Raw genomic sequence first — 112754 nt, 5'->3', positions numbered from 1 at the left:
TGAAGCCGAGCACACCGCCCTGGGTGCCGGAGACGCTCTTCGTGGTGACATCCACGGTGCCGCCGGTACCGATGGAGCCGGCCAGCACGCCGAAGCCGCCGGTGGCGTCGACATTGTCGCGGGCGTCGACGGTCACTTCATTGCCGGTGCCGATGCCCACGGCGAGGATGCCGGTGCCGTTGCCTGCGGTGACATTGTCCTTGGTGGTGACGTCGACCGTGGCCTTGCCGGTGCCGACCGCCGAATTCCAGGTCGAGGGATCGTTGGGGTCGAAGCCGGAGAAAGAGCCGACGCTGGCGCCGAGGGCGAAGACACCGTTGCCGTTGGTGCCTTCCACGTCGCCGGAGACGTTCACCGTGGTGTTGGCATTGCCGTTGAGGCTGCCGGCCAGGGCGAAGATGCCGTTGGAGCCGCCGGTGACGTCGGCCGAGCCCTGCACGGTGGTGGAGGCGGTGTTCGGGCCGCCCGTGACCGGCGCGGTGATGGCCGAGGCGAAGATGCCGGCGCCCGTGCCGCCGGTCACCGACCCGCCATTCGCGGTCACGGTGGTGGTGGCGTCCACGCCGATGCCGGTGAGGCCGACAGAAGTGGCGGTGGCGTTGATGCCGTTGGTGCCGCCCTGGACGAAGGTGCCGCTGGTGCTGACGTCAGCCACCGCCGGGATCTGCGTTCCGCCGAGGGAGAAGCCCACCGCGGTGGCGTTGATGCCATCGCCCGAGGTGCCGATGGCGGTGCCGCCGACGAAATTGAGATCGAGGTTGGTGCCGAGGGCCGCGACGCCGTTGGTGCCGCCGGTGAAGAAGCTGTTGTTGGCCGTCAGGTCCACTTCACGGGCGTTCAGGCTCGCACCGCTGCCGGTGGTGCCGGAGAAGAAGCCGCCGTTGGTGGTCGCGTTGACGGTGCCGAGGGCGTTGAAGTTGAGGCCGTTGGTGCCGCCACTCACGAACGCGGCGGGCGTGGACGAGAAGGTGATGTCGCCGGCGACGGCATTCAGGTTGATGCCGTTGCTGCTCGCCTCGGTGCCGGTGGCGGAGCCGGCGAAGCCGGTCATGGTGATGTCGCCGACAAGGGTCGTGGCGCCGATGCCGTTATCGCCGCCGGTCGCCGTACCAGTGAAGTTGTTGACGCTGATGTTGCCGACATTCGTATAGAGAAGAATGCCGGTGCCGGTGCCACCGGTCGCCGTGCCACTGAAATTATTCAGAGAGATGGCTGTACTGCCCGGAATTACACCGGCAGCATTTAGCGAAATTCCATTGACACTGCCCGTGGCAGTTCCTGAGAAACTGTTTGCTGAGATGGAGCCGAGTGCGCCGGCCTCAACATGAACGCCATCACCACTATCACCCGTTGCGGTTCCGCTGAAATTGTTCAGCTGGATCGATCCGCCGCGCAGGTAAATTCCGTTTCCAGTGGTTCCGTGGGCAGATCCGGAGAAGTTATTGAACTGGACACTGCCATCCGTAATGCCGCCATCCGCATCGAGGCGAATGCCGTTATTTCCGCCCGTGAATGATCCGGCCATACCATTGGCCGTAATGTCCTTGCCGAATGATCCAATAAACGTGGTTTCTTTGGCCGTAACAGACAATCCGCCACTGGTAATGTTAGTGGTCCCGTCGGACGTCACCGTCACATTATTCTTGGTCGTGAACGCCGCTCCCTGCGCTGCAGGACCGCCCGAGCAGGTGATCGACGTAGGATTGCTGCCGGCATTGCCCACGCACGGATCAGCCGCATTCGCCGTTCCCGGCTGAATGACGCCCGCAAGCACCGTCGCCAGTGCGGAGCTGAGGAGAAGCGCCCGTGCCCGGCCGCGGGTTACGGATGCCCCCTTCGCGGAAGACCGAACATTCGCGCCAGACAGGATGGTGCCGCCCGTATTGACCATCTTCACCCCCAACATGCAGCGACAGGAGGAACCCTCTGCCGGCTGAACCTGTTTTGACCGCCACAATCTGCGACCGTCGGTTGTGGAGCGATTCTCACACTCCTCGAACTGACGCGAACTTACCCAGCGTCTGCAATCGCCTCTCCGCAGCACGCGAATCAACGATGCTCAAAAAGCGAACTTCTTCATATTCGCGTGAGGTGTTGCACTTCTGCCATAGTTCGATTTATGAATTAAATTCAATGACTTAACCATAAATCCGGCATTTGGTGGTTGCCTGCAACCACCATACAGCTCAGGCGCAGATAGAAGAACTACCGGTAACGTCGTAGCGCGGATTGCGTTTAGACTCTGTTTGCCGTGTTGTAGCGCCCGTCAAGGGAGGCGTGGCGGCCAGTCATGGAGGGATTTCAAAAGATTTCGCAGACGCAATATTTGAGTATTCATGATTGCTCTGCGTCAAACTCACAGTCTCATCGCGCGCTGTTGCAAGGTAGCGATGCGGTCCTGCCCAAGGTCAAGGCGGTTAACAAGCGGTTAACCGTGCGTCAGACGCTGTTACCGAATGTGGCCATTATTTGTGCGGAGGCGCCACAATTGGGCGCCCTGCGCATGACCGCACTGGAGCTGCCGCTAACTCTGGCGGGCCGGGCCAGCGAATCCTCTACCATCGCGTTTGATCAGGGCCCTGCACAACCGATCCCGGCCAACGTGCCCTTCCTAGCAACGGTACGGCGCGGCGCGGACATCCACTTCCCCGCCGGGTCGGTGATTCTGGTGGCGGCCCCGGACCGCTCGCCGGGCGCCGGAGCGGCGGCCGCGGGCGGCAGCGCGCTGTCCACGACGCCGGATGCGTCGGTGGAACTGCTCATCACGCAGGCACAGTGCATCGTCGGGCGCGACCTGCCGCCGGCCTTGGCGCGGGCCTGCGAGGCCGGCCTGCTCGCGCTCATGTCGGTTGCACGCGAGTACGAGCTCGGCAGCACGCCCGCCGGCGACCATCTCTTCCGCGACATCCTCGCCGACATCGCCGCCAATTGCCGCCAGCAGGATTACGGCGTGGCCCAGGTGGCGCAGCGCTACAAGCTCAACGTGCGCACGCTCCAGAAGATGTTCCAGAAGCACGGCACCACCCTGCGGGAACACATCACCGCCGCGCGCCTGAAATATGCGGGCGCCGCCCTGCTCGATCCCGTCAATGCCGGGAAGAAGGTGTCGGACATCGCGTTCGAGGCCGGCTTCAACGACATCGCCACCTTCAACCGGCTGTTCCGCCGCACCTTCGGCCGCGCCCCCTCGGCCTTCCGCACCGAGGCCAACCAGGCAGCCGCCGGCGTCGCCCGCGCCGAACGGGCCGACGTCAGCCAGGCGGGCTGACCGCCTTCCGGCGTCATCCTAGGATTAGAGCGCCTTCCGGCGCTATCCTTGCGAGTTTTGCGCCTGCCGGCGCTTGCGCACCGCGTCCGCGAGCGCGTCGAGGGCGGGATCGCGCACCCCGTGCCCGGCCAGTCCCTCGCAGGTGGCGAACAGATAGTCGGCGGCGGAGCCGATGGCGCCCTGGGCATTGGCGAGCCGGTCCACCACCTCTGCCTCGCTCAGCCCGCCGGCGTAATGCGGGTTGGTGCGGTCCATGGTGAAGGCGATGGCGCAACCGATGTGCCCGCCGGCGGGATCGCTCACCTCCAGCCAGCGCGGCACATAGGCACCGGCCAGCATTTCCCGCCGCCACAGCAGGGAGAGTTCGTGCTCCAGCCCCTCCTCGGGCAGGCGGAGGGCGACGCCGGTGCAGTCGCCGCCCGCATCGAGGGCGAGGGTCAGGCCGGGATAGGCCGGCGAGCCGCGCCCCACCACCGTCTCCAGGCAGAAGGCGCGGTGCCAGCCGTCGATGCGGCCGACGCGGCATTCCTCCACCCGCACGGTCGGGTTCCAGATCAGCGAGCCGTAGGCGAACAGCCAGGCCGGCCCCTCCGGCCGCGCCGCCAGGGTGACGTTGAGGGAGGCGGCGCGCTCGGCCTCCGTGAGCACGGCAAGGTCCGGCGCGTCGCGCGCCACCAGCGCGTCGATGCCGCCGGCCTCGATGAGTTCGCGGGTGAGAGAATGCATCTTCATGGCTGTCCCTATTTAAGCAGGAACCGCGCCAATTCCCATGGGTGCCCGCCACGGGCGGCCCGCCTTCCCCGGGTACGGCATGGCACGCCTTCGGCGCGATATGTGAGGGAGAATGCGGCTCTGCCGCGGCTTGGCATTTGGCTTGGCAGCAGATGCCGTGCGATGAACAGAGAACAAACTGCGTCCACCGCCTTCGGTTACCGCCGGCGAGGGACGCAGGCATCGGGGGCTTCGCCGGGGGGCGCGGCCGGCTCCGGTCCATCATCGGCGCGGGATCGCCCGCGCCGCGAGCACGAGCGCGAACTGCCCCGCATGAATGATGCCTCTGCCAGCCGCACCGCGCCCCGCACCACGCCGGATCTCGGCGCCTGCGACCGCGAGCCGATCCACATTCCGGGCTCCATCCAGCCGCACGGGCTTCTGCTCGTGGCCGACCCGCGCACCCGCACGGTGGTGGGCGGCGCCGGCGACATCGAAGGCCGGCTCGCCGGGGACTGGCTCGGCGCCCCCCTCGACGCCCTGCTCGGACAGGATCTGTCGGCGCCGCTGCGTGAGGCGCCGCAGAACGGCGTCACCCGCCTCGGCCTCGTCGCCGGGCGCGCCGAAACCTTCGAGGTGCTGCTGCACCGCGCCCCGCAGGGCATCCTGGTGGAGCTGGAGCCGGCGCCGGAGGTGCGGCTTGGCGCCGCCGAGGTGCTGGCCGGGCTCGATGCCGCTTTTGTGAGCTTTGAGCGCGCGCCGGACCTGCGCAATTTGTGTGCAGAAGCCGCCGCCGTGTTCCGCCGCATCACCGGCTTCGATCGGGTGATGATCTACCAGTTCCTCGACGACGAGGCGGGGACGGTGCTCGGCGAGGCGAAGACGAAGGAGATGAGCTCCTTCCTCAACCACCACTTCCCCGGCAGCGACATCCCCCGGCAGGCCCGCGCGCTCTATGTGCGCAACCGCGTGCGGGTGATCCCGGACGTGGCCTACGAGCCCGCCCCGCTGCGTCCGGCCGAGGCCGGGCTCGCGGAACTCGATCTGTCCGACGTGATGCTGCGCTCCGTCTCGCCCATCCACATCCAGTATCTCAGCAACATGGGGGTGGGCGCCTCGGCCTCGGTCTCCATCGTCAAGGACGGGGTGCTGTGGGGGCTCGTCGCCTGCCATAACCGCACGCCGCGCCGCCTGCCCTACGAACTGCGCATGGCCTGCCAGTCCCTGGCCGCCAACCTCGCCCGCCAGATCCGCGCCCGCGAGGAGGCAATGCAGTATCGCGACCGCATCCGGCTGCGCGGCGCCGAGGATTCCCTCGCCGATTATCTCTCCGCCGACGCTCCGGTGGAGGACGTGCTGGCCCGCCACGGCGACGATCTGCGCCGGGCGCTGGGCGCCGACGGCTTCGCCGTGGTGGAGGCCGACCGCGTCCGCGCATCCGGCCGCTGCCCGGACGAGACGGCGCTCAGGCGCATCGCGCGCTGGGCGGAGGGCAAGGCGCAGGCGCGGGCCTTCAGCACCCATGCCCTGCCCTCCCTCCTGCCCGCCGCCGCCGAGTTCGCCGCGCTGGCCAGCGGCGTCGCGGCGGTGAGCATCCCCGGCGACACGCCGCTGATGCTGCTGTGGCTGCGCGCCGAGCAGGTGGAGGTGGTCAACTGGGCCGGCAACCCGCATCGCGATGGCGCGGCCGATCCCTCGACCCTGCTCACCCCGCGCGCCTCGTTCGAGGCGTGGAGCGAGACCGTGCGCGGCAAGGCGCGCGTCTGGTCGCTGGCGGAGGTGGAGACCATCAACCGCCTCGGCCACGCCGTGCTGCAGGCGCGCCAGAACCGGCGCGTGCGCGACCTCAACCGCCAGCTCTCCCTGACCGTGGTGGAGAACGAGCGGCTGTTGCAGCACAAGGACTTCCTGATGCGCGAGGTGAACCATCGCGTGCAGAACAGCCTGCAATTGGTCTCCTCCTTCCTGCGCCTGCAATCGCGCCGGCTCGGCGAGAGCGAGGCGGCGACCGCGCTGACGGAGGCCGAACGGCGGGTGGCCGCGGTGGGCCTCGTGCATCGCCAGCTCTATGCCGGCGAGCAGGTGGAGGCGGTGGACCTCTCGCGCTATCTCATCGACCTCACCCGCGAGGTGACGAGCGCCCTCGGCAAGGAATGGGAAGCCCACATCATGCTCGATGTGGCGCCGGTGCTGATGGCGGCGGACCGCGCGGTGCGGCTGGGGCTGATCCTGACCGAGCTGGTGCTCAACACCGCCAAATATGCCTATGGCGGCGCCCCCGGCCCGCTCAGGGTGGCGCTGGAGCAGCACCGCGAGCGCTTCCGCCTCATCGTCGCCGACCACGGCGGGGGCAAGGTGGGCGAGCGGCAGGGCTTCGGCACCATCATGATCAAGGCCATGGTGCAGGGCCTCGACGGCGTGCTCGCCGACGAGGAGAACGCCCCCGGCCTGCGCACCATCGTCACCGCCCCCATCTGCCCGGCGGGGACCTGACGCTCACAGCACGAAGGCGACGGGCCGCCCCGGCTCCGGCGCCGCCAGCCTGTGCCCGACGCCGAGGCTGGCGAAGGCCGCGGCGAGGCGCTCCGCGCTCTCCATGAAGTGCACCCAGCCGTCCGTATGGGCGGCGAACAGCGTCGCGTCGGGGAAGACGCGGGCGGTCTCCAGCGCGTCGTTCGCGTCCATGTTCATGCGGAACGCGCCGCGCGGCTGGGCCGAACCGGCGAACACCTCCACCGCTTATGCCGAACTGTCGATTTATGACGCGCACAACGGCTGCGCCTGTCCGTTGAAAACCGAACCCAAATCCATAAGGTGAAGGTTGAGGTTGACGTCGGGGGTGGCCTCATTTTCTCGCACCCAACGTGGTCCGGTTCCCGGCCGACCGGAGAAAATGGAAATGTTGTCACGCCAGGCTCTTGTTATTGCTCTTACCGCCTGCGCATCCGGCGCCGCCTACGCGGAAACCCCCAGTTTCTGCAATCAATACGCGTCAAAAGCCATTCACGACGTCCAGCTGGTGCGCTCCAATCCCAAGTGCAACACCGGCAACCTGCATGCGGGCGTTTTCTCGACGGACTATAACGTGCACTACTCTTGGTGCCTGCGCGTTGACGCCAACCGGGCCTACGCTGGAACCTCCCAGCGTGAGGCTTATCTCAAAAAGTGCACCGCTTCCAATCCGGGGCCGGCTGTCCAAAACCCCGGAAGTCAGCCTCTGACTGCCGCGTGCCTATCCATTTACCGTCAATACATGAAGGGCAAGGGTCCTAAAGCTTTTGCTCTCAGTTCCGACAGGAAGCACTGCGGCGCCGCATGGGCCAAGAACAACGTCCAGTCGGCCAGCGCAAGAGCGATACAGATATGCGTCACCATAAGCGGTGGCACATGCAAAATTCAGGAGTCGTCGAACCGATAGGAGCGTCGGACTGAAGTCCAACCACTGCCCGACTGGCGCTTGCGCGCGGTGCGCTCCCGGCGCCAGGCGGACGTCGCGCTGCGTTCAGGACCGCCTGGCGAGGCGCCGTGGTGACGCCACGCCGTGACGCCGGCGGACGGCGCCGCCCCTTCCGCTTCGCCCCCGCGCTCCCTATCTCACGGCCATATGTCGTTCGGGGGCGGACGAGGCGGTTGATGGCCCAGCTTTCCATTCTTGATCTCGTCCGGGTGCGGGAGGGGTTCGGCCCCCGCCAGGCCCTGGACAATGCCCGCGACCTTGCCGCCCATGCGGAAGATTGGGGTTATCGCCGCTTCTGGGTGGCCGAGCATCACAACATGCAGGGCATCGCCAGCGCCGCCACGGCGGTGGTCATCGCCCATATCGCGGCGGGCACCAAGCGCATTCGGGTGGGCGCGGGCGGCATCATGCTGCCGAACCATGCGCCCCTCGTCATCGCCGAGCAGTTCGGCACGCTGGAGCATCTCTTCCCGGGCCGCATCGACCTCGGCCTCGGCCGCGCGCCGGGCACCGACCAGATGACCATGCGCGCGCTGCGCCGCTCCCTCACCAATTCCGACAACTTCCCGCAGGACGTGCAGGAGCTGGAGGCCTATCTCGCCCCCGCCCAGCCGGGCCAGACGCTGTTCGCCGTGCCGGCAACAGGCACCAACGTGCCGCTGTGGATTCTCGGCTCTAGCACCTACGGCGCGCAGCTCGCGGCGGCGCTGGGCCTGCCCTACGCCTTCGCCTCCCACTTCGCCCCGGCCGACCTTCTGCCCGCGCTGGAAATCTACCGCGCGCGCTTCAAGCCCTCGGACGTGCTCGCCAAGCCCTATGCCATGGCCGCCCTGAACGTCATCGCCGCACCGACCGACGCGGAGGCACGCCGCCTCGCCACCACCCAGCAGATGTCGGTGGCCGACATCTTCCGCGGCGCGCGCGGCCTCTCCAAGCCGCCCATCGACGACATCGAGGACTACTGGACCCCCATGGAGAAGGCGCAGGCCCAGCGCTTCCTCGCTCGCTCGGTCATCGGCGGACCGGACCGCGTGCGCGAGGGCGTCGCCGCCTTCGTGCGCGAGACGGGGGTAGACGAGGTGATGGTGGTCTCCGACGTGTTCGACCACGACAAGCGCCTCGCCTCCTACCGCATGATCGCGGAGGTTGCGGGACATCTGGCGGAGGTGGAGGCGGCGGCGGCGGCGGTGTGAGCGGACGGGTTGGCCCGCCCCTGCGCCGCCATCCCTCTCCGCCCGTCATCGCCCGGCTCGTCCGGGCGATCCGCCCGTCCGCCTGCGCGATGCCCGAAGACCCGACCCAGCCCAACCGTGGATCGCCCGGACGAGCCGGGCGATGACGGCTCCTGAGCGGTCGTGCGTGCCCCTCACCCCTCCAGACGGGCGTCGAGCGTGATGTTGGCGCGGATCACCTTGGACAGGGGGCAGTTGGCCTTGGCCTTGCCGGCCAGCTCGGCGAATTGCTCGGCGGTCGCGCCGGGCACAATGCCCACCAGGGTGAGGTCCACCTGGGTGATGGCATAGCCGGCGTCCTGCTTCTCCAGCGACACCTTCGCCGTGGTCTCCAGCTGCGTGGCGGTGAGGCCCGCCTCGCCGAGGATGAGGGAGAGCGCCATGGTGAAGCAGGCGGCATGGGCCGCGCCGAGCAGTTCCTCGGGGTTGCTGCCGCGCTGGCCCTCGAAGCGGCTGGCGAAACCGTAGGGGAAGCCGGCCAGCGCCCCGCTCTCGGTGGAGATCTTGCCCCGCCCGTCCTTGATGCCACCGCTCCATTCCGCCGAACCGCTGCGCACGATCGCCATGGTCGTCTCCTCGCTCTGATGGCCCGCGCAGAGCTGCGCCTGGGCTTTGCAGGGCCTGCGGCGCTCAGGCTTTCGGTGCCTGGGGCGCTTGGGCTTCACAGTGTCTTCGGAGGGAGGAACGCCGGACGGGGCCAAAACGTTCATTTCTGATGCCCGCAACCCGGAAACACTTCTTCACACCCGTGACATCAAAAGCCGCGGCGCGGTCCAATTTGCGACATGCGGAGGGAGAAAATGGCGCCTGTCTCCGGCCCGCTGCGGCGCGGCGGGGAGAAAGAGGAGTGTTGGAAAGAGGGACCTTGGTTCGGACCACACAGCGAGGGGCGGCACCCGACGCTGCGACCGGACACCGAAGGGTGTTCCGGGCGTTGCCTTCCAGATGAAAGGTGAAGCCCCGATGAGCTTTTATCCCGGCCGGCCCGACGCCGGCAGCCGGACCCTGCCCTCTCTCCGCAAGCTGGTCCCCGCTCTCTCGCAGCGCCAGCGGGCGCGCCTCAGGCCCTGGCTGATGGCGCTCGCGGTGGCCGGTGGCGCGGCCGCTCTGGCGGCGCTGGCCCTGCATCAGATTCCCCTGCGCGCCCGCATCGCCCTGGAAGCGGATGTGCGCGCCCGCTTCAGCAACGCCCCGGTGCTCGCCATCGGCGACAGCATCACCTATCAGGCCGCTCCGCGCAGCCTGTGCGGGGAAGAGGTGCTGAACGCCGCGGTGCCCGGCGACAAGATCGACGATCTGGTCTCCCGCGCCGGATCGCTGGAAGCCCACCTGCAGCCCGCCCGCGTGGTGATCGCCATCGGCGCCAACGATGCGGTGAAGCCGAAGCATTCCATCGCCGAGTGGCGGACCCTCTATCGTGAGATCATCTCCCGCTTTCCCGGCAGCCAATTGGTGCTGGTGGAGGTGAACCCGGTGGAGCACGGCCGCTCGCCCTATGCGGACATGCTGGACCAGACCTATGTGGCGCAGCAGAACGCCGCCATCCGCGCCATCGGCGCCGAGACCGGCGCCGTGGTGGTGCCGGCGCCGCAATCGGTCTCCACCACGGACGGCATCCATCCGAGCCGGGCCGGCGCCCTCTTGTGGCGGGCGCGCCTGTTCTCGGCCGCGTGCCGCTGATCCAGCGACGCCTCAGCCCTCCACGCCGCGCACGGCAAGCACCGCCTTCATGCGCGTCACCGCAAGGCCCGGATCAGTCAGCAGCCCCGCCGCGTCGGCGAGGCGGAACAGCTCGGCGAGGTGGAGCGTGGAGCGGGTACCTTCCTGCCCGCCCACCATGGTGAAATGGTTCTGATGGCCATTGAGATAGGCCATGAAGACCACGCCCGTCTTGTAGAAGCGCGTCGGCGCCTTGAAGATGTGCCGCGACAGGGGCACCGTCGGCCCGAGGATGTCGTGGAAGCGCGCGGTGTCCCCCGCCGCCAGCGCCGTGAGGGCAGCGGACGCCGCCGGGGCGATGGCGTCGAAGATGCCGAGCAGCGCGTGGGAATGGCCCTGCGCATCGCCCGCGATCAGCTCCGCATAGTTGAAATCGTCGCCCGTATACATGCGCACGGCCGGGTCCAGCCGGCGGCGCATGACGATCTCCTTGTCCTTGTCGAGGAGGGAGATCTTCACGCCATCGATCTTCGCGGTATTGGCGTTGATGACGGCGACCGCCGTGTCCATGGCCGCGTCGAGGTCGCGCGTGCCCCAGTAGCCGGCGAGCGCGGGATCGAACATGTCGCCGAGCCAGTGGATGATGACCGGCGCCGACACCTGCGACAGCACGCGGGCATAGACCTTCTCATAATCCTCCGGCGACTTCGCCACGCGAGCCAGCGCGCGCGAGGCCATGAGGATGATGCGCCCGCCCACCTTCTCCACCGCCGCGACCTGCTCCTCATAGGCGCGGATCACGTCGTCCAGCGAGGTCGCCGCCTCGGGGGCGAGATGGTCGGTGCCGGCGCCGGAGAAGACCAGCGCCTCCGGCCCGTGCGCCTTCGCAGCTTCCACCGAGCGGCGGATCAGCTCCAGCGAGGTCGGCCAGTCGAGCCCCATGCCGCGCTGCGCCGTGTCCATGGCTTCCGCGACGCCGAGGCCGAGGTCCCACAGGCGGGCGCGGTAGGCGATGGTCCTGTCCCAGTCGATGGCCGCGTCGAGCCACGGGTCGCAATCCTTGAGCGGGTCCGCCACCACATGGGCGGCGGAGAAGGCGATGCGGTTCATGGGGCCGGAGGCGCGGGCGGGATAGTCGCGCGGGGCGGAGAGGCGGAAGGTCTCCAGCCCCCCGCTCGCCACGGGCAGGCGGAGCGAAAGGGCGGTGGCGCGGGCGTGCTCGTTCATGGTGGCGATCCTGAAAAGGCGGCGCGGGCGCTCAGGCGAGCGTCCCGTGCGGGATGGGTTCGGGCACCGCGGCCGGCGCGATGGGGGTGAGGCTTTTCCAGTCGGGCTCGGCGGCGCGGGCAAAGCCGGGCGCCTCCAGCAGGCTGCGGGTGGGCAGCAGCCCGCGCGAGACATCGAGGCCGAGCCGGCCGTTGCGCTGGGCATAGAGGTCCGGATGGGCGTCGAAGAAGGCGCGGGCCTCCCGCTCCGGCGCCGGGCCGAAGCCGTCCACATAATGGTGGCCGTTGCGCTCGCCATGGGCGAGGCCGAGGGCGGCGACGAGGGCCGTGTCCTGCTCGATGCCGAGGCCCGGCTGGCAGGTGAGATCCTCCGCCGAGATGAGGAAGGGTGCGCGCGCCCCGCCCGCATTCCACGCCTTCACCCGCGCCGCGTTGAGGATGGCCTTGTAGAGCCCCTTGCAGCTCTTGGAGGAGACGCCGCGATAGCCCAGCGCCGCCGCACGCGGGAAGGCGTCCGGCGCATCGTCCGCCTCGTCGATGATGACGGGCAGGCCATCCAGCCGCGGCAGGGGCGCGGCGAAGGTCTGGGCGCGGTCGAACGGCTGCTCGATGTAGAGGAGCCGGGCGCGGAAGGCGGCAAGGCGCGGGCCGTTCAACGCCTCGGCGAGGGCCATGAGGCGGTCGGGATCGTACTGCTCGTTGGCGTCCAGCGTCGCCACATAGCCCGGGGCGGAGGCGGCGAGGATGGCGGCGATCTTTTCCAGCCGGGCGATGTCGGCGGCAAGGTCGCCGCCGATCTTGATCTTGAAGAAGGCGAGGCGCGCGGCGGCGATCTCGGCGGCGAGGCCGTGCGGGCCGTCGAGGGGGTCCATGAGGCCCACCGTGTGGCGCAGCGCCACCGCCGGGGCGGGCACAAGCGCAGCGAGGAAGGCGCCGATCTGCCCGGCGGAGAGATCGGGCGAGAGGCGCCCGTCGAGCCCCATCACATTGGCCTTGAGGCCGGCCACGAGGCCAAGGCCCATGGCGCGCAGGAGCGCATCGAGCACCGCCTTGTCGAGCAGCGCCGGGCCGAAGCCGGCGGCGAGCGGCGGCACGCCTTCGCGCTGGCCCCACATGAGCTGCGGCGCCCGCGCCGCCACCGACAGGCCGAAGGCGCTTGAGGGCAGCGCATTGGCGTAGATGCGGGCCGCCTGGGCGAGGCCCCGGCGCAAATCGTCCACGGTGTCGAGGGGGCTCTTTGCCGGCGCCTTGTCGAACCAGCGCGGCATCATCATTTCGGCGGCCATGCCGGTGGCGGGGCCAAAGCCCTCCACGTCAGCCGCCACCTTCACGAAGGCCTGCGGCGCCGTCTCCACCACCGAGGGGCCGAAGCGGAACGGGCGGACGAAGGGCATCAGCCGCTCGCCGATCTCCACCTCGCGGATGGTGATGCGCGGAAAGGGCATGTTCGTCCTCTCTGTCCTGCGGATCTCAAGCCCGCGCGGCGTTTGAGCGAAGCCGCGCTTAAGCCCGCGCGGCGTTTGAGCGAGGCCCCATCGTCCCGGTCGCGACCGGGACGATGGCCTGAGACCTCAGTCCAGATGGCCTTGGGCGTAGAAGTGGCCGCGGATGGTCTTGGCGAGCTCGGCGAAGACGGGGCTCGCCATCATGTCCAGCGCGCGCGGGCGGGGCAGCGGCACGTCATAGATGGCGGCCACCGAGCCCGGCCGGTCGGTCATCACCACCACCCGGTCGGCGAGGAAGATCGCCTCGGGGATGGAATGGGTGATGAGCATGATGGTCTTGCCCGTCTCGTACTGGATGCGCTGGAGTTCGAGATTCATCTTCTCGCGCGTCATGGCGTCGAGCGCGCCGAACGGCTCGTCCATGAGCACGATCTTGGGGTCGTGCACCAGCGCCCGGCAGATGGCGGCGCGCTGCTGCATGCCGCCGGATAGCTGCCAGGGATACTTGTTCTCGAAGCCGTTGAGCCCCGCCGTCTTCAGGAGCTGGCGGGCGCGCTCCAGATGGCTCGCGCGATCGAGCCGGCGCACCTCCACCGGCAGCATCACGTTGCGCAGCACCGTGCGCCAGGCGAGCAGCACCGGGCTCTGGAACACGATGCCCACGTCATCCGGCGGCTCGGTCACGGCCTTGCCGTCGATGAGGATCTCGCCGGCCGAGGCGGGGATGAGGCCGGCCACGAGCTTCAGCAAGGTGGACTTGCCGCAGCCCGAAGGGCCGACCACGCAGATGAACTCGCCCTCGGTGATGTCGAGGTCCATGGGCTTCAGCGAGGGCACCTCGCCGTCGCGGGTGCGGTAGGTCTTGGCGAGGCCGCGGATGTCGATGAGACGGCGGCGGGCCGAGGGGCCTTCGTTGCGGGCGATCACGCGCAGGGTGTTGGGTCTGGCCATGGCGCCCTCCTCAGACGGTGACGAAGGCATCATGGCGCTGGCTCGCATGCCACGGCACGATCAGGCGCTCCACGAGGTCGATCACCCAGAACAGCACCACGCCGATGAGGGCGAGCACGATGAGGGCGGCGAACATGGTGGGCAGCTCGAAATTGCCGATGGAGCGCTGGAGCACGAAGCCGAGGCCCGAATTCGAGCCCACGAACTCGCCCACCACCGCGCCCACCACCGCCAGCGTCACCGACACCTTGAGGCCCGCGAAGATGGCCGGCATGGCGTGGGGCAGGCTCACCATGGCGAAGGTCTGGAGCCGCGAGGCCTTCATGGAGCGGGCGAGGTCGCGCATGTCGGCCTCGACGGACTTGAAGCCCTGCACCCCCGCCACCACCACCGGGAACACCCCGAGCAGGAAGGCCGAGATGACCTTGGGCACGATGCCGAAGCCGAACCACACCACGAACAGCGGCGCGATGGCGACCTTGGGGATGGACTGGGAAAACACCAGCAGCGGGTAGAGATAGGCCTCGATGGTGCGCGATCCCGCGATCAGCATAGCCAGCGGAATGCCGATGGCCGCCGAGAGGGCGAAGCCGGCAAGGGTCGCGATGGTGGTCGGCACCGCCTCGCGCGCCAGCATGGCGCCATCGTTGCGGAAGGCGAGCATCACGTCCCACGGGGTGGGGATGAGATAGGCCGGGATCTGGAAGATCCGGACCGAGAGATCCCAGATGGCGATGAGGATCACCAGCAGGCCCACCGGCCGCGCCCACGGCGCGTCGATGACGGCGAGCACGGGATTCCTGTGGCGCGGCGACGCCATGCGGCTTCCTCCCTCAGGTTGCGTTTCAGCCCGGCCGGGACTCTGCGGTCCCGTTTTAACTAACTAGTGAATTACATTTCCCGGCGCGTCCGTTGTCAAGCCCATCCGGCCCCGCCAAGGCGGCACCGCGGTAGCGCGAGAGCCCTATTTTCTTCCGCATCTTCGCCGCACTGCAGCGAAAGCCTTGAGCCGACGGCCCTTTCCCGCTTATCTCGGTAAGGGAGGCTTCCACGATGCCGCGTCGCTGTCCAGACACACGGGCGAGACTGCCCCGGAATGGGGACGCCTGAGCCGTGCGTCTCGTCTGCCTGCCCCATGCCGGCGGCTCCGCCGTGCTCTACCGCACCTGGAAGGCCGCGTTCCTGGGCCTTGCCACCGTGGACAGCCCCGAGCTGCCCGGTCGCGGCAGCCGCCACGGTGCGCCGGTGCCAGCGAGCCTTGCGACGCTGGCCGAGGACATCGCCGCCCCCCTCCTCCACCGTCCCGCGCCGGTGGTGCTCTACGGCCATTCCATGGGCGCGCTGCTGGCCTTCGAGATGGCGCGGGCGCTGGCCCGCCAAGGCGTCAGCGTGGCTGGGCTGGTGCTCTCCGGCCGGGCCGCGCCGCATCTGCCGTTTCCCCGGCAGGACCGGCACCTGATGAGCGATGCCGCGCTCATCGAGGAGCTGAAGCGCTTCGGCGGCACGCCCGAGGTGCTGTTCCGCCGCCCCGAAATTCTCGCCATGGCGCTGCCCGCCCTGAAGGCGGACTTCCGTATGGTGGACACCTATGCCTTCACCCCCGGCCCGGCGCTGGCCTGCCCGGCGGTGATCCTCGGCGGCGCGGACGATGCCGGGACCCCGGAGCCGAGCCTTCATGCCTGGCGCGAGGTCATCGCCGGCCCGGTGGCGGTGGAGGTGTGGCCCGGCGGCCATTTCTTCGTGCGCGAGGACGAGGCGCGCCTGCTCACTCTGCTCAAGCGCACCCTCTCCGTCTGGCGCGCCGCCCGTGCCTGAGCCCTCTTCGCCGGTGGACGCCGCGCGCCTTGCGCCGGGCGCGAGCCTCCTCGCCATCGCGCGGGTCGCCGATGCCGTGGCCAATGCCGACCTCGCCATCGCCCTGCCCTCCGAGGAAGCCGCCCGCATCGCCCGCCACGTGAAGGCGGACGACCGCGCCGCCCGCACCGCCGCCTGGAGCCTCGCGCGCACCTTGCTCGGCGCCGCCCTGGGCCTCGCCCCCACCGCCGTGCCGGTGGTGCGCGGGACGAACGGGCGGCCGGGGCTCGATAGGGCGGGGCTCGGTGTCGCCTCGGATCTCGACTTCAACCTCACCCATTCCGGAAGCTGGGTGGCGGTGGGGCTGGCGCGCGGCGGCACCATCGGCGTCGATGTGGAAAAGGCGCGCGGTCTCGATCTGTGGACCCGCCTGGCCCCCGATTTCATGCACGAGGACGACCGCGCCCGCTGGTCGGCCCTCCCCGAGCCCGGTCGCGCCGCATCCGCCCTGCGCCAGTGGTGCGGCAAGGAGGCGGTGCTGAAGGCGACGGGCGAAGGCCTTGCCGGCGATGCGCGCGGCGTGCGCCTGCCCGAAGGCGGCGGCCTCGTGGTGCGCGCCGGCCGCGCCTTCCTCACCGGCAGTGGCGCTTTGCCCGCCGCCGCCTACGCCTTCGCCGTGGAGGTGGACGCGCCGACGCTGTTCCTCTCCGCCGGAGCGGGATGGGAACGGCTCGCCGGCTGAGCCCCGGAAGCATGGCCGTCGTCGACCCATCGCAGGGATGCGCTAGCATGGCCTTAAACGAACCGGTTTCATCCGGCTCGATGGCGCGGAGGGGGACCATGCCGAGCGAAACACCCAATGCCGGGGCGCACGGCGCAAGCCTCGCAGACCGGCTGGCGGGCCTGTGGGATCATCTGGGGCTCGACGCCGCACATGTGGCGACGCAGATGCCGGGCAGCCTCGCCGGCTTCGCGGCGGCCCATCCGGCGCGCATCGCGGGCCTGCTGTTCCACGAGCCGGTGGGCTGCGAGCCCGCCGCCTTCGCAGCCGTCGCCGCCCGCCTGACGGTGCTCGCCGGGGATGGCGGCACCTCCTCCCAGATCGCCGGAGTGATCGCGGCGGCCCTTCCCGACAGTCGCCGGCGTGTCCTCGAAGACTATGCGCAGCCGGGATGGGCGGACCATGTGCGCGACCGCACGGACGCGGTGGTGGACGCCCTGAGGGATCTGCCGGGCACGCCCAGCGTGCTGACGCGCGCGGCAGAAAGCGGCGCCCATGCCGGCATCAGCTACGACATCAGGGGATCGGGGCCGGCCCTCGTGCTGTTCCCCCTCTTCCTCGCCCCCACCCAGTGGGACGCGGCGCTGCCCCGCCTCGCCGCGCATTTCACCGTGATCCGGCTGGGCGGCGCCCATCTCGGTGGCGTCTCCCTGCTGGAGGACCGCGCCAGCAGCCCCAGCTATCGCGGCATGTTCGGGACGCTTCTCGACATCCTCGATCCCGGCCCCGCGGATCACATCCTCGACGTGGGCACCGGCTCCGGCGCGCTGGCGCGGATCGCCGCCCGGCGGGCGGGTCATGTCACCGCCTGCGACATCAATCCCTACATGGTGCGGGAGGGGGCGGACCTCGCCACAAGCGCCGGACTGTCGGACCGCATCACCTTCCGCGAGGCGGATGCCGGGCACCTGCCGTTCGCCGACGCCAGCTTCGACCATGCCTACAGCGTGACGGTGCTGGAGGAGTGCGACGCCGACCGCGCCCTCGCCGAGCTGTTCCGGGTGGTGAAGCCCGGCGGGCGGGTGGGCGTCATCGTCCGCGCCATCGACGGCCGGCACGTCTTCAGCGCCGACCTGCCGGATGCGATCCGCGCCAAGGTGGAGGTGGTGCCGCCCATGGTGTCGCCCGGGGGCGTCGCCGACGCCAGCCTCTACCGGCGCATGCGGGCTGCGGGCCTTGTGGATCTCGTGCCTTGCCCGGCCATGCCGTCCTTCGACAACGGCAGCGGGTTCTGGCGCTTCGTCGTCGGCCGGCTGGAGCCGCGCCTCTCGGCCGAGGAACTGGCGGTGTTCCGGGCGGACCTCGCAACGGCCGATGCCGAGGGCAAGCTGTTCGTCACCTTCCCCCATCACGGGGCGGTGGGCACCAAGCCCGCTGGCTAAAGCTGCCGGTTGAGGTTTTCGGCGAAGGAGAGGATGTGGGCGCGGGTGGCCTGCTCGGCGGCATCGGCGTCGCGGGCGGCCAGCGTGTCGACGATGGCGGCGTGCTCGTCCACCACGCGGCGGTGGTGGGCGACGTCGCGCAGGGAGACGAACCACACCCGCTGCGCCCGTTCGTGCAGGTTCCGCAGGATCTCGCCCAGCACCGGATTGCGCGCGCCGCCGGAGATGGTGAGGTGGAACTCGCGGTCGAGGGCCATCAGCTCGGTGATGTCCCCATCCCCGGCCGCGGCGGTGCCCCGGCGCACATTCTCCTTCAGCGCGGCGATGACGTTTGCATCCGCCCGCTCGGCGGCAAGACGCGCGCAGAAGCTCTCGTTGAGCAGGCGCACCTCCACCATGTCGCGCACCTCGTCCTGCGAGATGGGGCGCACGATGATGCCCTTGCGCGGCAGCACTTCCACGAGGCCGTCGCGCATGAGCCGGTCGAAGGCCTGGCGCACGGGCGTGCGGCCGAGGCCGAGGGAGGCCGCCACCTGCGCCTCGCTCAGCGCCTCGCCGGGGCGGAAGGCGCACATGATGATGCGCTGCTTGATGACGTCATAGGCCGTGTCGCGGAGGGAGCGGACCTGCGGTGGCCCGACATCCTCGGCGATCTCCCGACCCACGTCGCGCGCATCGAGCTGCATGGCGCCTCTCCCTGACCGGTGCCGGTCGTTCTGTCTTGGTCCTTGCCCCCGCTCAGCCGGCGACGGGAAGGACGGTCACGTCATACCCATGGCGGATGATCCGGCCCAGCACCGGGTCCTCGATCTCGAACTCGAACCGCGCGGCGGGCCGGATGCCGCCGATGGCCGCGAGCGTGCCGCAGAACATGGCGGTGCCGTCGGAGAATCCGGGCTCATAGCCGGCGATGATCTCCTCCGGCGGCAGCATGGCCGCCACCGAGCCCTGCTGGTAGAGCACGCGCGCACCATCGATGACCGCATAGGAGCGGATGAGCAGGCTGTCCCAGTGCGGCAGCACCTCGTCCAGCGCCCAGAGGTCAGCGGCGACGGGCTTGTCGCACATCTGCTTGGACACGGTGATGCCGTAGGTCTCGACCTTGCGGTCGGTATGGTCGGAGCCGACGCCGAGCCAGCGGCGGCCGTCGGCCTGAAGGATCATGAACTCCACCTCGCCGGAGGACTCCGGCCCGGTGGATTCGATCTCGCCGGCCGTGGTGAAGCGGGCGGCGGCGACGCGGTAGTAGATGGGCGTCGAGGCCGGACGCGCGACGCCCAGTTCCTCCAGCTCCACGATGTGCTTTTCCAGCGCGACCTTGTCGCGGCCGGTCCAGCCCGCGATCACCGCATGGCGGATGGCGAGGGTCTCCGTGCGGCTCTCGCCGCCGGCGTGGAGGGTGAAGGTGAGCTTCGTGCCCATCGGGATCTCTCGTTCAGGAAAAAGGGAAAAGACCGGCGCCTCCGAAAGGGGGAGGAAAGGAGGCGCCGGCCGACGCGCCAACCTGGAGCGCGATCCGGGCAGGGCAATCTGCTCGGACCACGCTCCAAACTGAACCCGGGAACGCGTTGCCCGATCAGCTTGCGATGCAAGCTGACCGGCGCGTGCTCTGGTCAGTTCGGCGTGCGCGTGTCGAGAAGGGTCCACTTTCCGCCCTTCACCTCGAGGATGTAGACGGGCTTCACGGCGTCGCCGTCGGTGAAGGAGATGGCGCCTTCCAGCGCCTGGTAGTCCTTCAGCTTGGCGAGCTGGTCGCGGATGGCGGCGCGCTCTTCGGCGAGCTTCGCCTTGTCGCCGGTCACGTTGGCCCGCTTCATCGCCTCGGAATAGAGGTAGACGATGTCATAGACCGAGGCGTCCATCTGGTTCGGGTCGGTGCGGGTCAGGCCGGCGGCCTTGGTGCGCTTGCCGAACTCGGCGGTGAAGGCCTTGGTCTTGTCGTTCACCTCGGGGAAGAAGGTGGTGCCGATGGTGAGGTTGTCGCCGGCGCCGTCCATGCGCTTGGGCAGCTCGGGATCGGCGATGGTGGTGCCGCCGACGATGCGGGTGGAGACGCCCTGGCGCTTCAGCTCCTTGGCGAGGTTCACCGCGCCCTCGGGCGGCGAGCCGAGGCCGACGATGTCAGGCGCCATCTGCTTCAGCTGCGCCACCTGGGGCGACAGGTCGAAGGCGGCGAGCTGGAAGTCCACCGAGCCCTTGGAGGGGATGGCGTACTTCTCGAACATCTTCGGCACCACCACGGTGCCGATGGACTTGGACACCACGTCGTCGGTGGCATAGGCCGCCGCGCCCGAGGCCATGGGCAGCTTCTTGTCCTTGATGGAGCCGAGCACCTGGTCGATGACCTTGCCCTCGTCCGTGGTGTTGCGGAAGCCGTAGGTGAAGCCCTTGGTGAGGCCGGGAGCCGAGGAGGCCATGGACATCTGCGAGATGCCCTCGCGCTCGCCCACCGGGAAGGTGGTGCGCACTTCCGAGGACGAGAACGGGCCGATGACGGCGAGCGCATTGGCATCCTGCGCGAAGGAGCGCAGCGCGGTGGTGGCCTGCTTGGGATCGCCGGCGGTGTCGAACTTCACCACCTTGATCTTCTTGCCGTTGATGCCGCCCTTGGCGTTGATCTCCTCCACCGCCATGTCGACGGCCACCTCATTGGTGTTGGCGAGGCTCACATAGGGGCCGCTCTTGGCCATCATGTAGCCGAGGACCAGTTCGCCCTCCGCCCGCGCCGCACCGGAGGCGACCAGCGCCGCCAGAAGGCCGGCGCCGAACAGCACGCTCTTCTTCATGTCCCGTTCTCCTCTTGGCTTTTGTTTCCCGGCCCCGGTCTTCGACCGGCGCCGGGTGCGCACGCTCAATCGCCGCGCGGGCTTGACCCGAGGGCCCATGGGCCCTCGGACCCTGGTTCAATGGGCGGCCGACCCGCCGCCGAGATACGCGTCCTGCAAACGGGGATCTGCCGCGAGCACGTCGGGCGCGCCGGCCATGGCCACGCGGCCGAGTTCCAGAACGGTGGCCGAATGCGCCGCCTTCAGCGCCTTGCCGGTGTTCTGCTCCACCAGCAGCACGGAGAGGCCCTCCGTGTTCAATTCGCGGATGAGATCGAACAGCTTGGAGACGAACAGCGGCGAGAGGCCCAGCGACGGCTCGTCCAGCATCATCAGGCGGGGCTTCGCCATCATGGCGCGGCCGATGGCCAGCATCTGCTGCTCGCCGCCGGAAAGGCAGGAGGCGGCCATGTGCCGGCGCTCGGCGAGATTGGGGAAGCGGTCGTAGATGGCCGCCATCTCCCGCTCCACCGCCGCCGTGTCGCGCCGCATGTGGGCGCCGAGCCGCAGATTCTCTTCCACGGTCAGGGTGATGAGGATGCGCCGGCCTTCCGGCACCAGCACCACGCCGGCCGCCATGCGCCGGTGTGGCGGCAGGCGGGTGATGTCGGCATCCGCGAAGGTGATGCCCCCCGCCTTGGCCGGTACCGCGCCAAGGATGGCCTTGAGCAGGGTGGACTTGCCCGCGCCATTGGCGCCGAGCACGGTGACGACCTCGCCCTCATTGACGGTCAGCGACACGTCCGAGAGCGCCGCGACGCGGCCGTAGGAGACGGAGAGGCCGGAGACTTCGAGCAGCGCCATGGCTCAGGCCTCCTCGTCCGTGCCGATATAGGCCTCGCGCACCAGCTTCTCCTGCCGCACGCGGGAGAGCGGGCCTTCGGCGATCTTCTCGCCGAAGTTCAGCACCACCACGTTCTCGCAGATCGAATCCACGAAGTGCATGTCGTGCTCCACCACGAGGAGGGTGACGCCCTTCGCCATCAGTGCCTTGAGATGATCGCGCAGGGCATTGGTCTCGCTGGGATTGAGGCCGGCGGCGGGCTCGTCCAGCATCAGCAGGCTCGCGCCGGCCAGCGTCGCGCGCACGAGGTCGATGCGCTTTCGCACCCCATAGGGCAGCGCGGAGACCATCTCGTCGGCCCAGCGGCCGAGGCCGCTCTCCTCCAGCGCCGCGCGTGCCTCGCGCTTCCAGCGGTGGTTGGGAAAGAGCCGGTAGGGGGTGAGCAGCGCGCCCAGCGAGGAGGCGCGCACGTGCTGGCCCACCAGCAGGTTTTCCAGCACCGAGAGGTGCGGCATCAGCCGGATGTTCTGGAACGAGCGGGCGACGCCGGTGGAGATGCGCTTGCGCGACGGCATGTGCGTCACGTCTTGCCCGTTCACCTCGATCCGCCCGGCATCGACGCCATAGACGCCGCTGACCAGGTTGAACACCGTGGTCTTGCCCGCCCCGTTGGGGCCGATGAGGGCGGTGGTGACGCCCTTCGGCACGGTGAAGGACAGGTCGCGGATGGCGCGCACGCCGGCGAAGGATTTCGACAGGCCAGAGATGGCGAGGGCTGCGGACATCACGCGGCCTCCGCCTTGCGCCGGAACAGGCGGAACAGAGAGGACGTCACCAGCCCCTGCGGCCGCACGGCCATGAACAGGATGATGAAGACGGCGAACAGGGCGTAGCGCCACTGGTCGGAGGCGCGCAGCAGCTCCGGCACCAGCGTGAAGAAGGCGGCGCCCACCAGCGGCCCCCACACCGTCTGCGTGCCGCCGAACAGCACGTAGAGCACGGTGAAGACCGAGAGCAGCACGTTGAAATGCTGCGCCTCGACGAAACTGTAATGGTGCGCGTAGAGCCCGCCGCCGAAGCCGGCCACCGCCGCCCCCAGCGCGAAGGCCGCGACCTTCATGCCGCGCACGGAGACGCCGAGCAGGTCCGCAACCGTCGCGTCGCTCTTCACCGCCGTGAGGCAGAGCGCGAAGCGGGTGCGGGAGACCAGCAGCATCAGTACCACCACGCCCGCCGCCGCCGCATAGACCACGTAAGGGCCGGCATAGTCGGTGACGGGATAGCCCGCCGCGCCGCCCACCACTTCCAGATTGAGGAAGATCGCGGAGATCACCTGCCCCAGGGCGAAGGTGGCCATGGCGAGATAGATGCCGTGGGTGCGCAGCACCGGCACGCCGATGAGCAGGCCCACCAGCCCCGCCAGCGCCGCGCCGAGGGGGATCGCCGCCCACATGGGCCACATATATTCGTTGGTGAGGAAGGCCGAGGCATAGGCGCCGATGGCCATGAAGCCGGCGATGCCGAGGTTCAATTGCCCCGCCGCCAGCGGCAGGTAGACCGCATAGGCGGCGATGACGTTGAAGGCGAGGACGACGAGGACGCCCGTCAGATAGCCGCTCATCACAGCTTCTCCCGGCTGGCGGCGCGGCCCATGAGGCCCTGCGGACGCACGATGAGGATGAGGAGCAGGAGGCCGTAGACGGAGATGTTCACCACGTCCGCGCCGATGAAGGAGATGGACAGCACCTCCGCGAGGCCGATCACCAGCCCGCCCAGCACCGCGCCCCAGATGGAGCCCATGCCGCCGACGATCATGGCCGCGACACCCTTGAAGCCCACGCCCTCGCCCATGAAGGGCGACACCTGCTGGTAGTTCACGGCGAAGAGAATTCCCGCCAGCGCCGCCAGCAGCGCCGAAGCGATGAAGAGCTGCGGCACGAGGCGGGAGATGTCGATGCCCATGAGCAGCGCCGTCTCCCGGTTCTCCGCCACGGTGCGGATGCGCCGGCCGCCGGCGGTGGAGGAGAGATACCAGGACAGGAACGCCACGAGGCCGAGGGAGAGCGCCAGCGAGATGAGCTGCGCGATGCCGATGACGAGCCCGCCGAGGCGGATGTTGAGGTCCGGCAGCAGGGCCGGGAACGCCTGCTGGTCCGAGCCGTACTGGATCAGCATCAGGTTTTCGAGCAGCACCAGGAAGCCGAGGGAGGAGACCAGCGGCACTTCCGGGTCGCCGCCCTGCATGGGCCGGTAGGCGAAGCGCTCCACCAGGAGCGAGACGAACGCCGCCGCCGCCAGCGCGCCCGCGGCAGCAATGAGGAAGGGCCAGCCCGCCTTCATCAGCCCGAAGGCGAGCATGCCGCCCACCATGAACAGGCCGGGGAGCGAGAAGTTCAGGAAGTTGAGCACGCCGATGGCGAGGGTGAAGGCCACCGCCACAAGCATGTAGATGGCCCCGAGCATGAGGCCGTTGACGATCTGCTGCGCGAGCATGGGCCGGGGCAACCTTCCTCTCGTACGCCGTGACGCGGGCGCTGCCCTTCCCCCTCCGCCTGAGGCGTCGCCCTCCGGAGATTGTGGACGGCACGGAAGCGGGGCAGCGATTAGGTTTGATACAAAGCTATTTTGGGCGTGGCTTCAAGCTGAAATTTCAGGCGGATTTCACTGCATTGCAGCAAGCGCCCTCCCCGCCTGTGCGCTGCATCGCCAAGGGCTTGCGCCGAGTTGGGAGGGGTGCGCGCGCAGCGCCTGCCCTCGGCGCGGGCGCCCTTCTGCACACGCCTGCGGCAGAGCGGCCGGCGCCCCGCCGCCCAACCTTCCGCGCCCGGCGACGCCCTGCAGGGCTCCGGCCCCGATCTTGCTATCGCCCCTGCATCCCCGTTCGCGATGCCAGGGCGTGTCACAGGTCGGCCAAAAATGTCGAAGCCCCGACATCGTTCGAGACATGAGGCTGCCCCATGAAACTCATCGTCGAACGCCTGGTGGTCGAAAGCCTGGTGGACGCCTTCCCGGACCAGGCGCACCTCCTCGCCCAGCCGCGCCTGTCGAGCCGCATGGAGCTGGGCCTCGATGCGCTGAAGCCCGATGAGCTGGCCCACCTGCACGAGCTGGTGCTGAAAACGGGCGGCACCACCATTCGCGGACAGGAGGAGCAGCTCGCCAACCTCGTCGGCGTGTTCCGGGACGACGGCAAGCGCTTCGGCCCGGACGAGCTGGAGGATCTGGCGGGGGCGATCGCGCTTTACTTCGTCAAGCACTGCATTCGCGGCTGGCTGTTCCGCATGAACCCCTCGGGCAAGCCCGAGCCCTATCTCATCACCCGCCTCGACTACACGCCCCCCGGCGAGGAGGAGGCGGGGCGGCTGATCGTGGAGCTGAAGGCCAACAATCGCGGCAAGACCCATGTGGAGAATCTGCTGATCCGCTCCAAGGACCTGCGCGGCCTCACCATCCCCGGCACGCTCGCCGCCAAGGGATGGCTGATGGAGGATGCCGGCCTGCTCGCCTCCTTCGACGACCAGATGGTGCGCTATTTCGAATGGCGCGGCCGCTATGGCGAACAGTTCTCCGGGCGCGGCACGGGCCTCTTCGCCGAGGACCCCACCGCCAACCGGCGCGACACCGACTGGGCGCGCAAGGCGACCGTGGTGCTCTCCTCCTCCGGCAGCGAGGCGCGGCTGGTGAACGACGAGGAACTCCTCGGCGAGCGCACGCTGGGCACGGAGACGTCCGGCTTCTTCCTCGACAAGATCGTGAAGAAGGCGGACAAGCAGAACCTCTTCCACATGGCCGTGGACGAGGCGCTGCGCGCGGCGAAGGACAGCATCCCCAAGGGCGCCTTCACCGACATGCCGGTCCATCCCTTGATCCTGATGTTCCATCTGGAGCTGCACCACCATGTGTGGGTGCATGTGGACGACATAAGGCCCTACGAATACCACCCGGAACTGAAGCAGAAGCTGGTGCTGCCGCCGGAGCAGACCGACCTCATCGACATCCTCACCGCCGAGATGAACACGCTGATGGACGACGTGGTGGCGGGCAAGTCCGGCGGCACCACCGTGCTCTGCGCCGGCCCGCCCGGCGTCGGCAAGACGCTCACCGCCGAGGTCTATTCCGAGATCATCCAGCGCCCGCTCTACCGCGTGCATTCCGGCCAGCTCGGCCTCGATGTGGCGCACATGGAGCAGGCCTTGAAGGATGCGTTGACCCGCGCCCAGCGCTGGGGCGCGGTGATGCTGATCGACGAGGCGGACGTCTACATCAAGCGCCGGCAGGACAACCTCACCATGAATGCGGTGGTGGGCGTATTCCTGCGCGTGCTCGAATACTTCAACGGCCTCTTGTTCCTCACCACCAATAGGGTGGACGACATCGACGAGGCCATCGTCTCGCGCTGCATCGCCCTCATCAAATATCACTCTCCCGGCCCGGATGACCGGCGCAAGATCTGGCGGGTGATGTGCGACCAGTTCGGCCTCATCCTCTCCAACGAGCTCATCGACACGCTGGTGGAGATGTTCCCGGAGACCTCCGGCCGCGACATCAAGGGCCTCGCCAAGCTGGTGGCGAAATACTGCTCGCAGAAGGGCGTGCCGCCCTCCATCGACGCCTTCCGCCGCTGCGCCATCTTCCGCGCGCTGGACGTGCCGCCGCTCGCCTGAGCGGCGGCCGGATAGGGCACCCCCATTGCCCTTGACTTACCCGCCCGGTCCCTCGGGCGGGTCTTTTTTGTCTGTTGAAATAACGAAAGGGCGTCACGCCCCGTTGAAATGAACCGTCCCGAAGCCGGAGACGTCATAGCCGCCCAGTTCCGCCGCCCGCGCCTCGAAGGCAGGGTCGCGGCAGAAGGCGACGAGCTTCTGGAACGACGGCTCGAAATAGGCCCGGCGCCAGACCATGAGGTCGAAGCGCTCCTCCACCAGCGGCACGAAATCGAGATTGTGCAGGCGCGCGGCAGCAGCGATGCCGAGGCCCACATCCGCCCGCCCGGTGGCCACCGCGAGGGCGAGGTCGGTCTCCGAGCGCTCTGCCGTGCCGGCGCAGGTGAGGGCGTCGCGGCCCATCCCTTCCGCCGCGAGCAGGCGATCCAGCACCAGCTCGCTGGCCGCCTCCTTCTGGCGCGTCTGGAATTTGAGGCCCTTCACGTCGGCGAGGCAGGTGGGCGGACGGGGAAGGCCCGGCCGGCAGATCAGCCCACGCACCCGCCGCGCCCATTCCACCAGCACCCACGGCGCGCGGCCAAAGCGCTCCTCCACGACACCCGCGTTCCAGTCGTCGCCCTCCGGCACATGCAGGCCCACGGCGATGCACTCGCCCCGGTCCGCCCGGTCGAGACCGTCGAGCGCGCCGTCCATGAGGCAGGCGATGCCGGAGCGCGATTCGCGCAGCGCCCATTCCAGCAGCGGATCGTGGCCCCCGGTCATCACCGCCGGCGGGGCGTGATGGTCCGAAGGCGCTGAATGGTGGGCGCCATCCGGCGCGGCGGCGTGGACCGGGGCGGGATCGGCAGAACCGGCGATCCAGTCCTGGATTTCCTGCCGAGGGAACAGCAGCTTGCCCGTCACCCGCCGCACCGGAAGGCTGCCGGTGGCGACGAGGTCGTAGACCTTGCGCTCGCGCACCCTCAGCAGCGCCGCGAGCTCGCGGGTGGTGAGATATTCCGACATCCGGCCCGGCCCGATTGGCCTCCACCACGCAGGGCGCGCCGGAGGAAACGACACTTTTCTCTTATGTTCACATGAATACGGCTTAGAGCGCGATCCGATCAAGTTGAATCAACTTGATCGGTGAATCGCCCTCTCACGCGAGGAAAGAGAACGCGTGATCCGATCTGATTGCGATGCAATCAGATCGGCGCGTGCTCTGGCGGCCGTGTCGCAAGCCCAAATTGTGCCCTGCGACGGGGCACCGCTGGTGCGGCGCTTGCTTTAGACTGCCGGGCACGCCAGCACAGGCGGAACGCTTTCCAGCCGGATTTTCCCCATGACCCCTGCCGCGTCCCCTGCCCGCATCGGCATCGTCACCATCTCGGACCGCGCCAGTTCCGGCACCTATGAGGATCTGAGCGGTCCGGCCATCGAGGCCTGGCTGCGCCATGCCATCACCAGCCCCTGGGTCGCCGACTACCGGATCATCCCGGACGGGTTCGAGAGCGTGCGCGACACCCTCATCGCCCTCGCGGACGACGAGCGCATGGACCTCATCTGCACCACCGGCGGCACCGGCCCCTCCCCGCGCGACCTGACGCCGGAGGCCATGGCGGCAGTGATCGAGAAGCCGCTGGCGGGCTTCGGCGAGCAGATGCGGCGCATCAGCCTCAACGAGGTGCCCACGGCCATCCTGTCGCGGCAGGAGGCGGGGGTGCGCGGCAAGACGCTGATCGTGAACCTGCCAGGCAAGCCTGCGTCCATCGCCGTGTGCCTCGCGGCGGTGTTCCCGGCCATCCCCTATTGCCTGGACCTCATCGGCGCCGGGCGCATCGAGACCGATCCGACCGTCTGCGCCGCGTTCCGGCCCAAGGGTGCGTGACAGGACTTAGACGACCACCACGCCGCGGTGCTTGGCCTCGCCCTCCGGCTCCACATGGATGGTGATGATCGCATCGTCCATGTCGCGCTCGAAGGCGTTCTCGATGCGGTCGCAGATGTCGTGGGCGGCGGCCACCGTCATGTCGCCGGGCACCACCAGGTGGAATTCCACGAAGGTGATGCGCCCGGCATGGCGGGTGCGCAGGTCGTGCGCCTCGATGGCGCCGGCCGCATGGAGCGAAACCAGCTCGCGGATGCGCGCCACCACGTCCGGCGGCGGCGCAGCGTCCATCAGCCCGCCCACGGATTCCCTCATCAGGCTCCAGCCGGTCCACAGCACGTTGAGCGCCACGAGGCCGGCGATGAGCGGATCGAGCACCGGCCAGCCGGTGACGGGCACCAGCACGAAGCCGATCAGCACGCCGACGGAGGTGACCACATCTGTCAGCACGTGCCGGCCGTCGGCGACGAGGGCCGGCGAGCGCATGGCCTTGCCCACCCGCAGCAGCACCACGCACCAGACGGCGTTGATGAGCGTCGCCGCGCCGTTGATGAGCATGCCGGTGAAGGGCTGGTCGGGCAGGTGCGGGTCGAGGAAGCCGTAATAGGCCTCGCGCATGATGGTGACGGCCGCCACCACCACAAGCACGCCTTCCAGCACCGCCGAGAGATATTCCGCCTTGTGGTGGCCGAACTGGTGGTTGTCGTCGGCGGGGCGCGCGGACACGGTGATGGCGAACAGCGCCGCGGCCGAGGCGGCGACGTTGATGATGCTTTCCAGCGCGTCGGACAGCAGCGCCACCGAGCCGGTGACCCACCATGCCAGCGTCTTCAGGCCGAGGACGACGGCGCCGACCAGCACGCTCGCCGCCGCAATCCAGAGCACCTTGCGGCTCATGTCGGCCTCCATTCTGCACGCCGTCGGGGGCGGCGCCGCGGGTCCGTCCCGCGCGGTCGGCAGGACGTACCGAACCCCGCGCCCCGGCGCAACCGCGCCGGGGTCGCACTCCCGGACAAGCTGGAGGTTACACCCGCCTTACACCGCCCCTCAGGGCAGCTTCATGTGCTCGAGCGAGCGCTGGATGGCTTCCGGCCCCACCATGATGACGCCGTCGAACGGGGAGCTCATCTCCAGGATCAGGAAGATGGCCCCGGCCAGCGACAGCGCGCACAGGGGAAAGACGATGAGCGAGACGAGGTTCACCGGCGAGAACAGCCCGAAGCTGGCGAAGATCAGTGTCAGCCAGATGATCAGCACGACGATGAACACCGGCGGGATCTCGGTGACGGCCTCGGCGATCAGCGTCCAGCGCAGCGCGTTCAGTGTTTTGAACCGGTCGAGCGCCTCCGCCTTGAGATCGGCCTGCTCGGCACCGGAGGGCTCGAGGGTGCGGATCTCGTGGCCGACGCGCTCCAGCATCTGCTCCGACTTGAAGGAGGCGACCAGCACGGGCGCGTTGTTGGCGTCGGGCCAGGTCTCGTTCATGGCGTGGACCGTGTAGGCGCGCAGGGCCTCGCGCGCCGGCTTGGCCGCCGGCCCGTAATGTTGAAGCGTGGCGTCGAGAATGGTGAGGAACGTCGCATATTGCTGGACGTCCTTGCCGGTGGTGTCGAAATTGCCCTTCACCGAGGCGGTCATCAGGCCGAGGATCAGCGACGCCATGGCCGCGACCATGCCGACCCCCAGCTTCACCGCCTCCTGCGTCTCCTTGGAGAGGTGATGGGCCTTCAGCCAGCGCTGCGAGCCCATGCCGAACAGCGCGCCGCCCTCGAGCGCCAGGAAGACCAGTAACGCGACGTGCCAAGCCTCCATGGCTTCCCCCCGGCCTGCACTCCCGTCTGAGTCTTGCTTGATTATCGGCGCAGGCAACCGAACGTATCGCCCGATACGATGCCGGCTGTGTAGCGTAAAGGGAGAAAATCGTGCGCGGGCGGCCGACCCTGGCGAAATCGGGCGGCGATCAGCGGGAGGCGGCTGCGATCAGCGCCCGCTTGCGGGCAAGGTCGGCATAGCCGGCAACCACGTCCGCGCCGATCACGTAGGCGGGCGGATCGAGCACCCGGAGCGCGGCGGCGAGCGCCACCCCCTGGGTGAGGATGTCCGTAATGTCCGGCTGATTGGCGGCGCGGAACACCTTGTAGTGGTCCAGCCCCTCGGCACGCACCACGTTGAGCGCCTTCACCCCGTCGATATCGCCGGTGGTGGCGGCGAGCGCGAGGTAGAAGTCGCCGAACTTGGCCGGCTGCATGGCGAGCACGGCCAGAGCCACCCGCGCCGCCTCGATGGAGCCCACGTCCACCCGCGGCGTCTGCACGATGGCATAGGCGAGCTTGGCGTCGCCGGCGAGAAGCTCGCGCATGTCGAGGGCGGAACGGCGCCAGTCGGGGGCGTTGAAATCCACCAGCTCGGTAACGAGGGGCCTGGTCTTCTGCGCCCCCAGCACGGCCTTGCCGGGCATGGCGTCGAGCAGCTTGCGCGCGTCGGGCGTGACGGGATCGGCGAGGGCGGGGGATGCCGCTGCGGCAAGAAGGCCCGCACCGACGGCAAGAAGCCCCCGGCGGGTCAACGGACGGCAAAGCTGCTTGGCCCGGGCGCCCATGCCCGCCGGCCCTATTCGGCCGCCTTGGTGGGCACTTCGGCGGCGGCCTGGGCCTCGGCATCCTCCTGCGCCTTCAGCACGTCGGGGTGCGGCATGGAGATGATGTTGTAGCCGGAATCGACGAAATGCACCTCGCCGGTCACGCCGGCCGAAAGGTCGGAGAGGAGATAGAGGGCCGAGCCGCCCACCTCCTCGATGCTGACCGTGCGGCGCAGGGGGGCGTGGCGCTTCTGGTAGTTGAACATCACCCGCGCATCGGCGATGCCGGCGCCCGCCAGCGTGCGCACCGGGCCGGCGGAGATGGCGTTGACGCGGATGCCCACCGGGCCGAAATCCGCCGCCAGATAGCGCACGGAGGCCTCCAGCGCCGCCTTGGCCACGCCCATCACGTTGTAGTTGGGCATGACGCGGGTGGAGCCGCCATAGGTGAGGGTGATCAGCGAGCCGCCATCCGGCATCAGCGCCGCGGCGCGCTTGGCGATCTCGGTGAAGGAGAAGCAGGAGATCACCATGGTGCGGGAGAAGTTCTCCCGGCTGGTGTCGGCGTAGCGACCCTTCAGCTCGGACTTGTCGGAGAAGGCGACGGCGTGGACCAGGAAGTCGATCTTGCCCCAGCTCTCCTTCAGCGCGGCGAACACCGCGTCCACGCTGGCGAGGTCTTCCACGTCGCACGGCAGCAGGAGGGAGGAGCCAACGCTCTGCGCCAGCGGCTTCACGCGCTTGGCCACCTGCTCGCCCTGGTAGGTGAAGGCGAGTTCCGCGCCCTGACTCGCCAGCGCCTTGGCAATGCCCCAGGCGATGGAATGATCGTTGGCGACACCCATCACCAGGCCGCGCTTGCCCTTCATCAGGTCCTGCATAACCTACCCTCTTGCGCCTGAGACGCCGATAGCAGACGGCGCCCGGCCACGCCATCGCGTTTCGGCCAGCGCCGGCTCACCATTGATGACCAATCCTGAACGCCGCCCTATCGGAGCAGCAGGCGTCCAGCAGTTTCAGGCGTCCACCTGCCTCAGGCGTCCACCTGCGTCAGGCATCCACGTGCTTGATGACGAGGCTGGCATTGGTGCCGCCGAAGCCGAAGCCGTTGGACAGCACATGGCCGAGCTTCACGTTGTCCACCCGCTTGCGCACGATGGGCATGTCGGCGAAGGCCGGGTCGATTTCCTCGATGTTGGCGCTCTCGGCGATGAAGCCGTTCTGCATCATGAGGATGGAGTAGATCGCCTCGTGCACGCCGGTGGCGCCCTGCGAGTGGCCGGTGAGCGACTTGGTGGCCGAGATGGGCGGGCACTTGTCGCCGAACACCGCGCGGATCGCCTCGATCTCCTTGAGATCGCCGATGGGCGTCGAGGTGGCGTGGGGATTGATGTAGTCGATGGGCGCCTTGATGCCGGAGATGGCGAGCTTCATGGCGCGCTCGGCGCCCTCGCCCGAGGGGGCCACCATGTCCACGCCGTCGGAGGTGGCGCCATAGCCGGCGATTTCGCCATAGATGCGCGCGCCGCGGGCCTTGGCGTGCTCCAACTCTTCCAGCACGAGGACGCCGGCGCCGCCGGAGATGACGAAGCCGTCCCGGTTCTTGTCATAGGCGCGGGAGGCCACCGCCGGGCGGTCGTTGAAGTTGGACGACATGGCGCCCATGCCGTCGAACAGCACGGAAAGCGTCCAGTGCAGGTCCTCGCAGCCGCCGGCGAAGATGATGTCCTGCTTGCCATACTGGATCAGCTCGTAGGCATTGCCGATGCAGATGTTGGTGGTCGCGCAGGCGGCCGAGATGGAATAGCTCAGGCCCTTGATCTTGAACCAGGTGGAGAGCGTCGCCGAGGCGGTGGAGCCCATGGCCTTGGGCACCGCGAACGGGCCGACGCGCTTCGGCCCCTTCTCGCGGGTGATGTCGGCCGAGTCGACGATGGTCTTGGTGGAGGAGCCGCCCGAGCCCATCACGAGGCCGGTGCGGATGTTGGACACCTCGTTCGGCTCAAGGCCCGAATCGCGGATGGCCTGTTCCATGGCCACGTGGTTCCACGCGGTGCCGCCGCCGTGGAAGCGCATGGCGCGGCGGTCAACGACCTCTTCCGCATTCAGGGTCGGCGCACCGTGCACCTGGGACCGGAATCCGAGCCGGGAATAGTCCTCGGCGAAGGAAATACCGCTCTTGGCTTCGCGCAGGCTGGCAAGAACCTCCTGCGTGTTGTTGCCGATGGACGAGACAATGCCCATCCCGGTGACGACGACGCGCCGCATGTCAAATCCCCATTGGAGTGCACCCAGTGTCGCCGCAGATCGTGGCGAGGCCTTGTCAGGCGCTCGCGGCGCCTGCGGGCTGGGGTGCCGTCTCGGCCTGGAACAGGCCCACCTTCAGATCCTTGGCGCGGTAGATCACCTCGCCGTCCGCCGCCAGCCAGCCGTCGGCGATGCCGAGCACCAGCTTGGAGCGCATGACGCGCTTGAACTCGATGCCGTAGACCACCTTCTTCACGCCCGGGAGAACCTGGCCGGAGAATTTCAGTTCGCCAAGGCCCAGCGCCCGGCCGCGGCCGGACGAGCCGAGCCAGCCGAGATGGAAGCCCACGAGCTGCCACATGGCGTCAAGGCCGAGGCAGCCGGGCATGACGGGATCGCCCTTGAAGTGGCAGGCGAAGAACCAGAGGTCCGGATTCACGTCCAGCTCGGCGCGCACCATGCCCTTGCCGAATTCGCCGCCGGTCTCCGAGATTTCCGTGATCCGGTCGAACATCAGCATGGGCGGCAGCGGCAATTGCGCGTTTCCGGCCCCGAACAGCTCGCCACGTCCGCACGCGAGGAGATCCTCATAATCGAAGCTGGTCTGCCGGTCCGCCATTCTTGCCAGTGTCGCCGTTTGCCGCCTCTGCACCGCCCGCAAGGGCAGCCGAGGGTTGCTGTTGATGAGCCCGCAAGGGCCGCCCCCGCCATCGGTGGCGGGCACTCCCTAACATAGGCAGGGGCGCGCTCAAAGTCATGAAAGCGTCACGGGTGGCACGATGCGCGCGATATCCGGCCGCGCCGGGCGAACCGGATCGGCAACTCGGGCGTTGCCCTTGGGGCACTGGGCTATGGTATCGCCAAGGAGTGGGGCGCATCGGCGCCCCGGTCGCGACATCGGGCGGGAGCACGCAATGCCGATTCTCAAGGAGTTCAAGGAGTTCGCGGTCCGCGGCAACGTGGTGGACCTGGCGATAGGTGTCATCATCGGTGCCGCCTTCGGCAATATCGTCACCTCGCTGGTGGGCGACGTGTTCATGCCGGTCATCGGCGCGGTCACGGGCGGGCTCGACTTCTCGAACTATTTCATTCCGCTCTCGAAGTCGGTGACCGCCGCGAACCTCGCCGACGCCAAGAAGCAGGGAGCGGTATTAGCGTATGGCTCATTCATCACCATCGCCATCAATTTCATCATCGTGGCGGGTGTGCTCTTCCTCGTGGTGCGCGGCATCAACGCCTTGCGCCGGGCCGAGGCGGGCAAGCCGCCGGCCGCGCCGACCAAGACCGAGGCGCTGCTGATGGAGATTCGCGACATCCTCGCCTCCGAGCGGCCCGCTGCCCGCCCGCCGGTGACGCCCGCGCCGCCCGCCCCGCCGACGATGTGAAGCCCGAACAGGTGTGGCTCAGGGCTTGGTGCCCTGCGCCACCGGCATGTCCTTCTGCGCCAAGGCATCCTGCCGGCGCAGGAAGCCGCGCACCACCGCCACCGACTCCTCGGGGCGGTCGTTGAAGATGCCGTGGGCGGCGCCGGGGATCACCGCGAACTCGGCGCCGCCGGGCACCTGCTCGGCAAAGGCCGCGACGGTGGAGATTCGCGTCTCGTCATACTGGCCGATCACGAACAGGGTGCGCGCCCCGTCGAGCCGCGCCAGAAAGGGTTCCCCACCGTAATCCTTCAGCGTGCCGGTCTGGGTGAACTCGCCGGCGCCGTTCATGGCGACATACAACCTTTCGTTGAGTTTCAGGTTCTGCGCCGCCTCGTAGGCCTTGCGCATGGCCGGCAGCGGCTCGCGCCGGTTGAAGGCGGCGTAGAAGGCGCCGGCGGCGGCATCGCAGGTGGCGGGCGGCGGCGGGGCTTTGGCCTCGCAGGCGTCGATCACCGCCTGCACGTCCGCCGGCAGCGCCGCGCGGCGGGCAGTCACATCGGCGATCCAGCTTTTGCCGGAGATGAAGGGGCTGGCCAGCACGAGCCCGGCCAGCGTCGCGGGCTTCCGCGCCGCCCATTCCAGCGCGATGGTGGCGCCCCAGCTGTGCCCCAGCACATGGAAGCGCGCGAGGCCGAGCGCGGCGGCGACGGCGTCGATCTCGTCGGCGAAGCGGGGAACGGTCCAGTTGGCGGGATCGTCGGGATGGTCGGAGCGGCCGCTGTCGAGCTGGTCATAGAGCACCACCATGCGCTCGTCGGCCAGCTCCAGCGGGTCGTGGAAGGTGGAATGCATCCCGCCCGGCCCGCCGTGGAGGAGCAGCACCGGCAGTCTGCCGTTCGCGCTCACCCCGTTGGTGCGCACATAGATGCGCCCGCCCTTAACGGGGACCATCAGCTCGCGGTCCGCCGGGGGGAACACCGCCGGCCGCGCCACGGCAGGCCGTACAGTCGGTAGAAGCGCCGCCGCGCCGAAAAGAGAGAGGAAGGCGCGTCGATCCAGCCCGGCCATGATGCCCCACCGTCAGGAGGAAGGAGCATCAGGGGTAACAGAGTAGCCGCCGCGGTCAAGCGCGGCGTGCCACCGGGGGATCAGCGGACGTCCGCGCCCACCGCGTCCGCCACATGGGCGAAGCCGTCGGCCTTCAGGCGGGCGGCAAGGTCGGTCTTGATGCGGCCGACGAGGCCGGGGCCGTGGAACACCAGCGCGGAATAGAGCTGCACGAGGCTCGCCCCCGCCCGGATCTTGGCATAGGCGTCGGCGCCCGAGCTGATGCCGCCCGAGCCGACCAGCGGCAGCCGGCCACCCACGAGGCGATAGAGCGCGCCGAGCCGCTCGGTGGAGAGCGACATGAGCGGCTTGCCGGAGAGGCCGCCGGCCTCGCCCTTGTGTGCGCTGTGCAGGCTCGCCGGGCGCGACAGGGTGGTGTTACCCATGATGATGCCGTCGATCCCGGTCTCCAGCGCCACCTCGGCCACGTCGGCGAGGCCGGCGTCGTCGAGGTCGGGCGCCACCTTCACCAGCAGCGGCGGGCGTTCGGCCGGGTCGGGCACCGAGGCGTTGCGCACGCCGACGAGATGGGCGAGCAGCGCCTCCATCTCCGCCCGCGCCTGCAGGGCGCGCAGGCCCGGCGTGTTGGGGGAGGAAATGTTGCACACGATATAATCGGCGAGCCGGCAGGTGGCGGAAACGCCGGCGGCGTAATCCTCCAGCGTGTCCTCGCTCTCCTTGTTCTTCCCCACATTGGCGCCGAGGATGCCCTTGCCGCCCGCCGAGCGGCGCTTGGCCAGCCGGTAGACGAACGGGGCGAGGCCCTCGCTGTTGAAGCCGAAGCGGTTGATGACCGCCTCGTCCTCCTCCAGCCGGAACAGGCGCGGCTGCGGGTTGCCCGGCTGCGGGCGGGGCGTGACGGTGCCCATCTCGGCGAAGCCGAAGCCCATCTTCAACAGGCCGTCCGCCACCTCGCAATGCTTGTCGAAGCCGGCTGCGAGGCCGACGGGATTGGGGAAATCGAGGCCCCACACGCGGGTCGCGAGCACCGGGTCGTCATGGCCGGAGAGGTTCGGCATCAGCCCCCGCGCCAAGGCGCGGACGGCATAGCCGTGCGCCCGCTCGGGGGTCACCAGCCCGAGGAAGGGCCGAACAAGGGCGTAGAGATCCATGAAGGGCGTCACTCGCCGGTGGTGGCGGTGCCGCCGTGGGCCTTGGACCAGCTGTGCGGATCGTTGAGGAACGATTCGATCTCGGCCACCTGCTTCGATTCGAAGCGATTCATCTTCTTCACCTGCGCCAGCACGTCCCACCAGGTGGCGAGGCGGTGGAGGCTGAGGCCGGCGCTGTCCAGGATGCCCGAGGCCTCGGAGAAGATGTCGTAATAGAAGAACACGAAGCAGTGCTGGCACTCCGCCCCGGCCTCACGCAAGGCATTGACGAAATTGACCTTGCTCTTGCCGTCGGTGGTCAGGTCCTCGACCAGGAGCACCCGCTCGCCGGGGGCGAGGTGGCCCTCGATCTGGGCGTTGCGGCCGAAGCCCTTGGGCTTCTTGCGCACATACTGCATGGGCAGCATCATCCGGTCGGCGACCCAGGCGGCGAAAGGAATGCCCGCCGTCTCGCCGCCCGCCACCGTGTCGAACTGCTCGTAGCCGATCTCGCGGTAGATGGTGGAGATGCCGAAATCCACCAGCGTCTGGCGCACGCGGGGGAAGGAGATGAGGCGCCGGCAGTCGATATAGACCGGGCTCGCCCAGCCCGAGGTGAAGATGAAGGGCTCGCCGGAGGAAAAGCGCACCGCCTCGACCTCGAGCAGCATCCGCGCCGTCTGCTCGGCGATGGTAGCCTTGTCCGGGAAAGCAGTGACATTCGCCATGAGTGAAGCCTTCGTCGCGGTTTCGTCGCTTGTGTGTGACGCGCATATATCAGAGCGGACCGGCATTGCGACAGGCCCGGTGACGCGCGAGGGGAAAAAGCGCCGCAGGTCGCCCCGGAGCACCGGCCCGGCCGGGCTCAGGCGGACGGGGGCTCCGCCTGCGCCAGCAAGGCATCCACATAGGCCTCCGCGCTGGTCGCCTGCGCGAACCGGCCGGCGAGCTGCGCGGCGCGCGCATGGCTGTCCCTGAGTCGGCCGGCCAGCCGCAGGATCGCACCGGCGAAGGTGGCGGCGTCGTAAGGGGCGAAGACCTCCCCCTCGGCCGCGCCGCTGGCGACCGATGAGCCGGCGAACGTCCCGGCGGCGGCCACCACCGGCCGTCCGGCAGCGGCGGACTGGGTGAAGATGCCCGAGCCGCGCATGCCGAACACCTCGGGGTCATAGGGCAGCAGCATGGCATCCACCTTGCGGGATTCCGCGGCGAAGGCCTCGTCCGTCAGAACCCCGTCGATGACGCGCACATAAGGGAGCGCACGCAGCGCACGCTCGGCCGCCGCCGTCTCGGCCTCGTGCCCGCACTGCTGCACCTGGACCACGAAATCCGCGGCGAGGCCCTGCTCCCGGCACAGGCAGATGGCCTCGGGCAGGAGATGAAACCCCTTGTCGTTCTTGGAAACGCCGAAGAAGCCGAACACCGGCCGCTCCGGCAACGGCCGCGCCCGCTCCACATTGCCGAACGGAACCGGAAGGCGGATGGGATCGATGCCGTAGCCCTCCCGGTAGAGATCGGCGATGGCCGCATTTTCGGTGCCGAACACGAGGCTGCGGCCCAGCAGCGGCCGCGCCAGCGCGAACGCCTGCCTGTAGATGCCCGGTCCCAGCTGGCCGGACCGTCGCCAGGGCAGCCAGTCGGGCGCGAACATCAGCTGGCAGACGACGCGGGGCCGTCCGGCCTCCGGCAGCGCGCTCAGCGCCTGGACGACACCCATGATCTGGTTCTGCATGACGTTAGGGAAGATTACGAGCGATCCCCGCGCCAGCACACCGGCGGGCAAGGCCTCCAGATCGGCGCGAAAGCCGGAGTTGAGCCGTTCCGCACTGAGCCGCTCCCGCAGAAGGTGCGAGCGGGCATGTCGCAGACGCACGGCGCCCCCGAGGCGGTGCCTGGCCAGTTCCCACCGCGTCGGCTGGACGCTGTCATAGAGCGATGCGCTGAAATGGGGGATGGCACCCAGCTCGTCCGCCATCTCCCGATTCATGCTGCGCATGCCGAAGATCCGCACGCGATGGCCCCGCGCCGCGACCGCGGCCCCCACCGTCCTGACCAGGCTGTAGCTGTGCCCGCCAACGGCATTCAGACCGCCGTCCAGAAATACAACGTCCACCGATCCCCCTTTGGTGCTGACGCACGGCATGCTCATCAAGGATGAACGCCGTACCGCCAACTCCGGGCCGAAAAGGGGCAACGGTGCTGGACCGCATTCTTCTGGGATGCGGCTTGGGATGCGGCTCCCGCAGATCGCCGCCGGGGGAAACGGTCGTCCCTCACCCCTTCCGGGCGAGGCTTCGGGCGTGCTCCAGCGCCATTTCCAGCCGGTCGTTGCCCCAGAACAGCTCGCCGTCGGTGGTGAAGAAGGTGGGCGCGCCGAACACGCCGCGGGCCTGCGCCTCCTCGGTCTGCGCGCGCAGACGCGCCTTGTTCACCTCGGATTCGGCGTCGGCGATCACCTCGTCCCAGAAGTGGCCGAGGCCGGCGAGCACCTGACGGATGGTCTCCCGGTCCGAAATGTCGCGCCCCTGCGCGAATTCGGCGGAGAACAAGGCGCGGGTGAAGGAGGGGCGGCACGCATCGTTGAGGTGCATCGCCACCCGCGCCGCCAGAAGGCCGTTGGCCGGAAAGGTGGCCGGCTTGGTGATGGGCGGCAGGCGCTGGGCGGCGGCGAGGCGGTCGAGATCCCGCCACATATGCGCACCCTTCAGGGGATAGACGTTGAACGGCGAGCTTGCATAGCCCTGCGCGGCGAAGATGGGGCCGAGCAGGAACGGCTTCCAGTGCACCCGCACGTCCGCAAGCTCGGCCAAAGCGGCGATGCGGCAGGCGGCGAGATAGGAATAGGGCGAGGCGAACTCGTAATAGAAATCGAGGCTGCCGCTGGCCATGGGCGTCTCCGGCCTGTACATCGCGGCGGAAGAGTGCGGCGGGGGAAGCTCCGCATGCAAGGGTCTGAATCAATCGGCTGGATCAATTCCGGATCGGAGCTGGCGACACGGTGAAGTGGGTGCTGTTCTTCGCGCTGGTGATCGGGGCCGCGGTGGCGATCCTGTTCACGGTGTTCCCCGAATGGGACATGGCCATCTCCAGCCTGTTCTGGAACGCCAGCCGGCGCACTTTCGGCGTCGCCGGTCTCGGCTGGGCGGCCAATATCCGCACCCTCGCCAACTGGCTGCCCTGGGTCTTCGCCGGCCCGGCCTTCGCCGCCATCATCCTCAAATTCATTTTCCCCCGGGGTAAAATGTTCATGCCGGCGCGGGCGGCGGTGCTGCTCGCCGTCACCATGGCGCTGGGGCCGGGCCTCCTCGTCAACGGCATCCTCAAGGAGCATTGGGGCCGGCCGCGGCCGGTGCATGTGGACTCCTTCGGCGGCAAGGACACCTTCCGCCCCTGGTATGCCACCGATGGCACCTGCCCCAGCAACTGCTCCTTCGTTTCGGGCGAGGGCTCGCTGGGCTTCTGGCTGGTGGCTCCGGCGAGCCTCGTGTCCGGCCCGGCGGGGGCGGTGGCGATGGTGGCGGCGGTCTCGTTCGGCGCGCTGGCCGGCGGGTTGCGCATCGCCTTCGGCGGGCACTTCTTCACCGATGTGGTGTTTTCCGGCGTGCTGGTCATCCTGCTGATCGTGCTGATGCGACTGTGGCTCTACGACCGGTCGCGCAGCCCCACCGATGCCTCCGTGGAAGACGCCATCGGCAATGCCGGCCTCGCTCTCCAGGCGAACCTGCGCCGGCTTCTCGGCAAGGCCTGACAAGCCGCCTGACCCGCCGCCGGACTCCATCCTTGACCGAGACGGCTTGCCACGCCGCCGCGCGCGCCTATAGTCCGCGCCGATTTTCCCCGAACATCCGAGAGACGTGATGGCGCGTGACGTGAAGAAGGTGGTGCTGGCCTATTCCGGCGGGCTCGACACCTCGGTCATCCTGAAGTGGCTCCAGACCACCTACAATTGCGAGGTGATCACCTTCACCGCCGACCTCGGCCAGGGCGAGGAGCTGGAGCCGGCGCGCAAGAAGGCGGAGCTTCTCGGCATCAAGCCTGAGAACATCTTCATCGAGGACGTGCGCGAGGAGTTCGTGCGGGACTACGTGTTCCCCATGTTCCGCGCCAATGCGGTGTATGAGGGCCTGTACCTGCTCGGCACCTCCATCGCCCGCCCGCTGATCGCCAAGAAGCAGATCGAGATCGCCCGCAAGATGGGCGCCGATGCGGTCGCCCACGGCGCCACCGGCAAGGGCAACGATCAGGTGCGCTTCGAGCTGGGCTATTACGCCCTCGAGCCTGATATCACCGTCATCGCCCCCTGGCGCGAGTGGGACCTGACCTCCCGCACCCGCCTGCTGGAGTTCGCCGAGGCGCACCAGATCCCCATCGCCAAGGACAAGCGCGGCGAGGCACCCTTCTCGGTGGACGCGAACCTCCTGCACTCCTCCTCCGAGGGCAAGGTGCTGGAAGACCCGGCCGACGACGCGCCGGAATATGTCTACCAGCGCACCATCTCGCCAGAGGAAGCTCCCGACGAGGCGACCATCATCACCATCGCCTTCGACAAGGGCGACGCGGTGGCCATCAACGGCGAGGCGCTCTCCCCCGCGAGCCTGCTGACCAAGCTCAACGAGCTGGGCAAGGCCAACGGCATCGGCCGCCTCGACCTCGTGGAGAACCGCTTCGTCGGCATGAAGAGCCGCGGCATCTACGAGACCCCCGGCGGCACCATCCTGCTGGCGGCCCACCGCGGCATCGAGAGCATCACGCTGGACCGCGGCGCGGCGCACCTGAAGGACGAGCTGATGCCCCGCTATGCGGAGCTGATCTACAACGGCTTCTGGTTCTCGCCCGAGCGCGAGATGCTGCAGGCCGCCATCGATTACTCGCAGGCCTATGTGACCGGCGAGGTGACGGTGAAGCTCTACAAGGGCAACGCCACCGTCATCGGCCGCAAGAGCCCCTACTCGCTCTACAACCAGGAGCTGGTCACGTTCGAGGAAGGCGCCGTCGCCTACGACCACCGCGACGCCGCCGGCTTCATCAAGCTCAACGCGCTGCGCCTGCGCACGCTGGGCAGCCGCGCCCGCAAGATCTCCGAGTGAGCAAGATCTCCGAATAGGATCGCGACCGCCGGGGACAGGCGCCTTTTTGCGCTTGCCCCCGGCATCGGCTTGGACAAACTCCGTCCCGGATAGGGGGCGGATTCATGGATCGTCGGGACCTTCTGAAAGGCGCTGCGGGCTCCACTTTGCTCGCGGCCACCTCCGGCCTCGCGGCGGCCGATGATGCCCCCGCCCCGGTGCTGCGCATTCATCCCGCCATCGGCGTCGCCCGCATCGGCAACAGCCCGGACTATTACCTCGCCCCCGAGACGGCGGCCGGCGAACTGCCGCCTTCCGGCGAAGGCCTGTGGGGCGGCCTGCCCCTCGATGCCGCGACCGGCCAGCCCCTCACCGCGGACGGCTTTCGCGACGGACAGGGACGGCTCAAGCGGCAGGCCGTGCGCTTCCGCATCTATGCCTACACCCGCACCGGCTGGCCCACCGGCGAGAGCACCGAGATCACGCTGGGCACGGTCATCGGCGGCAAGCGGGTGGTGGACATCGTGTGGCAGGTGCACGTCGCCAACAAGAAGCTGAACACCTTCGGCATGATGAACCCCATCGGGCATTTCCCCGCGCTGCCGGGGTTCGCCGACGGCAAGCTGATGCCCATCCGCCGCCCGCAGGACGGCCCGCTCGACAGCCCGGACCGCCTCAGGCGCCTCGTCATCGATCCCGGCCCGCGCGCCCTCTCGGCCCGCACGGATCAGGGGCGCGTCCTGGCGTTCGATCGCGCCACACCCGCGAGCTGCCTTGCCGAGGCAGGCGGCGGCGGAGCACCGGTGCGTCCCCTGCCCGCCTATCCGGTGAGCTTCCCGCAGGACCATTTCCGGCTGCACACCCCGGCGGATCCGGTGACCCGGCTCGGCGACGTGAGGACCGAGGCGGGCACCGGCCGGCTCATCTTCGCCGCCGGCTTCGGCGCAGCGGAAGGCATCACGAGCGATGGCAGCGCCCCCTCCGTCAGCGATCAATGGGGCGCGGAAAATACCGACTGGTTCGACGACATGAGCGACGGCCCGGTCTCGGCCCGGATCGTCTTCGAGGATGGCACATCGCAGGATGCGGCCGGCGCCTGGGCGACCTGCGGCGATCCCGGCTTCGCGCCGCAGACCCGCAACGTCGTCACCGCCTGGGACGAGGTCTACGACACCTTCGTGCGCGCGCTCGCGCTGGAGCCGGCGCTTTACGCCGATGGCGCCTTCAACGACGGCTTCTCCGCCGCCTTCTCCGACGATGCCGCGCCCCTGTTCCGCGCCATCATGCAGCAGCGCTGGAACACCAACCTGCCGGCGCCCGCCATCGCCGCCCACAACCGCATCGGCGCCATCACCCCCGCCGACAGCCCGACCGAGAAAATTCCCGACTTCAGCCGAACCATCCGCAACCCTTCGGACCCGGCGAGCCTCGTCCTGGGCGCGCCCGTGATGCCGCTGGCGCTGGGCGATACCAACCGGCCATTCCTGACGCTGACGCCCACCCAGTACCATCTGCTGCGCCAGTGGCACAAAGGCGTGTTCACGCCCGGCCGCCGCCTGAAGCTCGGGGCGGGCGAGGAACTGGACCGGGTGGCGCTCGCCAATTGCCTCGGCGGGCGCTTCAGCCCCGGCATCGAGGTCTCCTACCCCGTGCGCGACCCCAATCTCTATGTGAAGGATTGGGCGAACGGCCCCGGCGGCGCCTTCCGCGTCAACGCCGCCGTGCTCGACTATTCGAAGGCCCGCGCCGACGCGCCCTTCCTGTCGGTGGGCTACATCCCCCTGCGGGACCGGCCGCTGGAGCCGGGCGACATGACCAAGTTCATGGCTGTCCCCTGGCACTCGGACTTCAACCATTGCGCCTCCCACCTGCGCGATCCGAACCCCGGCAACGACCAGACGCTCTATTGGTCCTGGCCCGCCGAGCGGCCGGTGGCGGTCTATCCGCAGGCGCTGGCGCGCTTCGATCCCGCCACGGGCTGGGTGCCGGGGCGCCAGCTCTTCGCCGTGCGCGGGGCGGGGACGACCACCATCTATCCCGCCAATGCCGGGCGCTTCCAGAAGGGGTCGGACTTCCTCGTCAACTGGCACAAGGTGGGCTTCGTGGTGCAGGCGAGCCGGATCAACCCGGACGCCCGCCCCGCCGCGCCGGAAGACCCGTTCCTCGAAGTCGCCTGCTTCTTCGAGAATGACACCAGCCAGATGGTCGCCCCCTGGCCCACCTTCAACACCCCTCCGGCGCCGTGAGCGCTTCGACGGAGGAGGTGGGCATCGCTATCATCGGTGCGGGCCCGGCCGGCTGCGCCACGGCCATCGCGCTGGCGCGGCACGGCATCGGGGATGTCATGCTGTTCGAAGCCGGCACGGGGGATGCCCCCCGCATCGGCGAGACCATTCCCGGCGCCGCGATGCCGCTGCTCTCCCGCCTCGGCCTCACGGACCGCTTCACCGCGCGCGGCCACCTGCCCTCGCTGGGATCGACCGCCGTGTGGGGGAAGGCCGAGCCCCACCACAATGACGGCTTCGCCAATCCCTTCGGCGGCGGCTGGCATCTCGACCGCGCCGGCTTCGACGCCGATCTGAGGGCGCAGGCGCTGGCGGCGGGCGTGCCGCTCCATGCGGGGCGCCTGCGGATGATGTCGGCGAAGGGGAGCGGCCACCGCCTCCGCTTCGAAGGCGCGAACGGGCCGTTCGAGGTCACGGCCGGGCTGGTGGTGGACGCGAGTGGCGTCCGCGCGGCGGCGCTCCGCAGCCTCAAGGTGGCGCGCAATCCCGTGGATGCCATCGCCTTCCACTGGAGCCTCCTCGCCCTCGCCGAGCCGGAAGCCCTGCCCGCCCGCACCTTCCTTGAAGCCGTGCCGGAGGGCTGGTGGTATGCGAGCCGCATTCCCGGCGGGCGCGTGGTGGTGGGCTTCGCCACCGATCCCGATGCCGGCGCCCGCTTCGCCGATGCCGCCGCCTTCCGCGCCGCCCTGGCCGAAACCCGCCTCATCGGCACCCAGATCGCGCGCGGCCGCCCGCTGGACGCAGAGGCGCCGCCGCGCATCGCCATCGCGCCCACCGCCATCCTCAGCGCCGTCGCCGGACCCGGGTGGCTTGCCGTGGGCGATGCCGCGGCCTGCCTCGATCCCCTGCTGTCGCAGGGCCTCACCCGCGCGCTGGAAGACGGCATCGCCGCCGCCGACGCCATCGCCGGAGCGCAAGCGGGGGGTGCAGGCGCTTTCAACGCCTATCAGGACCGAGTGTTCGCCCGCTTCACCGCCGGCGTGCGGCTGCGCGCGGCCTTCTATGCATCAGAGGCGCGCTGGCCCGACGCCCCCTTCTGGCGCCGAAGGCAGGTCCAGGCCGCCGCATAGGGCTCAGTCCGCGCCCTCGCCCGGTCCCGGGATGAGCACGCGCAAGGCGTTGAGGATGACCACCACGTCGATGGCCTCCTGCAGCAGCGCCCCCTGCACCGGCTGGAGATAGCCGAACGCCGCCGCCACCATCCCCGCCAGCGACAGGCCGATGCCCCAGCGCACGCTCTGCCGCGCGATGGCCAGCGACCGGCGGGCGATGGCCATGGCCTCGGCGAGGCGATCCAGCCGGTCCACCAGCAGCACCGCATCCGCCACCTCGGCGGAAGCCGCCGCCCCCCGCGCGCCCAGCGCGACGCCGATGTCGGCGGCGGCAAGCGCGGGGGCGTCATTCACGCCGTCGCCCACCATCATCACCGCGCCGCCGTTGGCGGTCTCCCGCGACAGGGCGATGTGCGCGATCTTGCCTTCCGGCTTCAATTCCCCGGTCCAGGCGTCGAGGCCGAGGTCGCGGCCCACCGCATCCACCGCCTCCGCCCGGTCGCCGGAGGCGAGCGCCACATGCTGCACCCCGCCGCGGCGCAAGGCGGCGATCATGTCGGCGGCGTCGTCCCGCACGGGATCGGCGAACAGCAGCAGCCCCGCCGGACGGCCATCGACAGCCACCGCCACCACCGCGCTTGCGGGGGGAAGAAGCGCGCGAAGGTCGCTCCAGTCGCCGGACGCGCGGGCGGCCACATAGGCCGTGCCGCCCACGGCCACCGCCCGCCCCTCGACCCATCCTTCCAGCCCCGCGCCGCCATCCTCCCTCACCGCGCGGGGCGGCGCGAGCGGGAGCCCCCGGTCCTGCGCGGCATGGACCAGCGCCCGCGCCACCACATGGCTCGATGCCTGATCGAGGGAGGCGGCAAGGCGCAGCACGTCGTCCGGCTCGAACTCCGGCGCGGTGCGCACCTCCTCCAGCTCGGCGCGGCCGTGGGTGAGGGTGCCGGTCTTGTCCACCACCAAGGCGCGGACGCGTGCCAGCTTCTCCAGCGCGCCGCCGCTCTTCACCAGCACGCCGCGCTTCGCCGCGCGCGACAGGCCGGCCATGAGCGCCACCGGCACGGCAAGGATGAGGGGACAGGGCGTCGCCACCACCAGCACCGCCAGCGCCCGACGCGGATCGTGGGCGAGGATCGCCGCGCCGATGGCGAGGGCGATGGAAACGACGAGGAAGGCGAGCGCGTAGCGGTCGGCCAGGCGCACCATGGGCGCGCGGCTGGACGCGGCCTCCTCCACGAGGCGCACGATGCCCGCATAGGTGCTTTCCGCCGCCGGCCTGACGATGGCGAGGTCGAAGGCATCGCCGGCATTCACCGCGCCGGAGGGCGCCTCCTCGCCATCCTCCAGACGCGCCGGCCGCGTCTCGCCGGTCAGGGAGGAGAGGTCCAGAACCGCCGGCCCGCCGATGACCGCGCCGTCGGCGGGCACGGTGTCGCCGGAGCGCACCAGCACCCGGTCGCCGGCCACCAGATCCACCGCTGCAACGACCACCAGCCCCCCGTCGCGATGGAGCATCGCATCGCGCGGCGCGCGGGCGACGAGGGCGGTCATCTCCCGCCGGGCGCGGCCTTCCGCGAACCGTTCCAGCTGCTGGCCGCCCGCATACATGAGGGCGACCACGTTGCCGGCCAGAGGCTCGCCGAAGGCCAGAGCCGCGGCCATGGAGAGCGCGGCCAGCACGTCGAGGCCGAACCGGCCCGCGCGCAGGGAGCGGGCGATGTCGAGGAGAAGCACTGCCAGAACCGGCGCCGTGCCCACGGCGAAGGCGGCCGAGGCGGCGGCCTTCATCCCGGCGAGCTGGAGCAGCAGCCCCACGGCGAGGGGCAGCACGGCGGCGGCGAGCAGAAGGTACCGGTTCCGCCCGGCGGCGGCCTCGCTCTGGATATGCCCCGGCTCCGTCATCTCTCCCCCGGTGCGGCGCTTTGGTCGCACTGCCGTCGCTGTTGTCGCGCGAACATCAGATTGTTAGAAGAGTTCTAAACAGGAGTCACCCGGCATGTTGTCGTTTCTCTCCGGCCGCCGCCGGTTTGCAGACCTTTCGGAGCGGGAAATCCTCGCGCTCGCCATCTCCTCCGAGGAAGACGACGCGCGCATCTACATGGAATATGCCGAGGCGCTGCGCAGCGAATATCCCGACACGGCCAAGGTGTTCGAGAGCATGGCGGCGCAGGAGCGCGGCCACCAGACCAGCCTCACCCGCGAATATGAGCGGCGCTACGGCGGCACCGTGCCGCTGATCCGCCGCGAGAGCATTGCCGGCTATTATGGCCGCCGGCCGGTGTGGGCCGTGGTGAACCTCGGCATCGAGCGCATCCGCGCCGAGGTGGGGCGGATGGAGGACGAGGCCGCCAACTTCTATCTGAAGGCGCAGAAGAAGACGTCCGATCCCGACACCCGCAAGCTGCTCGAAAGCCTCTACCAGACCGAGCTGCAGCACGAGGAGATCGCCGGCAACCTCGCCGACCGCTATCTGCCCGCCGACAAGAAGAAGGAAGAGGACGAGAAGGCCCGCCGGCAGTTCCTGCTCACCTTCGTGCAGCCGGGCCTCGCGGGCCTGATGGACGGCTCGGTCTCGACGCTGGCCCCCATCTTCGCTACCGCCTTCGCCACGCAGGATTCCCACACCACCCTGCTCGTCGGCCTCGCCGCGGCGGTGGGCGCCGGCATCTCCATGGGCTTCACCGAGGCCCTGCACGATGACGGCGTCATCTCCGGCCGGGGCTCGCCGCTGAAGCGCGGCCTCTCCTCCGGCATCATGACCGCGGTGGGCGGCCTCGGCCACGCTCTGCCCTACATCATCCCGGAATTCTGGACCGCGACGGCCATCGCCATCATCGTCGTGTTCGTCGAGCTGTGGGCCATCGCCTTCATCCAGAACCGCTATATGGAGACGCCCTTCTGGCGCTCGGTGTTCCAGGTGGTGCTCGGCGGCGCGCTGGTGCTGGCGGCGGGCATCTTCATCGGCGGCAGCTGACCCATATGCCGTTGCGGGAGATCATGTCTCCCGCTCCCAAGGCGTGAGAGGGTGCCTCGGATATCGCGAGGCACCTCATGCACGCCATGGTCCTGAAAGTGGTCGGCGGTCCCCTTGTCGCCGAGGAACGGCCCGATCCCGTGCCAGGGCCGGGGGAAGTCCTCATCAAGGTCGGCGCCTGCGGCGTCTGCCGCACCGATCTGCATGTGGTGGACGGCGAGCTGCCGCAGACGCGGCTGCCCATCATCCCCGGCCATGAGATCGTCGGGCGCGTCGCGGCGCTGGGTGCGGGGGGCTCCCATCTCACGATCGGCGAGCGGGTGGGCGTCGGCTGGCTCGGCCGCGCCTGCGGCTGCTGCTCCTATTGCGAAGAGGGCGCCGAAAACCTGTGCGACGCGCCGGTCTTCACCGGCTGCACCCGCGACGGCGGCTTCGCCAGCCATACGGTGGCGGACGCGCGCTTCGTCTATCCCCTCGGTGAGGCCGGCGAGGACATCGCGCTCGCGCCCTTGCTCTGCGCCGGGCTCATCGGCTGGCGCACGCTGAAGATGGCGGGTGAGGGCAAGCGCATCGGCCTCTACGGCTTCGGCGCCGCCGCCCACATCATCGCCCAGGTGGCGCGCTGGCAGGGGCGCGAGATCTACGCCTTCACCCGGCCCGGCGACACGCGGGCGCAGGACTTCGCGCGCACGCTGGGCGCCGTCTATGCCGGCGGCTCGGATGCCCCGCCGCCGGAGCCGCTGGATGCCGCCCTCATTTTCGCCCCGGCCGGCGAACTGGTGCCGCAGGCGCTGAGGGCCGTGCGCAAGGGCGGGCGGGTGGTGTGCGGCGGCATCCACATGAGCGACATCCCCGCCTTTCCCTATCGCTGGCTGTGGGAGGAGCGGAAAATCCTCTCCGTGGCCAACCTCACCCGCGCCGACGCCCACGAATTCCTCGCGCTGGCCCCCAAGGCCGGCGTCTCCACCCACGTCACGCCCTATCCCCTCTCCGAGGCCAACCGCGCGCTGGGCGACCTGCGCGGCGGGCGGCTGGAAGGGGCGGCCGTGCTGGTGCCTTAAATCTTGTTCAACCGTGGCCATAGACACGGGAGGGACGCGATGGCGCGCAGGACAATCCGGCGATGGCGGTGGGCATTGTTTGGTCTTGGCGCGCTCATTGCGGGTGGCGCCGGAGCCGTCGCCTTGGCGGAACCTGCCGTGGCCGCGCTGGTCTGTCCCTCATGCTACGGCTTCGCGGCCATCGGCCCCCGCCTCTACGCCGACCCGGCGATGACCGAAGACGCCCGCGTCATGTTGCGCCGGACGGTCGCGGAAGCGCCCGCTCGCCTCGCGCTCTTCTTCGGACCCGCAGCCTCGACGCCAAGGGTGCTTGCCTGCGCCAGCACCGCCTGTCAGGCGCGAATCCGCGGCGGCGGCGCGCGTGGGATGGCCTATGGCGCTTTCGGGCTGAGGCTCTCGCCCGCGGGCCTCGAACCCACCATCGTGGTGCACGAATTGACCCACATGGAGCTGGCCGCCCACTTGGGGCTGCGGCAGATGGCGGCGGGAAGCGTACCCGCCTGGTTCGACGAAGGCGTCGCCGTGATCGTATCGGACGATCCGCGCTATCTCGATCACGACGCGGAGGGTGCGCCGCGCTGCCGCGCCGGCCTCGATGGGCCGGTTCCCGACGACCCGCGCGCCTTCCGCCATTCGGGCAAGGCCGCCTACCCCCTCTACGCCCGTGCCGCCTGCCGGGTGCTGACGTGGATGAACAGGGCCGGCGGCCCACCCGCCATCGGACACCTTGTGGACGCTGTCGGGAAGGGCGCGCGCTTCGCCGAGGTCTATGAGGACAAGGGGGGCTGGTAAGACCCCCTCAGCGCTGCATCACATAGGTGCCGGGCGCCGGGCAGAGCACCGGATAGCCGGGCGCGCCCAAGGGCGGCAGCGCGTGGCCGGGGGCGGAGCGGGCGGACAGGAAGGCCTCCCATGCCGGCCACCACGAACCCTCTTGCGTGGGCGTCGCCTCCACCCACTGGTCGGGGCCGAGATGGTGGTCGCCGTGGCGGGTTTCGTGCAGGCGGAAATGCCGGTGCTTGTGCCCCGGCTCGCTGACGATACCGGCATTGTGCCCGCCGGAGGTCAGCACGAAGGTCACGTCCGTGTCGGTCAGCTGGTGGATCTTGTAGACCGAGCGCCACGGCGCCACGTGGTCCCGCTCCGTACCCACCACGAACAGGGGCACGTTGATGTCCTGCAGCGAGACCGGGCGCCCGTCCACCTTGTAGCGGCCGGCGGCGAGGTCGTTGTCGAGGAAGAGCTGGCGCAGATACTGGGAGTGCATGCGGTAGGGCATGCGAGTGGCGTCCGCGTTCCAGGCCATCAGATCGTTCATGGGCGTGCGCTCGCCCATCAGATATTCGTGGACGAGGCGCGACCAGACGAGATCGTTGGAGCGCAGCATCTCGAACGCCCCGGCCATCTGCCCGGAGGAGAGAACGCCCTGGTCCCACATCATGCTTTCGAGCGTGTAGAGCTCGCCGGGGTCCACGAACAATTGCAGCTCGCCGGCTTCCGAGAAATCGGTCTGCGCCGCGAACAGCGTGACGGAGGCGAGGCGGTCGTCGTCGGCGCGGGCCATGGCAGCGGCGGTGATGGAGAGCAGCGTGCCGCCGAGGCAATAGCCCACCGCATGGACCTTCTCGCCCGGCACCACCGCATTGATGGCATCGAGCGCCGCCATCACGCCGTCGCGGCGATAGTCGTCGAAGCCGAGGTCGCGGTCCTCCGCCGTCACGTTGCGCCAGGAGAGGCAGAACACCGTGTGGCCCTTGGACACGAGATAGCGGATCAGCGAGTTCTCGGGAGACAGGTCGAGGATGTAGTATTTCATGATCCAGGCGGGCACGATCAGCACCGGCTCGGCGGCGACCGTGGCGGTGGTCGCGCGATACTGGATCAGCTCCACGAGGTGGTTGCGGAAGATCACCTCGCCCGGCGTCACCGCCACGTTGCGGCCGGCCTCGAACGCCTCGGCGCCCACCGGCGGCTGACCGGACGCCTTGCGCGCCGCGTCCTCCATGAAATTGCGCGCGCCCTGCACGAAATTGAGCCCGCCCGTCTCCCGCGCCCGGCGCAGCACCTCGGGATTGGTGAAGGGCGAGTTCGACGGGGAGAAGACATCGAGCAGCTGGCGGGCGGCGAAGGCCACCACCGCCTCATTGTGGGGCGCGACGCCGGGCACGCCGTGGGTGGCGTTGTGCCACCACTGCTGATTGAGCAGGAAGGACTGGTACCAGAAGCGGAACGGCCAGTCCTGCCACGCCGGGGCGCTGAACCGTTCGTCCCCCGGCAGCGGCTGGATGCAGTTGGGAAAGCTCCGGTCGAAGCTGGAGGCGACCATGTAGGCGCCGAGCCGGGCGGACTTGCGCCACGCCTTCAGCGCCAGTTCCGCCTGCTTGCCGGGGGCGGCGGCCAGATGCATCCACCAGTCCATCAGCGACAAAGTCAGCGCTGTGGGCGAGAGGCCCGAGGTGGCACGGGCGGAAAGGGCGGCGGCGGCGCGGTCCACGGCGCGCAGGGCTTCCGGCCCCGGCCCGTGCTCGAAATCCTCCTCGTCATGGCAGGCCATGCGCGCCCAGGCCTGGGCGATCAGCCGCCCGGCCTCGGGCAGCTTGGAAAAATCCATGGCGGCGCGGGCGAGATCGGCGCCGGGAGCCGGCGCCTCCGGCGTGGACACGGCGGGCGCGGGAGCTGGCTCCGGCACTGCGGCGGGCGTACCGCCCACGGTCTGGGGCTGGATACGGGGCGAATTGGCGGGCAGGTTGACCATCGGCCGATCTCTTCAGGGCGCGGGAGGCGCCCGGGACTTGAAACGCAAAGCTGACGCGAAACCGGAGCCTCGCCCGGCAGCGCGCCGGACGCTCGAGCTTTGCGACCTCAGCTTTTGCCGCTTCTCGCGGCGCTTTGATGACGATCAGGCCGCGCCGAGGCTGAGCCGGCAATGATACGCGTCAATTGGACGCCACGCGCACGGTCTCCCGGCAGCTGTCGCGAAAGGCCTTGGCGCTGCGGCGGAACAGCGCCGCGTGCTGCCGCTGCGCCCGCTTGCGCAGCCGCTTCTGCGCCCGGTCCATGGCGAGGCCGAGCCGCTCCCGAGTGCCCTCCGCCAGCGCATCACCCGCCGCGTCCAGCATGGGGCGCAGGGTTTCGATGTCCTGATAGGCGCCGAGCAGGTCACGCAGCCGCTGCGCGGCGCGGGCGCGCTTGGCCCCATGGCCGAAGGCCTCGGCGAGGAAACTCATCTGGTAGCGGTGGGTGACGACGCGCTTGCGCGCCTCGTGCATGGCCTCGGGCGTGTCGAAGGGGGCGCGGCGGGCGTGCCTGTAGGCCTTCACCAGCCCCTTGGCCACGTCCGCCTCCCGCGCCTGTGCCGCCAGCGTGTCGGCCAGCGCGGCGCGGGCGGAGACGAGAAAGCCGCCGAGCGTGGCGCGATGCTCCCCGCCGTCCTCGGCGGCATCATCGCCCAGCACCGCCGCGGCGTCGGTCTGGTCGCAGGCGAGGAGGAAGCCGCCCTGGGCCATCACGTCCAGCGCATCGCGGGCCGCCACCTGGTCGCGGGCACCGGAAAGCTGGCGCGCCACCTCCGCGGTGCGCCGCCGCTCGGCCTTCGCCTCATCGCCCGGAATCAGGCGGAGCAAGGCCCGATACTGCTTCATGGCCTTGCGGGCGTCGTGCACCATCTCCACCGGATCGGGATCGGCCACCGCCGCGGCCACGGTCTCGATGGTCGCCGCGAGAGCGTCCGCCAGCGCGTCGCCCGCCGCGCGGGGCGGAGGCAAGGGCGGGGTCACGCGTTCGGCATCGGGGGTCGCGACATCCAGCATGGGCATTTTTGCTCCGGAACCGGGGCTCAACGGTCGCACACCGGGCCGGTTCCGTCCCGGTCCAGCATCAAGGCGGTGGCGATGCCTCCCGCGCCAGCGATGGCGCAAAGCGCGCGGCCTGTCTCCATCATTCTCAACCGATGATACGCCCGTACCGCCAGGATTGCACCCGACGCGCCGATGGGATGGCCCCGCGCCAAGGCGCCGCCCCCCGCATTCACCCGCGCCGCATCGAGCCCCAGCCGCCGGACGGCGACAAGGGCCTGCGCCGCATAGGCTTCCATGAGTTCCACATGATCGATGGCGCCCGGGGCGATGCCGAGGCGGGCGCACAGGGCCTCCACCGCTGCGATGGGTGCAAGCGCGGGAACCAGCGGATCACCGCCGCGCGCCAGGCTCCCGGCAATCGTCACGTCCCCCGCCCGCGCCGGCCCCAGCAGGACGAGGCCGGCCGCATCCGCCTCCACCGCGATGGTGGCGGCGGTGACGCCATGGGCCGCATCCCCCGCCAGCACCGGCAGCCGCGCCATCAGCGCGGGCGAGAGGCGGCGCGCGAAGGCATCGGCGGCTAGGCCAGCCACCGGCACGATCTCGTCCTCCCCCGCCGGCGCCGCCAGCGCCCGGCGGTGGCTCTCGGCGGCGAATGCCTCCTGTTCGGCGCGGGAGATGCCTTCCGCCTCAGCCATGCCGGCGGCGGAGGCGTCGAGGGCGATCTCGCGGTCCGGCCAGGGCGTGAAGGCCGGCTGGCGATAGAAATCCGGCGCCCCATCCTTCTCGCGCGGACGGTGGGCACGCAATGGCGCGGTGCTGAAGCTCTCTGCCCCGCCCGCCAGCACATAGCGCGCCTCTCCGGAAGCGATGCGCGCGGCGCCCAAGCGGATGGCATCGAGGCCGGAGCAGCATTGGGTGTCGAGGGTGAGCGCGGGCACGCCCTCCGGCAGTCCTGCCGCCAGCGCGGCGACGCGGGCCATGTTGCCGCCGCCGGAGAGGGCGTTGCCGAGGATAACCTCGTCCACGTCCTCCGGCCCCACCCCCGCCGCCTCCAGCACCGGGCCGATCAGCGCCGCCGCAAGTTCATGGGCCGGCACGTCGCGGAAGGCGCCGCGGCGCGGGGCGACCGCCGTGCGTTTCGCGGCGAGGAGCGCGACCTTCATGGCAGAAGCTCGCAGCGCTCGGGCCACAGGCGGGCGATGGCGGGGAAATCGGTCTTCCCCGTGGGCGTCAGCGGCCAGTCGGCCACCCGCGCATAGAGGCGCGGCACCTTGAACAGGGGCAGGCGGGATTTCAGGAAGCCGATGAGGTCGGCGCGGGCAGGCGCTTCCCCGTCGGCCGTGGAGAGGAAGGCCACCAGCCGTTCGCCGCGCTTGCCGTCCGCCACGCCCAGCACGGCGGCTGCGGCGATGGCGGGGTGGGTTTCCAGCACGCGTTCCACTTCCTCGGGAAAGAGGTTCTTGCCCGAGGTGACGATCATCCGCCGGGAGCGGCCGACGAGATGCAGGAAGCCGGCATCGCTGATAAAACCCATGTCGCCGACGCTCACCTCATCGCCCTGCACATAAAGGTCGGGGCTGTCGCCGGTGGCGTAGTCCATGAACAAAAAGGGGCTCGCCACGAACACCCGCCCGGTGCGCCCCGCCGACAGCCGCCGCCCGGCGGCATCACGGATGGAGAGGCGCACGCCCGCAAAAGCACGCCCCACCGAGCCGGCCGGAACATTCTCCGCCTCCTTCGCCACGGTGACGAAGGAGAGTTCGGAGGCGCCGTAGAATTCCGCGAAGGCCGCGTTCGGCAAAAGGTGCGCCAGCATCTGCCGCCGCCCCGGCGGCCATTTCGCGCCGGAGCAGAGCACGAGGGTGAGGCCCGGCAGCGTCTCGCCCTCGGCGGCGAGATGGTCCAGCAGCAGCGCGATCTGCGTCGGCACGCCGTAGAGCACGGTCGCGCCATGGGTCCGCGCCAGCTCGGCGGCGATGCGCGGGCGGAAGCTCGGAGAGAGCAGCACATGGGCCCCGGCATCGATGCCGCGCGCCAGCGCATAGAGGAAGAGGGAGTGGGTGAGCGCGCCGGGGGCGAGGAGCACGTCGTGGGCGCCGATGCCGAATTCGGCCGTGTCCGCATCGAAGCTCGTCGTCCAGGAGCGGTGCGCGCGACGATAGCCCTTGGGCAGGCCGGTGGAGCCGGAGGTGAAGCCCACATAGAAGGGCAGGTCGGGAGCGGGCTCGGCGATTGCCTTCGCCGGGCCGGCGCCGATCGCCTCGGCGAGCCCCGCCGCGCCCTGCGCCGGATCGAGGCGGATGTCGCCCGCCTGCGCGCTCACGAGGAGGCCGGGCTTGACCCGCTCCAGCACCTCGACGCGCTGCCCCTCCGGCCAGCCGGGATCGAGGATCTGCGCCTCCCGTCCCGCGCGGGCGGCGGCGAGGAACAGGAGGGCGAGGGCCGCGCCATTGGGCAGATCAAGCCCGATGCCGCCCGCCGGCGCCCCCGCGAACCGCCCGGCGCAGCGCGCCACAAGCGCATCGAGGGCGGCGTAGGTGAGGGTTTCTGCACCGCAGGTGAGGGCCGGCGCATCCGGCCGCTCCAGAGCGTGGCGGGCGAGGTGGCGCGTGATGCTCACGGCCGGTGCGGCGCCGCCACCGACCAGCTGCGCAGGACCGTGGTGGCGAGCACCGCGGCGCCCACCGCCTTGATGAGGTCGCCCGGCAGGAAGACCGACGTGCCGATGAAGGCCTTGGCGAGGCTGATATTGGCCATCATCGCCAGCCCCGGAAGGCCGAACGCATAGACGGTGAGGATGCCGCCGGCGATGGCGGCGATGAGCGCCGTCGCCAGCGCCGGCAGATTGCGGGCGGCGAGGCGCTCGGCGAGGAGGCCGGTGACATAGCCGCCGGCGACATAGCCGATGAGGAAGCCCGCCGTGGGGCTCGCCAGCACGCCGAGGCCGCCGCGCCCGCCGGAGAGCAGCGGCGCGCCGAGCAGCACCACGAACACGAACAGGCCCGTCGCCGCCGCCCCGGCCCGGGAGCCGAGCAGCAGGCCGGCCAGCATCACGCCGAGGCTCTGGGCGGTGATGGGCACGCCGGCCGCAAGGGGCAGATAGATGGGCGGCACGAAGCCCAAAGCCGCGATGAGGGCGGCGATGAGGGCGATGCGCACCAGCGTGCGCGTCTCGAAGATCTGGTGGTCCATGGGTCTGTCCCTTTCAAATTCTGGGCTTGCGCGCGGGGCGCGAGCGCCGCGGCGCGCCGAAGCCGCGGGCATCGAGGGCTTCCGCCACCTGATCGGACATGGCGAGCGCGCCGGAGAAGAAGGCGCCGATGAGCGGCAGCCCCGGCCGGCGCGGGCTGCGCGCCCGCCAGGCTTCCTCGCGGCCCCGCCAGGTGTCGAGCAGCACCGGCACGAAGCGCAGCACCAGCGCGACCGCCAGCGCGAGGCGCTCGGGATCGAGCCCGAAGCGCTTGAGCGGGCGCATCGGCAGGGCCAGCGCGTCCATCATGTCCTGCATGCGGGTGGAGAGGGTGACGAGATCGGCCAGCAGCACCATCACGGCGATCCGCAGCACGCTCGCCAGCGCCACCTCGACGGAGGCCGCCCACACCTGCAGCGCGAAGATGATGACGAGCAGCGGCAGGAGGCTCCGCCATTGGGCGAGCCGCCGCAGTCCCGGCCGGCCGAAGCTGGAAAAGACGATGAGCACGGCGGCGAGCACCATGGCCAGCAGCACCGGGCTGTCCAGCGGCACGATCAGCACCGAGAGCATCGCGAGCGCGATCAGCTTCACCCCGGCGGGCAGGCGATGCAGCACGCTGCGGCCGGAGAGATAGCCGGCGATCACGAGAACGCCCTTCCGGCCTGTCGCCCAATGGCCAGCTCGGCGCGGGCGCGCGCGTCGGCCTCGTAGAGCGGAACGATATCGGCCGGCGCCCCGTCCGCCGCCACCTCCCCGCCCTTCAGCCAGATCACGCGCTCGAAGCCCGCGAACAGGTCCACGTCATGGCTCGCCATCACCAGCGTCACGTCGAGCGCGCCGAGACGGGATGCGAGGGTGAGGCGGGTGGTGAGGTCAAGGCTGGAGAAGGGCTCGTCCAGCAGCAGCACCGAGGGTCCGGCGGCCAGCGCCGAGAGGATGCAGACGAGCTGCTTCTGCCCCTCGGACAGGTCCGACACCGCCCGATCGCCCCAGCCGGCGCAGCCGTGGCGGGCGAGCAGCCGGTCGGCGGCCGCATTGGCCTCGGCCTTGGGGGTGCCCTGCTGGATGGGGCCGAAGGCGATCTCCTCCCGCACCGAGGGGAAGATGATCTGGTGGTCCACGTTCTGGAACACGAAGCCCACCGTCGCCGGCAGCTTGCGGCGGTCGCGGCGGGTGTCGAGCCCCTCCACCGTCACCGTGCCGGTATCCGGCAGGATCAGCCCGTTGAGGAGGCGCAGCAGCGTGGACTTGCCCGAGCCGTTGTCGCCCACGAGGCCGATGCGCCGTTCGGTGAGGGTGAGGTTGAGATTGGAGAAGACCGTGCGCGCGCCACGCGTCACCTCGACCCCGGCGAGCCGCGCGAAGGGCGCGGTGGCGGGGCGCGTGTCGGCGGCGGCGGGCATCTCGCTCATGACCTCTCCTCGATAGCGCTCTTCCGATAAACGGTTCGCGCGGTGAGGCAAGAGTCCAGGCGCGCGCCGACGGCATGGGAGGCGCCCCGACGGTGCATCGCACACCGGAACGCCTCCAAACCCGGATTGATTTCCGCCGCCGCCGGGCGCATAAATCCCGCCGATCAAATCGATTAAAATCCGGCGCACCCGAACGCCGGAGCAGTGGAGAAAGCCATGTCCGGTCCTGCCGACCAGGGGAAAAACGGAACGATCGAGCGCAAGGGCGACCAGCCCGAGAAGCACGGCCTGAAGCTCAGGTCGCAGCTGTGGTTCGACAATCCGGACAATCCCGGCATGACCGCGCTCTATCTGGAGCGGTACCTGAATTTCGGCCTCACCCGCGAGGAATTGCAGTCCGGCAAGCCCATCATCGGCATCGCCCAGACCGGCTCGGACCTCTCCCCCTGCAACCGCCACCATCTGGACCTCGCCCACCGCGTGCGCGCCGGCATCGAGGCCATGGGCGGCGTGCCGTTCGAGTTTCCGGTGCATCCCATCCAGGAGACCGGCAAGCGCCCCACCGCGGCGCTCGACCGCAACCTCGCCTATCTCGGCCTCGTGGAAATCCTCTACGGCTATCCGCTGGACGGCGTGGTGCTGACCACCGGCTGCGACAAGACCACCCCGGCCTGCATCATGGCCGCCGCCACGGTGAACATCCCGGCCATCGTGCTCTCGGGCGGGCCGATGCTGAACGGCTGGTGGAAGGGCGAGCGCACCGGCTCCGGCACCGTGGTGTGGAAGAACCGCGAGCGCTTCGCCGCCGGCGAGATCGGCTATGACGAGTTCATGGACGTGGTGGCGTCCTCCGCCCCCTCGGTCGGCCACTGCAACACCATGGGCACCGCCTCCACCATGAACGCGCTGGCGGAAGCCCTCGGCATGTCCCTGCCCGGCTGCGCCGCCATCCCCGCGCCCTACCGCGAGCGCGGGCAGATCGCCTACGACACCGGCAAGCGCATCGTGGACATGGTGTGGGAGGATCTGAAGCCCTCCCAGATCCTCACTCGCGAGGCGTTCGAGAACGCCATCCGCGTGAATTCCGCCATCGGCGGCTCCACCAACGCCCCCATCCACCTCAACGCCATCGCCCGCCACGTGGGCGTGCCGCTCTCGGTGGATGACTGGCAGGCGGTGGGTCACAAGATCCCGCTTCTGGTGAACGTCCAGCCCGCCGGCGAATATCTCGGCGAGGAGTTCCACCGCGCTGGCGGCGTGCCGGCGGTGGTGGCGGAGCTGATCGAGCAGGGCAAGATCCACGAGGGCGCGCTCACCGTGAACGGGCGCACCATGGGCGAGAACTGCAAGGGCAAGCTCTCCTGGGACCGCGAGGTCATCAAGGCCTATGACGCGCCGCTGAAGGAGGATGCCGGCTTCATCGTGCTGCACGGCAACCTGTTCGACAACGCGGTGATGAAGACCTCGGTGATCTCCGAGGAGTTCCGCGCCCGCTTCCTCTCCAACCCCGATGACCCGGAAGCCTTCGAGGGCCGCGCCGTGGTGTTCGACGGGCCGGAGGACTACCACCACCGCATCGACGACCCGTCCCTCGGCATCGACGAATACACCCTGCTGTTCATCCGCGGCACCGGCCCGCTGGGCTATCCCGGCGGCGCGGAGGTGGTGAACATGCAGCCGCCGGCCGCCCTCATCAAGAAGGGCATCCATGCCCTGCCCTGCATCGGCGACGGCCGCCAGTCCGGCACCTCGGGCTCGCCCTCCATCCTCAATGCCTCGCCGGAAGCGGCGGCGGGCGGCGGCCTCGCGCTGCTCAGGACCGGCGACCGGGTGCGCATCGACCTCAACACCTGCACCGCCGACATCCTGCTCTCGCCGGAAGAGCTGGCCCAGCGCCGCGCCGACCTTCAGGGTCACGGCGGCTACAAGGCGCCGGAGAGCCAGACCCCCTGGCAGGAAATCCAGCGCTCCATGGTGGCCCAGTTCGACGAGGGCATGGTGCTGAAGCCGGCGGTGAAATACCAGCACATCGCCCAGACCATGGGCGTGCCGCGCGACAACCACTGATCGCGATGCGGACGGGCGGACGGTCCTTTCCCGTCCGCCCGCCGCGGCTCTAATCTCCCCCCGCCGCCACACCCCGGCGGCGAACGGGATTGCCATCATGACCTCGCCCGCCGCGTCCTCACCCGCAGACAAGCGCCGCGCCTTCCGCACGCTCCACGAGAGCGGCTGCTTCGTGCTGCCGAACCCGTGGGACGTGGGCACTACGCGCTATCTGGAGGCCGCCGGCTTCAAGGCGCTCGCCACCACCAGCGCGGGCTACGCCTTCTCCACCGGCCGCCCGGACGGCGCCGTGGGGCGGGACGAGATGTTGGCCCACATCGCCGATCTCGTCGCGGCGACCTCGCTGCCCATGAATGCGGATTTCGAGGCGGGCTTCGCGCCCGATCCGGCCGGCGTCGCCGAGAGCGTCACCCTGTGCATCGGGACCGGCGTGTCCGGCCTCTCCATCGAGGATGCGACGGGGGATGTGGCGCGTCCGCTCTATGATCTCGACGACGCGGTGGCGCGGGTGCGCGCGGCGCGCAAGGCCATCGACGCGTCAGGCGCGGATGTGATCCTCACCGCCCGCGCCGAATGCTTTCTGGTGGGCCGGACCGACCTCAATGAGGTCATCACCCGCCTGAAGGCCTATGCGGCGGCGGGGGCGGACTGCCTCTATGCGCCGGGCATCAGGACGCGGGACGACATCTCCGCCGTGGTGGAGGCCGTGGCACCGCTGCCGGTGAACGTGCTGATGCCGGGATCGACGGGGCTTTCCGTCGCCGACCTCGCCGGGCTCGGCGCGCGCCGCATCAGCGTCGGCAGCACCCTGAGCCGCGTCGCCTGGGGCGCCTTCATCGCCTCGGTGGAGGAAATCCGCGACGCAGGCACCTTCCAGAAGTTCGCGGGGGCCGTGCCCTTCGCCGAGATCAACGGCTTCTTCCGCGCCGGGGGCGACAAGTGATGGCCGAAGATCCCGCCATCCCCCTCGGCGCGCCCGTGGACACCGCCCCCGCCCGCCGGCCGGAGCCGACGACGCTGAAAGGCCGCCACGTCCGCCTCGTGCCGTTCGATGCGGCCAAGCATTCCGCCTCGCTCTTCGCGCTCTCCCATGGGCCGGAGAAGGAGGCCCTGTGGGCCTATCTCTCCCCCGCCCCCTTCCCCGACGAAGCGGCTTTCACCGCCTATTACGCCGAAGCCGCGAAGAAGGCGGACCCGCTGCTCTTCGTCATCGAGGAAACGGGCAGCGGCCGGGCGGTGGGCCATGCCACCTACATGCGCATCGAGCCGGCGCAGCGGGTGATCGAGGTGGGCAACATCCTCTACACCCCGGCGCTCCAGCGCACGCGGGGGGCGACGGAGGCCATGTATCTCATGGCCCGCCACGCCTTCGAGGCGCTCGGATATCGCCGCTACGAATGGAAGTGCAACGCGCTCAACGCCCCTTCCCGACAGGCGGCGGCGCGGCTCGGCTTCACCTTCGAGGGGCTGTTTCGCCAGCACATGATCGTCAAGGGCCGCAACCGGGACACCGCCTGGTTCTCCCTGCTCGACCATGAATGGCCGCGCGCCAGGGCGGCCTTCGAGGCGTGGCTGGCGCTGGACAATTTCGATGAAAACGGCCGCCAGATCCGGCGGCTGGAGGACATTCGCGCCGGGCTGTGACCGCGCGCGACAATGAAAGAGGAAAGACCATGGGTGGACGACTTCAGGGCAAGACCGCGCTGGTGACGGCGGCGGGACAGGGCATCGGCCGCGCCATCGCGGAAGCCTTCGTGCGCGAGGGGGCGAGGGTGATCGCCACCGATCTCGACGCGGGCAAGCTCGCCGGCCTCGAAGGCGGTGAGACGCGGTCGCTGGATGTTCTCTCCACCGATGCCGTGACGGCGCTGGCCAAGGAGATCGGCCCGGTCAACGTGCTGGTGAACGCCGCCGGCTACGTCCATCAGGGCACCATCTTCGAGACCAGCGAGAAGGACTGGGACTTCTCCTTCGACCTCAACGTGAAGTCCATGCACCGCACCATCTCGGCCTTCCTGCCGGGCATGCTGGAGACGGGCGCGGGCTCCATCGTCAACATCGCCTCGGCCGCCTCCTCCATCCGCGGCGTGCCGAACCGCTATGCCTACGGCACCACCAAGGCGGCAGTGATCGGCCTCACCAAGGCGGTGGCGGCGGATTTCATCCAGAAGGGCGTGCGCGCCAACGCCATCTGCCCCGGCACCATCCAGTCGCCCTCGCTGGACGAGCGCATCGCCGCCGTCTCGGCCCAGACCGGCCGCTCGCTCGATCAGGTGCGCGCCGATTTCGTCGGTCGCCAGCCCATGGGACGTCTGGGCACGCCGGAGGAGATCGCGGCGCTCGCGCTCTATCTCGCCTCCGACGAGAGCGCCTTCACCACGGGGCAGATCCACATCATCGACGGCGGCTGGGCGCTCTGACTCCAAGAAAGAGAACGCGTTATCCGATCTGATTGCGATGCAATCAGATCGGCGCGTGCTCTAGCGCGAAGGGATTTTCCAAGATGCACATTCTGGTCATCGGCGGCGCCGGCATGGTCGGCCGCAAGCTCATCGAGCGCCTCGCCCGCGACGGCCGCCTCGGCGGCGCCCCCATCACCCGCATCACCGCCCACGACGTGGTGACGCCCAAGCCCCCCGAGGCGCCCTTTCCCATCGACACCCGCGTCTCCGACATCTCCGTGCCCGGCGAGGCGGCGGCGCTGGTGGCGGACCGGCCGGACGTGATCCTGCATCTCGCCGCCATCGTCTCCGGCGAGGCGGAAGCGGATTTCGAAAAGGGCTACCGCATCAATCTCGACGGCACGCGCCACCTGTTCGACGCGGTGCGGGTGATGGAGGGCTATACGCCCCGCCTCGTCTTCACCTCGTCCATCGCGGTGTTCGGCGCGCCGTTCCCGGAGGCGATCCCGGACGAATATTTCCACACGCCGCTCACCTCCTACGGCACGCAAAAGGCCATGGGCGAGCTGCTGCTGGCGGACTATACGCGGCGTGGTTTCTTCGACGGCATCGGCATCCGCCTGCCCACCATCTGCGTGCGGCCGGGCCTGCCCAACAAGGCCGCCTCCGGCTTCTTCTCCGGCATCATCCGCGAGCCGCTTGCGGGGCAGGAGGCGATCCTGCCCGTGTCGGAAGACGTGATGCACTGGCATGCCTCGCCGCGCTCGGCGGTGGGCTTCCTCATCCACGCCGCGACCCTCGACGGCGCCAGCGTCGGCACCCGCCGCAACCTCACCATGCCCGGCCTCGCCGTGACCGTGGGCGAGCAGATCGAGGCGCTGCGCAAGGTGGCCGGCGACAAGGCGGTGGCGCGCATCAAGAAGGTGCCGGACCCTGTGATCGAGACCATCGTCTCCGGCTGGCCGCGCAAGTTCGACGCCGCGCGCGCGACCGCGCTCGGCTTCAAGGCGGAAGGCTCCTTCGAGGAGATCATCCGCATCCACATCGAGGACGAACTCGGCGGCAAGATCGCCGACTGAGGCCGGCGTTGCGCGCGGGCGCTCCAAGCCCGCGCGGCGCTTGAGCGAAAGCCGTGAAAAGCTCCCGCGCGGCGCTTGAGCGAAGGCAGCGTAAAGCCCTACGCGGCGAGCCCGGAGAGGCGGAGCGCGATGCGCTCCTCCAGCCGCGCGATGGCGGCGGCGATGTCCGGCAGCAGGCGGCGATAGGCGGTGCGGCGGGCCGGCGCGGGCAGGCTGCGGACCACTTCCGCGAGGCCCCAGGTCTCCAGCCGCAACAGGCCGAGGAAGGGCTGGCGACGGATGGCCCGCCGGCTCGCCTCGCCCAGCGCCACCACCACATCGAGGCGCGGCGCGCCGGAGAGCAGAAACACTCCGGCCGGCTTCGCGGAAAGGCCATCAGCGGGGATGCTCTCCGCCTCCAGCGCGGCGACGAGGGCCGGATCGACCTGGCCCGGCGTGGCGGCGGCAGCGCTGAACGGGCGCAGATCGGGATGACGATGGAGCGCCACGGCTTCCGCCATCAGGCTGAGCGCCCCGTTGTCGGGGCACAGGAAGAGCACGGTCGGCCGGGCGGGCATGCGAACCCCTTCATTTATAACGGGAATCGGTGAGCATCGCGCCCCCGCGCCCGCTGCTGATTCGGCACCCTAGACCGATGGTGGGACGAGGGTGTGACACCCCGGCGAGGGCCGCCGGAGGCTGATCACAGGCGCGCTGGAAGGTCCTGATAAGACTGGCGTTAACCATTCCGAAAATTTTCCGGGGGATGGATCACATGCTGGCGAACGTCGTGATTCGACACGGAATTCGCGCCGGCGCGTAGAATTTCGGAGAAGAGTCATGGCCAAGAAGCCGGAAGTCACCAGTGACGAAGTGAGCAGCCTTGCCGCGAAGGCCCTTCGCGATCCGGGCAGCCTCACCCACGCGGAGATCAAGTCCCTCGCGGCTTCCGCTCTGACCCAGTCCCCCGACAAGCCCAAGCCCGCTGCCAAGACTGCTGCTGCGAAGACTGCCCCTGCGAAGGCGGCGGCTCCCAAGGTTACCGCTCCCAAGACTGCCGCGCCCAAGGCCGCTGCTGCCAAGGCCGCCGCTCCCAAGGCAGCTCCCAAGGCCCCTGCCAAGGCGGCGGCCCCCAAGACCGTGGCTCCCAAGGCGGCTGCGCCCAAGGCTGCCGCGCCGAAGGCGACCGTGGTGAAGGCCGCGGCTCCGAAGGCTCCCAAGGCTGCCAAGGTGGCAGCGCCGAAGGCAGTGGCGGAGACCCCGGCCAAGGCGGCGAAGGCCAAGGCCGCAGCTCCCAAGTCTGCTGCTCCGAAGGCCGCAGCTCCCAAGTCTGCTGCTCCGAAGGCTGCTGCTCCGAAGGCTGCCGCTCCGAAGGCAGCGCCCGAGGCCAAGGCTGTCGAGACGAAGGCCCCGGCCCCCAAGGCCGCCAAGCCGGTTGCCCCGAAGGCGACGAAGGCTGCTGCTCCCAAGTCCGCCGCGCCGAAGGCTCCGAAGGCCGCCCCCGCGCCCAAGACTGAGGCTCCCAAGACCGAGGCTCCCAAGACCCCTGCCCCCAAGGCCGCCCGCGCCAAGGCTGCGGCGGTGAAGACGGCTCCCGCCCCCAAGGCCCCGGCCAAGGCGCCCGCGAAGGCTGCCGCCAAGCCGGCCCGCGCCAAGAAGGCCTGAGAGCCGGTCCTCAACTGAGGTCGCAAAAACAGGAACGCCGCCGACGGGCATCCCCGGCGGCGGCGTTCTCGCGTTCAGCGGTCGGCCGGATCAGGGGGTGAGGACGCCCGTGCTGCCCAGGTTGAAGATCTGGACGCGCCGGTTGATGGCGGCATGCGGATTCTTCACGTCCTGCAGGTTTTCCTCGCCGAGGCCCACGGCCTGGAGCCGGCGCGGATCCACGCGGAAGGTGGTGGCGAGCGCCTGCATCACCGCGTCGGCCCGCTCCTGGCTGAGCTTGAGATTGATCTCGCGGGTGCCGGTGGTGTCGGTGTTGCCCACCACGAGGAACTTGTAGCCGAGCAGGATCGGGTTGTGCATGGCATCGGCGACGGAGCCGAGCGTGCGGTAGGATGACGGCTTGATCATCGCGGAGTTGAGATCGAACTCGATCTCCACGTTGATCTGCGCCAGCTGGTCGAGCTGGATGGCCAGCGGCGGGCGGCTCTCGGGCGGGCCGGTGTACTTCATGTGCGCGACGGCGAGGCCGCGCAGGGCCTCGGCCGAGACGTTCGGCACATCGGCGACGCTGGCCTGGAGGCCCTGAACGATCTGGGCGTTGGAGGTGGCGACCTGGGCCGAGGCCGGCGCGGCGAGGAGCACCGGCGCCAGCAGCGCGGCGGACAGCAGCAGGGCGGAACGCATCTGGAATTTCATCTGTCCCTCCCCCTTCACTGCTGATTGTAGCCGGCGTTGATGAGGGCACTCGTGCAGGCCTGGCTCACCACCTTGGAGGCTTCGAGCAGGCACGAGACGATGTTGCCGTCGCCGGGCACCATGCCGGGGCAATATTGCGCGCGGTCACGGTCGCAGACCTTGTGGACCTCGCGCTGCGCGGCGGCCCGCGCCTCGGTCATCTGGCGGATGCCCTCGTGGTTGGCGGCGCAGGCGGGGGAAAGGCGTCCCACATTCTGGCTAAGGCAGTTGTAGATGGCGCCGTTGCCCAGGTTCTGGCCGCGGCAGAGCTTCATGATGTCCTCGCCGCAATGCTGCGCCAGGAGACCGGCGGCTTGCGCGTAACTCATGGTCTGCGCCTGGGCGCTGCCGGCGGCGCCCGCCGCGCCGAGCGCCATCAGGGCCGCGAAGGCCAATCCTCGAAGTTTCATATGTCCCCCCATAGCCCGGATTCGCGAGCCGAGGGGGAATTGACCACTCCACCTCCCGCTTGGTCAACCGGCGGGGGCTCGGACGTGGCGTGTTCAGGATGCCTGGCGGTAAGTTCCCGCCTCGATCTCGTCGCCGGCGGCCCCCACGAGGCCGAGGGGATCGGCGGCGAGTTCGAGATCCGGAGCCTGAGGTTCAACCTCCACCGGCGCGGGCTCATCGGTCTGGCGCGGGGCGAGCGCGAGGTGGACGGCGAGCGCCGCCACGGCCATGACCGGGACCAGCATGGTCATGGCGATGAGCGGCGAGGGCAGCAGCGCCGAAAGGGACGTGCCGACGAAGCCGCTGCCGATCTGCACGAAGCCGGTCAGCGCCGAGGCGGCACCGGCGATGGAACCGAAGCCGGCCAGCGCGTTGGTGGTGCAGCCGGGCAGCAGCAGGGCGCAGCCGCAGGCCCAGAAGGAGATGGGCAGCATCACGCTGAGCGTGGACAGCCCCACCACATGGGTGCCGACCGCCATGATGATCGCGCCGGTGAGCACCAGCAGCAGGCCGGGCAGGATCAGTTGCTGCGCCTTGTAGCGGTTCAGCAGCGGGCGGACGATGAGGGTGCCCAGCATGAAGGCGCCGGTCTGCATCATCATGGCGAGGCCGAAGCCGGTGGGCGAGAGGCCCACGCGATCGATGAGCAGGAAGGGCACCGCTGCCGCCAGCGTGTAGATGCCGCCGAGGGCACAGCCCGCCGTCAGCGCCGCCCGCATGAAGCTGCGGTTGGACAGGAGGCGCCGGTAGCTTCGCGCGACGGCGCGGGGGGCGGCGAGGCGACGGTCCGGCGTGCGGTTGGTCTCCGGCACCCGCAGCACCAGGACCAGCATGAGGCTGAGCCCGAACACGGTCATGGCGACAAACACCGAATGCCAGCCGAATGTGCCGAGCAGCAGGCCGCCGATGGTGGGCGAGACGGCGGGGCCGATGGCGAGGATGGTGCCGATGAGGTTCATCACCCGCGCCGAGGCCTGCCCCGTATACTGGTCGCGCACCAGCGCACGCGACAGCGCGATGCCCGCCGCCGCGCCGATGCCCTGCAGGATGCGCCCCGCCACCAGCCAGCCGATGGTCGGCGCCAGCATCGCAACGAGGGCGCCGGACAAATAGATGCCGAAGAACCCAAGAGCCACCGGCCGCCGGCCATAGGCGTCCGACAGGGGGCCGCAGACGAGCTGGGACACGGCGAAGCCGAAGAAGAAGACGGTGAGGGTGAGCTTCACCGTGGCGATCGACGTGCCGAACACCTCCACCAGCGTCGGCAAGGCCGGGGTGTAGAGGGAGAGGCTCACCGGGCCGAGCATGACCATCATGCCGCCGATGATCGACACCTCGCGCTCGGTCATGAGCGGTGCGGCGGTGGTCCCCGCCGGAGATGGCGTCCTCACCGCCGCGCCTCCTTGAGCCGGGCCTCGCGGCCCGCACAGTCCCGGGCGAGATTGCCGCGGATGCGGTCGAGGAACTCGCGCAGCTGCGCGCGCTCCTCATCCGAAAACCCGCGCGTCGCCTCCTCGCGCGCCCGCGCCGCCGCCTGCTCGATCCCGTCCAGATAGGGCCGCGCCGCATCCGTGAGCGCGACGATCTTGGCCCGCCGGTCGGTCGGGTCCGCCTCGCGCACCACCAGCCCCAGCGCCTCGAGGCGGTCCAGGAATCCGACCAGCGTCATGGGCTCCACGCTCATCTTCTCGGCCAGCGCAGACTGACGCAGGCCGGGATTGACGTTGATGTGCGCCAGCGCCCGCGCCTCGCCGGGGGTGAGGCCGAGGCCCGCGCCGTCGAACGCGCGGTCGATGCGGGCGCGATAGAGCCGGGCGGCATCCACGAGGACGAAACCGAGCTGGGGCGTAGCGGCGGGCGGGGGCGATCTCATAAGGGGACTATATAATAAGCTTTCCTTACCAACAAGCCGGAGACGTCCTGATGCATGTCATTGCGTGCCCGTCCCGAGGCGCTATGTGTCACTCCACATCCCTCAGGGAGATTTCGAATGCCCTGGTCCCTGACCATCGGCCGCCTCGGCGAGACCGCCATCCGCATCCACGTCACGTTCCTGCTGTTCCTGGTGTGGATCTGGGCGGCCTATTACCGCTCCGGCGGCGCGCAGGCCGCGTGGGAGGGCGTGCTGTTCGTGGCGATGCTGTTCTTCTGCGTGCTGCTGCACGAGCTGGGGCACGTGTTCGCCGCGCGCCGCTACGGGGTGAAGACGCCGGACATCACGCTCTGGCCGTTCGGCGGCATCGCCAATCTGGAGCGCATCCCGGAGAAGCCCTCGCAGGAGCTGGTGGTGGCCATCGCCGGGCCGGCGGTGAATGTGGTGATCGCCGTCGTGCTGCTGGCGGTGCTGAGCTTCACCTTGGCCGGCGGCGACCTCAAGGCGGAGGATCTGGCCAAGATCGAGGACCCGCGGACCTCCATGCTGGTCAAGCTGGCGGGGGCCAACATCTTCCTCGTGCTGTTCAACCTCATCCCGGCCTTCCCCATGGACGGCGGCCGGGTGCTGCGCGCGCTGCTCGCCATGAAGATGGGCTTTGCCCGGGCGACGGCGCTGGCCGCCTCCATCGGTCAGGGCCTCGCCATCGGCCTCGGGCTTCTGGGCATCTTCACCAATCCCATGCTGATGATCATCGGCGTCTTCGTCTTCCTCGCGGCCTCCGGCGAGGCCGGGCAGGTGCAGCTGAGGGAGGCCTCGCGCGGGCATATCGTGGCCGACGCCATGATCACGCATTTCGAGACGCTGGGGCCGCAATCCACCGTGGACGACGCGGCGGAGGCGCTCATCCGCTCCACCCAGAAGGAATTCCCGGTGGTGGACGGCGCCGGCCATCTGCGCGGCGTGCTCACCCGCGACGCCATGATCCGGGCGCTGAAGGACCAGGGGCCGTCAACGCCCGTCATCGAGGTGATGCAGCACGATATCCCCACCGTGGAGGCGCGCTCCAAGCTCGATGCGGCGCTGAAGCTCATCACCAGTGCCCAGGTCCCCGCCGTCGGCGTGCTCGATGTCGCCGGCGGCCGGCTCGTGGGCCTGCTCACGCCGGAGAATGTGGGCGAGCTGATGATGATCCACGTGGCGCGGGATGCGCGGGCGAAGCCGGGGCCCGGCGTCGGCTGAGGGCCACGGCCCTCACACCGAACGCATCAGCCCGCCGTCCACCTTCAAATTCTGCCCGGTGATATAGCCGGCGCCTTCGGAGGCGAGGAAGGCCACGGTGGCGGCGATTTCGGCGCTGGTGCCATAGCGGCCCATGGGCACGCCGGCGCGGCGCTCGTCGGTCTGCGGCAGGCTGTCGATCCAGCCGGGCAGCACGTTGTTCATGCGCACGTTGTCGGCGGCATAGGTGTCGGCGAAGATCTTGGTATAGGCGGCAAGCCCGGCGCGGAACACCGCGGAGGTGGGGAACATGGCCGCCGGCTCGAACGCCCAGGCGGTGGAGATGTTGACGATCGCCCCGCTCTTCTGCGCCACCATGATCGGGGTGACGAGCCGCACCGAGCGGATCACATTCATGAGATAAACGTCGAGGCCCTGGTGCCACTGCTCGTCGGTGATGGCGGTGATGGTGTCGCGGGGGCCGTGGCCGGCGCTGTTCACCAGCACGTCGATGCGGCCGTAGCGGGCCATCACCTGATCCACGAATTTCGCGATGTCCTCGGCCTTCTGGTTGGAGCCGGTGACGCCCAGGCCGCCCAGTTCCGCCGCCAGCGCCTCGCCCTTGCCGGACGAGGACAGGATGGCAACCGCATAGCCATCCGCAGCAAGGCGCCGCGCGCACGCCGCACCCATGCCCGAACCGCCCGCGGTGACGACGGCGACCTTGACCTCTGCCATGTTCATATTCTCCTTTTGGCGCATGTCGCGCACGTTCCCACCCCGAATGGCAGAAACGGCCACGTATAGGAAGGTCCTTCCGGCGAAGTGTCTGGTCTAACGTCCAAGTCTCCTTTATAGCCACGCTGGTTGCACTGCGAAGAGGAGCTGCTCGTGCGTGACCATCGGGGATATCGCGGGCAGGATGCTGGCGTGGTGAAAGGTAAGCGCATGCTTATGGGCGTGCTCGGCGCCTGCTTTTTCCTTTCTGCCTGCGGTGAAGCCCAGAAGCCGCAGGCGCAGGAGCCGCGCCCGGTGCGCACCGTCGTCGCCACCAACCGCGCGGCGAGCGACGCCGTGAGCCTCACCGGCGTGGTGGAGGCGCAGAACGAGGCCACCTACGGCTTCCGCATCTCCGGCCGCATCATCGACCGGCTGGTGAATGTGGGCGATCGCGTCACCGCCGGCCAGGTGCTCGCCCGCCTCGATCCGCAGGACGAGCAGAATGCGCTGCGCTCGGCGCAGGCGGCGCTCGGCGCGGCCAATGCCAACCTCACCCAGACCCGCAACCAGTATGAGCGCCAGCGCCAGCTCCTCGCCCGCGGCTTCACCCCGCGCGCCCAGTATGAGCAGGCCGAGCAGGCGTTCCTGAACGCCCGCGCGCAGGTGGACGACGCGGAAGCGCGCCTGCAGATGGCCGAGGACCGCCTCGGCTTCACCGAGCTGAAGGCCGATAGCGCCGGCGTCGTCACCCAGCGCCGGGCCGAGCCGGGCGAGGTGGTGCAGGCCGGCCAGCCGGTGATCGAGGTGGCACGCCAGGACGGCCGCGACGCGGTGTTCGACGTGCCCGCCGCGCTGCTGTCCGGCATCCCCGGCGATCCCGAGGTGACGGTGGCCCTCGCTACCGATCCCGCCATCACCGCCACCGGCCGCGTGCGCGAGGTGGCCCCGCAGGCCGATCCGGTGACGCGCACCTTCCGCGTCCGTGTCGGTCTCAACAATCCGCCGGAGGCGCTGCGCCTCGGCACCACGGTGGTCGGCCGGGTGATGGTGGACCGCGGGCCGGTGGTGGAAATCCCGGCCAGCGCCCTCACCCGCCTCAACGACAAGCCCGCCGTGTGGGTGGTGGACCCCAAGTCCCAGACGGTGGCGCTGCGCACCATCGAGGTGCTGCGCTTCGGCCCGGCGTCCGTCAGCGTCGGCGAGGGGCTGAAGCCCTCCGAGATCGTGGTGACGGCGGGCGTGCAGGCCCTGCACCCGGGCCAGAAGGTGCGCCTGCTCGCCACCCCGGCGGGAGCCAGCCTGTGAGCGGCGGCTTCAACCTTTCAGCCTGGGCGCTGAAACACCGATCCGTCATCCTCTATCTCATGGCCATCTCCGTGGTGGCCGGCGTGATGGCGTTCCGCAATCTCGGCCGGGCGGAAGACCCGACCTTCGTCATCAAGACCATGGTGGTGCAGGCCAACTGGCCCGGCGCCACGCTGGAGGAGACGTTCAAGCAGGTGACGGAACGCCTTGAGCGCAAGCTCCAGGAGACGCCGCAGCTCAACTTCCTGGAAAGCTACACCAAGCCCGGCGTCACCACCGTGTTCGTGCACCTGAAGGGTTCGGCCACCGCCTCCGAGGTGCCGGACATCTGGTATCACGTGCGGAAAAGCATCGCCGACATCCGCCACACCCTGCCGCAGGGCATCGTGGGGCCGTTCTTCAACGACGAGTTCGGCGACACCTTCGGCATCATCTACGGCTTCACGGCGGACGGCTTCTCCCATCGCGAGCTGCGCGACTATGTGGAGGAGGCGCGCTCCGAGCTGCTGCACGTGCCGGACGTGTCGAAGATCGAGATCCTCGGCGCGCAGGACGAGCGCATCTTCATCGAATTCTCCATGGCCGAGCTGGCAAGCCTCGGCATCGACCGGCAGGCGGTGCTCTCGGCGCTGGCGGCGCAGAACATCGTGCGCCCCTCGGGAGAGATCCAGACCGGCAAGGAGAACATCTCCATCCGCGTTTCCGGCGCCTTCGCCTCGGAAGCCGACATCGCCAACGTGAATCTGGCGGTGAACGGGCGGCTGATCCGCCTCGCCGACATCGCCACCATCCGCCGCGGCTTCGCCGATCCGCCCCAGCCCATGTTCCGGGTGAACGGCAAGGATGCCATCGGCCTCGCCATCGCCATGCGCGACGGCGGCGACATCCTCGCCATGGGCGCCAACATCGACCGCGCCATGAGCCGCATCCTCGCCAACATGCCCGTGGGCATCGACGCGACGCTGGTGGCCGATCAGGCGGTGACGGTGAAGAGCGCCATCTCCGAATTCATGGAGAGCCTGTGGCAGGCGGTGGGCATCATCCTCGTGGTGTCGTTCATCGCGCTCGGGGTGCGGGCGGGGGCCATCGTGGCGCTCGCCATCCCGCTCACGCTGGCCATCGTGTTCGCGCTGATGCAGCTCGCGCATATCGACATGCAGCGCATCTCACTGGGCGCCCTCATCATCGCGCTGGCGCTGATGGTGGACGACGCCATGACCACGACGGACGCGACGCTGACGCGCCTCGCGGCCGGCGACGATCCGCCCACCGCCGCCTCCTACGCCTTCAAGGCCTATGCGGCGGCCATGCTCGCGGGCACGCTGGTGACGGTGGCGGGCTTCGTGCCGGTGGGCTTCGCCGCCTCCTCGGCGGGCGAATACACTTTCACCCTGTTCGCTGTGGTGGGCATCGCCCTCCTCGTCTCGTGGATCGTGGCGGTGCTGTTCGCGCCGCTCCTCCAGGTGCTCATCCTGCGCGCGCCGGCGAAGGACAAGATCCCCGATCCCGACGCCCCTCCGAAGGGCGTGATGGGGATGTACCGCGCCTTCCTCATCCTGTGCCTGCGCCTGCGCTGGGTGACGCTCGCCGTCACCGCCGGCCTGTTCGTGCTCTCGGTGCTGGCGCTGCCGCTGATCCCGCGGCAGTTCTTCCCCTCCTCCGACCGGCCCGAGCTGCTGGTGGACCTCGCCTCGCCGCAGAACGCCTCCATCTACGCCTCGCAGAGCGTCGCCGAGGCGTTCGACAAGGTGCTGGCCAATGATCCGGACGTGGCCCGCTGGTCCACCTATGTGGGCCGCGGCGCCATCCGCTTCTATCTGCCCCTCGACGTGCAGTTGCCCAACGACTTCTTCGCCCAGAGCGTGATCGTGGCCAAGGATGTGGCGGCGCGCGAGCGGCTGCGCGTGAAGCTGGAGAAGGTGCTCGCCACCGACTTCCCGCAGCTCGTGGCGCGCATCTCGCCGCTGGAGCTGGGGCCGCCCGTGGGCTGGCCGGTGCAGTATCGCGTCTCCGGCCCGGAGATCGAGAAGGTGCGCGCCATCGCCTTCGACCTCGCCAAGGTGATGGCCGAGAACCCCGAGGTGGAGACGGTCAACTACAACTGGATCGAGCCCGCCCGGCAGGTCTCCATCCGCGTGGACCAGGACGAGGCGCGCCTGCTCGGCCTCTCCACCGCGCAGCTGGCCGGCGTGCTCAACACCGTGCTCTCCGGCCAGCCGGTGACGCAGGTGCGCGACGACATCTATCTCGTCAACGTGGTGGCCCGCGCCACCGACGAGGAGCGCGTGTCGCTGGCCTCCCTCGCCACCCTCCAGGTGCCGCTGCCCAACGGCCGCACCGTGCCCCTCTCGCAGATCGCCACCTTCGAATACGGGCAGGACTATCCCGCCATCTGGCGGCGCGACCGGGTGCCCACCCTCACCGTCCAGTCGGACGTGAAGCGCGGCGTGCTGCCCGAGAGCGTGGTGGAGAAGCTCGATCCGAGGATCGAGGCGCTGCGCCGCACGCTGCCGGCCGGCTACGCCATCACCACCGGCGGCACGGTGGAGGAGAGCGCGTCCTCCCTCGCCTCTGTCGTCGCCGTGGTGCCGGTGATGCTGCTGCTCATGTTCACCGTGCTGATGTTCGAGCTGAAGAGCTTCCAGCGGCTCGTCATCGTGCTGTCGGTGGCGCCGCTGGGCCTCATCGGCGTGGTGGCGGCACTGCTCGCCTCCGGCCGGCCGCTGGGCTTCGTCGCCATTCTCGGCGTGCTGGCGCTCATCGGCATGATCACCAAGAACGCGGTCATCCTCATCGGCCAGATCGAGGCGGACCGCGCGGCGGGCAAGACCGTATGGGATGCGGTGGTCTCCGCCTCCTCCATGCGCTTCCGGCCCATCATGCTCACAGCAGTGTCCACCGTGCTCGGCATGATCCCCATCGCGCCCACCGTGTTCTGGGGGCCCATGGCCTTCGCCATCATGGGCGGATTGCTGGTGGGCACGCTGCTCACCCTCATCTTCCTGCCGGCGCTTTATGTGGCGTGGTTCGGACCCGACACCGGGCCGGAGCGCGTCGCGGGCGCGGGAAAGACAGCGCCGGCCAAGACGCAGCCGGCCTGACCGGCACGCGGATGGCGGGCCTGCCCCGCCGCCGCCAAGGATCAAGAACACAGACGACCCGAGGATCGCCCGCCCACGCCAAACGGCGACAGGCCCGCACCAGATGCGGCCTGCTTGTGAATGAGGTCTCAGATGGAACGGGAACCGGTACTCGTCGATCTCGCCCTGCAGGGCGGCGGCTCCCACGGGGCCTTCACCTGGGGGGTGCTCGACCGGCTCCTCGACGAGCGCTGGCTCGAGATCGAGGGCGTCTCCGGCACCTCGGCGGGCGCCATGAACGCCGCCGTGCTGGCGGACGGCTTCGCCGCCGGCGGCCGCGAGGGCGCCAAGCTCGCCCTTGAGAGCTACTGGACCCACGTCTCGGAGGCCGCGCGCTTCAGCCCGTTCAAGCGCTCGCCCTTCGACAAGATGCTCGGCCGCTGGTCCATGGACACCGCGCCGGGCTTCCTGATGATGGATTTCATGACGCGCATGTTCTCGCCCTACCAGTACAATCCCCTGGGCGGGAATGCGCTTGCGCCGATCCTCGAAAAGCAGATCGACTTCGACCGCCTGCGCTCCTCCCCGATCAAGGTGTTCATCACCGCGACCAACGTGCGCACCGGCCGCCCGCGCGTGTTCCGCAATGCCGAGATCACCCCCGACGTGCTGATGGCCTCGGCCTGCCTGCCCACGCTGTTCCAGGCGGTGGAGATCGACGGCGAGGCCTATTGGGACGGCGGCTATTCCGGCAACCCGACGCTGGCGCCGCTGGTGAGCGAGCTGAAGTCCGACGACACCATCCTCGTGCCCATCAACCCGCTAGAGCGGCCGGGCACGCCCAAGACGCCGGGCGAAATCCTCAACCGCCTCAACGAGGTGTCGTTCAACTCGGTGGCGATCAAGGAGCTGTACATGATGGCGCTGCTCCAGCGCCACGTGCACGAGCTTTCCGGCGACTCGGAAGCCTGCAACTGGGCGCGGATGCGGGTGCATGTGGTGCGCAACCCCATCATGAACGAGCTGGGCTTCTCCTCGAAGCTCAATGCCGAATGGGATTTCCTCACCTGGCTGAGGGACGAGGGGCGCAAGGCCGCAGACCTTTTCCTGACAGAGCACGGCGCCGACATCGGCAAGGCCTCCACCGTCAATTTCGACCAGCTGATGGCGGAGCTCTGATCCATGGGTCTCATCGGCATTCTGGTCGGCCTCGCCGTCCTCATCTTCCTGGCCTTCCGCGGCTCCTCCATCCTCATCCTCGCGCCCATCGCGGGCCTGATCGCGGCCGCCTTCTCCGGCGAGCCGCTGCTGGCGAGCTGGACGCAGACCTTCATGCGCAACGCGGCGGATTTCGTCGCGCAATTCTTCCCGCTGTTCCTGCTGGGGGCAGTATTCGGCAAGCTGATGGAGGATTCCGGCTCGGTCACCTCCATCGCCAACTACATGACGGAAAAGCTCGGCCCCAGCCGCGCCATCCTCGCGGTGGTGCTGGCCGGCGCCATCGTCACCTATGGCGGCGTGTCGCTGTTCGTCGCCTTTTTCGTGCTGGCCCCCATGGGCGTCGCGCTGTTCCGCGCGGCCGGCGTGCCGCGGCGGCTGATGCCGGCGGCCATCGCGCTCGGCACCTCCACCTTCACCATGTCGGCCATGCCCGGCACGCCCTCCATCCAGAACGCCATCCCCATGCCATTCTTCGGCACCACGCCGTTCGCGGCACCCGGGCTCGGCATCATCGCCTCGCTCATCATGCTGGGCTTCGGCATGTGGTGGCTGAAGCGGCGGGAGAATGCGGCCCGTGCCGCCGGCGAGGGCTTCGGCTCGCTCATCGCCGCGCCGGACGAGAGCGCGGACCTCGCGGCGGACGACCCCATCGTGCGAGAGCGCGCCTCGACGGCCGGCCCGTTCGATCCCTCCGAGATCCATTCCAGCGATGAATCTCCCCGCGCGCCACCGATCCTGCTGGCGGCGCTGCCCATCGTGGTGGTGATCGTCGTCAACCTGCTCATGTCCTTCGTGGTGCTGCCGCGCATGGACGTGAGCTTCCTCGCCGATCCCCAGTGGGGCGGCGTGACGCTCTCGGCGGTGGGCGGCGTGTGGTCGGTGATCGTGGCGCTGGCGGCGGCCATCGTCACCTGCATCATCATCAACTTCACCAGCGTGCCGGAGCTGCGCGCCACCATGACGGCGGGCGCCAACGCCTCGGTGCTGCCCATCCTCTCGGTCGCGAGCCTCGTCGGCTTCGGCGCCATCGTGGCGGCGCTGCCCGCCTTCACCGACGTGCGCAACTTCGTGCTGGGCATCGAGGGCGGGCCGCTGGTGTCGCTGGCAGTGGCCACCAACATCCTCGCCGCCCTCACCGGCTCGGCCTCCGGCGGCCTCACCATCGCCCTCGACGCGCTCGGGCCGACCTACATGAAGATCGCCCACGAGATCGGCATGGACCCGTCCCTCATGCACCGCGTCGCCGTCATCGGCTCCGGCACGCTGGACAGCCTGCCCCACAACGGCGCAGTGGTGACACTGCTCTCCGTGTGCGGCGTGACCCACAAGGAAGGCTACCTCGACATCGTGATGGCCGCCGTGGTGGGCGCCCTCATCGCGCTGGCCGTGGTGATCGGGCTCGGCACGCTGGTCGGCAGCTTCTGAGCGGAAGGGGACGAGGCGATGCGCAAGGCGATCGTACGGCTGGTGACGCTGAGCCGCTGGGCCATGGTGCCGCTGTTCGCGGGGCTCTCGGTGGCGCTCGCCTTGCTCGTCGTCGCCTTCCTTCTGGAACTCGTGCGCTTCGCCATCGCCCTGCCGAGCATGAACGAGACGCACGTCATCATGGGCATCCTCACCCTCATCGACCTTGCCCTGGTGGGCGGGCTGCTGGTGGTGGTGATCTCCTCCGGCTACGAGAATTTCGTCGAGAAGATCGACCGCGCCGACACGCCCTCCTCGCCGGTCTGGATGACGCGCATCTCCTTCTCGGGGCTGAAGCTGAAGCTGTTCGCCTCGCTCATGGCCATCACCGGCATCACGCTCCTGAAGGCGCTGATGCGGCTGGAGACGGACGTGAGCGAGGCGCAGGTGAAGTGGCTGGTGGTCGCCAACATCATCTTTGTCGCCGCCTACGCCGTTCTGGCGCTGACCGACCGCTTCCACCCCTCCTCGCGCGAGGATTGAGGGGGGCGAGCCCGCCGCGCAGAGCGGCCCCACCCCTGCCCCAGCGTCACGTTCCAGCCGCGGCAAAGGCGCGCGATGTCTGGACTGGCGCGGCAAAATCGCTAATTTCGCGCCGCCGCCGGGCCGCAACCGCCACCCGGCAACCACCATTTCAAGCCGAACCTCATTTGCGGCAGCTCATTTCCGCGCGGGTTCGCCTGTTGACCGCCGAAGGACGTCGCGCCCCGTGACCCAAAACGCCCCCCAGCTTTCCCTGTCCCGCGACAAGATCAAGGTGCTGCTCCTCGAAGGCGTCAACGACAGCGCCGTCGAGATGATGCTCGCCGCCGGCTACACCAACCTCACCCGCCTGCCCAAGGCGCTGGACGGGGAGGCGCTGAAGGAGGCGCTGAAGGGCGTCTACCTGCTCGGCATCCGCTCGCGCACCCAGATCACCGCTGATGTGCTGGAGGCGGCCGACCGCCTCATCGCCATCGGCTGCTTCAGCGTGGGCACCAACCAGGTGGACATCGACGCCACCCGCATCGCCGGCATCCCGGTGTTCAACGCGCCCTTCTCCAACACCCGCAGCGTGGCGGAGCTGGTGATCGGCGAGATCGTGATGCTGCTGCGCCGCATCCCCAACCGCTCCGCCGCCGCCCATGAGGGCCTGTGGGACAAGTCGGCCACCGACAGCCACGAGGTGCGCGGCAAGACGCTGGGCATCATCGGCTACGGCAACATCGGCTCGCAGCTCTCCAACCTCGCCGAGGCGATGGGCATGCGGGTGATCTATTACGACCACACCGACAAGCTCCGTCACGGCAACACCGAGCCGGTGGCGACCATGGCCGAGGTGCTCTCCCAGAGCGACGTGGTGAGCCTGCACGTGCCGGAGACCCCCGCCACCCACGGGCTGATCGGCCGCGCCGAGATCGCCGCCATGAAGAAGGGCGCCTATCTCATCAACAACAGCCGCGGCACGGTGGTGGACCTCGACGCCCTCGCCGACGCGCTGAAGGAAGGCCGGCTGCGTGGTGCGGCGGTGGACGTGTTCCCCGTTGAGCCCAGCGCCAACGGCCAGAAGTTCGTCTCCCCGCTGCAGGGCCTGCCCAACGTCATCCTCACCCCGCACATCGGCGGCTCCACCGAGGAGGCGCAGGAGCGCATCGGCGCCGAGGTGGCCCGCAAGCTGCTCGACTACTCGGACACCGGCTCCACCATGGGCGCGGTGAACTTCCCGCAGGTGCAGCTGCCGGCGCGTCCCACCGGCACCCGCTTCATCCAGGTGCAGCGCAACCTGCCCGGCATGCTCGGCCGCCTCAACGAGGTGCTGGCCCGCCACGCGGTCAACATCGCCGCGCAGTACTACGAGACCAATGCCGACATCGGTTATGTGGTGCTCGACGCGGATGCCTCCGCCGTGGACAGCCAGGCGATCCTCGCCGACATCCGGGCGCTGGAAGGCACCATCCGCGCCCGCCTGCTCTACGAATACAAGGCCTGAGCCCGGCACCAACGACAAAAGACCCGCCGGCCGCGCCGGCGGGTCTTCGATCCGGAAAGATGTCCCGCCCGGTCAGAACTTGTAGTTCACGCCGGCCTTGAAGGTCTGGATCTTGCTGTCCACCGAGCCGGCGCCGATGGTGCCGTTGACCGTGTCGAGGACGGCATAATTGTAGTTGCCGAGATCGACGTAGAGATATTCGGCCTTCACCGTCCAGTTGTTGGTCACCGCGAACTCGCCACCGGCGCCGACCGTCCAGCCCCAGGTGGTGGCGGCGCTGGAGGCGTTGACGATGCCCGCCGGATTGGTGACCGTGGCCTCGAAGACGCTGCGGCCATAGGCGGCGCCGCCCGTCACATAAGGCAGGAAGCGGTCGATGGCATAGCCGAGGCGCGCCCGGACCGTGCCGAAATAGGTGAGCGACGGCCCCGCGGTGAAATTGCCCACGGTCCCGGAGCTGTCGAGCGTCGCCAGCTCGCCCTTGATGCCGGACCATTGCAGATCGGTCTCGACGCCCAGCACGACGTTGTTGGCGAACTGGTAATTGTAGCCGACCTGGCCGCCGGCGAAGAAGCCGGAGGAGGTCAGCGAGGCCTGGTCGTAGCTGGTGAAGACGCCGCCATTGGAGGTGACGCCGGTGGCCGTGGGCTCGCCGCCGCCGTAGCCCACGTTGCCGCCGATATAGAAGCCGGTCCAGGAGAAGACCTTCGTCGGAACGGCCTTCACCGGATACTTCATGGCGAGGTCCGCCGCGCCGGCCGCGACAGGAAGGGCCGCGAGCGCGGCGACGCTGATGAGGGAAAGGATGTGACGATGCATGGCTCGGGTTCCGAACGACAATAGACGGCTCAAGCGCTGCGCGCGGGCCGAAGGAGCCCGACGGGAAAGCGCTGCGGAATCCGGCGCGACATCAGCGCGAAACCAGCTTTCGTCCCGCGACATCTTCGCGAAGACCTGGAATGCCTTGCGGCCCGCCCTGCACTGAACGCCGATCCGAATGGGGGGATTTTTCCCCATCATGGTTAAGAATGACCTAAGGCACGCGGCGGTGCGGGCGAAACCTGTCCTTCTTTCGTCTCATGCGTGCGAATACATGCGCCGGCCCGGCACCGGCAGATCGGCGGTGAGGATGGTGCCGGTCTTCGATTCGGTGATGAAGAGCGTCCTGTTGTCCGGCCCGCCGAAGGCGCAATTGGTGGTGAGATGGCCCTCCGGCGACTTGATGCGCAGCATCGGCTCGCCAAGGGCACTGAACAGCCAGACCGAGCCGAGGCCCATGTGGCAGACGACGAGGTTGTCCTCCTCGTCGATGGCGAGGCCGTCCGGCCCGCCGCCGCCCGAAAGCTGGATGAAGGTGCCCACCTTGCTCGCCGTGCCGTCGCGCATCAGCGGCACGCGCCAGATGGCGTTGGCCCGCGTCACCGCGAGGAAGAGAACCGTCTCGGTCTTGTTGAGCACGAGGCCGTTGGGGCTCGGGATGCCCTTCAGCACCAGGTCGAGCCGCCCGTCGGCGGTCAGGCGATAGAGGCAGCCGGAGGGGTCATGCCAGCCGGTCTGGCCCTGGTCGGTGAAATAGAGGTCGCCGTTGCTCGCGAAGATGAGGTCGTTCACGCCCTTGAAGCGCTGGAGCATCGCCCGTTCGAGATAGGGCTCCACCCGGCCGGTGGCGGGATCGAACACCATGATGCCGTGCCGGTGGTCGGCGATGAAGCCGCGCCCGTCCTTGTGGAACTTCAGGCCGTTGGGCTCGCCGTCATACTCCGCCTCGACGCTGACCTTCCCCCGCGGCGTCACCTTGATGAGCCGCCCCCACGGGATGTCCACGACCCACAGATTGCCCGCGCGATCGAAGGAGGGGCCTTCAAGGAAGGTGGTCAGCGGCACGCCCCCGAACTGGACCTCGCTCCACTCGGAGCGGCGGCCCTCGATCCTGAGGGCATCGGGCATCACCACGAACGGGCGGGCGACCACGGCGGGCGGGGCGGCGTACATGCGTTTCCTCCTCGCGCGTCCGGCTGCGGGCACACCGGCAGCCATTCTCCTCTGCGGGCGGTCGCGCGCTTGAGCTTTGCCTTCGGTTCTACACGTCCGGAGGGCCGACGTGTAGCCGGATGAGCGGCCGTATCCGTGTTGCCCGGGCACGCCAGCGCCGCCGCACGTACGCCGAATGTCCCTTGCCAGCGGGCCGGTTTGCCTGCGTTCATACGGCCACGCTTGGCCGGATCAACGGCGCGGCGACAGGGGGATCGTCCATGGATTTCAGGCGTTCGGAACGAGGCGTCTTCCACGCCTTCGCACTGGGCCTTGCGGCAGCCCTCGCTTTGTCGACACCGGTGCGGGCGGCCGAAAGCCTCGACCTCTATCTCGAAGGCGTGCGCGCCAAATACGGCCTGCCGGCTCTGGCCGCCGTCGTCACCCGCTCGGGCGAGATCATCGCGGCGGGGGCCGTGGGCAAGCGCGCCATCGGCCTCGACATCCCGGTGACGGTGGAGGACCGCTTCCATCTCGGCTCCGATACCAAGGCCTTCACCGCCACCGTCGCCGGAACGCTGGTGGAGGAAGGCAAGGTCAAGTGGACGAGCACGCTCGGCGAGGTGCTGGGCGGCAAGGTGAAGGACATGGCCCCGAAGCTCGCGGCGGTGACGCTGGAGCAGCTTCTCTCCCACACCAGCGGCATCCCCTCCGACAACGAGGAGATCGTCGGCATCTATTTCAATCCGGTGGGCTTCGAGAAAACCACCACCGCCTTGCGCCTCGACGCGCTGGAGCGCTGGAAGACGCACGCCCCGGAGGTGCCCAAGACCGGCTCGCCGTTCCAGTATTCCAACCTCGGCTACATCTTCGCCGGCGCCATGCTGGAAGAGGTTTCCGGCAAGCCGTGGGAGCGCCTGGTGGAAGAGCGCATCTATGCGCCGCTCGGCCTGAAGAGCGCCGGCTTCGGCCCGCAGGCCACCTTCGGCAAGTATGACGCGCCCATCGGCCACATGCTCGACGACAAGGGCAACGCCACGCCCATGGCCTGGGGGCCCTCGGCGGACATTCCGCCCGTGGTCGGCCCGGCCGGCATCGGCCACATGTCGGTGCTGGACTTCGCCCGCTGGGGCGACTGGAACGCGGGCCAAGGCAAGCGCGGTCCGCACATCGTCTCGCCGGAGACACTGGCCGTCATCCACAAGCCCCGCGTCACCACCCCGCCGTTCAAGGACCCGCCCCCCGGCACCCCCTCCACCGGCGACTACGCCTTCGGCTGGGGCGTGGTGAAGCTCGACTGGACCAAGACGCCGGTGCTCACCCACAACGGCTCCAACAGCATGAACTTCGCCAAGATCCTGGTGGAGCCGGCGAGCGACATGTCGGTGGAGGCCCTCACCAACTATCCCGGCCAGAAGGCCGAGGCCGCCACCACCGAAGTGCTGAAGCACCTCTACGGGCAGTTCGCCCCGAAGTGAGAGGCGCACGGTTCCCGGGACAAGCGACGACGCAGCCGGAGCGCTGATCCGGGGTCCAGCGCAAGGCTGCCGCAAAGCCGTCATCGCCCGGCTAGTCCGGGCGATCCACGGTGGGGCCGGGTCGATCTTCCGGACATTGCTCCAGCGGCGCGGTGGATCGCCCGGACGAGCCGGGCGATGACCAGCGGATATGATCGCACGGGCTTCCCTCCCGCCTCGCATTCCGCCGGCGCAACATGCATCCCGGACGCGAGGACGCCGCCCCCTACCTCCCCACTCCCTTGATCTCGATCAACGCTCTTCAGCCGGCTAAGGCCCATGTTTTCACGCGGTTTTTCAGCCGCGGATGGCGCGCGCCTCGGCGCCGAAGGAGCACAGCATGGCGAGCAACGACGACCTCCCGCCCGCGGCCGGCACCGATGCCATTCCCGCCGAGATGGAGCGCTCGCTGGCCGAGGAGCGCCAGCTGGCGGCGCAGGAGGCGGAACTGTCCGCCGTCGCCGCCTTGTCGGCCTCCCTTGAAGCGGCCCAGCCCACCACGGCGGCGGGCGTGGACGACGTGAAGGCCGGCATCGCCGCCATCCTCGCCGGAGCCTCGCCCGACGACGCCGTGCGGCTGCGCAAGTCGCTGGGCATGCCCAAGCCCACGGGCCATCCGCGCGTGACCAGCGACGAGCTGTCCGACGACTGGCGCACCGGCGGCTATCCCTTCAAGTACAAGATGCTGCGGCGGGACTACGAGCAGCAGAAGTTCATCCTCCAGACCGAGCTTCTCAAGCTCCAGTCGTGGGTGAAGGATTCCCGCCAGCGGGTCATCATCCTGTTCGAGGGCCGCGACGCGGCCGGCAAGGGCGGCGCCATCAAGCGCTTCATGGAGCACCTCAATCCGCGTGGCGCGCGGGTGGTGGCGCTGGAGAAGCCCAGCGAGGTGGAGCGTGGCCAGTGGTATTTCCAGCGCTATGTGGAGCACCTGCCCACCACCGGCGAGATCGTGATGTTCGACCGCAGCTGGTACAACAGGGCCGGCGTCGAGCGGGTGATGGGCTTCTGCACGGATGACGAATACCGCGAGTTCCTGCGGCAGGCGCCGGAGTTCGAGCGCAACCTCGTGCGCAGCGGCATCCACCTCATCAAGTTCTGGTTCTCGGTGAGCCGGGAGGAGCAGCGCCGCCGCTTCAAGGAGCGCAAGGTGCATCCGCTCAAGCAGTGGAAGCTCTCGCCCGTGGATCTCGCCTCCCTCGACAAGTGGGACGACTACACCCGCGCCAAGGAAGCCATGTTCTTCCACACCGACACGGCGGATTCGCCCTGGACGGTCATCAAGTCCGATGACAAGAAGCGCGCCCGCATCAATGCCATGCGCTACGTGCTGCATTCCCTGCCCTACAAGGACAAGGACCAGAAGCGCATCGGCCCGCTGGAGACGCTGCTGGTGGGCCGCGCCAACACCGTGCACGAGCGCGGCGAGTATGTGATGGGCGGGCGCTAGACCATTTTCACGCGAAGTGGATTTCGGGTCGCGTGAAGGACATGGGTCGCGTTGAAAACCTGAGGCCTTTCCGGCGAACCGGAATGGCTTCGGGCACACGACGCAACGGCACCCCGCGCCGCGGAACGCGGGGCGCGCCACGGCATGCCGCCGGTGGTGTCGGAATGACTTGTCTCGCCGACGGCATCGACGGTATGTCCTGTGCGGGCGCTGCCTTTTTCGCGCGGCGCCGGGGCCGCCCGAGGCATGGATAACACCACGCGTTCCGAACGCACGAAGGCCGCCGTCATCGAGGCGGCCCTCGCCATCATCGCCCGCGACGGCGCCGGCCGCCTCACCCTCGATGCCATCGCCAAGGAGAGCGGCGTCAGCAAGGGTGGGCTGCTGCACCAGTTCCCCAACAAGCGTGCCGTGCTTGCGGCCCTGCTGGAGTATCAGGCGGACTACTACACGCAGTTCGCCGAAGCCTTCGTGGCGGAGCACGGCGCGGCCTACGCCGAGCCGGCGCTCGCTGCGCAGATCGCCGTGTTCCGGGAGATCGTGAAGGGCTCGAACTCCATCGCGTTCGCCATCCTCGGCGTGGCGTCGCAGGAGCCGGCCTTCATGAGCCCGGTGCGCGAGCGCGACGAGCAGACCATCGCGCTCATCGTCAGCCAGGCGAGGGATTCCGGACGCTCGTTGGCCCGCCTGTTCTCCGCCCGCGGGCTCGCCCTCTCGGCCATGCTGGGCACCTGCCCGCTGGGGGACGTCGAGCGCGACCGGATGTTCGAATACCTGCTCGACGATCGAAACTGGCCAGCCGAGCCCCCCGCCCCCGCGGAAGCCGACAAGCCGCGGCGCTCCCGCCGGACCACCCCCTGACCTGCGCAGGCGGCGTCCGGCTTCCCCGGACACCGCGATTCCATCCCTGGACACCGTTGCGACGGACCAAGATACCGGGGCGAAAATATTTCGGATAAAAACCGTCCAGACGGTTTGTTGTCAGATCAATCTGAGCTAGACTGCTGGGGTGATTGCAGCCCGTTGCCGGAGCCTCTGACCGAAATCGGACCTCGTACCGATGCGGTGGCCTCCACGAACGGCAAAGCTGCCTCCCTCCGCCGGCGTGGCCGCAAACACCGCTGGTGGGGACAAGAGCTGCGGGCGGCATTGCCGCCCCCTTGCGCCGTCCGCAGCTCCCCCCTTCAAAGCTTCCATACAAGATCGCGATCTCGGTCAAAGCCCGCCGGGCCGGTGCCGCGCGCAATGACGCGCGTCGCCTGCCCCCGCGCAGGCGGCTCGCCTTTTGTCGGAATGTGGAGTAGAAATAAGATATCCACATCTCATAGATGCGGAATAGGGCGGTGTCCCTGCGCCGTCCGTTGCGTCGCGTTGGGACCGAAGAGCGAAGACAAGATGAGCCTGACCCATCTCCAGCGCCTCGAGGCGGAGAGCATCCACATCATGCGCGAGGTCGTCGCCGAGGCCGAGCGCCCGGTGATGCTCTATTCGGTGGGCAAGGATTCGGCGGTGATGCTGCATCTTGCCAAAAAGGCCTTCTTTCCCTCCCCGCCGCCCTTCCCGCTGCTCCACGTGGATACCACCTGGAAGTTCCGCGCCATGTACGAGCTGCGCGACGAGGCCGCGCGCGACGCCGGCATGGACCTCCTCGTCCACCAGAATCCGGAAGCGCTGGAAAAGGGCATCAACCCCTTCGACCACGGCCCGCTCCACACCGACATGTGGAAGACGGAAGGCCTGAAGCAGGCGCTGGACAAGTGGGGCTTCGACGCGGCCTTCGGCGGCGCCCGCCGCGACGAGGAGAAGAGCCGCGCCAAGGAACGCGTCTTCTCCTTCCGCTCCGCCAACCACCGCTGGGACCCGAAGAACCAGCGGCCGGAACTCTGGCACCTCTACAACGCCCGCAAGAACAAGGGGGAGAGCATGCGCGTCTTCCCCATCTCCAACTGGACCGAGCTTGATATCTGGCAATACATCCACCTCGAAGGCATCCGCATCGTGCCGCTATATTTCGCCGCCCCGCGCCCCACCGTGGAGCGCGACGGCCTGATCCTGATGGTGGATGACGACCGCTTCCCGCTGCGCCCCGGCGAGGAGCCGCAGATGCGATCCGTGCGCTTCCGCACGCTCGGCTGCTACCCGCTCACCGGCGCGGTGGAGAGCACGGCCGACACCCTGCCGCAGGTGATCCAGGAAATGCTGCTCACCACCACCTCCGAACGGCAGGGCCGCGCCATCGACAAGGATGCCGGCGGTGCCGGCATGGAGAAGAAGAAGCAGGAGGGGTATTTCTGATGAGCGCGCCCCTCGATCCCGTCTACAAGACCGACGCCCTCATCGCCGAGGACATCGACCGTTATCTCGATGTCCACCAGCACAAGACCATGCTGCGCTTCATCACCTGCGGCAGCGTGGACGACGGCAAGTCCACCCTCATCGGGCGGCTGCTCTACGATTCCAAGATGATCTTCGAAGATCAGCTCGCCGCGCTGGAGGCCGATTCCAGGAAGGTCGGCACGCAGGGGCAGGAGCTGGACTTCGCGCTCCTCGTGGACGGCCTCGCCGCCGAGCGCGAGCAGGGCATCACCATCGATGTGGCCTACCGCTTCTTCGCCACCGAGAAGCGCAAGTTCATCGTCGCCGATACCCCCGGCCACGAGCAATACACCCGCAACATGGTCACGGGCGCCTCCACCGCCGACCTTGCGGTGATCCTCGTGGATGCGCGCAAGGGCGTGCTGACCCAGACGCGGCGGCACTCCTACCTCGCCCACCTCATCGGCATCAGCAACATCGTGCTGGCGGTGAACAAGATGGACCTCGTGGGCTACAGCCGCGAGGTGTTCGAGCAGATCGTCGCCGACTACCGCGCGTTCGCTACCTCCATCGGCATCACGGATTTCGTCGCTTTGCCCATCTCCGGCTTCAAGGGCGACAACATCACCACCCTCTCCCCCAACACGCCGTGGCATTCCGGCCCGACGCTGATGGCGCATCTGGAGAGCGTGGAGATCGACGCCGCCCATGACGCGCAAAAGCCGTTCCGCATGGCGGTGCAGTGGGTCAACCGGCCCAACCTCGACTTCCGCGGCTTTGCCGGCCTTATCTCCTCCGGCACGGTGAAGCCGGGCGATGCCATCCGCGTCCTGCCCTCGGGCAAGACCAGCACGGTGGCGCGCATCGTGACGCTGGACGGCGATCTTGCCGAGGCCGTGGCCGGCCAGTCCGTCACCCTGTGCCTCGCCGACGAGATCGACTGCTCGCGCGGCGACGTGATCGCGGCGGCGGAGGCCCCGGTGCAGGCGGCCGACCAGTTCGAGGCGGTCATCGTGTGGATGGACGAGCAGCCCATGCTGCCGGGCCGCCCCTACTGGCTGAAGCTCGGCACCCAGACGGTGTCCGCCACCATCACCGAGCCCAAGTATCAGGTGAACGTCAACAACATGGACCATCTGGCGGCGAAGACGCTGGAGCTGAACGCCATCGGCTCCTGCAACATCGCCACCGACCGGCGCATCCCGTTCGAGCCCTATGCGGAGAACCGCGAGCTGGGCGGCTTCATCCTCATCGACAAGATGACGAATGCCACCGTCGGCGCGGGCATGATCCACTTCGCGCTCAGGCGATCGGACAACGTCCACTGGCAGGCCACCGACATCTCCCGCGAGCACCATGCCGCGCTGAAGAACCAGAAGCCGGCGGTGGTCTGGCTCACGGGCCTGTCCGGCGCGGGCAAGTCCACCATCGCCAATCTGGTGGAGAAGAAGCTCGCCCGGATGAACCGACACACCTTCCTGCTCGACGGCGACAATGTGCGCCATGGCCTCAACAAGGACCTCGGCTTCACCGCCGCCGACCGGGTGGAGAACATCCGTCGCGTGGGCGAGGTGGCGAAGCTGATGACCGATGCCGGCCTCATCGTCATCACCGCCTTCATCAGCCCGTTCCGCGCCGAGCGCGACATGGTGCGCGGCATGATGCAGCCGGGCGAATTCTTCGAGGTGTTCATCGACACGCCGCTGGCCGAGGCCGAGCGGCGCGACGTGAAGGGCCTCTACAAGAAGGCCCGCGCGGGCCAGCTCAAGAACTTCACCGGCATCGACAGCCCGTATGAAGCCCCCGCCGCTCCCGAGCTGCGCGTGGACACCACCGCCATGGATGCCGAAGCCGCCGCCGAGGCCATCGTGCGGATGCTGATCCCGTGAGCAAAGGTCATTCCCTCGGCCCCGGTCCTTGACCGGTGCCGGGTGGGTTGGCGCTCAAGCGCCGCGCGGGCTTGGTCAAAGGCCCATGAGGTTACTCATGGGCCTTTGCTCAGACCGGCCCCGCCTCCTCCATCCGCACTTCCTTGAGCTTCTTGATGCCGAGCAGGCTCAGGGCGGCGTTCTCGTAGAAGGTCTCGCTCACGCCCTGCCGCACCTTGTGCAGGAAGTAGCGCTCGAATCCGACCTTGGCGGTATGGACCCACGCGCCCTGCGACGACCAGTTGACGTTGCGCGGCGGGATCTGCGGCTGGGCGATGAAGGCGATTCCGCCGTCGCCGAAATCGGCAAGGCACACCGCGTTCCACGTCGCCACCGCCCGCGGCTTTTCTCCCGCTAGCAGCGCGGCGATGTTGGCGGCGGTGGCCGTGACCATGGATTCGATCATGAAGCCGGTCTTGGGCACGCCCACCGGCAGCGGCGTCTTGCCCATGGGCGGGATGGCGACGCACACGCCGATGGCGAAGATGTTCGGATAGGCCGGGTTCTGCTGGTGCCGGTCCACGATGATGAAGCCGCGGGGATTGGAGAGCCCCTCATGGCCGGACACCGCCGGCACGCCACGGAAGGCGGGCAGGATCATGGAGAAGGCGAAGGGCAGATCGTGGGTCGCCTTCACGCTCGCATCCTCGTTCACCTCCTCCACGCTCATGCGGCCGGCCTCCACGCGGGCGACGCGGGCATTGGTGATCCACTTGATGTGCTTCTCGCGCAGCGCGCCCTCCAGAAGGCCCTTGGTGTCACCCACGCCGTCGAGGCCGAGATGGCCGATATAGGGCTCGGGCGTCACGAAGGTCATGGGCACGCGGTCGCGGACCTTGGCCTTGCGCAAGGCGGCATCGAGGATGAAGGCGAATTCATAGGCCGGCCCGAAGCAGGAGGCGCCGGCCGCCGCCCCGACCACGATCGGCCCCGGTGACCGCACCAGCGCATCGAAGGCGGTGCGCGCGTGGGCGGCATGGTCGGTGAGGCAGACGGAATGGGTATGGCCGGCGGGGCCGAGCCCCTCCACCTCGTCGAAGGCGAGGTCGGGGCCGGTGGCGATGACGAGATAATCGTAGTCGAGCGTCGCGCCGTCGTTCAGCTCGATGGAATTGGTCTTCGGATCGAGCCGTTTCGCGCCCATGGGCATGAGGCGGATGCCGCGGGACTGGAAGACCTTGGTGAGGTCCACCGTGATCTCCTCCGGCTTGCGCCAGCCCACCGCGACCCACGGATTGGAGGGCACGAAGCTGTAGGTGGAGCCCTTGTTGACCACCACAACCTCGTGCTTCGCCCCCACCTTCTCCTTCATCTCGTAGGCCATGATGACGCCGCCGAGCCCGGCGCCGAGGATGACGATCCGCGACATGGTTTCCTCCAATTGGTGCGCCCGCTGGTCCTGCCGGCGGATGCCGGGCACGCTCGGGACCTGTTGACCCCACGTCGCGCCTCTTGACATTCAAGAATTAGAATTTCATTTTTTTGAATGTCAAGGGATTTGGACGTCGTCACGACGCCGTCAAGGAGGAACCCCATGAGCGAGATCGCACAGGCCCGGGGCGGGTCCGGTTCAGGCTTCGCCTGTTCGCTGAAGGCCAAGGCGTGGTCGCCCTACGTGGCCGGCATTCTCATCGGCCTTCTGCAGGTGCCGGCCTTCCTGCTCATCGAGACGGCGCTCGGCGCCTCCTCGTCCTATGTCACCGTCGGCGGCATCGCCGCGTCGTGGATCGACCCGGCCGTGACCAACATCGACTATGTGGCCAAGCACATCGCCGCCACCGGCAAGAACTGGTGGCAGGTGGCGCTGGTGATCGGCGTCGCCATCGGCGCGTTCCTCTCCATGCGCATCTCCGGAGCCCGCCGCCAGCCGATCTCGCCCATCTGGTCGCGGGCGCTCGGCACGTCGAGCCCCGGCGTGCGCTATGCGGTGGCGTTCGGCGCCGGCTTCGTGATGCTGTTCGGCGCCCGTGTCGCCGATGGCTGCACCTCCGGCCATGGCCTGTCCGGCATGGCCCAGCTTGCCGTGTCCTCCACCGTCGCCGTCGCCGCCATGTTCGCCGGCGGCATCGCCACCGCCCTCCTCCTGCTGCGCCGCATCTGACGCCGAACACCGGCAAGGAGAAACGCCATGTCTCTCGTCCAATCCATCGTCATCGGCCTGCTCATGGGCACGGTGTTCGGCGTCGCCCTCGAAAAGTCCCGCGTGTTCGAGCCGGGCATGATCGTGGGACAGATGCAGTTCCGCAATTTCATCATGCTCAAGGTCTTCCTCACCGCCGTCGCCACCGGCGCGCTGGTGATCGCGGCGCTGCACGGCTTCGGCCTCGTGAAGCTCGCGCCCAAGGCCACATTCTATGCCGCCGACGTGGTGGGCGGGCTCATGCTCGGTGCCGGCATCGCGCTGGCCGGCGCCTGCCCGGGCACGGTGCTTGCGCAGGTGGGGGTGGGCTATCGCGACGCCCTGTTCACCCTCCTCGGCGGCATCGCCGGCGCCACCGCCTTCGGCTATGCCGAGCCGGTGCTGAAGCCGGTCCTCGCCGCCTCCGGGCCGGGCAAGATCACCTTCATGGACCTCACCGGCCTCTCCTATCCGGTGATGGCCGTCGGCCTCGCCGCGGTGCTGGTGCTGATCCTCGTGGGGCTGGAGATGTGGCGGCCGTGGCGCGCCGATCTCGGTGCCGACGTGGACGGCGACTTCGGCCCCGCCGCGCCGGCGAAGACCACGCGCTCCCACCTCGAACCGGCGGAGTGATCCCCATGTCCGCGCCACGCATCGTCATTCTGGGCTCCGGCTTCGCGGCGCTGACCGCCGTGCGCGAGCTGCGACGGCGGCCCGTCGGGGCGGACATCACGGTGGTGTCGCCCAACCCCGTGCTCACCTATCTGCCGAGCCTCATCTGGGTGCCGGCAGGGCTGCGGCGGGCGGAGGACCTGACGATCCCGCTCACAGGCTTCTTCGCCCGCCACGGCGTCCGCCACATCGCCGCGACGGTGGAGCAGGTGACGGACGGCGGGCGACGCGTCCACACCAGCGGCGGCGTCATTGAGAACGACGTGCTGCTCATCGCCACCGGCGGGCGCTATATCCGCAAGCTGCCGGGCATCGAGAACGCCTTCATCCCCTGCGAAGGCATCGCCGTGGCGGAAGCCCTGCGCCTGCGCCTCGCGGCCCTCGCGCGTGGCACCATTGCCGTGGGGTTCGGCGCCAATCCGCAAGAACCCTCGGCGGTGCGCGGCGGGCCCATGTTCGAGTTCCTGTTCGGCCTCGACACCCTGCTGCGTCGGCAGGGCCGGCGGGAGGCCGTGGATCTGGTCTTCTTCAACGCCTCCACCCAGCCCGGCCAGCGCCTTGGCCCGAAGGCCGTCGGCGGGCTCCTGAAGGAGATGGAGCGGCGCGGCATCAAGACCTACCTCGGCCACAAGCCGCTGCGCTTTGCGCCCGACAGGGTGGTGACGGAGGGCGGCGAGATTCCCGCCGACCTGATCCTCTTCATGCCCGGCCTCACCGGACCGGCATGGCTGTCGGAGAGCTGCCTGCCGCTCTCGCCCGGCGGCTTCGTCGCGGCCGATGCCACCTGCGCGGTGCAGGGTCTCGACGATGTCTACGTGGCGGGCGACGCGGGCTCCTTCCCCGGCCCGGACTGGATGCCCAAGCAGGCCCACCAGGCCGACCTGCAGGCCCGCGCCGCCGCCCGCAACATCGCCGCCGCCCTCGCCGGCCGGCCGGAGCGGGAGACCTTCCGGCCGGAACTCGTCTGCATCGTCGACACGCTGGATGCGGGGATGCTGGTGTTCCGCGACACGCGGCGCAACTTCGCCTTGCCCCGGCTCGGCCCGCTGCACCATGTGAAACGGATGTTCGAGGCCCACTACCTCAGCGCCTATCGCGCCGCCTGAGGCGGGTGCCGCCCCTTTCGCACCGCACAAAGATGCATTAAGCCCCCGGGACGAACGATCCCCAGAGCCCCGGGTGCCCTTTTCCCATGATCCGCCTCGACAACATCAGCAAGCAGAACGGCCGGCAGCTCGTCTTTATCGAGGCGTCGGCGGCGCTGCTGAAGGGCGAGAAGGTGGGCCTCGTCGGCCCCAACGGCGCCGGCAAGACCACCTTGTTCCGCATGATGACCGGGCAGGAGACGCCGGACGAGGGCCAGGTCTCGGCTGATCGCGGCATCACCATCGGCTATTTCAGCCAGGACGTGGGCGAGATGTCCGGCCGCTCGGCCCTCGCCGAGGTGATGGACGGCGCCGGCCCGGTCAGCACCGTCGCCGCCGAGCTGAAGGAGATCGAGGCGGCGCTGGGCGATCCCGACCGCATGGACGAGATGGATGCCCTCGTCGAGCGCTACGGCGAGGTGCAGGGCCGTTTCGAGGAGCTGGGCGGCTATGCGCTGGAGGGCCGCGCGGCGGAGGTTCTCGCCGGCCTCGGTTTCTCCCAGGAGATGATGGACGGCGACGTGGGCAAGCTCTCCGGCGGCTGGAAGATGCGCGTGGCCCTCGCCCGCATCCTCCTCATGCGCCCGGACGTGATGCTGCTAGACGAGCCCTCCAACCATCTCGACATCGAGAGCCTGATCTGGCTGGAAAGCTTCCTGAAGGGCTTCGACGGCGCGCTGATGATGACATCGCACGACCGCGCCTTCATGAACCGCATCGTGAACAAGATCGTCGAGATCGACGCCGGCAGCCTCAACACCTATTCCGGCGACTACGAGTTCTACGCCGGCCAAAGGGCGATGAACGAGAAGCAGCAGCAGGCGCAATACGAGCGCCAGCAGGCCATGCTGGCCAAGGAGATCGCCTTCATCGAGCGCTTCAAGGCCCGCGCCTCCCACGCCGCGCAGGTGCAGAGCCGGGTGAAGAAGCTGGAGAAGATCGACCGGGTGGAGCCACCCCGCCGCCGCGAGGCGGTGGCCTTCGAGTTCGCCCCCGCGCCCCGCTCCGGCGAGGACGTGGCGAGCCTCAAGGGCGTCCACAAAAGCTACGGCAGCAAGGTCATCTACGAGGGGCTGGACTTCCACATCCGCCGCCGCGAGCGCTGGTGCGTGATGGGCGTCAACGGCGCCGGCAAGTCCACGTTGCTCAAGCTCATCGCCGGCTCCACCACGCCGGACGACGGCACGGTCAACGTCGGCGCCAGCGTGAAGATGGGCTATTTCGCCCAGCACGCCATGGACCTGCTGGAAGGCGAGCGCACCGTGTTCGAGACGCTGGAGGACGCCTTCCCGCAGGCCGGACAGGGCGCGCTGCGCACCCTCGCCGGCTGCTTCGGCTTCTCCGGCGACGATGCGGAAAAGCGCTGCCGCGTGCTCTCCGGCGGCGAGAAGGCGCGGCTCGTGATGGCCAAGATGCTGTTCGATCCGCCCAATTTCCTGGTGCTGGACGAGCCCACCAACCATCTCGACATGGCCACCAAGGAGATGCTGGTGGCCGCGCTGGCCGATTACGAGGGGACGATGCTGTTCGTCTCCCATGACCGGCACTTCCTCGCCGCCCTCTCCAACCGGGTGCTGGAGCTGACGCAGGACGGCATCCACCAGTACAATGGCGGCTATACGGAATATGTCGCCCGCACCGGCCAGGAAGCCCCGGGCCTGCGGAACTGAGGAACTGCGGGCAGCGGGGCGCTCACAGCGCCCGTTCGCCCGCCTCCATCACCTCGATCAGCGCCGGCACCACGGTGGCGCGCATCCTGCGGCCATAGAACAGGCCGAAATGGCCGGCGCCCGCGACGCTGACGTGGCGGTGCAGGGCGTCCGGCACGGCGCGGCACAGATCGTGCGCGGCCTCGGTCTGGCCGGGGGCGGAGATGTCGTCGTCCGTGCCCTCGACGGTCAGCAGCGCCCCGCGCAGCGCCTCGGCCCGCACCCTGTGTCCGGCGATCTCAAGCGTGCCATGGGCGAGCGCATTGTCGCGGAAGATGGTCGAAACGTTCTCCATGAAGAATTCCGCCGGCACGTCCATCATGGTCCAGCACAGCCGGGAGAGCGGAAAGCACAGCGGGTCGTCGCCATCGTCGAACAGCAGGCGCATGGGCAGTTCCCCGCCGGTGATGGACTGCCGCCAGAGGTAGAGGGCGAAGGTGTCGATCTGCCGCCACGCCGGGAACACGCGGCGCCCGGCGCCGGGCAGGCCCTGCGGCACCTCCTCCATCACCTGCGCCTCCAGCGCCTCCAGCGAGCGCTCCTGCAGCATCTTCCACAGGCGGGTGGGATTGCGCGCGGGGTCCATGGGTCCGCCCACAAGGCTGAGGCTCGCCGCCGGCGCGCCTTGCTCCGCCAGCAGGCAGGCGGCGGCGAAGGCGGGCAGCGCGCCCTGGCAGACGCCGACGATATGCACCGGCCCCGTCACCGCCAGCGCGCGGGCCATCTGCGCCGTCTCCAGGCAGTTCTCGGCGAAGCCGAAGCGGCCGGCACCGAGCGGCAGATAGCGCGCATTGGGCCATTCGGTGATGCCGACCCGTCCGGCCGCGGGCAACAGCGCGGCAACGAGGTCGCGCATCAGGAACGGGAAGCCGCCGGCGATGGGCGCCACCACCAGAACGTTCCGGGCGGGTGCCACGCCATCGCGGGCATGCTGCCGCGAGAACAGCCGCAGCCGGCCGAACGGGAGGCTGGCCGGCACCGTATCGCCCACCGTGCCGCTCGCCAGCCCGAATGCGCGATAGGCCTCCTCGGTCGCGCAGGGGAGCGGGTCGGCCGCTGCGGGACGGAAGGGACGCAGATCGTCAAGCCACATGAGGCGCGGTCCGTCCTTTGCGGTCCGGGTGGGGGCGACGGCCCATCATAGCCGAACGCCCCCGGCGCACCATGGCTGGTGGAGGAGATTCTAAGCCGGCTTCAGAGCGACGCGGCCGCGCGGGCGGCCTGATCGTAGTGGCCGGAGAGGGTGCGCATCAGCGCGGCGATCTCGGAGAGCCGGGCCGGATCGATGCCGGTCGCGGCCACCGCATCAGCGAGCAGCGCCTCGCGTACCTCGCGATAGCGCGCGCAGACGGCGCGGCCGGTGTCGCTCGCGGCCAGCGTCTTCTCCTTGCCGCGGCGGCCACCTTCCACGAGGCCGAGGCCCTGCAGCTTCTTCGCCGCATAGGTGACGAGGTGGGTATCCTCCACGTCGAGCACGAGGCAGAGGTCGGCGATGGTCTTGGGCCGGTCGCGATGGACCACGTGGTGCAGGATCAGCACGTCGAGGGCCGAGAGGTCCGGCACGCCGGCCGCCGCCATGCAGCGCACCATCCAGCGGCCGTAGGCGTGGGTGAGCATGTTGAGCCCGAACTCGAACTCCGACAGCGCCGGCAGCGCCCCGTCCGCGAGATGGGCGGAGGAGACGATGGAAGGGCCGGCCTTGCGACGGGCGGCACCCTCGGCGGCCCTGCTCTCTCCGGCCTTGCTCTCGCCGGCCTTTTTGGGGGTGTCCTTGGTCACGGGATCGATCCTGACGAGACGGTCCTGATTGGAGGACCGGGGGCGGGAGGGCCCGTCCCCGGTCCGCGCCTTCACTTCTTGTACGTGGCGATGATCTCCTGGCCCGCCGGGCCGGCCTTGGCGAGCCACGCCTCGGTGAGGGTTCCGCCGATCTTCTCGAAGCCGGCCTTCAGCTCGGGCGCGGGCGGAGCGACCTTCATGCCCTTGGCGGCGAGGATGTCCATATAGGCCTTGGTCTTCTCCTCGGAGAGCTTCCAGCCGCGGGCCTCGGCAGCGGCGGCGGCCTTCAGCACCGCCTCCTGGGTGGGCTTGTCGAGGGCGTCGAACGCCGCCTGGTTCACGAAGACGACGTTCTTCGGCAGCCAGGCCTGGATGTCGTAGAAATAGGGGATGCTCTCCCAGATCTTCACGTCGTTGCCGGTGGCGGACGAGGTGATGAGGGCGTTGACGACGCCGGTGGCGAGCGCCTGCGCCAGTTCCGCCTGCTGCACGGTGACGGACTGGGCGCCCACCGCCTCGCCGATGCGCGAGGTGCCGGCATTGTAGGCCCGCCACTTGGCGCCCTTCAGGTCGTCCACCTTGGCGACGGCGTTCTTGGAGAACAGGCCCTGGGGCGGCCACGGAACCGCGTAGAGCACCTTGATGCCCTGCGCCGCGAGCTTCTTCTCCACCGCGGGGCGGGAGGCGTCCCACAGCTTCTTCGACGCGCCGTACGAGGTGGCGAGGAAGGGCACCACGTCGATGCCGAAGATCGGGTCCTCATTCTCGTGGATGGAGAGGAGCACCTCGCCCGCCTGCACCTGCCCGGTGGCGACGGCGCGCTTGATCTCGGGCGCCTTGAACAGCACCGCGTTGGGCTGGAGCGTCACGGCGAGCTTGCCGCCGCTGGCCGCCTCCACGTCCTTGGCGAACTGGGCGAGGTTCTCGGTGTGGAAATTGTCGGCCGGATAGGCCGAGGCAAGGTTCCACTTGGTCTGCGCGGCGGCGGGCGCGGTGCTCGCCAGAGCGGCGAGGCCGGCGGCGAGGAGCGCGGGAGCAAGGGTGCGGAAAGGCGCCATGTCTGGTCTCTCTCTGGTTCCTGGGAAGGTCTCGAACGTGTTGCCCTCATCGCAGCGGCGCGGGTCTGCGACCTTCGCCGATGCGTTACGCTCATGTGCCGCGCGGACTGTGCCGAAGGCCCGCGCGGAAACGCCTGAACTGCGGCATCAGCCGCCCGGAAACACCCAGCGCGGCAGCACCAGGGCGATCTCCGGAAACGTGGTGATGATGATGACCGCGATGTTGAGGAGAATGAAGAAGGGAAATGCCGCTTTCGCCACCGAGAAGGTATCGCGCCCGCTCATGTTCTGCAGCACGAACAGGTTGAAGCCCACCGGCGGGGTGATCTGCGCCATCTCCACATGGATGACGAGGTAGACGCCGAACCACACGAGGTCGAAGCCCGCCTGCTTCACCATGGGCAGCACGATGACCGCGGTGAGCACGATCATGGAGATGCCGTCCACGAGGCAGCCGAGGATGATGTACATCACGGTCAGCGCCAGGGCGAGCTTGCCGGGGGTGAGATTGAGCCCCTGCACCCACTCCGCCAGGGCCACGGGAATGCCCGTATAGGCCATGGCCGCGGTGGTGAAGGCGGCCCCGGCGATGATGAGCATGATCATGCAGCTGAGCCGCGTGGCGCTCATGACGCTTTCGACCAGCGTCTTCCAGGTGAGCGTGCCGCTCCACCACGCCAGAGCCAGCGCGCCGGTGACACCCCAGGCGGCGCATTCGGTGGCGGTGGCGATGCCCAGCACCAGCGACAGGAACACCGCCGCGATGAGCAGCAGGCAGGGCACGAGCCGCGCCGACTGCCGGAGCTTCTCGACGAACGGCATGTGCGGGTCGCGCGGCGGCGTTCGGCTGGGATTGAGCAGCGACCACAGCATGATGTAGCCCGAGTAGAGCCCCATCACGAGCAGGCCCGGCAGGAAGCCCGCCAGGAACACCTGCAGCACGGAGACGTTGGCCGTCACCGCATAGACCACCATAGGAATGGACGGCGGGATGAGCAGACCGAGCGTGCCGGAGCCCGCCAGCGAGCCCAGGCTCATGCCCTTGTCGTAGCCGCGCTTGTCCAGCTCCGGCAAGGCGATCTTGCCGATGGTGGCGCAGGTGGCGGCCGAGGATCCCGATACCGCCGCGAAGATGCCGCAGCCGATCACGTTCACATGCAGCAGCCGGCCCGGCAGCCATTGCAGCCACGGGGCAAGGCCCCGGAACATCTCTTCCGACAATCGGGTGCGGAACAGGATCTCGCCCATCCAGATGAAGAGGGGCAAGGCGGCGAGGGTCCACGAGGCGCTGGCGCTCCACACCGTGGTGGCGAGCACCTGGCCGATGGGCACCGGCGTGGTGAGCACCATGGCCAGCAGGCCGACGAGGCCGAGGCCGAGGGCGATCCACACGCCGGAGGCGAGGATGGCGATGAGGAAGACGAGGAGGACCAGCGAAAGCTGGATGAGATCGAGGTGCGGCATGGCTCAGACGCCGCCTCCCGATGCGATGCGCTCCACCAGTTCCTCGGGCGAGGAGACGGGTTCCTTCTCGTAGCGGGGGCGATTGCCGCGGGCGACGTTGACGAACTCGTCCACCATGGCGATCAGCAGAATGGCGAGGCCGGCGGCGTACCCTGTCTGGGGGATCCACAGCGGCACCGCGACGACGCCCTGGGACATGTCGTCGAAGCGCCAGGAATCATAGGTGAGGCGCCCGGCGTTCCAGGTGAAATAGGCGAGGAAGGCGATGGCGACGACGAGCGCGAACAATTCCAGCGCCTGCCGCCGCCGCCCGGTGAGCTGCTCCAGCAGCAGGCCGACACGGATCATCTCGCCATAGCGGAACGTGTGGGCGAGGCCGAGGAAGGCCATGGCGGCCATGGACCAGGCGGCGAAGTCGTCCCCCGAGGGAATGTTGATGCCGAACTGCCGGCCCACCGACAGGCCCATCATCAACAGGAAGATGATGATGAGAAACCCGGCGGCCACCACGCCGGACGCGAAATAAAGGCCATCGAGCAGCTTCCGGATCATCGGGGCGCCCCCGGGTTGTGCGCCGGGGTGTACGCCGGGGCCGGGGCGCAGATCCGCGCGGCCCCCGTTCGGTGACGGAATTCTTCGCTGGTCATCGGAACCCCTCTGGAGACCGGCGCCATTGTTCTGCCCGCCAAGAAGAACCGGCATTCAGGCGCTCTTGAAGGGATGTTCTCCCGCCTTCGATATTTCGTCAACAAATTGTTGACGTTTTATCACCCTCGTGACTTCCTTATTCGTGAGCGGGGCATTGTGCCTCGCGGGCGCGCCCTCGCTGCGTCCAAAACAGGGGAGCAGGAAACCTGCCAACCCCGCCAGCCACCATCCAGACGGGAAACGGGGCCGATGTCGAGCGACGATGTGAAGACGAGCGCAGCCGCCGAACCCGAATCTGCGGCGTCCCCCTCTCCGTCCACCTCCGCCCCCTGCCCCGCCCCTTGGGAATTCTGGATCGACCGGGGCGGCACCTTCACCGATATCGTCGGCCGACGGCCGGATGGCAGCCTCGTCGCCCACAAGGTGCTGTCGGAAAATCCCGAGGCCTATCGCGACGCCGCGGTGCACGGCATCCGCGAACTGCTCGGCCTCCCTGCCGGCGCGGCGATCCCGCCGGGGCTGGTTTCTGCCGTGAAGATGGGCACCACGGTCGCCACCAATGCTCTTCTGGAGCGCAAGGGCGACCGCACCCTGCTCGTCACCACCCGTGGCTTCAGGGATGCGCTGAGGATCGGCTATCAGGCGCGGCCGAAGATCTTCGCCAAGAAGATCGTGCTGCCGGACATGCTGTTCGAGCGTGTGCTGGAGGTGGACGAGCGGGTCCGCGCCGACGGCACCGTGGAGGCCGCCCCCGACCTTGCCACCGTACGCGCCGCGCTGGAGCAGGCGAAGGCGGACGGCATCGCCGCCGTCGCCATCGTCTTCATGCACGGCTACCGCTTCCCCGAGCACGAGCAGCAGGTGGCGGCGCTGGCGCGGGAGATCGGCTTCCCGCAGGTGTCGGTGTCCCACGAGGTTTCGCCCCTCATTAAGCTGGTGGGGCGCGGCGACACCACGGTGGCCGACGCCTATCTCTCCCCCATCCTGCGCCGCTATGTGCGGCAGGTGGCGGAGGAGCTGTCCGGCGGCGCCGAGGGGGCTGGCAAGGAAGCCGAGGGCGAAGCCATCCGCCTGATGTTCATGATGTCCTCGGGCGGCCTCACCGCCGCCGATCTGTTCCAGGGCAAGGACGCCCTGCTATCGGGACCTGCCGGCGGCGTGGTGGGCGCGGCGGAGACCGGGGCGCTCGCGGGCTTCGACCGCATCATCGGCTTCGACATGGGCGGCACCTCCACCGATGTCTGCCATTATGACGGGGAGCTGGAGACCGCCTTCGACACGGAGGTCGCGGGCGTACGCATCCGCGCCCCCATGATGCGCATCCACACGGTGGCGGCGGGCGGCGGCTCCATCCTGCATTTTGACGGCGCGCGCTTCCGCGTCGGCCCGGATTCGGCCGGCGCCAATCCCGGCCCCGCCTGCTATCGCCGCGGCGGGCCGCTGGCCGTCACCGACGCCAACGTGATGCTCGGCAAGCTGATCCCGGACTACTTCCCCAGGATATTCGGCCCCGCCCAGGACCAGCCCCTCGACGCCGAGGTGGTGCGCCGGAAGTTCTCTGATCTTGCCGAGGAGATCGGCGGCGGGCGCACTCCCGAGGAGGTGGCGGACGGCTTCGTCACCATCGCGGTGGAGAACATGGCCAATGCCATCAAGAAGATCTCGGTGGAGCGCGGCTATGACGTGACCCGCTACGCCCTGAACTGCTTCGGCGGCGCCGGCGGCCAGCACGCTTGCCTCGTCGCCGATGCGCTGGGCATGACCAAGGTGCTGCTGCACCCCTTCTCCGGCCTCCTCTCCGCCTATGGCATGGGCCTCGCCTCCGTCCGCGCCCAGCGCACCCGCGCCGTGGGCGAGGAGATGACCACAACCCTCATTCCCGCATTGGTTGATCTGAAAGCCGAACTGGCCGCCGCCACCCGTGCCGAACTGGCTGCGCAGGGCATCCTGACTGACTCGATCCTGACAGAGGCGAAAGCCCACCTGAGATATGGTGGAACCGATACTGCACTCCCCGTTCAGCTCGCCGACATCGCGTCGATGACCGCCGAGTTCGAGACCAAACACCGGGCCCAGTTTGGCTTCGTCTCTCCGGAAAAAACCATTGTGGTGGAGGCCCTTGAGGTGATTTCGGCGGGCGGCGGCGCCGGCATCGCCGAGCCGGACCTTCCACTGGATGCCGGAACCCCTTCCGACACCTCTCAAACTCGCTTTTTCGCCCGTGGCGCATGGCATGACGCGCCCGTGGTGAAGCGGGAAAACTTCAGGCCCGGCATGGGCTTGGAGGGCCCGGCCATCGTCATCGAGCCGAACCAGACGGTGGTGGTGGAGAAGGGCTGGCGGGCGGAGGTCTCGGCCAAGAACCACCTGATCCTCACCCGGACGGAAAAACTCCTGCGTTCAGAAGCCGTTGGCACCCATGCCGACCCGGTGATGCTGGAGGTCTTCAACAATCTCTTCATGTCCATCGCCGAGCAGATGGGCGTGACCCTCCAGAACACCGCCTATTCGGTCAACATCAAGGAAAGACTGGACTTTTCCTGCGCCGTCTTCTCCGCCGAGGGCGATCTCGTCGCCAACGCCCCGCACATGCCCGTCCACCTCGGCTCCATGGACCGCTCGGTGGAAACGGTCATCCGCGAGAACGCCGGAAACATCCGCCCCGGCGACGTTTTCGCCCTCAACGCCCCCTACAATGGCGGGACGCATCTGCCTGATATTACAGTGGTAACGCCGGTTTTCGACGACGCCGGAAAGGCCATCCTGTTCTGGGTCGCCTCCCGCGGACACCATGCGGACGTGGGCGGCGTCGCCCCCGGCTCCATGAGCCCGCTGGCCACCCATATCGAGGAGGAAGGCGTCTATATCGACAACTTCAAGCTGGTCGCGGAAGGCACCTTCCGCGAGGCCGAACTGCGCCATCTGCTCACCTCCGCGCGCTATCCGGCCCGCAATCCGGTACAGAATATTGCAGATCTCAAGGCGCAGATCGCCGCCAACGAGAAGGGCGTGCGCGAACTCCTGAAGATGATCGACACCTTCGGTCTGGATGTCGTGCAGGCCTATATGGGGCACGTGCAGGATAATGCGGCTGAAAGCGTCCGCCGCGTTCTGGATCGTCTTGACGATTGCTCCTTCCATTACGAGATGGACCAGGGCACCGTCATCAAGGTCAAGATCTCGGTGGACAAGGAGAAGCGCGAAGCGACGGTGGATTTCACCGGCACCTCGCCCCAGCAGCCCACCAATTTCAACGCCCCTGCCCCCGTCACCCGCGCTGCGGTGCTCTATGTATTCCGCGTCATGGTGGAGGACGAGATCCCGATGAATGCGGGGTGCCTGCGGCCCATCCGCATCGTGGTGCCGGAGGGCTGCATGCTGTCGCCGGTCTATCCGGCCGCCGTGGTGGCGGGAAATGTCGAGACGTCTCAGGCAGTTACAAACTGCCTGTTCGGCGCACTGAAGGCCATGTCTGCCTCCCAAGGCACCATGAACAATCTCACCTTCGGCAACGACGTCTATCAGTATTACGAGACCATCTGCTCCGGCTCCCCCGCCGGTCCCGGCTTTGACGGGACGGATGGCGTGCATGTGCACATGACCAATTCCCGCCTCACCGATCCGGAGGTGCTGGAGACGCGTTTTCCCGTTCTGCTGGAAGACTTTCACATCCGCCCCGGCTCCGGCGGGCGGGGGCGTTGGCATGCGGGATCAGGGACTTACCGGCGCATCCGCTTCCTTGAGAGGATGGACTGCGCCCTGCTCTCCTCCCATCGCCGCATCCACCCGTTCGGCGTCGACGGAGGGGAAAAAGGCCAGCTGGGAGAAGGGTTTGTGCGCCGCCTGGACGGCTCCACCGAGGTCCTTCAAGGCTGCGACCAGAAGGTGCTGGAGGAAGGCGAGGCGGTCATCATCGTCACCCCGACGGGGGGCGGATATGGCGATGCGAAGCTGAGGGAGAGGTAATCAGACCCTCCCTAGACCAACAAAAAGGCGCCCGACGGGCGCCTTTTCGCTGCGGTGCGGCAGAGTGTCAGTAGGCGAGCGCGCCGACCTTTTCCACCTGGATGGCGTCGCCGACGCGCACGATGCGCAGCGAGGTGCCATCGCGGCCGACCGGGCCGGGGAGAGAGACGATCTGCTCGTCGCCGGGCTGCTGGAGCACGGTGGAAACGCGGACCACAGCCGGCGTGGCACCGGGCTCGCCAGCGGCATCGAGGGTCGTAACCACTTGATAACCCTTGGCGGCACGCACGTAATAGGTAACGGCGGAAGCCTTGCCACCCAGATTGGTCACGATGGCCTGACGCTCGGCGGGGAGGGTCTCGCCGGCAAAGGCAGGGGCGGCCGCGATCACAGAGGTCGCGGAAAGGAGGCCGGCAACGCCGGCGAGGAGGATGTTCTTCATGTCAGCCTCGCTGCGCTCCGTGCGGCCCGCGGCCAAGATCTCGGTGCGCTTTAGCTGTGGTGCACCATAGCGGACTTGTTGCGATGCAGCACGCGTATTTTCCGCATTCCAGAAATGCATTCCACGCAAATCTCCACCTACCTTGGTACCCTTTTAGCCCGGAGGCCCGAAAAGGACGCGCAGGCGGGCCCTGACACCCCGGCTGACACCCCACTGCCGGTACATGTCCACCCAGGTATTCGCGACGATTCGGATGGGGTTCAGGCTCGATTCCACACCGGCCACGCCGAACACCAGCGGCTCCCCCTTCGGCGCCTCGGTGAAGGTACCGAACATCCGGTCGAAGATGATCAGTACGCCGCCGAAATTGCGGTCGAGGACGGCGGGGTTCGCGGCGTGATGCACCTGATGATGGCGGGGCGTGTTCAGCACCCATTCCAGCGGGCCGAGATGGGGCGGGGCGGCGAGGTGGAGGAAGAACTGGTAAACGAGGCTCGCCCCCAGCATGCCGAACACCGCCAGCGGCGGGAAGCCGATCAGCACCAGCGGCAGGTAGAACACGAACCCACCGGTGAGTTGCCCGCCCCAGCCGAGGCGAACCGCCGCCGAGAGGTTCAGGCGGGTGGCGGAGTGATGGACGGAATGGGTCGCCCACAGCCAGCGCACCTTGTGCATGGCGAAGTGGTGGACATAGTAGCTCAGCTCCACCCCGAGGAAGAGCGCGATCCAGGCCACGGCCCCGCCCATGGGGATGTCGAACAACCTGTGGCCGGAGACGAAGAACACCGGCACCGCGACGATCCCGGCGGTGAGCGCAGCGATCACCTTGTTGCCGACGGCGATGGCGAGGGAGGCGGCCGTCTCCCTGGGATCGTAGCTGTCGTGATGGTTGAGCCTGTGAAACAGGAATTCCACGAGCATCAGTGCAAGCGCGATGAGCGCGAAGGCGAGCGGATGGGGCACGGCGGTGCCGCTGGCGAGAAGGCCGAACATGACGATGGTCCCGTGTGGAGCCCCCCAGCCCCGCCGTCCCGACACCGAACGGTCAGCCGGGCCGCGACCTGGGGCGGAGGCCGCGACCCGGCTTTCCGAGCCTTGACGGCCCGGAGCGGGAGATCCGGTCAGTAGCGGCTCACCGTGCCGGAATGGCTCACGCTGTTGCCGGCCGGGCCGGTGCTGGAGCCCTGGTAGGAATAGGTGCCGGGGGAGGTGCGGGTGACGCTGCCGGTATGGGAAGCCGTGCCGCCGGCGGGGCCGGTGACGGTGGAGGCGCGGCTGCAGGTGCCGCCCGCGCAGCCGCCGACAGCAGAGCTGTTGTAGGTGCCGCGCGGCGTGGTGGTGCTGCCGGTGCGCGTCCAGGCGGCCGCCTCGCCGATGCCCGAGAGCATCGTGAACCCGGCGACGGTGAGGATGGCGGCGGAACGGGAGAAGGGGATCAGGCTGGGCATCTCGGTCTCACTCAGGCGCCATCCCGGGGGGCATGGCCGGTTGCGATGGGGAGAGCTTCACGGATGGCCGTTGCATCGCGTTTGCCTGCCGGTGAGGTGCTGTAACGTTTTGTATCCTGGACGCGGCCGCGCATTGATGGCGGGCGCCCCTCCGGCGAAACTTGCCCCGTCCCAGCCGAGACCCCACCCCTTGGAGACCCGCTTTTGGCCTCGCGCACACTGCTCATCGTCGAGGACGACCGCGAGATCCGCGCCCTGCTCGCGGACTTCCTCGGCCGCGAGGGCTATGGCGTGCTGGCGGCGGAGGATAGCGTCGCCATGGACCGCATCCTGTCGACCGCGCGGCCGGACATGGTCATCCTCGACCTCATGCTGCCGGGCGAGGACGGGCTGTCCATCTGCCGTCGCCTCCGGGCGCGGGGAGGAATGCCCATCCTCATGCTCACCGCCAAGGGCGACGATGTGGACCGCATCGTCGGGCTGGAGATGGGCGCCGACGACTATCTGCCGAAGCCGTTCAACCCGCGCGAGCTGCTCGCCCGCATCCGGGCCGTGCTGCGGCGGGCGGACCGGACGCTGACGGAGCCCGCCCCGCGCAACCGCCGCGTCGCCTTCGCCGGCTTCGTGGCCGATCTCGACGCCCGCAGCGTCGCCGAGGCCGACGGCCCCCTCCTCGACCTCACCTCGGCGGAGTTCGAGCTGCTCGCCTGCTTCCTGGAGCGGCCGAAGCGCGTGCTCTCCCGCGACCAGCTTCTGGACTGGACCCGCGGGCGCTCGGCCGACCCGTTCGACCGCACCATTGATGTCTCGATCAGCCGGCTGAGGCGCAAGCTCTCCGCCGTCTCGGAAGAGGCGGCCCTGCTCATCAAGACCGTCCGCAATGGCGGCTATCTGCTCACCGTCGATGTCCGCCAGCTCTGATCCGGCGATGCGCCGTCACCGCCGGTTCGGGCTCGGCACGCGGCTGGCGCTGATCGTCGTCGCCGGCCTTTTGGCGGTGCAGGTGCTGATGCTCGCCGCCTATGTTCTGGAGCGCCAGCGCTCCTCCTCGCCCGTCGCCGTCCTGATGGTGATGCAGCGCATCGCCGCGCTGGCGCAGCTCATGGATCGGCTGCCCCCCGACGAGCGCGATCTCGCCGTGCGCGCGGCCGCAGGTCCCGGCTTCCTCGTCGCCATCCGGTCCGAGAAACCGAACATCCAGACGCCGCGCCTGCTCGGCTTCGCCGAGCGCCGTCTCCGGCTGCTCACGGGACTGCCGCCGGACCGCTTCATCGCGCTGTCGCTCGCCGGCGACGATCACCCCCACGGCCTCGTCGAGCGCCTGCGCGACCTGCGCGGCGCGAAGCTCACCGTGGCCTTTGCACTCGTCGGTGGCGGCTATCTGGAGATCGTGGCCGGGGGCGACGTGACGGTGCGCTTCCTTGGCCTGCCGGTGGGGCTCATCGGCGGCATCCTCGGCTTCCTCGTGGCCCTTCTCGCCCTGCTCGCGGTGCGCCGGGAGACCCGCCCCCTCTCCGACCTCGCGGCGGCGGTGGAGCGGTTCGGCGCCCAGCTCCAGCCCTCGCATGTGAAGGAACGCGGCGCGCCGGACGTGCGGCTGGTGATCCGCACGGTGAACGCCATGCAGGCCCGCATCTCGGAACTGGTGCGGATGCGCACGCTGGTGCTGGGGGCCATCAGCCACGATCTGCGCACCTATCTCACGCGCCTGCGGCTGCGGCTGGAGCTGATGCCGCCCGGCGACCAGGTGGAGAAGGCCCGCGCCGACCTCGACGGGATGCAGGCGCTGGTGGACGACGCCCTCGCCTTCGCCCGCGCCTCCTTCGCCCCCGCCTCGGGCGAGACCGTGGACCTCGCCGCGCTGGCGCGGGCCGAGTGCGAGACGCGCCGGGCGCAGGGCGCGGCCGTCACGCTCCATGGCGCCGACGCGGAGCGGGTGGTCGCCGGCAATCGCGGCGCGCTCGCCCGCGTGCTCGCCAATCTCGTCGGAAACGCCATCGCCTACGGCGCGTGCGCGGACATCACGCTTCAGGATCGCGGCGACGCGGTGGACCTCGTGGTGGAGGATCGCGGGCCGGGCATTCCCGAGGGCGAGCGGGAGACGGTGTTCGAGCCCTTCTACCGGCTGGAGCCCTCGCGCAACCGCGACAGCGGCGGCGCCGGGCTCGGCCTCACCATCGTGCGGCAGATCGCCGAGGGGCACGGCGGCCGCGTCACCATCTCCGACCGCCCCGGCGGCGGCGCCCGCCTCACCGTGCGGCTGCCGAAGCCGGGAGGGCAGGCCGGCACGCCCTGAACCGGTCCGGGCCCAGGGCGAACCCGCTCACCGCTGCACCGAAATGTCCTCGCCCCTCAGGAAGTAGGAGGCCGCGTCGAGATCGTCGGCGACCGTCCAGGCCGTCTGTTCCGACGGGCGGTTGACCTTGATGTAGACCGTGCCGTCACAGATGATCCGCGCGGTGCGCGGAAAGCTCAGTTCGGAGAAGGTGGCGGCGGTCCGGTCGGCGCCCAGAATGGGGCTGGTCTTCAATGCGAAGGTGCCGCTGGGATGGCCAAGCGTCAGGCTCCCGCCCTTCCCCGCCTTCAGCGCGCCGTCGCGCAGGGCCTGGTTGGGCACGGTGCCGGGGATGGCCGCGGCGGCCGCGAGGCAGGTGGACCCGCTCCCCGGCGCTGCCGAATGCATGATCGATTCGAGATAGAAGCGCGCGACGACATCCACCGTCTCGGCCTTCACCTCATGCCCGTCGAGGTCCGTGTAGGTCGCGGGCGCGGCGACCGAGACAGCGAAGGGCAGCGTCGCCTTGCCGATGGTGTCGATCGTGTACTGGTTCCAGCCGATCAACTGGGCGATCTTCAGCCGCAGCTCGGTGAGGCGGGCGAGCATGCCGGGCGGCGTCAGCACCGCTCCGGTGGGCGAGGGGAGTTCCAGGCCCGTGCAGCCCAGCCCGAAGTCCTCGGCCCGGAAGAAGCCGCAGATATTCACCATGTCGACGATGGTGACATCGATCTTGCTGCCGTCGCTCAGCACGACGGTGTCCACCAGATTGCCGGTGGGAAAGGTCCGGCCGGTGAAACCGCCGCCCTGATCGCGGAAGTCCACCAGAATTTCCGCGCCCGTCCCCGGCACGCCGCCGATGGCGGTCTGGCCATCCACCAGCGCCTCGCCGTTGGCCACGTCGAGGGTCATGTACATCATCTTCTGCGTGTTGGTCGAATAGGCGCGCACGGTGAGGCGGCCGTCCCGGACGCCCGGGATCATGTTCTTCATCAGGGCGAACACCGGCACCCCTGCCGAGATGTTGCCGCAGTTCATCTTGTAGGTGACGGTCGCCGGCTGGTCGGGAAAGATCTGCACGAAGGTGTAGTCCACATCGGCGCCCTCCCGCGTGGAGGGCTGCACGATGGCGGTCTTCGACTGCAGGATGGTGTTGCCGCCGAGACCGTCCATGCCCATCGGGTCGGGCGAGCCGCGCACGGCCAGCAGGAACTCTTCAAGCCCCTGGCCCGGCAGGGGGACGTTGCGCCCTTCGAAATAGAACCCCCGGCTGCTGCCACCCCGGATCAGGGTGATGGGGGCCAGCGTCTGCTCGAGATTGCGATCGAAGTGAAACAAGCCCATGGCGCCCGCCCCCCGCGCCGCCACATTGGGCGATCGCGTCCCTGATCTCGGCCTCCGAACGGAGACCCGGTGAACCGCTGCAAAGCTTGCGGCACCTCCAGGACGGCTGCGTTGACATAGGTCATCACGAGCGGGCGCGATCAGGCGATCGCCCCCTTGCGGGACGGTCGTTCAGTCCTTCAGCGCCGCCTCGACGCCAGCGGCCACGGCGAAGAGGGCGGCATCCGTCCCCGGCGCGCCGGCCAGCATGAGGCCGGCGGGCAGGCCGCCTTCGCCGGTGAGGGGGAGGGAGATGGCGCAGCCGTCGATCATGTTGATGAGGGTGGGATTGCGCAGGGCCATGAGATTGGCGCGGCCATAGGCGTCGTCGTCGGTCAGAAGGTCGGCGATGCGCGGCGGGGCGATGGCGACGGTGGGCAGCGCCAGCGCATCAAAGCCGGCGAGCCGGGCGGCGGCACGGGCGACGAGGCCGGCGCGGGCCGCCACCAGCTCCACATAATCCGCGGCCGACTGCTCGGAGCCGCGACGGACGCGCACGGAGACGCGCGGGTCGTAGCCCTCGCCCTTCTCGGCCAGCAGGCGGCGGTGGACCGCATAGCTCTCCGCTGCCGCGAAACCGCCCTTGGCATTGAGGGTGGCGATCTCGCCGAACTCGGGGAAGGGCGCGGAGACGATGTGCGCGCCGGCCTTGGCGAGGCGCTCCAGCGCCGCCTCGAAGGCGGCGGCGACGGGGGCGTCCAGACCGTCGAGAGCCACCGTGGTGGGCACGAGCAGCCGAAGGCCCGCGACCGGACGCACCGGCAGCGGCGCGTCACCGCCCGAGAGGATGGCATCGAGCGCCGCGCAGCAGGCCACCGAGCGGGCGATGGGACCGATGGAATCGAGCGTGGTGGAGAGCGGGAAGGCGCCGTCGCGCGGCACGCGGCGGGCGGTGGGCTTGAAGCCGACGAGGCCGCAGAAGGCCGCCGGGATGCGGCAGGAGCCGCCGGTGTCGGTGCCGAGCGCCGCATGGGCCATGCCATCCGCCACCGCCACCGCGCCGCCGGAGGAGGAGCCACCGGAGACGCGCGGGGCGCTCGCCCGCTCGAAGGGGGCAGCGGGGTTGCCGGTATGGGGGTTCATGCCGAGGCCGGAATAGGCGAACTCGGTCATGGTGTTGCGGCCGACCAGCACGAAGCCCGCCCGGCGCAGGCGCGCCACGGCGGGGGCATCCGCCTTCGCCGGGGGAGAATCGCGCAGCACCTTGGAGCCCGCCGCCGTGACCTCGCCGGCCACGTCGAACAGGTCCTTCACCCCGATGGGGATGCCGGCGAAGGGCGAGGGCGCGGCCCCCGCCTTGCGCAGCAGGTCCTGGGCATCGGCGGCCGCGCGGGCCGCCTCCCGGTTCACCCGCACGAAGGCGCGCCCGCCCTCCCCGTCCGGGTCATCGATCCGGGCGATGCAGTCCTCCACCAGCGCCCGCGCCGTGGTGCGGCCGGAGGCGAGATCATCGGCGAGGGCGGCAAGGGTGGGCTGCATGGGGCGCGGGTCCAGAATGGGAGAGGAATCAGGCCGGATCGAAATAATGGATTTCGAACAGGATGCAGCCCTTATCCGACTTGAACGGCCCATGCACGGCGCCCGGGGGACGCACCGCATAGGTGAAGGGCGCGAAGCTCTCGCCGCCCTCGCCCTTGTCGTCATTGCCGACCGTGAGGTCGCCGGAGACGAGGAACACCTCTTCCCAATATTCGTGCACGAACGGCTTGGTGGTGAACACGCCGGGCTCGAACTTCAGGAGGCGCGAGCGCGAGCCGGCGCGGTTCTCCTCGTCGAGGGCGCCGGCGAGGATCTTCTGCTGGATGCCGGCGGGATAGCCGGGGGGCACTTCCCAGCCGGTGGTCAGGTCCAGGGTATGGAACTCGTCGTGGATCTTGTTGATCGCCATGGCTGTGTCTTCCAGTGAACCAAGTATCACTCGGCCGCGCGGGCGGCGGCGAAGGGCTTCACCTCGTCGGAGAGGGCGTAGGAGGAGAGCATGTCGGCGAGCAGCTTTTCCGCCCCCGCCCAGTCATAGGTGCGGAAGGAATGGCCCTTCACCACGAAGGAGGCGCCGGCATAGAACATCTCGTACTGCGCATGGCGCGAGGCGAATTCCGAGCCCACCGCGTCCCAGGCGAGCTTGTAGAACTTCACCTTCTCCTCGGCGCTGGCGGCCGGCGACTGCTGGGTCTTGCCGATGAGGCGGGCCAGCTCGGCATTCTCGTAGTCGTGCACCGAGGAGGGCAGCATGATCATGCCGCCGCCGGCCAGCTCCCGCAGGGTGGTGATGAACTTGCCGTAGAGCTGCTGGGCCAGCGTCTGCGCGGCATAGAGCGTGTGCCGGTCGGGCACGAAATAGGGGCCGTAATAGCTGCCCTTGGCCTCCATGGCGGCGACGAAGGCATCCACCATGGCGGCCTCGGCGGCGAGCTGGCCGAGCGTCTCGCGCACCTGCGGGAAATTGGTGGTGCCGTTCACCTCGGTGATGCGGCGGGCGATGCCAAGCAGGAACTTCAGCTTCACCGAGAGGCGGATCTGCGCCTGGTAGTTCTGGTAGACGTGGGCCGGCGTCGCATGGAACTGCTTGTTCGTCATGGCGATGTCGCGGGCGATGAAGATGCGGTCCCACGGCACCTTCACGTCATCGAAGTAGAGCACCGCGTCGTTCTCGTCGAAGCGGCTCGACAGCGGGTTGTCGAACACGCTGGGCGAGGCCGCCTCATAGGACTTACGGGAGAGGATCTTCAGGCCCTTCGCATTCATCGGGATGCAGAAGGAGAGCGCATAGGGCTCCTCGCCCTTCTGCAGGGGCTGGATGCAGGTGACGAACACCTCGTTGGCCATGATGCCGCCGGTGGCCAGCATCTTGGCGCCGCGCACGGTGATGCCCGAGGTGTCCTCGTCCACGACGGCGGCGGAGAGGAAGGGGTCGGCCTGCTCGGCCGCATTCTTGGAGCGGTCGGCCTGCGGATTGATGATGACGTAGGTGAGATAGAGGTCGTTGTCGCGGGCGTAGCGGTAATAGTCCGCCAGCGCGCGGGCGCGGGCCGGGTCGTACAGCTCGAACTGGTCGAGGCCCATGTACATGCCGGAGATGCAGGAGGCGACGTGATCCGGCGCGCGGCCGAGGAAGCCGCCATGCAGCTCGGTCCAGGCCTCGAGGCCCCGGCGGCGGGTCTTCAGCTCCTCATAGCTGGTCGGAAGCTGCCAGATGCGGTTGGCGCGGGTGCCGGTGTCGGTCTCGAAGGTCATCAGCTCCCGGTTTTCCGGGGCGCTGTGGAAGTCAAACATCTTGCCGACCGAGGCGATGGACCGGCGGAAGGCGTGGTGGGTGGTGGCATCGGACAGATTTTGGCCGTCGATGAAGATCTCGCGGCCGTCCTTCAGGCTCTGGATATGCTCGGCACCGGTCTTGATCATGGCAGGGTCCTCAAGTTCGGTTCAGCCGGCGACGGCCGCGAGCGTTCGGTAGCGTCCGGCATGGAAGATAAGCGGCTCGGCGGCAGCCGAGCGATGGGCGACGACGCGGGCGATGAAAACTTCGTGATCGCCGCCGTCGTGGATGGCGTGGGGCACGCACTCCAGATGCGCTGCCGCACCGGTAAGGAGCGGGGCGCCACCATGGCCGCGCAGGTGGTCCACGCCGGACCACTTCTCGCCCTGGGCACGGGCGAAGCGGCCGGACAGGTCCTGCTGGTCATGGGCGAGGACGGAGATGCCGTAGGCCGCCGCCGTGCGCAAAGCCGGCAGCGAAAGCGCCGAGCGGGCAACGGAAAACAGCACCAGCGGCGGGTCAAGCGAGACCGAATTGAACGAGCTCATGGTCATGCCGATGAGCGTTCCGTCGGCCGCCTCGGCCGCCACCACGGCGATGCCGGTCGCGAACGCCCCCAGCGTCTGGCGGAAGGCGCGCGGATCGAAGGCGGTGACGCTCGGAGAGCAGGGCGAAGACAGGGAGGGCGGCGAAGACATGGGGCAATGTCCACAGCACTTGATAGCTTTGTTATAAAGCTATTATCAAATGGGTGATGGACGTCAAGCCCCCTGCCCGGCTAAAAACATGTCGGCGTACCGCCCCTCTGCAGGGGGAGGGTCCACGGTGCGCGGGAGCACGCGTTCATGCCTCAGACGAAGAACGGGCGGGGCCGGAGGCCGCTGCCTTTGACAGCGTCACGCGCCGCCTTGCTGATCGATGGTTCGGACACCGAATTCCGTGAGCTGGTGCACGACATGCTCGCCTTCGCGGCCGCCATCCAGGAGGTGCGCAATCGCCTCGGTGGCCTCATCGGCCTGTCGGGCACGCAGTACACGATCCTGATGTCCATCGCCCGCCTGACCGGCAAGGTGCCGGAACTGGGCGTCGCCACCCTCGCCGAGCACCTGCATCTGTCGGGCGCCTTCGTCACCATCGAGATCAACAAGCTCGTTGCCGCGGGCCTCGTCAGCAAGGCCGTCAATCCCAGCGATCGCCGCCGGGTGCTGCTCTCCGTCACGCCCGAGGCCGAGCAGCGCCTCGCCGAGCTGACACGGGTGCAGGCGCCGGCCAACGACACCCTGTTCGGCCCGCTCTCGGGGAGCGAATTCCGCGCCATGCGCTCCATCATCGCCAAACTCGCCGGCACCGGCGAACGCACCCTGAAGCTGATCGACTATCTGGCCCCCGACGGGAAGATCGAGACGGCGCGCGAGCAGGTCTCGCCGCTGGTGTGAGGAGCGCGCCGCCCTCGCGCCCCGGACGCATGCAGCGACAGCGGAATGCGAGCCGGGGCCCAGCGCAAGGGTTCGCCGCAGGCGGCTCAAACCGAGGGTGTTGGGGGTGTCGCCGGCTTCGCCGACTTTTCCCCTGGGCCCCTGTGTGTTGGGGATGTGTCAGGATGGGAGCGGGCGGGAGATCGTTGGGCCCCAGGTCTTGAAGACCGTGAGCCGGCACGGATCCCCGCCCGCTTGAACACACCCAGCCTGAACAGTTG

General features: G+C 69.0%; 102 protein-coding genes (1 of these 102 running past the window's edge). 45 read left to right on the top strand and 57 right to left on the bottom strand.

Translation table 11 applies throughout. The features are described 5' to 3' along the window. Positions 1-1051, bottom strand: the beginning of a protein-coding gene (locus tag EJ105_RS18015; protein WP_250167430.1) for a hypothetical protein. 6017 nt of this gene lie to the left of the window's left edge; only the first 1051 of its 7068 coding nucleotides appear in the window; it begins with the start codon at positions 1049-1051; the stop codon falls past the left edge of the window. Between the two features lie 273 nt (positions 1052-1324). Here EJ105_RS18015 and EJ105_RS18010 point away from each other — a divergent pair, with 273 nt between their 5' ends. Beyond that, complete coding sequence (locus EJ105_RS18010; protein ID WP_250167429.1) at positions 1325-1516, top strand: hypothetical protein; 192 nt, start codon at positions 1325-1327, stop codon at positions 1514-1516. 774 nt (positions 1517-2290) lie between these two features. After that, the gene (locus EJ105_RS18005) at positions 2291-3268 is read left to right on the top strand and encodes a helix-turn-helix transcriptional regulator (RefSeq protein WP_250167428.1); all 978 of its coding nucleotides are present in this window, start codon (positions 2291-2293) and stop codon (positions 3266-3268) included. A 42-nt stretch (positions 3269-3310) separates the two neighbouring features. On the opposite strand, the gene EJ105_RS18000 is transcribed toward EJ105_RS18005, so the two are convergent. Then, the gene (locus EJ105_RS18000; RefSeq protein WP_250167427.1) at positions 3311-4000 is read right to left on the bottom strand and encodes a gamma-glutamylcyclotransferase; all 690 of its coding nucleotides are present in this window, start codon (positions 3998-4000) and stop codon (positions 3311-3313) included. A 312-nt stretch (positions 4001-4312) separates the two neighbouring features. Here EJ105_RS18000 and EJ105_RS17995 point away from each other — a divergent pair, with 312 nt between their 5' ends. Continuing rightward, entirely contained in the window at positions 4313-6472 is a 2160-nt protein-coding gene (locus tag EJ105_RS17995) for a histidine kinase dimerization/phosphoacceptor domain -containing protein (RefSeq protein WP_250167426.1), read from the top strand. Between the two features lie 3 nt (positions 6473-6475). Here EJ105_RS17995 and EJ105_RS17990 read toward each other — a convergent pair whose 3' ends face one another. Continuing rightward, positions 6476-6670 (bottom strand): hypothetical protein, encoded by a 195-nt coding sequence (locus EJ105_RS17990; protein ID WP_250167425.1) that lies wholly within the window; start codon positions 6668-6670, stop codon positions 6476-6478. A gap of 208 nt (positions 6671-6878) precedes the next feature. Here EJ105_RS17990 and EJ105_RS17985 point away from each other — a divergent pair, with 208 nt between their 5' ends. Next, positions 6879-7397: a hypothetical protein gene (locus EJ105_RS17985; RefSeq protein ID WP_250167424.1), complete on the top strand. Its 519-nt coding sequence runs from the start codon at positions 6879-6881 to the stop codon at positions 7395-7397. Positions 7398-7612: 215 nt separating this feature from the next. Beyond that, a complete protein-coding gene (locus EJ105_RS17980) occupies positions 7613-8629 on the top strand; it encodes an LLM class flavin-dependent oxidoreductase (RefSeq protein WP_250167423.1) in 1017 nt (338 codons plus the stop codon). Positions 8630-8802: 173 nt separating this feature from the next. On the opposite strand, the gene EJ105_RS17975 is transcribed toward EJ105_RS17980, so the two are convergent. Continuing rightward, positions 8803-9234 carry an OsmC family protein gene (locus EJ105_RS17975; RefSeq protein WP_250167422.1) on the bottom strand — a complete coding sequence of 144 codons (432 nt, stop codon included), beginning with the start codon at positions 9232-9234 and terminating at the stop codon, positions 8803-8805. A 397-nt stretch (positions 9235-9631) separates the two neighbouring features. On the opposite strand from EJ105_RS17975, the gene EJ105_RS17970 reads away from it, so the two are divergent. Further along, the gene (locus EJ105_RS17970) at positions 9632-10348 is read left to right on the top strand and encodes an SGNH/GDSL hydrolase family protein (protein ID WP_250167421.1); all 717 of its coding nucleotides are present in this window, start codon (positions 9632-9634) and stop codon (positions 10346-10348) included. 12 nt (positions 10349-10360) lie between these two features. Here EJ105_RS17970 and EJ105_RS17965 read toward each other — a convergent pair whose 3' ends face one another. The 4 genes from EJ105_RS17965 to EJ105_RS17950 all read right to left on the bottom strand — a co-directional run bounded on the left by EJ105_RS17965 (position 10361) and on the right by EJ105_RS17950 (position 14769). Next, positions 10361-11554: a dihydrodipicolinate synthase family protein gene (locus EJ105_RS17965; RefSeq protein ID WP_250167420.1), complete on the bottom strand. Its 1194-nt coding sequence runs from the start codon at positions 11552-11554 to the stop codon at positions 10361-10363. Positions 11555-11585: 31 nt separating this feature from the next. Beyond that, positions 11586-12998 (bottom strand): enolase C-terminal domain-like protein, encoded by a 1413-nt coding sequence (locus EJ105_RS17960; protein ID WP_250167419.1) that lies wholly within the window; start codon positions 12996-12998, stop codon positions 11586-11588. 126 nt (positions 12999-13124) lie between these two features. After that, positions 13125-13949 (bottom strand): ABC transporter ATP-binding protein, encoded by an 825-nt coding sequence (locus tag EJ105_RS17955; protein WP_024280890.1) that lies wholly within the window; start codon positions 13947-13949, stop codon positions 13125-13127. A gap of 10 nt (positions 13950-13959) precedes the next feature. Continuing rightward, on the bottom strand, positions 13960-14769 hold the full coding sequence (locus EJ105_RS17950) for an ABC transporter permease (protein ID WP_029555785.1): 810 nt from the start codon (positions 14767-14769) through the stop codon (positions 13960-13962). Between the two features lie 293 nt (positions 14770-15062). Here EJ105_RS17950 and EJ105_RS17945 point away from each other — a divergent pair, with 293 nt between their 5' ends. From EJ105_RS17945 to EJ105_RS17935, 3 genes are all read left to right on the top strand, one after another. Next, a complete protein-coding gene (locus EJ105_RS17945; RefSeq protein WP_250167418.1) occupies positions 15063-15764 on the top strand; it encodes a thioesterase II family protein in 702 nt (233 codons plus the stop codon). Continuing rightward, a complete protein-coding gene (locus EJ105_RS17940) occupies positions 15757-16485 on the top strand; it encodes a 4'-phosphopantetheinyl transferase family protein (protein ID WP_250167417.1) in 729 nt (242 codons plus the stop codon). Before EJ105_RS17945 ends, EJ105_RS17940 begins: the two co-directional genes overlap by 8 nt. Before the next feature lie 98 nt (positions 16486-16583). After that, positions 16584-17906 (top strand): methyltransferase domain-containing protein, encoded by a 1323-nt coding sequence (locus EJ105_RS17935; RefSeq protein ID WP_250167416.1) that lies wholly within the window; start codon positions 16584-16586, stop codon positions 17904-17906. Here the strand turns inward: EJ105_RS17935 and EJ105_RS17930 are convergent. From EJ105_RS17930 to EJ105_RS17900, 7 genes are all read right to left on the bottom strand, one after another. Further along, the gene (locus EJ105_RS17930; RefSeq protein ID WP_081837477.1) at positions 17903-18592 is read right to left on the bottom strand and encodes a GntR family transcriptional regulator; all 690 of its coding nucleotides are present in this window, start codon (positions 18590-18592) and stop codon (positions 17903-17905) included. The genes EJ105_RS17935 and EJ105_RS17930 overlap by 4 nt on opposite strands. A 52-nt stretch (positions 18593-18644) precedes the next feature. After that, positions 18645-19328 carry a DUF2848 domain-containing protein gene (locus EJ105_RS17925; RefSeq protein WP_250167415.1) on the bottom strand — a complete coding sequence of 228 codons (684 nt, stop codon included), beginning with the start codon at positions 19326-19328 and terminating at the stop codon, positions 18645-18647. A gap of 191 nt (positions 19329-19519) precedes the next feature. After that, complete coding sequence (locus tag EJ105_RS17920) at positions 19520-20692, bottom strand: ABC transporter substrate-binding protein (RefSeq protein WP_250167414.1); 1173 nt, start codon at positions 20690-20692, stop codon at positions 19520-19522. Positions 20693-20809: 117 nt separating this feature from the next. Then, positions 20810-21535, bottom strand: a complete 726-nt coding sequence (locus tag EJ105_RS17915) for an ABC transporter ATP-binding protein (protein WP_250167413.1) — start codon at positions 21533-21535, stop codon at positions 20810-20812. A 3-nt stretch (positions 21536-21538) separates the two neighbouring features. Continuing rightward, positions 21539-22300, bottom strand: coding sequence for an ABC transporter ATP-binding protein (locus EJ105_RS17910; protein WP_169124694.1), 762 nt, complete (start codon positions 22298-22300; stop codon positions 21539-21541). Then, positions 22300-23136 (bottom strand): branched-chain amino acid ABC transporter permease, encoded by an 837-nt coding sequence (locus EJ105_RS17905; RefSeq protein WP_250167412.1) that lies wholly within the window; start codon positions 23134-23136, stop codon positions 22300-22302. Before EJ105_RS17905 ends, EJ105_RS17910 begins: the two co-directional genes overlap by 1 nt. After that, positions 23136-24008 (bottom strand): branched-chain amino acid ABC transporter permease, encoded by an 873-nt coding sequence (locus tag EJ105_RS17900; protein ID WP_168461426.1) that lies wholly within the window; start codon positions 24006-24008, stop codon positions 23136-23138. Before EJ105_RS17900 ends, EJ105_RS17905 begins: the two co-directional genes overlap by 1 nt. A 464-nt stretch (positions 24009-24472) precedes the next feature. Here EJ105_RS17900 and EJ105_RS17895 point away from each other — a divergent pair, with 464 nt between their 5' ends. Continuing rightward, positions 24473-26179, top strand: a complete 1707-nt coding sequence (locus tag EJ105_RS17895) for an AAA family ATPase (protein WP_250167411.1) — start codon at positions 24473-24475, stop codon at positions 26177-26179. Positions 26180-26272: 93 nt separating this feature from the next. Here the strand turns inward: EJ105_RS17895 and EJ105_RS17890 are convergent, their stop codons facing one another. Next, a complete protein-coding gene (locus EJ105_RS17890) occupies positions 26273-27184 on the bottom strand; it encodes a substrate-binding domain-containing protein (RefSeq protein WP_250167410.1) in 912 nt (303 codons plus the stop codon). Positions 27185-27500: 316 nt separating this feature from the next. Here EJ105_RS17890 and mog point away from each other — a divergent pair, with 316 nt between their 5' ends. Beyond that, complete coding sequence (mog, locus tag EJ105_RS17885; protein WP_250167409.1) at positions 27501-28046, top strand: molybdopterin adenylyltransferase; 546 nt, start codon at positions 27501-27503, stop codon at positions 28044-28046. A gap of 6 nt (positions 28047-28052) precedes the next feature. Here mog and EJ105_RS17880 read toward each other — a convergent pair whose 3' ends face one another. The 6 genes from EJ105_RS17880 to fabA form a co-directional block, all read right to left on the bottom strand. Further along, entirely contained in the window at positions 28053-28943 is an 891-nt protein-coding gene (locus tag EJ105_RS17880; protein WP_250167408.1) for a cation diffusion facilitator family transporter, read from the bottom strand. 150 nt (positions 28944-29093) lie between these two features. After that, positions 29094-29858 carry a bestrophin-like domain gene (locus EJ105_RS17875; RefSeq protein WP_250167407.1) on the bottom strand — a complete coding sequence of 255 codons (765 nt, stop codon included), beginning with the start codon at positions 29856-29858 and terminating at the stop codon, positions 29094-29096. Between the two features lie 148 nt (positions 29859-30006). Beyond that, positions 30007-30645 (bottom strand): thioredoxin domain-containing protein, encoded by a 639-nt coding sequence (locus EJ105_RS17870; protein ID WP_250167406.1) that lies wholly within the window; start codon positions 30643-30645, stop codon positions 30007-30009. Between the two features lie 11 nt (positions 30646-30656). After that, entirely contained in the window at positions 30657-31505 is an 849-nt protein-coding gene (gene fabI, locus EJ105_RS17865; RefSeq protein ID WP_250167405.1) for an enoyl-ACP reductase FabI, read from the bottom strand. Positions 31506-31674: 169 nt separating this feature from the next. After that, positions 31675-32892: a beta-ketoacyl-ACP synthase I gene (fabB, locus tag EJ105_RS17860; RefSeq protein WP_250167404.1), complete on the bottom strand. Its 1218-nt coding sequence runs from the start codon at positions 32890-32892 to the stop codon at positions 31675-31677. Between the two features lie 55 nt (positions 32893-32947). Then, entirely contained in the window at positions 32948-33490 is a 543-nt protein-coding gene (gene fabA / locus EJ105_RS17855) for a 3-hydroxyacyl-[acyl-carrier-protein] dehydratase FabA (protein ID WP_024280910.1), read from the bottom strand. A gap of 301 nt (positions 33491-33791) precedes the next feature. On the opposite strand from fabA, the gene mscL reads away from it, so the two are divergent. After that, positions 33792-34256: a large conductance mechanosensitive channel protein MscL gene (gene mscL / locus EJ105_RS17850; RefSeq protein ID WP_250167473.1), complete on the top strand. Its 465-nt coding sequence runs from the start codon at positions 33792-33794 to the stop codon at positions 34254-34256. 18 nt (positions 34257-34274) lie between these two features. Here the strand turns inward: mscL and EJ105_RS17845 are convergent, their stop codons facing one another. From EJ105_RS17845 to EJ105_RS17825, 5 genes are all read right to left on the bottom strand, one after another. Then, positions 34275-35306 carry a proline iminopeptidase-family hydrolase gene (locus tag EJ105_RS17845; RefSeq protein ID WP_250167403.1) on the bottom strand — a complete coding sequence of 344 codons (1032 nt, stop codon included), beginning with the start codon at positions 35304-35306 and terminating at the stop codon, positions 34275-34277. 80 nt (positions 35307-35386) lie between these two features. Beyond that, positions 35387-36457, bottom strand: a complete 1071-nt coding sequence (locus EJ105_RS17840; RefSeq protein WP_250167402.1) for a quinone-dependent dihydroorotate dehydrogenase — start codon at positions 36455-36457, stop codon at positions 35387-35389. Between the two features lie 8 nt (positions 36458-36465). After that, positions 36466-37164, bottom strand: coding sequence for an orotate phosphoribosyltransferase (locus EJ105_RS17835; RefSeq protein WP_024280914.1), 699 nt, complete (start codon positions 37162-37164; stop codon positions 36466-36468). A 137-nt stretch (positions 37165-37301) separates the two neighbouring features. After that, the gene (locus EJ105_RS17830) at positions 37302-38432 is read right to left on the bottom strand and encodes a glycosyltransferase family 4 protein (RefSeq protein WP_250167401.1); all 1131 of its coding nucleotides are present in this window, start codon (positions 38430-38432) and stop codon (positions 37302-37304) included. Between the two features lie 277 nt (positions 38433-38709). Continuing rightward, complete coding sequence (locus EJ105_RS17825) at positions 38710-39324, bottom strand: 2-hydroxychromene-2-carboxylate isomerase (protein WP_250167400.1); 615 nt, start codon at positions 39322-39324, stop codon at positions 38710-38712. Between the two features lie 110 nt (positions 39325-39434). Between EJ105_RS17825 and EJ105_RS17820 the strand changes: the two genes are divergently transcribed. The 4 genes from EJ105_RS17820 (at position 39435) to EJ105_RS17805 (ending at position 44857) form a co-directional block, all read left to right on the top strand. Then, positions 39435-40184 (top strand): phosphatase PAP2 family protein, encoded by a 750-nt coding sequence (locus EJ105_RS17820; protein WP_250167399.1) that lies wholly within the window; start codon positions 39435-39437, stop codon positions 40182-40184. A 109-nt stretch (positions 40185-40293) separates the two neighbouring features. Then, positions 40294-41523: an argininosuccinate synthase gene (locus EJ105_RS17815; protein WP_029555810.1), complete on the top strand. Its 1230-nt coding sequence runs from the start codon at positions 40294-40296 to the stop codon at positions 41521-41523. A gap of 104 nt (positions 41524-41627) precedes the next feature. Next, positions 41628-43748 carry a LodA/GoxA family CTQ-dependent oxidase gene (locus EJ105_RS17810; RefSeq protein ID WP_250167398.1) on the top strand — a complete coding sequence of 707 codons (2121 nt, stop codon included), beginning with the start codon at positions 41628-41630 and terminating at the stop codon, positions 43746-43748. Next, positions 43745-44857 carry a tryptophan 7-halogenase gene (locus EJ105_RS17805; RefSeq protein ID WP_250167397.1) on the top strand — a complete coding sequence of 371 codons (1113 nt, stop codon included), beginning with the start codon at positions 43745-43747 and terminating at the stop codon, positions 44855-44857. The genes EJ105_RS17810 and EJ105_RS17805 overlap by 4 nt, the downstream gene beginning before the upstream one ends. A 3-nt stretch (positions 44858-44860) precedes the next feature. Here the strand turns inward: EJ105_RS17805 and EJ105_RS17800 are convergent, their stop codons facing one another. Further along, on the bottom strand, positions 44861-46744 hold the full coding sequence (locus EJ105_RS17800; RefSeq protein WP_250167396.1) for a heavy metal translocating P-type ATPase: 1884 nt from the start codon (positions 46742-46744) through the stop codon (positions 44861-44863). Between the two features lie 94 nt (positions 46745-46838). Between EJ105_RS17800 and mbfA the strand changes: the two genes are divergently transcribed. From mbfA to EJ105_RS17785, 3 genes are all read left to right on the top strand, one after another. After that, positions 46839-47816: an iron exporter MbfA gene (gene mbfA / locus EJ105_RS17795; protein WP_029555814.1), complete on the top strand. Its 978-nt coding sequence runs from the start codon at positions 46839-46841 to the stop codon at positions 47814-47816. A 77-nt stretch (positions 47817-47893) separates the two neighbouring features. Further along, positions 47894-48877: a zinc-dependent alcohol dehydrogenase family protein gene (locus EJ105_RS17790; RefSeq protein WP_250167395.1), complete on the top strand. Its 984-nt coding sequence runs from the start codon at positions 47894-47896 to the stop codon at positions 48875-48877. A gap of 123 nt (positions 48878-49000) precedes the next feature. Further along, complete coding sequence (locus tag EJ105_RS17785) at positions 49001-49669, top strand: hypothetical protein (RefSeq protein WP_250167394.1); 669 nt, start codon at positions 49001-49003, stop codon at positions 49667-49669. A gap of 7 nt (positions 49670-49676) precedes the next feature. Here EJ105_RS17785 and EJ105_RS17780 read toward each other — a convergent pair whose 3' ends face one another. From EJ105_RS17780 to EJ105_RS17750, 7 genes are all read right to left on the bottom strand, one after another. Next, a complete protein-coding gene (locus EJ105_RS17780; RefSeq protein WP_250167472.1) occupies positions 49677-51431 on the bottom strand; it encodes a PHA/PHB synthase family protein in 1755 nt (584 codons plus the stop codon). Positions 51432-51813: 382 nt separating this feature from the next. Further along, a complete protein-coding gene (locus EJ105_RS17775) occupies positions 51814-52692 on the bottom strand; it encodes a CHAD domain-containing protein (protein WP_250167393.1) in 879 nt (292 codons plus the stop codon). A 20-nt stretch (positions 52693-52712) separates the two neighbouring features. Next, positions 52713-53840: a thiolase family protein gene (locus EJ105_RS17770; protein WP_250167392.1), complete on the bottom strand. Its 1128-nt coding sequence runs from the start codon at positions 53838-53840 to the stop codon at positions 52713-52715. After that, positions 53837-55297: an AMP-binding protein gene (locus EJ105_RS17765; protein WP_250167391.1), complete on the bottom strand. Its 1461-nt coding sequence runs from the start codon at positions 55295-55297 to the stop codon at positions 53837-53839. The genes EJ105_RS17770 and EJ105_RS17765 overlap by 4 nt, the downstream gene beginning before the upstream one ends. After that, positions 55294-55869, bottom strand: coding sequence for a biotin transporter BioY (locus EJ105_RS17760; RefSeq protein ID WP_250167390.1), 576 nt, complete (start codon positions 55867-55869; stop codon positions 55294-55296). Before EJ105_RS17760 ends, EJ105_RS17765 begins: the two co-directional genes overlap by 4 nt. 13 nt (positions 55870-55882) lie before the next feature. Further along, positions 55883-56515 carry an energy-coupling factor transporter transmembrane component T family protein gene (locus tag EJ105_RS17755; RefSeq protein WP_250167389.1) on the bottom strand — a complete coding sequence of 211 codons (633 nt, stop codon included), beginning with the start codon at positions 56513-56515 and terminating at the stop codon, positions 55883-55885. Next, positions 56512-57282: an energy-coupling factor ABC transporter ATP-binding protein gene (locus EJ105_RS17750; RefSeq protein WP_250167388.1), complete on the bottom strand. Its 771-nt coding sequence runs from the start codon at positions 57280-57282 to the stop codon at positions 56512-56514. The genes EJ105_RS17755 and EJ105_RS17750 overlap by 4 nt, the downstream gene beginning before the upstream one ends. 216 nt (positions 57283-57498) lie before the next feature. Between EJ105_RS17750 and EJ105_RS17745 the strand changes: the two genes are divergently transcribed. From EJ105_RS17745 to denD, 5 genes are all read left to right on the top strand, one after another. Next, the gene (locus tag EJ105_RS17745; protein ID WP_250167387.1) at positions 57499-59349 is read left to right on the top strand and encodes an IlvD/Edd family dehydratase; all 1851 of its coding nucleotides are present in this window, start codon (positions 57499-57501) and stop codon (positions 59347-59349) included. A gap of 97 nt (positions 59350-59446) precedes the next feature. Then, a complete protein-coding gene (locus EJ105_RS17740; RefSeq protein WP_250167386.1) occupies positions 59447-60292 on the top strand; it encodes an isocitrate lyase/PEP mutase family protein in 846 nt (281 codons plus the stop codon). Further along, entirely contained in the window at positions 60292-60993 is a 702-nt protein-coding gene (locus EJ105_RS17735; protein WP_250167385.1) for a GNAT family N-acetyltransferase, read from the top strand. The genes EJ105_RS17740 and EJ105_RS17735 overlap by 1 nt, the downstream gene beginning before the upstream one ends. A 29-nt stretch (positions 60994-61022) precedes the next feature. Next, entirely contained in the window at positions 61023-61769 is a 747-nt protein-coding gene (locus tag EJ105_RS17730; protein WP_250167384.1) for an SDR family oxidoreductase, read from the top strand. Between the two features lie 83 nt (positions 61770-61852). Then, positions 61853-62830, top strand: coding sequence for a D-erythronate dehydrogenase (gene denD, locus EJ105_RS17725; RefSeq protein ID WP_250167383.1), 978 nt, complete (start codon positions 61853-61855; stop codon positions 62828-62830). 98 nt (positions 62831-62928) lie between these two features. Here denD and EJ105_RS17720 read toward each other — a convergent pair whose 3' ends face one another. Next, positions 62929-63387, bottom strand: coding sequence for an arsenate reductase/protein-tyrosine-phosphatase family protein (locus EJ105_RS17720; RefSeq protein WP_250167382.1), 459 nt, complete (start codon positions 63385-63387; stop codon positions 62929-62931). A gap of 262 nt (positions 63388-63649) precedes the next feature. On the opposite strand from EJ105_RS17720, the gene EJ105_RS17715 reads away from it, so the two are divergent. After that, positions 63650-64474, top strand: coding sequence for a hypothetical protein (locus EJ105_RS17715; RefSeq protein WP_250167381.1), 825 nt, complete (start codon positions 63650-63652; stop codon positions 64472-64474). 90 nt (positions 64475-64564) lie between these two features. Here EJ105_RS17715 and EJ105_RS17710 read toward each other — a convergent pair whose 3' ends face one another. From EJ105_RS17710 to EJ105_RS17695, 4 genes are all read right to left on the bottom strand, one after another. Further along, complete coding sequence (locus EJ105_RS17710) at positions 64565-65170, bottom strand: OmpA family protein (RefSeq protein WP_250167380.1); 606 nt, start codon at positions 65168-65170, stop codon at positions 64565-64567. A gap of 14 nt (positions 65171-65184) precedes the next feature. After that, positions 65185-65619 carry a hypothetical protein gene (locus EJ105_RS17705; RefSeq protein WP_250167379.1) on the bottom strand — a complete coding sequence of 145 codons (435 nt, stop codon included), beginning with the start codon at positions 65617-65619 and terminating at the stop codon, positions 65185-65187. A gap of 93 nt (positions 65620-65712) precedes the next feature. Then, a complete protein-coding gene (locus EJ105_RS17700) occupies positions 65713-67050 on the bottom strand; it encodes a multidrug effflux MFS transporter (RefSeq protein WP_250167378.1) in 1338 nt (445 codons plus the stop codon). Then, complete coding sequence (locus EJ105_RS17695) at positions 67047-67532, bottom strand: MarR family winged helix-turn-helix transcriptional regulator (protein WP_250167377.1); 486 nt, start codon at positions 67530-67532, stop codon at positions 67047-67049. Before EJ105_RS17695 ends, EJ105_RS17700 begins: the two co-directional genes overlap by 4 nt. 117 nt (positions 67533-67649) lie before the next feature. Here EJ105_RS17695 and EJ105_RS17690 point away from each other — a divergent pair, with 117 nt between their 5' ends. Beyond that, a complete protein-coding gene (locus EJ105_RS17690; RefSeq protein ID WP_250167376.1) occupies positions 67650-68774 on the top strand; it encodes a site-2 protease family protein in 1125 nt (374 codons plus the stop codon). 12 nt (positions 68775-68786) lie between these two features. Here EJ105_RS17690 and EJ105_RS17685 read toward each other — a convergent pair whose 3' ends face one another. After that, a complete protein-coding gene (locus tag EJ105_RS17685) occupies positions 68787-69491 on the bottom strand; it encodes an SDR family oxidoreductase (protein ID WP_029555835.1) in 705 nt (234 codons plus the stop codon). A 192-nt stretch (positions 69492-69683) separates the two neighbouring features. Between EJ105_RS17685 and EJ105_RS17680 the strand changes: the two genes are divergently transcribed. The 6 genes from EJ105_RS17680 to serA all read left to right on the top strand — a co-directional run bounded on the left by EJ105_RS17680 (position 69684) and on the right by serA (position 78512). Continuing rightward, on the top strand, positions 69684-70778 hold the full coding sequence (locus tag EJ105_RS17680; RefSeq protein ID WP_245279279.1) for an efflux RND transporter periplasmic adaptor subunit: 1095 nt from the start codon (positions 69684-69686) through the stop codon (positions 70776-70778). Beyond that, positions 70775-73879: an efflux RND transporter permease subunit gene (locus tag EJ105_RS17675; RefSeq protein ID WP_250167375.1), complete on the top strand. Its 3105-nt coding sequence runs from the start codon at positions 70775-70777 to the stop codon at positions 73877-73879. Before EJ105_RS17680 ends, EJ105_RS17675 begins: the two co-directional genes overlap by 4 nt. Before the next feature lie 132 nt (positions 73880-74011). After that, on the top strand, positions 74012-75037 hold the full coding sequence (locus EJ105_RS17670; RefSeq protein WP_250167374.1) for a patatin-like phospholipase family protein: 1026 nt from the start codon (positions 74012-74014) through the stop codon (positions 75035-75037). 3 nt (positions 75038-75040) lie between these two features. Continuing rightward, positions 75041-76504, top strand: a complete 1464-nt coding sequence (locus tag EJ105_RS17665; RefSeq protein WP_029555839.1) for a GntP family permease — start codon at positions 75041-75043, stop codon at positions 76502-76504. Positions 76505-76522: 18 nt separating this feature from the next. Then, positions 76523-77026, top strand: a complete 504-nt coding sequence (locus tag EJ105_RS17660) for a YqhA family protein (protein WP_029555840.1) — start codon at positions 76523-76525, stop codon at positions 77024-77026. 226 nt (positions 77027-77252) lie between these two features. Beyond that, positions 77253-78512 carry a phosphoglycerate dehydrogenase gene (gene serA / locus EJ105_RS17655; protein ID WP_250167373.1) on the top strand — a complete coding sequence of 420 codons (1260 nt, stop codon included), beginning with the start codon at positions 77253-77255 and terminating at the stop codon, positions 78510-78512. Positions 78513-78584: 72 nt separating this feature from the next. On the opposite strand, the gene EJ105_RS17650 is transcribed toward serA, so the two are convergent. After that, positions 78585-79331 (bottom strand): outer membrane protein, encoded by a 747-nt coding sequence (locus EJ105_RS17650; RefSeq protein WP_250167372.1) that lies wholly within the window; start codon positions 79329-79331, stop codon positions 78585-78587. Positions 79332-79589: 258 nt separating this feature from the next. Then, on the bottom strand, positions 79590-80504 hold the full coding sequence (locus tag EJ105_RS17645; RefSeq protein WP_250167371.1) for an SMP-30/gluconolactonase/LRE family protein: 915 nt from the start codon (positions 80502-80504) through the stop codon (positions 79590-79592). Positions 80505-80764: 260 nt separating this feature from the next. Between EJ105_RS17645 and EJ105_RS17640 the strand changes: the two genes are divergently transcribed. The 5 genes from EJ105_RS17640 (at position 80765) to cysN (ending at position 87655) form a co-directional block, all read left to right on the top strand. After that, positions 80765-81961: a serine hydrolase domain-containing protein gene (locus EJ105_RS17640; RefSeq protein ID WP_250167370.1), complete on the top strand. Its 1197-nt coding sequence runs from the start codon at positions 80765-80767 to the stop codon at positions 81959-81961. A 379-nt stretch (positions 81962-82340) separates the two neighbouring features. Then, on the top strand, positions 82341-83450 hold the full coding sequence (ppk2, locus tag EJ105_RS17635) for a polyphosphate kinase 2 (protein WP_250167369.1): 1110 nt from the start codon (positions 82341-82343) through the stop codon (positions 83448-83450). A 246-nt stretch (positions 83451-83696) separates the two neighbouring features. Then, entirely contained in the window at positions 83697-84311 is a 615-nt protein-coding gene (locus tag EJ105_RS17630) for a TetR/AcrR family transcriptional regulator (RefSeq protein WP_250167368.1), read from the top strand. Positions 84312-84845: 534 nt separating this feature from the next. Beyond that, positions 84846-85745, top strand: coding sequence for a sulfate adenylyltransferase subunit CysD (cysD, locus tag EJ105_RS17625; RefSeq protein ID WP_250167367.1), 900 nt, complete (start codon positions 84846-84848; stop codon positions 85743-85745). Then, positions 85745-87655 (top strand): sulfate adenylyltransferase subunit CysN, encoded by a 1911-nt coding sequence (gene cysN / locus EJ105_RS17620; RefSeq protein WP_250167366.1) that lies wholly within the window; start codon positions 85745-85747, stop codon positions 87653-87655. The genes cysD and cysN overlap by 1 nt, the downstream gene beginning before the upstream one ends. Before the next feature lie 109 nt (positions 87656-87764). Here the strand turns inward: cysN and EJ105_RS17615 are convergent, their stop codons facing one another. Then, the gene (locus EJ105_RS17615) at positions 87765-89063 is read right to left on the bottom strand and encodes an NAD(P)/FAD-dependent oxidoreductase (protein WP_250167365.1); all 1299 of its coding nucleotides are present in this window, start codon (positions 89061-89063) and stop codon (positions 87765-87767) included. Between the two features lie 165 nt (positions 89064-89228). Here EJ105_RS17615 and EJ105_RS17610 point away from each other — a divergent pair, with 165 nt between their 5' ends. The 4 genes from EJ105_RS17610 to EJ105_RS17595 all read left to right on the top strand — a co-directional run bounded on the left by EJ105_RS17610 (position 89229) and on the right by EJ105_RS17595 (position 93300). Continuing rightward, entirely contained in the window at positions 89229-89795 is a 567-nt protein-coding gene (locus EJ105_RS17610; RefSeq protein WP_250167364.1) for a YeeE/YedE thiosulfate transporter family protein, read from the top strand. A 27-nt stretch (positions 89796-89822) separates the two neighbouring features. Further along, the gene (locus EJ105_RS17605) at positions 89823-90446 is read left to right on the top strand and encodes a YeeE/YedE thiosulfate transporter family protein (protein ID WP_250167363.1); all 624 of its coding nucleotides are present in this window, start codon (positions 89823-89825) and stop codon (positions 90444-90446) included. A 5-nt stretch (positions 90447-90451) separates the two neighbouring features. Further along, complete coding sequence (locus EJ105_RS17600; protein WP_250167362.1) at positions 90452-91591, top strand: NAD(P)/FAD-dependent oxidoreductase; 1140 nt, start codon at positions 90452-90454, stop codon at positions 91589-91591. Positions 91592-91677: 86 nt separating this feature from the next. After that, on the top strand, positions 91678-93300 hold the full coding sequence (locus EJ105_RS17595) for an ABC-F family ATP-binding cassette domain-containing protein (RefSeq protein WP_250167361.1): 1623 nt from the start codon (positions 91678-91680) through the stop codon (positions 93298-93300). 22 nt (positions 93301-93322) lie between these two features. Here the strand turns inward: EJ105_RS17595 and EJ105_RS17590 are convergent, their stop codons facing one another. From EJ105_RS17590 to EJ105_RS17570, 5 genes are all read right to left on the bottom strand, one after another. Continuing rightward, positions 93323-94432, bottom strand: coding sequence for an alpha/beta hydrolase family protein (locus tag EJ105_RS17590; RefSeq protein ID WP_250167360.1), 1110 nt, complete (start codon positions 94430-94432; stop codon positions 93323-93325). A gap of 101 nt (positions 94433-94533) precedes the next feature. Further along, positions 94534-95127 carry a winged helix DNA-binding protein gene (locus EJ105_RS17585; protein WP_394042480.1) on the bottom strand — a complete coding sequence of 198 codons (594 nt, stop codon included), beginning with the start codon at positions 95125-95127 and terminating at the stop codon, positions 94534-94536. Positions 95128-95189: 62 nt separating this feature from the next. Beyond that, positions 95190-96176, bottom strand: a complete 987-nt coding sequence (locus EJ105_RS17580; RefSeq protein ID WP_250167359.1) for a TRAP transporter substrate-binding protein — start codon at positions 96174-96176, stop codon at positions 95190-95192. Positions 96177-96323: 147 nt separating this feature from the next. After that, positions 96324-97640 carry a TRAP transporter large permease gene (locus EJ105_RS17575; protein WP_029555856.1) on the bottom strand — a complete coding sequence of 439 codons (1317 nt, stop codon included), beginning with the start codon at positions 97638-97640 and terminating at the stop codon, positions 96324-96326. A 3-nt stretch (positions 97641-97643) separates the two neighbouring features. After that, positions 97644-98192, bottom strand: coding sequence for a TRAP transporter small permease (locus EJ105_RS17570; RefSeq protein ID WP_024280966.1), 549 nt, complete (start codon positions 98190-98192; stop codon positions 97644-97646). Positions 98193-98537: 345 nt separating this feature from the next. Here EJ105_RS17570 and EJ105_RS17565 point away from each other — a divergent pair, with 345 nt between their 5' ends. Then, a complete protein-coding gene (locus EJ105_RS17565; protein ID WP_250167358.1) occupies positions 98538-102254 on the top strand; it encodes a hydantoinase B/oxoprolinase family protein in 3717 nt (1238 codons plus the stop codon). Positions 102255-102321: 67 nt separating this feature from the next. On the opposite strand, the gene EJ105_RS17560 is transcribed toward EJ105_RS17565, so the two are convergent. The 3 genes from EJ105_RS17560 to EJ105_RS17550 form a co-directional block, all read right to left on the bottom strand. After that, on the bottom strand, positions 102322-102696 hold the full coding sequence (locus EJ105_RS17560) for a hypothetical protein (RefSeq protein ID WP_029555858.1): 375 nt from the start codon (positions 102694-102696) through the stop codon (positions 102322-102324). Between the two features lie 153 nt (positions 102697-102849). After that, positions 102850-103689: a sterol desaturase family protein gene (locus EJ105_RS17555; RefSeq protein WP_250167357.1), complete on the bottom strand. Its 840-nt coding sequence runs from the start codon at positions 103687-103689 to the stop codon at positions 102850-102852. Positions 103690-103817: 128 nt separating this feature from the next. Further along, entirely contained in the window at positions 103818-104144 is a 327-nt protein-coding gene (locus tag EJ105_RS17550) for a hypothetical protein (protein WP_250167356.1), read from the bottom strand. 204 nt (positions 104145-104348) lie between these two features. Between EJ105_RS17550 and EJ105_RS17545 the strand changes: the two genes are divergently transcribed. After that, positions 104349-105065 carry a response regulator gene (locus tag EJ105_RS17545; protein ID WP_250167355.1) on the top strand — a complete coding sequence of 239 codons (717 nt, stop codon included), beginning with the start codon at positions 104349-104351 and terminating at the stop codon, positions 105063-105065. A gap of 7 nt (positions 105066-105072) precedes the next feature. After that, positions 105073-106440, top strand: a complete 1368-nt coding sequence (locus tag EJ105_RS17540; RefSeq protein WP_250167354.1) for a sensor histidine kinase — start codon at positions 105073-105075, stop codon at positions 106438-106440. A 27-nt stretch (positions 106441-106467) separates the two neighbouring features. Here EJ105_RS17540 and EJ105_RS17535 read toward each other — a convergent pair whose 3' ends face one another. From EJ105_RS17535 to EJ105_RS17515, 5 genes are all read right to left on the bottom strand, one after another. Continuing rightward, entirely contained in the window at positions 106468-107763 is a 1296-nt protein-coding gene (locus EJ105_RS17535; RefSeq protein ID WP_051678838.1) for a PrpF domain-containing protein, read from the bottom strand. 171 nt (positions 107764-107934) lie between these two features. Next, the gene (locus tag EJ105_RS17530) at positions 107935-109281 is read right to left on the bottom strand and encodes an amidase (RefSeq protein WP_250167353.1); all 1347 of its coding nucleotides are present in this window, start codon (positions 109279-109281) and stop codon (positions 107935-107937) included. A gap of 28 nt (positions 109282-109309) precedes the next feature. Further along, complete coding sequence (locus EJ105_RS17525) at positions 109310-109690, bottom strand: cupin domain-containing protein (protein ID WP_250167352.1); 381 nt, start codon at positions 109688-109690, stop codon at positions 109310-109312. A gap of 26 nt (positions 109691-109716) precedes the next feature. After that, a complete protein-coding gene (locus EJ105_RS17520) occupies positions 109717-111204 on the bottom strand; it encodes a 4-hydroxyphenylacetate 3-hydroxylase family protein (protein WP_250167351.1) in 1488 nt (495 codons plus the stop codon). Between the two features lie 21 nt (positions 111205-111225). Further along, entirely contained in the window at positions 111226-111756 is a 531-nt protein-coding gene (locus EJ105_RS17515) for a flavin reductase family protein (RefSeq protein ID WP_250167350.1), read from the bottom strand. A 189-nt stretch (positions 111757-111945) separates the two neighbouring features. Between EJ105_RS17515 and EJ105_RS17510 the strand changes: the two genes are divergently transcribed. Next, on the top strand, positions 111946-112494 hold the full coding sequence (locus EJ105_RS17510; protein WP_245279280.1) for a MarR family winged helix-turn-helix transcriptional regulator: 549 nt from the start codon (positions 111946-111948) through the stop codon (positions 112492-112494). Positions 112495-112754 lie beyond the last annotated feature (260 nt).

Origin of the sequence: Xanthobacter aminoxidans (assembly GCF_023571765.1) — a bacterium.
GTDB lineage: Bacteria > Pseudomonadota > Alphaproteobacteria > Rhizobiales > Xanthobacteraceae > Xanthobacter > Xanthobacter aminoxidans.
The sequence above is the reverse complement of the archived record's forward strand: the minus strand, read 5'-3'. Positions and strand labels throughout refer to the sequence as shown.

Excerpts from the sequence above, each read along its gene's own strand:
- EJ105_RS18010 (WP_250167429.1), top strand. The coding sequence starts at position 1,325 with ATGAACGCCATCACCACTATCACCCGTTGCGGTTCCGCTGAAATTGTT.
- EJ105_RS18005 (WP_250167428.1), top strand. The coding sequence starts at position 2,291 with ATGGAGGGATTTCAAAAGATTTCGCAGACGCAATATTTGAGTATTCAT.
- EJ105_RS18000 (WP_250167427.1), bottom strand. The coding sequence starts at position 4,000 with ATGAAGATGCATTCTCTCACCCGCGAACTCATCGAGGCCGGCGGCATC.
- EJ105_RS17995 (WP_250167426.1), top strand. The coding sequence starts at position 4,313 with ATGAATGATGCCTCTGCCAGCCGCACCGCGCCCCGCACCACGCCGGAT.
- EJ105_RS17990 (WP_250167425.1), bottom strand. The coding sequence starts at position 6,670 with ATGAACATGGACGCGAACGACGCGCTGGAGACCGCCCGCGTCTTCCCC.
- EJ105_RS17985 (WP_250167424.1), top strand. The coding sequence starts at position 6,879 with ATGTTGTCACGCCAGGCTCTTGTTATTGCTCTTACCGCCTGCGCATCC.
- EJ105_RS17980 (WP_250167423.1), top strand. The coding sequence starts at position 7,613 with ATGGCCCAGCTTTCCATTCTTGATCTCGTCCGGGTGCGGGAGGGGTTC.
- EJ105_RS17975 (WP_250167422.1), bottom strand. The coding sequence starts at position 9,234 with ATGGCGATCGTGCGCAGCGGTTCGGCGGAATGGAGCGGTGGCATCAAG.
- EJ105_RS17970 (WP_250167421.1), top strand. The coding sequence starts at position 9,632 with ATGAGCTTTTATCCCGGCCGGCCCGACGCCGGCAGCCGGACCCTGCCC.
- EJ105_RS17965 (WP_250167420.1), bottom strand. The coding sequence starts at position 11,554 with ATGAACGAGCACGCCCGCGCCACCGCCCTTTCGCTCCGCCTGCCCGTG.
- EJ105_RS17960 (WP_250167419.1), bottom strand. The coding sequence starts at position 12,998 with ATGCCCTTTCCGCGCATCACCATCCGCGAGGTGGAGATCGGCGAGCGG.
- EJ105_RS17955 (WP_024280890.1), bottom strand. The coding sequence starts at position 13,949 with ATGGCCAGACCCAACACCCTGCGCGTGATCGCCCGCAACGAAGGCCCC.
- EJ105_RS17950 (WP_029555785.1), bottom strand. The coding sequence starts at position 14,769 with ATGGCGTCGCCGCGCCACAGGAATCCCGTGCTCGCCGTCATCGACGCG.
- EJ105_RS17935 (WP_250167416.1), top strand. The coding sequence starts at position 16,584 with ATGCCGAGCGAAACACCCAATGCCGGGGCGCACGGCGCAAGCCTCGCA.
- EJ105_RS17930 (WP_081837477.1), bottom strand. The coding sequence starts at position 18,592 with ATGCAGCTCGATGCGCGCGACGTGGGTCGGGAGATCGCCGAGGATGTC.
- EJ105_RS17925 (WP_250167415.1), bottom strand. The coding sequence starts at position 19,328 with ATGGGCACGAAGCTCACCTTCACCCTCCACGCCGGCGGCGAGAGCCGC.
- EJ105_RS17920 (WP_250167414.1), bottom strand. The coding sequence starts at position 20,692 with ATGAAGAAGAGCGTGCTGTTCGGCGCCGGCCTTCTGGCGGCGCTGGTC.
- EJ105_RS17915 (WP_250167413.1), bottom strand. The coding sequence starts at position 21,535 with ATGGCGCTGCTCGAAGTCTCCGGCCTCTCCGTCTCCTACGGCCGCGTC.
- EJ105_RS17910 (WP_169124694.1), bottom strand. The coding sequence starts at position 22,300 with ATGTCCGCAGCCCTCGCCATCTCTGGCCTGTCGAAATCCTTCGCCGGC.
- EJ105_RS17905 (WP_250167412.1), bottom strand. The coding sequence starts at position 23,136 with ATGAGCGGCTATCTGACGGGCGTCCTCGTCGTCCTCGCCTTCAACGTC.
- EJ105_RS17900 (WP_168461426.1), bottom strand. The coding sequence starts at position 24,008 with ATGCTCGCGCAGCAGATCGTCAACGGCCTCATGCTCGGGGCCATCTAC.
- EJ105_RS17895 (WP_250167411.1), top strand. The coding sequence starts at position 24,473 with ATGAAACTCATCGTCGAACGCCTGGTGGTCGAAAGCCTGGTGGACGCC.
- EJ105_RS17890 (WP_250167410.1), bottom strand. The coding sequence starts at position 27,184 with ATGTCGGAATATCTCACCACCCGCGAGCTCGCGGCGCTGCTGAGGGTG.
- mog (WP_250167409.1), top strand. The coding sequence starts at position 27,501 with ATGACCCCTGCCGCGTCCCCTGCCCGCATCGGCATCGTCACCATCTCG.
- EJ105_RS17880 (WP_250167408.1), bottom strand. The coding sequence starts at position 28,943 with ATGAGCCGCAAGGTGCTCTGGATTGCGGCGGCGAGCGTGCTGGTCGGC.
- EJ105_RS17875 (WP_250167407.1), bottom strand. The coding sequence starts at position 29,858 with ATGGAGGCTTGGCACGTCGCGTTACTGGTCTTCCTGGCGCTCGAGGGC.
- EJ105_RS17870 (WP_250167406.1), bottom strand. The coding sequence starts at position 30,645 with ATGGGCGCCCGGGCCAAGCAGCTTTGCCGTCCGTTGACCCGCCGGGGG.
- fabI (WP_250167405.1), bottom strand. The coding sequence starts at position 31,505 with ATGCAGGACCTGATGAAGGGCAAGCGCGGCCTGGTGATGGGTGTCGCC.
- fabB (WP_250167404.1), bottom strand. The coding sequence starts at position 32,892 with ATGCGGCGCGTCGTCGTCACCGGGATGGGCATTGTCTCGTCCATCGGC.
- fabA (WP_024280910.1), bottom strand. The coding sequence starts at position 33,490 with ATGGCGGACCGGCAGACCAGCTTCGATTATGAGGATCTCCTCGCGTGC.
- EJ105_RS17845 (WP_250167403.1), bottom strand. The coding sequence starts at position 35,306 with ATGGCCGGGCTGGATCGACGCGCCTTCCTCTCTCTTTTCGGCGCGGCG.
- EJ105_RS17840 (WP_250167402.1), bottom strand. The coding sequence starts at position 36,457 with ATGGATCTCTACGCCCTTGTTCGGCCCTTCCTCGGGCTGGTGACCCCC.
- EJ105_RS17835 (WP_024280914.1), bottom strand. The coding sequence starts at position 37,164 with ATGGCGAATGTCACTGCTTTCCCGGACAAGGCTACCATCGCCGAGCAG.
- EJ105_RS17830 (WP_250167401.1), bottom strand. The coding sequence starts at position 38,432 with ATGCGCAGCATGAATCGGGAGATGGCGGACGAGCTGGGTGCCATCCCC.
- EJ105_RS17825 (WP_250167400.1), bottom strand. The coding sequence starts at position 39,324 with ATGGCCAGCGGCAGCCTCGATTTCTATTACGAGTTCGCCTCGCCCTAT.
- EJ105_RS17815 (WP_029555810.1), top strand. The coding sequence starts at position 40,294 with ATGGCGCGTGACGTGAAGAAGGTGGTGCTGGCCTATTCCGGCGGGCTC.
- EJ105_RS17810 (WP_250167398.1), top strand. The coding sequence starts at position 41,628 with ATGGATCGTCGGGACCTTCTGAAAGGCGCTGCGGGCTCCACTTTGCTC.
- EJ105_RS17800 (WP_250167396.1), bottom strand. The coding sequence starts at position 46,744 with ATGACGGAGCCGGGGCATATCCAGAGCGAGGCCGCCGCCGGGCGGAAC.
- mbfA (WP_029555814.1), top strand. The coding sequence starts at position 46,839 with ATGTTGTCGTTTCTCTCCGGCCGCCGCCGGTTTGCAGACCTTTCGGAG.
- EJ105_RS17790 (WP_250167395.1), top strand. The coding sequence starts at position 47,894 with ATGCACGCCATGGTCCTGAAAGTGGTCGGCGGTCCCCTTGTCGCCGAG.
- EJ105_RS17780 (WP_250167472.1), bottom strand. The coding sequence starts at position 51,431 with ATGGCCTGCCATGACGAGGAGGATTTCGAGCACGGGCCGGGGCCGGAA.
- EJ105_RS17775 (WP_250167393.1), bottom strand. The coding sequence starts at position 52,692 with ATGCCCATGCTGGATGTCGCGACCCCCGATGCCGAACGCGTGACCCCG.
- EJ105_RS17770 (WP_250167392.1), bottom strand. The coding sequence starts at position 53,840 with ATGAAGGTCGCGCTCCTCGCCGCGAAACGCACGGCGGTCGCCCCGCGC.
- EJ105_RS17760 (WP_250167390.1), bottom strand. The coding sequence starts at position 55,869 with ATGGACCACCAGATCTTCGAGACGCGCACGCTGGTGCGCATCGCCCTC.
- EJ105_RS17750 (WP_250167388.1), bottom strand. The coding sequence starts at position 57,282 with ATGAGCGAGATGCCCGCCGCCGCCGACACGCGCCCCGCCACCGCGCCC.
- EJ105_RS17745 (WP_250167387.1), top strand. The coding sequence starts at position 57,499 with ATGTCCGGTCCTGCCGACCAGGGGAAAAACGGAACGATCGAGCGCAAG.
- EJ105_RS17740 (WP_250167386.1), top strand. The coding sequence starts at position 59,447 with ATGACCTCGCCCGCCGCGTCCTCACCCGCAGACAAGCGCCGCGCCTTC.
- EJ105_RS17735 (WP_250167385.1), top strand. The coding sequence starts at position 60,292 with ATGGCCGAAGATCCCGCCATCCCCCTCGGCGCGCCCGTGGACACCGCC.
- EJ105_RS17730 (WP_250167384.1), top strand. The coding sequence starts at position 61,023 with ATGGGTGGACGACTTCAGGGCAAGACCGCGCTGGTGACGGCGGCGGGA.
- denD (WP_250167383.1), top strand. The coding sequence starts at position 61,853 with ATGCACATTCTGGTCATCGGCGGCGCCGGCATGGTCGGCCGCAAGCTC.
- EJ105_RS17720 (WP_250167382.1), bottom strand. The coding sequence starts at position 63,387 with ATGCCCGCCCGGCCGACCGTGCTCTTCCTGTGCCCCGACAACGGGGCG.
- EJ105_RS17715 (WP_250167381.1), top strand. The coding sequence starts at position 63,650 with ATGGCCAAGAAGCCGGAAGTCACCAGTGACGAAGTGAGCAGCCTTGCC.
- EJ105_RS17710 (WP_250167380.1), bottom strand. The coding sequence starts at position 65,170 with ATGAAATTCCAGATGCGTTCCGCCCTGCTGCTGTCCGCCGCGCTGCTG.
- EJ105_RS17705 (WP_250167379.1), bottom strand. The coding sequence starts at position 65,619 with ATGAAACTTCGAGGATTGGCCTTCGCGGCCCTGATGGCGCTCGGCGCG.
- EJ105_RS17695 (WP_250167377.1), bottom strand. The coding sequence starts at position 67,532 with ATGAGATCGCCCCCGCCCGCCGCTACGCCCCAGCTCGGTTTCGTCCTC.
- EJ105_RS17690 (WP_250167376.1), top strand. The coding sequence starts at position 67,650 with ATGCCCTGGTCCCTGACCATCGGCCGCCTCGGCGAGACCGCCATCCGC.
- EJ105_RS17685 (WP_029555835.1), bottom strand. The coding sequence starts at position 69,491 with ATGGCAGAGGTCAAGGTCGCCGTCGTCACCGCGGGCGGTTCGGGCATG.
- EJ105_RS17670 (WP_250167374.1), top strand. The coding sequence starts at position 74,012 with ATGGAACGGGAACCGGTACTCGTCGATCTCGCCCTGCAGGGCGGCGGC.
- EJ105_RS17665 (WP_029555839.1), top strand. The coding sequence starts at position 75,041 with ATGGGTCTCATCGGCATTCTGGTCGGCCTCGCCGTCCTCATCTTCCTG.
- EJ105_RS17660 (WP_029555840.1), top strand. The coding sequence starts at position 76,523 with ATGCGCAAGGCGATCGTACGGCTGGTGACGCTGAGCCGCTGGGCCATG.
- EJ105_RS17650 (WP_250167372.1), bottom strand. The coding sequence starts at position 79,331 with ATGCATCGTCACATCCTTTCCCTCATCAGCGTCGCCGCGCTCGCGGCC.
- EJ105_RS17645 (WP_250167371.1), bottom strand. The coding sequence starts at position 80,504 with ATGTACGCCGCCCCGCCCGCCGTGGTCGCCCGCCCGTTCGTGGTGATG.
- EJ105_RS17640 (WP_250167370.1), top strand. The coding sequence starts at position 80,765 with ATGGATTTCAGGCGTTCGGAACGAGGCGTCTTCCACGCCTTCGCACTG.
- ppk2 (WP_250167369.1), top strand. The coding sequence starts at position 82,341 with ATGGCGAGCAACGACGACCTCCCGCCCGCGGCCGGCACCGATGCCATT.
- EJ105_RS17630 (WP_250167368.1), top strand. The coding sequence starts at position 83,697 with ATGGATAACACCACGCGTTCCGAACGCACGAAGGCCGCCGTCATCGAG.
- cysD (WP_250167367.1), top strand. The coding sequence starts at position 84,846 with ATGAGCCTGACCCATCTCCAGCGCCTCGAGGCGGAGAGCATCCACATC.
- cysN (WP_250167366.1), top strand. The coding sequence starts at position 85,745 with ATGAGCGCGCCCCTCGATCCCGTCTACAAGACCGACGCCCTCATCGCC.
- EJ105_RS17615 (WP_250167365.1), bottom strand. The coding sequence starts at position 89,063 with ATGTCGCGGATCGTCATCCTCGGCGCCGGGCTCGGCGGCGTCATCATG.
- EJ105_RS17610 (WP_250167364.1), top strand. The coding sequence starts at position 89,229 with ATGAGCGAGATCGCACAGGCCCGGGGCGGGTCCGGTTCAGGCTTCGCC.
- EJ105_RS17605 (WP_250167363.1), top strand. The coding sequence starts at position 89,823 with ATGTCTCTCGTCCAATCCATCGTCATCGGCCTGCTCATGGGCACGGTG.
- EJ105_RS17600 (WP_250167362.1), top strand. The coding sequence starts at position 90,452 with ATGTCCGCGCCACGCATCGTCATTCTGGGCTCCGGCTTCGCGGCGCTG.
- EJ105_RS17595 (WP_250167361.1), top strand. The coding sequence starts at position 91,678 with ATGATCCGCCTCGACAACATCAGCAAGCAGAACGGCCGGCAGCTCGTC.
- EJ105_RS17590 (WP_250167360.1), bottom strand. The coding sequence starts at position 94,432 with ATGTGGCTTGACGATCTGCGTCCCTTCCGTCCCGCAGCGGCCGACCCG.
- EJ105_RS17580 (WP_250167359.1), bottom strand. The coding sequence starts at position 96,176 with ATGGCGCCTTTCCGCACCCTTGCTCCCGCGCTCCTCGCCGCCGGCCTC.
- EJ105_RS17575 (WP_029555856.1), bottom strand. The coding sequence starts at position 97,640 with ATGCCGCACCTCGATCTCATCCAGCTTTCGCTGGTCCTCCTCGTCTTC.
- EJ105_RS17570 (WP_024280966.1), bottom strand. The coding sequence starts at position 98,192 with ATGATCCGGAAGCTGCTCGATGGCCTTTATTTCGCGTCCGGCGTGGTG.
- EJ105_RS17565 (WP_250167358.1), top strand. The coding sequence starts at position 98,538 with ATGTCGAGCGACGATGTGAAGACGAGCGCAGCCGCCGAACCCGAATCT.
- EJ105_RS17560 (WP_029555858.1), bottom strand. The coding sequence starts at position 102,696 with ATGAAGAACATCCTCCTCGCCGGCGTTGCCGGCCTCCTTTCCGCGACC.
- EJ105_RS17555 (WP_250167357.1), bottom strand. The coding sequence starts at position 103,689 with ATGTTCGGCCTTCTCGCCAGCGGCACCGCCGTGCCCCATCCGCTCGCC.
- EJ105_RS17550 (WP_250167356.1), bottom strand. The coding sequence starts at position 104,144 with ATGCCCAGCCTGATCCCCTTCTCCCGTTCCGCCGCCATCCTCACCGTC.
- EJ105_RS17540 (WP_250167354.1), top strand. The coding sequence starts at position 105,073 with ATGCGCCGTCACCGCCGGTTCGGGCTCGGCACGCGGCTGGCGCTGATC.
- EJ105_RS17535 (WP_051678838.1), bottom strand. The coding sequence starts at position 107,763 with ATGGGCTTGTTTCACTTCGATCGCAATCTCGAGCAGACGCTGGCCCCC.
- EJ105_RS17530 (WP_250167353.1), bottom strand. The coding sequence starts at position 109,281 with ATGCAGCCCACCCTTGCCGCCCTCGCCGATGATCTCGCCTCCGGCCGC.
- EJ105_RS17525 (WP_250167352.1), bottom strand. The coding sequence starts at position 109,690 with ATGGCGATCAACAAGATCCACGACGAGTTCCATACCCTGGACCTGACC.
- EJ105_RS17520 (WP_250167351.1), bottom strand. The coding sequence starts at position 111,204 with ATGATCAAGACCGGTGCCGAGCATATCCAGAGCCTGAAGGACGGCCGC.
- EJ105_RS17515 (WP_250167350.1), bottom strand. The coding sequence starts at position 111,756 with ATGTCTTCGCCGCCCTCCCTGTCTTCGCCCTGCTCTCCGAGCGTCACC.